Raw genomic sequence first — 108,652 nt, 5'->3', positions numbered from 1 at the left:
GCAAAGACGTTTTGCTTCATTGCGAGATCTTCGAAGACGGCCTCGATCACCGCGTCGCACAGCGCAAAATCCTGCTTGTCCGTGGTGACGCTGACCAGCCCGCGGATTTGGGCGGCCGAGTCCTCGGTCAGTGTGCCGCGCTGCACCTGCTTGGCCAGCTGGGCGTCGATCCAGTCCAGAGCTTTGGCCAGCCGATCCGCCGAAAGGTCCGTCATCAGCACCGGAACACGCAGTTGCCGGGCGAAGACCAGCGCCAGCTGGCTGGCCATCAGGCCGGCGCCGATGACTCCGACGGATGTTACCGGGCGGGAATCGACGGCTGGCCGCCCCGCAGGGTTCCTGGCCAGGGACTGGGTGAGGCGGAAGGCGTAGATGCTGGCGCGGGCCTCGGGGGAGAGGACGAGCTCGCCGAATGCGCGGACCTCGGCCTCGGGGGATGATGCGTCTTGAACTGTCCGGTCGATGAGCTCCAACGCACGGTAGGGCGCAGGCGCCGCGCCGTGGAGCCGGCTGTCCAGCTCGCTCCGGACAACTTTCAGCGTGTCCGCCCAACCGGCTTGGCTCGGGTGGGGCCGGCCGGCGGTCCCTTCGCCTGCGAGGATGGCCGCGGCCACGTCGAGCGCGGCGGGCAGGAACTCGGGCCCAGGTACTACTGCGTCGACCAGGCCTGCGGCTTCCGCCTCCTGTGCAGCGAGATTGCATCCGGCCAGCGAATCGCGCACTACCAGCTTGGCCGTAGCCTCGGGTCCCAGCAACGCCACGGACAGCGGAATCCCCGCCCAGCCGGGAATCAACCCGAGCCGGACTTCAGGAAAGCCGATGGCGCGTACCGAGGAGGCTGCGATCCTGTGATCCGCGTGGAGGGCCAGCTCGAGGCCACCGCCCAGGGCCGCACCGTTGAGGAAGGCGAAGGTCGGTACCGGCATCGCTGCCAGCTTGCCGAAAACGTGCAGGCCCTGCCGGGCGATGCCTTCCGACTGCGCAGGAGTTTCGGCCTCCAACATGTTGTCCAGGTCGGCGCCGGCACAGAATACGGTGCCTGTCCCGGTCACGGCCACTGCGTCGACGTCGGAGGTCTGCACCGCGTCGAGGACTCCGTCCAGCTGCTCCAACGAGGCCGGACCGAGTGTGGCCGGCCGGCCGCCGGGGCCGGACAAGGTGAGCAAGGCAAACCGGAAACCGTTGCGCTCAAGGTAGGAGATAACGACGTCGGGAACTGTCTCGGGGATAGTCACCGTAGAAGTATGCGCTGAAACTCAGTACCGGGTCAAGGGAAACTGAGTTTCAGAACTAGCTTTCCCGCAGTTTCTGCTGGAGCCTGCGTGCAAGTTCAGCCGGCGGGAGGGACTTGGGGAACACGGCCACGACCACTTCCTCCTCGGCCGGCGGGCTTGAGTCCGAGGGCGCGAGCACACCGTACAGACGCCGCACGTCATCGAGTGCTGCCTGCAGTTCCTCGACGTCGAGTTCCCGTTCATTGCGCAGCAGGTCACGGAGCAGGAAGTTGTGCGTGCTGATGACTGTTGCCGCAAAGCGCACGGCATCCAGCGGCGGCAGTCCCGGGACGGCGTCGCGAAGGTACTGGCCGAACAGACGTTCATAGCGGAAGACCGTGACGAGCTCGCGGTCCCGCAAGGCGGGTACGGCGTTGACCACCTGATAGCGCTGCCGGGACGTTTCGACCTGTTTCGCGAAATGCTCGAAAACCATCGCGGCGACCCGGCAGACTGCTTCCCATGGGTCCCGGTGTTCCTGTGTCAGCAGCACTTCCGCCTGCTCCAGCAAGGTCTCGTGGTCGGCGAAAATGACATCTTCCTTGGAGCGGAATTGCCGGAAGAACTTGCTCCGCGAGATACCCGCAGCCTGCGCAATCTCATCGACGCTGGTGGCCTCATAACCCTGGTTGACAAAAAGCCCCAGCGCTATCGAGGCGACACCGGAGCGGAACTGCGCCTGTTCACCGGTGCTGCCGTTGTCCATCGTCCTCACCATCAGGCTGCCCTGCTCCCGGCCGGAAACTCATCGTGAATCACCGTTCCACCGTACGGTACCGGCACGGTCACCGCAGGAAAACGATGTACACGGCGAAGATGCCCAGACCAAGCAGCCAGCCCACAACCACCTGCGGCCAGGTGTGGGCCAGCAACTGGACCCGGGACCACCCGACTGCCAGGGGAAGGGCTGCCCAAAGGAGTCCCAGCGGCAGGGTAGCCGAGGCCAGCATCGCTCCGAGGATCCCAGCCACCGCGGCATGTACGGACACTTTCCAGACCAGATTTATGAGCAGGGAAGCCACCAAACCCAGCAGCACGGCGTAGACCAGCGAGTGCAGCGCCGGCGGTGCCTGCATCAGCGTGAGCAGCCAGAGGCCAACTCCGATCGAGACGGCGGTGCCCGCCAGGATGGGAGCGCGCTGCGTCCGCGTCCCGATGTGGATGTCGCTGAGTTTGCCCCGCCGGGCCAGCAGGACCACAACGCTGAAGGGCAAGAGCGTGACAAAGAATGCGGCCACGGCAGCCTGCGCTGCGGTCACCTCCGGCAGGGTGAACGGGGAGGTCACCAGCACCAGTGTCACCAGGACAGCGGGCGCGAAAATCTCGGTGGTGACGCGTGCGATCCGGTGGATGAGGACAGGGTTTCGGGACACTTTCCAGCCTAGCGGGCCTGTTGGCTACTCGGCTGACCATGTAGCCGCCGCAAGCATTTTTTCCGGGACCCAAGGATTTTTCAAGAGCACGGATAGATGCTGGACATGTCAACTAATCGCAGTCCAAGGAGCGTCCCGTCCGAAGGAGAACCCGATGTCCGATTCCACCCGCATACAGCTGCAGCATATTGGAATTACTGCCTTGCGCGTCATCGCCGGACTGATCTTTGTCGCCTACGGGTGGCAGAAAGTCAGCCAGAATACCGTAGCCGGCGTCACGGGCTACTTCACCCAGTTGGGCGTGCCGCTGCCCGAACTGTTCGGTCCGTTCATCTCCTACCTGGAACTCCTCGGCGGCATGGCCCTCATCCTGGGCGTACTGACCCGGCCGATCGCCCTGTTGTTTATGGCCGACATGGCCGGAGCTCTCATCTTCGCGCACCTGCCCTCCGGTTTCTACGTGGAGCAGGGAGGCTTTTCCCAGGTGCTGATTCTGGGCACGGCAGCCCTTGCCATTGCACTGATCGGCCCCGGCCCGTACTCCGTGGACCGTTACCTCTTCGGCCGAAAGGAATCGAAAGTGGCGGTCCTCGCCTGACAACGAAATCCCTACCCAACCAGATACGAAGTTCGACGTCGGCACTTACCAAAGTGCCGACGTCGTCCTCTGAATTGGGCCAGGCATCTGGCCTGCCGCCGGACGGATCCGAGCGGACTTACCTGCCGGCGCGTGTTGGTCGCGGTGCTGTCGGCAGGTACTCCATGGAATCTGCCGAAGAACTGACGAGTTGGCGGAAGCGCCCGCCCGGGGCTGACTGCGGATCATTCGGGGGAGTGTATGCCGCCAGCAGATCTTGGGTGATGGCGGCTGAAGCCCCCTGGAGCAGACGCACCAGGGGTAACGTCGGCGCGTCGTCGTTCGGCACCACCACGCTGAGGCCTGCCACAATCGTGTCGTTAACCCCGCGCACCGGTACGGCAATGCCACGAGCATCCGGGTGGATGAAGCCGTTGCCGATGGCAAAGCCGTCGCGGCGGATCTTCTGCAGGAGCCGGCGCAGGGCATCCGGAGACTGGACTGTCTGCTCGGTGTAGCGGAACAGCTCGCCGGAGAACACGTCATGTTGGAACTCGTCATCGGCATGCGCCAGCAGGACGAGGCCGCTGCTGGAGGCGTGCAGCGGGAGCCGCCCGCCCACCAGCGTCACGTTGACTACCGCATCTCGCGCGGAGAGGCGTTCGAGGAACAGCACCTCCTGACCCTCCAAGATGCCCAACTGGGTGTGCTGCCGGACCCTGGACTGGACGGACTGAAGGTGCGGCATCGCAATTTCGCGCAGGCCGAGCGCGCCCGGGGTCCGGCAAGCGATTTCCCAGAGCCGCACCCCCAACCGGTATGTCTTGTCGGGCTGCCGCTCCAGCAGGCCGAAGTCCTCCATCTCGGCAACGATCCGGTGTGTTGTGGCCAGCGGCAAGCCGCTGCGCACCGACAGCTGCGAGATGTTCAGGAAGACCGCATCGACGTCGAACGCTGTAAAGACCTGCATGACGCGGCTCAACGCCGAGCGGCCGCCAGATGATCTGGCCACGAGTTTTTCCTTTCAAATGAAAGCGGACTGTTCCGGCTATTGTGTCATGGGTCATAGTTCCTGTACTGCCGGTCGCAACGTAGTGAACCGGGCTTGGGGAACGCGGGCTGACATTGCCCAGTGACGAGAGGGAGTGCGATGGTTCAACGGAGAAGCATCAAAATGGCAACTGTAGGCGCCGTATTGACGACGGCGGCGCTCGCCTTGAGCGCGTGCGGCGGCGGTGCTTCCGCCGGCTCGGGAGACGGGGCTGCCGAGGAACTTCAGTTGGGTTATTTCCCGCTCGTGCATACGTCCACGGCGGTCAACGCGGATGAATCCGGGATCTTCGCCGACAACGGCCTCGATGTGGAACTCGTTCCCACGCAGGGTGGGGCGGCTGCCATTCCGGCCCTGGTCTCCGGCAGTGTGGATCTGATGTATACGAATTACACTTCGGCACTGCTGGCGGTCGAACAGGGCCTGCCTATCCGGCTTGTCGCGGGTAACGACGTAGGCAAAGCCGACCACGGCATCTTCGTCGCGAAGGATTCAGGTATTGAAACGGTGGCGGATCTGAATGGGAAGACCTTCGCAGTTAATAACCTGCAGAATATCGGCACCGTTGCCATCAACTCGCTGCTCGAGGATGCCGGCATGCAGACCTCCAATGTGAAGCTCGTGGAGATGCCCTATCCGGACATGCAGGCCGCCCTCGAACGTGGCGCCGTGGACGCCATCTGGCAGGTGGAACCGTTCCAGGCCAGCGCTACGGCAGCAGGCTTGGTGAAGATCGGTGATCTGTTCACCGGTCCTGTTGCGGACATGCCGGTGGGCGGCTGGATCACCACCGAAAAGTTTGCGCAGGAGAATCCCGAGGCAATCGCTGCGTTCCAGGAGTCCATCTCCGCCTCTGCCGAGGAGCTGCAGGGCAACCGCGAGCGGCTGGTCGAGCTGGTGCCGACGTTCACCAAGGTGACGGCCGACGTCGTCGAAGCCATCGAGATGCCCCGGTTCCAGGGCGAATTGGACACCCAGCAGCTGCAGAAAACAGCGGACCTGATGTTTGAGTACAAGATCATCGACAGCGAACTGGACATCGCGTCCCTCGTCGCGGAGTAGGGGAGAACCTTGACTATCCAATCCACAGCGCAGGAAGTACCGGTCCTGGAGCTGGACCCGTTTAGCGACGAGTTCCTGAACGATCCCTACGAGGCCCATGAGCAGATGCGCGAGGCTGGACCGGTGTTCTGGCTGGAGCGCTACCAGCTGTATGGCGTCGCCCGGCATACGGAAGTCTCCCAGGTCCTGGCCGACCATGAGACGTACGTTTCGTCCCGAGGTGTAGGTATCTCGGACTTCGCCAAGGAGAAGCCGTGGCGTCCGCCGAGCCTGCTGCTTGAGGCCGATCCACCCCACCACACCAAGGCCCGACATGTGGTCTCCCACATCATGACGCCGAAGGTGCTGCGCGGGCTCAAGGAGGGGTTCCAGGAGCGCGCCGACGAACTGGTGGAGCGAGTGGCCGCGGGAAAAGGCACTGTTGATGGCGTTGCTGACCTTGCCGAGGCCTACCCTTTGGAGGTTTTTCCGGACTTCATCGGGCTGCCGAAGGACGGCCGCGAGAACCTGCTGCCCTACGGCACGATGGTCTTCAATACCTTCGGTCCCCGGAACAGCCACTTCGAGCGCGCCATGGAGCGCGGCGCCAAGGCGCAGGCCTGGATCATGGAACAGTGCCAGCCGGGTGCGCCCGCGCCGGACGGGCTCGGAGCGAAAATCCACGCGGCGGCGGCCGAAGCCGGCTACAACGAAGAGGACCAGGCCAAGCTGCTGCGCTCCTTCCTCTCCGCCGGCGTCGACACCACGGTGCACGGGATCGGCAACGCCCTGCAGTGCCTGGCCGAAAACCCGGAGCAGTTCGGCTACCTGCGCGAGGACCCGTCCCTCGCACGTGCGGCCTTTGAGGAAACCGTGCGCTACTCGTCGCCGGTCCAGACCTTCTTCCGCACCACCAACAAGGATGCCGAGCTCTCCGGCATCAGGATTCCGGAGGGATCCAAGGTTCTGATGTTCCTCGCCGCGGCAAACCGCGATCCGCGCCAATGGGAGAACCCGGCACGCTTCGACATCAGCCGCAAGGCTGCCGGTCACGTGGGCTTCGGATTCGGCGTCCACGCCTGCCTGGGCCAGATGCTGGCCCGCTTGGAAGGCGAGTGCTTCCTTACGGCCCTCGTACGCCACGTTGAAAAGCTCGAGCCCGCCGGCGAACCCGTCCAGCAGCTGAATAACACCCTGCGCGGGCTGGACAGCCTGCCGCTGCGCCTGACGGCGGCCTGAAAACTTATAACAAGGAGGAATACCATGCCGAAGATTACCTACATCCTGCCCGATGGACTGGAAACAGTACTGGATGCGGAACCGGGCATCAGCGTGATGCGCACTGCGGTTTCCAACGGAGTGCCGGGCATCGTCGCTGAATGCGGCGGCAGCGCCATGTGCGCCACCTGCCATGTCTACGTCGAAACCGAAGATCCGGAAGGGCTGGCCGCCGTCAGCGACGTGGAAGACGAGATGCTGGACTGCACCGCCTCTGAACGCTGCGCCAACAGCCGGCTTTCCTGCCAGCTGCAGGTTTCGGAGGACATTACCGTCCGCCTTCCCGAAACCCAGCTCTGAGCTCAGGGTCGGGCAGAGGTTCCGCTGGGAGGGAAATCGACGTAGGTTGAAGAAACGGTTCGGCGGCACTCGGAGGGACGTAACTGTGGCAGACGAACAGCGGGAAAGTGTTCCGGGCAATGGGCAGCAGGGCTGTCCTTTCTGCGGCGCGGGACTGCGCGGGCTCGACGAGAGCCAGTGGCCTGCGGAAGGCCCGGTCCCCGAGGGGACTCTGGCGGTGTACCTGTGCGAGGGGCAGCACCGGGTGATCGTGGCGCCGCCCGCAGTCCAAGGCTAAAGGTCCTCGTGGGCGTGCCGATCCTTGATGATCCGGTCGATCTCATCGCGCAGGGTGACAGCATCTTCGAGATTGAGCCTGAGGCTGTCACCGGTCTCTACCCAGCCGATGCTGAGCACTTCGTCGCCGGAGATGCCGGTTATCCCGACAGTCAGTGCCCGGCCGCCGAGTCTGCTTACGTCGCCGATGACCATATCGCCGGCGTCGTCTTTGGCAATTTCCATTGTTCTCTCCTTTGTAGGTGGGAGACTGCGCAGCAGCGGTTCCGCTTCTACTATTGCCGGTTTGCTGCGCACCCCGCTAGGGGCGGTGCCGGCACGGGGTATCGCGGTAGCCCGCCGTCGTACGCTGTATCGCCTCACCGAGAGAAGGATTTCCAATGAACGACGCCGGTTCCCGCCTGATTTTCGGCTGCATGGGTTTGGGTGGCGGCTGGGGTTCCGGACCGCTTGAAGCCGGCGATATAGCGGCGGCCAACACGGCCGTTGATGCGGCGTTGGAAGCGGGCATCACAATCTTTGACCATGCCGACATCTACGCGCACGGCAAGGCGGAAGAAGCATTCGGGCGCGTCCTCATGGACAGACCGGAGCTGCGCGATAGGATCCAACTGCAGACCAAATGCGGTATCCGGCTTCCGGCCACCGGCCGCATCGGGCAGTACGATTCCTCCCGTGAAACGATCATTGCCCGGGTTGAGGAGAGTCTGGAGCGGCTGGGCACGGACCGGATCGATGTGCTGTTGATCCACCGTCCGGACCCGCTCGCACACCCGGAGGAAATCGCCTCCGCTTTCCAGCAGCTTAGGGACGGCGGTAAGGTGCTGCGGCTGGGCGTTTCAAATATGTCCGCAGACCAGATGCGCTGGCTCCAGTCCTCCCTGCCGGACCCGATTGCGGCGAACCAGCTGGAGATGAGCCTGCACCGCAGCGGATGGCTCGAATCCGGCGTGCTGGTCAACCACACCGAGGCCGCCGAGATCGGATTTCCGCACGGCACCCTTGAGTACTGCCAAGCGAACAACGTCGAACTGCAAGCCTGGGGCGCGCTGGCGCAAGGCCGCTACAGCGGGGCGGCCGGGACGGCGGAAACCGGCCCGGACGCGGCAACCGCGGCCTTGGTCACCGAAATCGCGGAGGAAAAGGAGTGTTCACCGGAGGCTGTGGTGCTGGGCTGGCTGACGCGGCATCCGGCCCGTATCCGGCCGGTGGTCGGTACCAGCAACCCGAAGCGGATCCAGGCTTGCGCGGAAGCCGAACAGATAGCCGCATCCATGACGCGGGACGAGTGGTATTCGTTGTGGGTGGCTGCCCGGGGACGCGCGCTTCCGTAATCAAGGGACTCACCCGGGGCTCTCGACAAGCTGAGCCGATCGGAGGAAGGTGGGAGGTGCGAATTTGTGCCAAGATCCCCTTCCGTCGAGACATCCATCAAAGGCGGTGAGGGCAGACCGCTTCCGGAGTGGCTTGAGCCGGGTTGCCCGGAGGCATCGTCGTACGGCTCGTATATTCCGCAGGAGCAGAAAATGTCTGCAAACGCTGTATCCCAGCTTGCCTCACGGTCCTTTGACGATCCGGATGAGAAACGCCGTCCCGATAAGACACAAGTAGATGTGGTCACGGTCAGCGACTACACCATGGCGCGGTTCCGATTCGAATCAGGATGGCGTTGGTCCGAGTGCATCAAACCCGTGGTCAAGACCGATTCCTGCCAGATCAGCCATGTGGGTTTGTGCACCGGCGGGTCCCTGACTGTCGAGCTGACCGATGGAACGCGTGCCACGGTGAAGGCCGGTGACTCCTACGCCATCCCTCCGGGCCATGATGCCTGGGTTGAGGGCAACGAGCCGTTTGTCGGCTACGAATTCCTGAGCGCGGCCGAATACGCGAAGGAGGCCTGAGTCCAAGCAGCGAACGTCCCCGCTAAATCGTGCGGCAAAGAGAAAGGCGCCGGCCGGGCTGGAGGTTGGGGGAAAACTCCGACCGGCCGACGCCGCATCACTCGCACCTTTATGAGGTGTTTTCACACTAAAGCTCCAACTTGTTTATTGACCCGGAGCAACCTGTGTGTTGCCTGAGTATCCCTTTGCGGCCTTGGTATCGTCTCTTTCCATGACCACTCCCCAGACACCCAACCTGTCCTTCCTGGCCACTATCGACGTCGCCGTCGGGCAGCCGGTCGAAGTCGGCGAAACTGCCGAGGGGCACCGGCGGATCATCCCTATCATCGGCGGTACGGTGCAGGGCCCGGCCTTGAGCGGCAAAGTGCTTCCGGCCGGCGCCGACTTCCAGATCCTCAAGTCCGAGACGGTCACCGAGCTGCAGGCGCAATACGCCATCGAGACCAACGACGGCGACCGCATCTACGTCTCGAACTTCGGTTTGCGCTCGGGTTCGGCGGAAGACATTGCCTCGCTGGTCCGGGGCGAGTCGGTGCCGCCGGAGCGGATTTATTTCCGCTGCAGTCCGCGGCTGAGCTCGGCTGGCGAACGTTGGGCGTGGCTTGGGTCAAAGATCATTGTCGGGACAGGAGAGCGGCACCCGGATGCCGTCCGGCTGAATCTTTTTGTGGTGGAGTAGGGCCGCATTACAGGGACGTTATAAGAGCTATCCGGCGGCCCCGGCCTCGTTCATAATGAAGCATGAGTGCGGATGAACTCTCCCTCCAGGCGGCCGTAGCCCGGCGGCTGCCGTCAGGTTTACGGGTTCTCGCCGTCGTCGCCGGTGTGCTTGGCGCACTGGTGGTGTCGCTGTTTTCCTGGAGCCTGGTTAGTCCGAAGCCGGCCGTACTGCTGATCCGGACTATGTTCGACCGGAACTGGCGCCGGGTCTCGCGCGAGATGGCCAGGCACGTGCCGGAGGGCATTTCGGAGGTCCTCCATGAGCAGTATCTGGACAGCAGCGACAGCGCCTACCTGGACGTCTACTATCCGGATCGTGCCGACACAGCCCGGGGGCTGCCGACCATCGTCTGGCTTCATGGCGGGGCTTGGGTTTCCGGGAGTAAGGAGGACGTGGCCAACTACCTGCGGATCCTTGCTTCTTACGGTTTTACTACTGTTGGCGTCGGCTATTCTCTGGCCCAGGCGCAGAAATACCCCGAACCCGTCCGCCAAGCAGCTGCCGCCCTGACCTATCTGCAGCAGCATGCAGAACGGCTGCGGGTGGACGCGGAACGGCTGGTGCTGGCCGGCGATTCCGCCGGTGCCCAGATTGCCGCCCAACTTGCGCTGCTGATCACCGATGCCGACTACGCTGCGAAGCTGGGCATCCCCGCCCCCATCCGTCTGTCGGAACTTCGTGCGGTGCTGCTGCATTGCGGCGGGTTCGATCTGTCCATCAAAAGCGCCAAGGGCGGCATGGGCAACGGCTTCCTGCGGACGGTGATGTGGGCCTACACCGGTTCCAGGAACTACCTGGCCATGCCGCAGGTGGATCTCGCGTCCATCACCGGCCGTGTCGGAGCGGACTTCCCGCCCGCGTTTGTGACCGCCGGCAACGCGGATCCACTGCTGCCGCATTCCCTCGCGCTTGCCGAAGCGCTCAGCGACCAAGGAGCCGACATCGAGACGTTGTTTTTCCCGGCCGGGTACGAGCCGGCACTCGGCCACGAATACCAGTTCAAGCTGGACAGCAGGGCCGCACAGCTCGTCCTGTCCCGGAGTGTGGACTTCCTGCGGCGCAAGACCGTTTGAGCTGGGTGGCAGTGGCTGAGGTGGAACGCGCCGGGTGGCAGCGGGTCGCGGAGAATCGTCACATTGCTCAGCCGCGGTGGCCGCGGAGCCGCTCCAGTTCGCGGCGGTCCTTCTTGGTAGGCCGGCCGGTGCCGCGGTCGCGCTGCGGGATGCGGAGCGACGGCGTGGGCGGCCGCTCCGGCGTGTGGTCGGTGTAGCAGTGCGAGGCGGCTTCGGCCCCGACGCGCTTGGCGATCAGCTGCCGGACTTCGAGAATGCGTTCGTAGCCCGGCTGGCGCACCCGGAGGGTATCGCCGGGCACCACGGCCTGGGAGGCCTTGGCTGGATTCCCGTTCAGGCGCACATGCCCAGCCCGGCAAGCAGCCGTAGCGGCGGAGCGCGTTTTGTAGGCGCGGATGGCCCACAGCCAGGCGTCGATGCGTACTGACTTCGGACTGCTTGTGGGGATGCTCATGATGGTCACTCAGTTTATCGGACGCAGAAAAGGCCGGCAGCAGCAACGTACGACGCCGGCACTTGGGTGAGTTTTTCGGCCCACCCTTGTGCCGGCGTCGTACTCTATTTGCCCGTTGACGGTGTCAGTCGGCGATGTAGAAGAGGCGCTTGTTGACGAATTCATCCATGCCGAGCGGGCCGAGTTCGCGGCCGAAGCCGGAGCGCTTGACGCCGCCGAACGGAATGTCCGCACCCTCGCCGACGCCGTTGACGTTGGCCATGCCGACCTCCAGGCGCTGGGCTATCCTGCGGGCGCGTTCCTCATCGGTGGAGAAGACGGTACCGCCGAGGCCGTAGTCGGTGTCGTTGGCCAGGGCAATGGCCTCCTCGTCGCTGGAGACCTTGTAGACCACGGCGACCGGGCCGAAGAGCTCTTCCTTGTAGGCGCGCATTTCCTTGGTCACACCGGTCAGCACTGTGGGAGCAAGGTAAGAGCCCGGGCCGTCCACCAGCTCGCCGCCGGCGTGGACCTTAGCGCCCTTGTTCACCGCATCCTTCAACTGTTCAGCGAGGCCTTCCGCTGCGACGCGCGACGAAAGCGGGCCGAAGGTATTCTCGGCGCCCTCGGCCGGGTTGCCGGGCTTCATGTTCTTGGCGCGCTCGGTCAGTTCGGCGACGAAGTCGTCATAGATGTCCTCCATGACAATCATGCGCTTGTTCGAGTTGCAGGCCTGGCCGGTGTTTTCCATCCGGGTATCCCACGCCTGACCCGCGGCCGCCTTGATGTCGGCCGAGTCCAGGACCACGTACGGGTCCGAGCCGCCGAGTTCGAGGACGGCCTTCTTGAGGTTGCGGCCGGCGATCTCGCCGATGGCAGCACCGGCCCGCTCCGAACCGGTCAGGGAGACGCCCTGGATGCGCGGGTCGGCAATGATCTCCGCAACCTGGTCATGCGTGGCGAAGACGTTAACGTAGGCGCCCTTCGGCAGGCCGGCGTCGTCCATGATCTTCTGGATGGCCAAGGCGGACTTGGGGCAGTTCTCCGCGTGCTTGAGGACGATGGTGTTGCCGAGCATCAAGTTCGGCGCGGCGAAGCGGGCCACCTGGTAGTACGGGTAGTTCCACGGCATGATGCCGAGCAGCGGTCCGACGGGGAGCTTCTGGATCATGGCGCGGCCACCGCCGATGGCCTTGATCTCCTGGTCCGCCACGAGGCTCGGGCCCTCAGTGGCGAAGTAGTTGAAAATGTCCGTGCAGAACTCGGCTTCGTCCTTGGACTCGCCGATGGGCTTGCCCATTTCTTCGGTAATGATGGCGGCCAGCTCGTCGGCGCGCTCGGTGAACAGCTCCGCGATGCGGGCTACCACTTTGGCGCGCTCGGTGATCGGCACGTCCTTCCAGGACTGGAAGGCTTCCTGGGCTGCCGCGAGTGCGTCCTGGATATCCGCGTCGGTGGCAGTCGGGAATTCTTCAACCACCTCACCAGTGGCCGGATTCAGCACCCGGTAAGCGGTCTTCGTGGATGAGGCGGTGTTGGTCGTAGCTGTCACGGCCAGGGCTCCTATCTGATCAACGGCACGCCGGAAATTACATTATTTCCGGCCATGCTGTAATCATGTCGCGAAAGGCCGATTTTGTGAAACCGGTCACGGTGTCGCGTCCCGTCGGGGCCGGGCGGGCTGTCGAGTTAGCGGAGCAGGCCGTCGAGACTGCGGACGATTTTTCGCATGATTGTTGCAGTCGCAATGAGCTCGGCCACGATTTCTTGCTGCCGGGGCGGGGTCAGACGCTCTAAGGGTACCGAACAGCTTAAGGCGTCGCCGCCACCGTCATCCAGGTTCAGACCGACCCCGAAGCAGCGTAAGCCCAGGGTGTTCTCTTCGTGGTCGATGGCGTAGCCCCGCTTCCTGCTGGCCTCCAGATCTGTCTTGAGCCTTCGACGCGAGGTGATGGTGTGCGGAGTCAAGGGCAGCAACTTCTCCGGCAAGTGGGCTTCCAGATCGGGGCCAATGTTTGCCAGCACCGCTTTGCCAAGCGATGTTGCATAAGCCGGAAGCCGGCGGCCGACGCGGTTGGATTTTCGTTCGTAAGCGGGGGATTCCTGCGTGGCGAGATAGACCATGTCGGAGCCATCCAGCCTGCCGTAGTGCACCGTCTCGCCCAGGCGTTTGCCGAGCTCCTCGAGGTGCGGCTGCACGATTCGCAACAGCGGATCCGTATCCAGATAGGTGGTGCCGGCGAGGAGTGCCCTGATACCGATGCTGTACATCGATCGGGTCGGATCCGTACGGACCCATCCCAGGTCAGTGAGAGTGCGCAGGAGTGCATAGATGCTGCTGCGCGGCGCGGACAGCTGCTCGCAGAGTTCCCGGATGGTCACTGGCTGGTTGCGCCGTGCAGCAAGGAACTCAAGAACTTCCACAGTTCGTGCCGCAGACTTCACTTCACGAATGCCGCTGAGGGGCGTCGTACTCGCCCGAACTGGTGCCGCCGAAGGTGCGCTCATGCGGGCTCCTTCCCGTGAAGATGACCGTTGACGATACTTTAGCGGAAAGGGTTGGTCTGGCGCAGTCGTCTTCATATGCAGACAGACTAGGAGGGGCGGAAGCTGTCGGCGGGTCCGGCAGAGGCTCCGTCAGCCGCGCGGGCCGACTGGGGGTTTGACCGCGTGGACGGGGCACCCGGCTTCGAGAATGATCCGCTGGGCTGTGCTGCCAAGAATCAGCTTGCCCACCCGGGAACGGCGGCGGACACCGATAACGACCAGATCGACGTCGTCTTCAAAGGAGACGTCAACGATGAGGTCGCCCGGATCGTCGTCGCCCTCCATGTCCCGGACCGCTGCCTGTACGCCAAGGTCCGCGGCTCGCTTCAGGGCTACCGCCAGTTCTGCCTGGGCGGCCGGCGTATTCTCCGCTTGAGCGGGGCCGAGGATCCTCAGATTGGTGCCGCGGAGGGCAGCCTCATCAATTGCACTCTGCAGCGCAATGCGTCCTTCGTCGGTGGGAACGAAGCCAACGGCAACACTCATGTCTACTCCTGTTTGCTGGTGGATGCGGGAGGTTATTGGACGGGAGTTTCCAAGGTGCCGTCGTCCAGGAATCGCTTGAGGTTAGCCAGGGTCAGTTGTGCCATGTCGGCGCGGGTTTCATGGGTGCCGCTGCCCAAATGCGGGAGGACGACGACGTTATCCAGCCCCAGTAGCTCCACGGGGACCTTGGGCTCTTCGGCGAAGACATCGAGTCCGGCGCCGGCCAGTTTTCCCTTGGCCAATGCGGCGACGAGGGCGGTCTCGTCGACCACGCTACCGCGGGCGATGTTGATCAGGTATCCATCGCGGCCCAGGGCATCGATAACGTCTGCGTTGATCAGTCCGGCGGAGTCGGGCCCGCCCGCGGCCGCCACGATGAGGACATCGGAGTCCCGGGCGAGATCAATGAGCGAGTCCCGGTATTCGTATGGGACGCCGTCGACGGGACGGCGGTTGTGGTACGAGATGAGGCAATCGAAGCCTTCCAGCCGGCGCGCGATGACTTTGCCGATGCGGCCGAGGCCGACAATGCCGACGCGCTTCCCGCTGGCTTTGGTTGCCAGCGGGAAGTTGCCCTTGCTTAGCCAATCGCCTCGACGGACATATCGGTCCGCGGTGCTGATCCTGCGGAGGACATCCAGGTAAAGTGCGAGGGCGGTATCGGCGACACAGTCATTGAGAACGTCCGGGGTGTTGCTGACAGCGATCCCGCGCTCGGCAGCCTGGGCCACATCGGTGGTGTCATAGCCAACGCCGAAGTTCACCACGGCGCGCAGGTTCGGCAGATGTTGCATGAGTTCAGTGCCTACACCGAATCGACCCGATGTCACGGCGACGCCGAATTCAGCGCCTCTGGCTGCGAGGAACGTAGCACGCTCATCTGCGTTGTCCGGCAGGCGTACGGCCCCGTACTCGGTGGTGATCGAATCCTGAACGGCGGGCATCAATGGACCTACCTGCAGCACTGCTTTGGTTGTCGTCATGAGTTGGACAGTAATGATGCGAATCGATGCGCGTCCAACTCGGAAATTGCATGAATCAATACGCTGGGCGCATTGATAGGGACACTGACGCAAAAATCCCCGGAATCATGCGGAACAGTGGGCTGGATCACAGGCAATGTCAAGGCCGGGTGCCGTTTTGGCGGCCGTTCACAGAAAAAGTGCTTCTTGACGGGTGGCGTTCGGGGCCACAAGCTGATGATCACCAGCACAGACGTGAGCTTCATACGTAGACAACGAACCGAGTGCAGTGCTTAGACCCGAAGGAATCCAATGATGTCTTCTTCACCATCCGCCAAACGGCAGCTCAGGCTGCAGATACCCGTCGTCGTTGCCGGGTCCGCTTTGCTTCTGAGCGGCTGCTCCGTAGCCAACTCAGAGGACACCGCCGGTGCTACCGCCGGCGCCGCGTCGGACACCCTCCGCGTGGTCCTGCAGCAAGAGCCGCCCACTTTGGAGGCTTGCGAAGCAAACCTGACCTCGACCGGTGTGGTTGTTCGGTCCAACGTCACCCAGCCCCTTATCGAGCGCAATCCGACTACCGGCGAACTCGAGCCGCTGCTGGCAACCGAGTGGGAAGCGACCTCGGACACCGAATGGACCCTGAAGCTTCGCGATGATGTGAAGTTCCAGGACGGGACCGACTTCAATGCGGAAGCGGCCGCGTACACGATTGACCGCGCTGTTAACTCCGACCTCGGCTGCAACGTCGAAGGGTACGTCTTCGGGGACACCGATCTGGAGGTCGAGGCAGTAGACGCTACAACACTGACCGTCACGACGCCGGAACCGGACCCCATTCTTCCGCTGCGGTTGTCCTTCCTCGAAGTAGTGCCGACTTCCACCAGCGACACCGAGAAAGTCCGGGAACCGATCGGCACCGGTCCCTACAAGATCGAGCAGTGGGATGCTGGCCAAAAGATCACGCTGAGCACCTGGGACGGTTACTGGGGCGAGGCGCCCGCCTTCCCCAAGGCGGAGTACCAGTGGCGTGGCGAGGGCACTGTCCGCGCGGCCATGGTAACGAGCGGCGAAGCCGACATTGCCATGGGCTTGGGACCGGATGACGGCGCCGGAGATCTCGGCGTGAACTACCCGAATAACGAGACGATCGGTCTGCGGCTCAGTGGCGATACGGCACCGCTCGATGATATCCGTGTCCGTCAGGCCATCAACTACGCCATCGACAAGGAAGGCATCGTCGCCAGCCTGTACCAGAACAAGGACAAGGTTGCAGCTCAGCTGATCCCTGAAGGAGTCGTGGGACACAACGCATCGTTGGAGGCCTGGCCTTTCGATCTTGAGAAGGCTAAGGCGCTTGTCGCTGAAGCCAAGGCTGACGGCGTGCCGGTCGATACCAAGATCACCCTGGTAGCCCGCAACGCGCAGTTCCCCAAGGTCACCGAGCTGTCCCAGGTGTTGCAGGAACAGCTGGCCCAGGCAGGCCTGAACGTTGAGCTGAAGATGACCGAAACGTCGCAGCACCTGCAGTACCAGATCCGGCCATTCGTTGAGGACCAGGGTCCGATCGCGCTGCTGATCCAGCACGGCAACCAGGCCGGTGACGCCGCCTTCACCGTTGAGCAGTACATGCTCAGCGACGGTGCCCAAAGCTCCTTCGGAACGGATGAGTTCGACCAGCGGCTGCTTGAAGCAGGCAAGACTTCCGGCGCTGACCGGCAGCAGGCCTACGAAGATATCTTCACTTACCAGAATGAGAACGTTGTGCAGTTCGCGACCATCGCCCATCAGACAGGCATCCTGGGCAAGTCCGCAGCCATCAACTACACGCCGAACTCATCCTCGGGCGACGAGTTGCGCCTGACCGAGATGACACCGGCGAGCTGAAAACGACAGCAGGGAAACGAGGAACGAAACCATGCTGGTCTACCTGAGAAAGCGAATCCTCTCCAGCGCGTTGCCGTTGGTGGCTGTGATCGTGGGAGTGTTCGCGCTTGCCCGACTGACCGGTAATCCGGCAAACCTGTACTTGCCGTTGAACGCCACAGATCAGATGCGGGCGGACTTTACCGCCCGCCACGGTCTGGACCAACCGCTGCTGACACAGATGGCCGATTACTTCGGCGGGGTCCTCAGGTTGGACTTCGGTGAGTCCCTCAGGACGGGGGAGTCCGCGGCCGCCATGGCGCTGCGGGCTTTCCCGGCCACCCTGCAGTTGGCCGCCACTACCATGGTGCTGGCCATCGTCCTGGCCGTGATCGTCGGTTGTTGGGCAGCGTTGAAGCCCAACGGCATCGCCGACCGTATCTCCAGTTTCGTCTCCATGGCCGCGGCCTCCATCCCGGACTTCTGGCTCGCCATTGTCGGCATCTGGATTTTTGCCATCACGCTGGGTTGGTTGCCGACCTCCGGTGTCGGCGGTGCGTCGGCCTGGGTGTTGCCCATCGCGACGTTGCTGTTGCGGCCGTTTGGTGTGTTGGTCCAGATTGTCCGGGGCGCCATGGTGTCCGCGTTGTCCGAACCGTATATCAAGCTGGCCCGCAGCAAGGGCGCCGGCGACGTGCGGGTGGTCACCCACCATGCACTGCGCAACGCCGCCGCCCCGGCGCTGACCGTGGCGGGCGATCTGACCGTGGGCCTGGTCAACGGCGCGGTAGTGGTGGAAACCATCTTTGGTTGGCCAGGCATCGGCAAGCTCATGATCGACTCCATCCTGCAGCGCGACTTCGCGGTCCTGCAGGCAGCGGTCCTGTTGACCGCCATTGCAATCTTTGTCCTGAACATCCTCATTGACCTGGGCTACGCGCTGCTGGATGCACGCGTCCGCCCGGCCACTGTGAAGGCGTAGGAGGAACCCATGACCACGCCCATCACCGCCTCCGGCCAGCAGCCGCCGCACGCTGACGCCGCACAACCTGACACCACCCTCCCGGATTCTCCGCCGTCCGGCAGCGACCCCAAGGGCGCCAAAGCCGGCAGTTCGGACAAGAAGCTCAGCCTCTTCCGGCTGCTGCTACGGGACAAGTTCGCCACCGTCGCCGCCGTCGTGCTGGTCTTCGTCGGTCTGGTGGCGATCTTCGGCCCCATGCTGATGGGAGACCTGGCTACCAAACAGAACCTCATGTTCGCGAACAAGGCACCGTTCACCCTGGCCAACGGCTGGGAGTACTTCCTCGGCAGCGACTCGCTCGGACGCAGTGTTCTCGGCCGCCTGGTCGTGGCCACCCGGACCACTATCTCCGTGGCGCTGCCCGCCGTCGCCATAGCGTTGATCATCGGTTCCCTTTGGGGAGTGTGGGCCGGCTATCACCGCGGCTGGCGTGAAACCGTGTCCATGCGCATCGCCGATGTGATCATGAGCTTCCCCTCGCTGCTGCTCGCCGTCGTTGTTCTCTATGTTTTCAACCCCAGCGTCGCCAACATTGTGCTGATTCTGGCGATCACCCGCATTCCGATTTATCTGCGTACCGCCCGCGCCGAGTCGGCCGAGCTGCAAAGCCGGACCTTCGTGGACGCGGCGCGTACTTTCGGTGCCAGGCCCAACGCCATCATCGGCCGGCATGTCATCCCGGTGGTACTGCCGACCCTGCTGACGCTGGCCACGCTGGAGTTCTGCTACGTCATGCTGGCCGAGTCTTCCCTGAGCTTCCTGGGTATCGGCATCCAGCCGCCTGACGTGAGCTGGGGGCTGATGGTGGCCCAGGGCAGGCAGTATCTGCAGACCGCTTGGTGGCTTTCCATCTTCCCCGGCCTGGCCATCGTAATCACTACCATCGCCGCGAACGTGCTGGCGGCCTGGCTGCGGATCGCCACCGATCCGGCACAGCGCTGGCGTTTGGCGCTGCCGCGCAAACGCCTGATCGCCCGCATTCCTGTCAAGACCGAGGAGTCGAAGTAATGAGCGCTCTCACCCAGGCCTCGCCGGCTGCGGCCGGGCAGACCGGCACCACGGTGCTGAAAGTCGAGGGACTGACCGTGGACCTGCGCACCAGCCGCGGCACGGTGCGGGCCGTGGACAATGTGGGTTTCGAAGCCCGAGCGGGGGAGACCTTGGCGCTGCTGGGCGAGTCCGGCTGCGGCAAGTCCATGACGGCCAAGGCCGTTGCCGGGCTGCTGGATCCGATCGCGGACGTGACCGGCGGCGAGATTGTCCTGAACGGGACGGATCTGGCCGCGTTGAGTCCGCGGCAGCGGCGGAAGTTCGCCGGGCCGGAGCTGGGCATCGTGTTCCAGGACGCGTTGACCGCCCTCAACCCGGTTTATCCGGTGGGCACGCAACTGGGCGAGGCCTTCCGGATCCACCATAAACTCTCCGCGAAGCAGGCCAGGGCAAAGGCCATTGAGCTGATGAAACGCGTGGGCATCCCGGAGCCGGAGTCCCGGGTTAGCGCGTACCCGCACCAGTTCTCCGGCGGCATGCGCCAGCGGATCCTGATCGCGATGGCTGTGGCGTTGAATCCGCGGCTGCTCATCGCGGACGAGCCGACCACGGCCCTGGACGTCACGGTCCAGGCCCAGATCATGGCCCTGTTGCGCAGTCTCCGCGAGGAAAGCGACATGGCGGTAGTGCTCATCACCCACGACTTGGCCGTTGTCGCCGAAGAAGCGGATACCGTGGCGATCATGTATGCGGGGAATGTGGTGGAGACCGGGCGCGTGGCCGATGTCTTCTCCAACCCCCGCCACCCCTACACCAAGGGCCTGCTGGAGTCAGTGCCGGTCAACGCCGAACGTGGCGGTGAGCTGAACTCCATTCCCGGCAGCCCGCCCGAACTGCACAACATCCCGCCCGGCTGCGTATACCAGTCGCGCTGCCCGATGGTGCAGGAGATCTGCCGGGCCCAGCGCCCGGAACTGCTACCAATCAACGACGACGGCGGGAGCGCGGGCAGCCATTCCACCCGGCCTGCCACAGCCACGGCACTGCCTGTCACCGTGCGGGCGGCAGCCTGCCACTTCAGCGAGGAGCTGGACAATGACTGAAACACTGACCCGGCCGCAGGGGACCGGCACCCTGCTCGAAGTCGAGGGCGTCACCAAGACCTTCCACGTCCCCAAAGGTCCCTCGGGCAACAGCCGGCTGCGTGCCCTGGATGGCATCAGCCTCTCGGTAGAGCGCGGCGAAACGCTGGGGCTGGTGGGCGAGTCCGGCTGCGGAAAGTCCACGCTGGCCCGGACCCTGATGATGCTGGAGCGGCCGGACTCCGGGACCGTGCGCTTCGACGGACAGGACCCTTTCGGGATGCGCGGCAAGGAGCTGCTGGCCTGGCGTCGGCGGGTGCAGATGGTCTTCCAGGACCCGTTCGCGTCCCTGAACGCCCGCATGAACGCCGGAGAGATCATCTCCGAGCCGTGGCGGGCACACAAGGACCTCTACCGGACGTCGCGTGAACGTGATGCCCGGGTCCGCGAACTGCTGCATATGGTGGGGCTGCGGCCCTCGGACGCGAAGAAGTCTCCGCAGGAATTCTCCGGCGGCCAGCGCCAGCGCATCGGCATCGCCCGCGCGCTGGCCCTGAACCCCGACGTCATCATCCTTGACGAACCGGTCTCGGCCCTGGACCTCTCCGTCCAGGCCCAGGTGCTGAACCTGCTCAACGACCTGCAGCAGCGGCTCGGGGTGGCCTATGTGTTCATCTCGCACGATCTGTCCGTGGTCCGCCACGTCGCGGACCGGGTGGCCGTGATGTATTTGGGCCGGATCATCGAGACCGGTGTCACGGAGGAAGTCTTTGACCGTCCCCGCCACCCGTACACGGCCGCGCTGATGTCTGCTTCCCCCAAGCTGGATGTCACTGGCGCGGAGCGCAACCGGATCATCCTGCAGGGCGAAATACCCTCGCCGCTGGACCCGCCCTCAGGCTGCCGCTTCCGGACCCGCTGCTGGAAAGCCCAGGACATCTGCGCCGAGCAGCTGCCTCCGACCGTCCCCGCCCCCGAAGACGCGTCACACGCCGCCGAATGCCACTTCCCGCTGGAGACGATCAAGGTCCGCAACCCGGACCCGGCCCCGGACCCCGCGCCAGCTCAGTGACCTGGCCGGAGTACGTCCTCATAGCCGTAGCCATCTTTGCTGCAGCCGGTCTGCAGTCCTCGATCGGCTTCGGCATGGGCATGCTCGCCGCCCCAATCATTGCACTGGTAAACCCTGCGTTATTGCCTGCAACCATTATCATCCTGGCCCTTCTGCTGACCACCATAGTCACTGCACGGGAACGGGCCCATCTTGATCTTAAGGGCGCCGGCTGGGCGTTGGTGGGCAGGATTCCGGGCAGCCTGATGGGAGCCTGGCTGGTTGTGGTCCTCCCCGCCGAAGGGCTGGCCTGGCTGGTCGCCGCAGCCGTCCTAACGGGAGTCGCGCTGGCCTTCTTCGGCTGGGCACCCTTTCCGGGCCGGGTGAACCTAATCGCCGCGGGGGCAGCCTCTGGCATCATGGGAACCTCGACGTCGATCGGCGGCGCTCCCATGGCCCTTATCTGGCAGGGACAGCAAGGCGCCCGGCTGCGTGGCACCATGAGCGCCTTCTTCATGATCGGGTCAGCAGTCTCACTGGTCGCACTTGTAGCCGCCGGCCAAGTGACGTCCGAAGTCATCGTCCTGACAGCGTGGATGGTGCCAGCCGCCCTCGCCGGATACCTCGTCTCCCGCTACACCAATCGTTTCCTGGACCGCCGCCGGCTGCGGCTCATCGCACTCGCAGCATCCGGGTTCGGCGCGGTCCTGCTGGTGGGGCGGCTGCTGCTGGGCTGATAGCCAAGGCAGAGGCCTGGCCCCGGCAAGCAATTACCGGGACCAGGCCTCTGCCTCGCGGTCGTCGTTCTATTCGGCGGCGCGCACTATGTTGAACAGCGGCCGTCCCGCGGCGAGATTGGCGATGTTTGCCGCAATGTCGGCGGCGCGGCGCTCGAAGGTCACGCGCGCGTGGCCGGAGTAGTGCGGCGTTACGACGACGTTCGGCAGCGTCTCGAACGCAAAGTCCGACGGCGGAATGTTGCCCTTCACGGGTGCTCCCCACCAGACGTCGATCCCGGCTCCCGCGATGCGGTTGCCCGCCAGAGCGTCGTACAGCGCAGCCTGGTCCACTACCGGTCCACGGGCCACGTTGATCAGGAAGGCCGAGCGCTTCATCCGGGCGATTTCGGCGCCGCCGATCAGCCCATACGTGGCAGCGTCCAAAGGGACGGTCACGACTACCACGTCGGAAGTCTCCAGCAGCTTGGGCAGCTCGTCATGACCGCCCACCCACGCCGGATGCAGGCCTTCCGGCAGTGCTGCGGCCGGATTGTTGCGGACTGCCTGTACCGTCATGCCCATCGCCTCCGCGAGGCGGGCTACTTCGGTGCCGATTGAGCCCAGTCCCACCAAGCCCAGCACCATGGACTCCAGCGTCGGATGGAACGGCACGTCGGTGCTGGTGGCGATGGTCTGCCAGTTCCCGGCGCGAAGCTCGCGGTCCGCCGTCAGGACGCGGCGCGAGAGCATCAGCGTGATCATCAGGACGTGTTCGGCAATGGGGCGGGCATGATGGAAGGTGTTGGCCACGGCCACCGATGGGGCCAGCGAGTCGAGGGAAATCTTGTCGAAACCTGCCCCGGTAACGTGGACCAGTTGCAGCCGGGAGGCTCCGGTTGCCTGCTCCGCGGAAAGAGCCGAACAGACCACCACATCCGCGTCGGCGATGGCTTTGCATTGCCGCGCTGCATCCCAAGCCGCGGCCATCTGCCAATGGTGCGCACCGCCGTCGTGCTTTAGCTGCGTTTCGAAGCGGCTGATGATCGGGTCAGTGACCACTATGTTCAGCGGCCGCTCCATTGCGGTGCCTTCCTGGATCGTTACCATCGCGGGCACTTGAGCTCGTAGGCCGGATGGATCCGCTGCATGTAACCGGTGTCGTCGCGGCTGCGCAGCCCGGAGTCGAGGTACTGCCGGTGCAGTTTCTCCAGTCGGTCCCGGTTCAGTTCCACGCCCAGTCCCGGCAGCGTGGGAACCGCGACGGCTCCGTCCTTGAACTCCAGCGAACCGGGAAGAATGACATCTTCCTCCGGATCCTTCCAAGGCCAGTGCGTATCGCAGGCGTAGTCCAGATTCGGGGTAGCGGCGGCCAGCTGGACCATGGCCGCAAGACTGATGCCCAGATGCGAGTTCGAATGCATGGACAACCCCATACCGAAGGTGTCCGTGATCCCCGCCAAGGCCTGCGAGCGGCGCAATCCGCCCCAGAAGTGGTGGTCCGAGAGGATGACGTCCACAGCTCCGGCGGCTACTGCCGGCGCAACGTCGGCGAAGCTGACCACACACATATTGGTGGCCAACGGCATGGCTACCTCGCGGCGGACCTGGGCCATGCCCTCGAGGCCCGGTGTGGGATCCTCGAGGTACTCCAGGACGCCGTCGAGCTCGCGGCCCACGCGGATGGACGTCTCAACTGTCCAGGCCGCATTCGGATCCAGCCGCAGCGGCAGGCCGGGGAATTCCGCACGCAGTGCCTTGATGGCGGCAATTTCCTGATCGGGTTCGAACACGCCGCCTTTGAGCTTGAGGGCGGTGAATCCGTAGTCCCGGACCAGCCGGCGGGCCTGCTCGACGATGCCCTGCGGGTCCAGCGCTTCACCCCAGGAATCCGCCTCAACGCCCGGATGCCCGGCCCACTTGTAGAAGAGGTATCCGCTGAAATCGACGGCCTCCCGGACAGCGCCGCCGAGCAGGTCACTGACGGGACGGCCCAGCAGTTTGCCCTGGATATCCAAGGCCGCGACGTCGAAGGGGGAGAGCACGCGATCCGTGGTGCTGGACCCGGTGACCATCCCGCTCATCCCGTGGCCGCCTTGGCTGGTGTCCGAGGCCAGCGCTGCGGCAACCTTCGCCCGCATTTGATTGATGTTGAAGATGTCCGTGCCCGGCAGGGACCGGGCAGCCGCGTGGAGCCGCGCCAAGTGCGCCTCGTCGCCGTAGGTTTCGCCTAGTCCGCTGACGCCGGCGTCCGTGTGGACCTCGACGATCGCCCGCAGGGCATATGGTTCGTGTACGCCCACCGTGTTGAGCAGGGGCGGGTCCTTGAAGGCAACGGGGGTGACGGTTACCCCGGTAATAGCGGCCTGGCCGAGGTTTGCCAGCACGGAAGTGGCTTGGTCCAATATCGATTCGCTCACGGGGAACGTCCTTTAGCCCAGAAGGGCCCGGCCGGCGGCCAGGAGACGCTTGAGCTCTTCGCGGTCCTGTTCCAGGGCGTCGGTCAGCGGCGGCCGAACATGGCCGCTTCGGATCCCACCAAGTGCCGCACCGGCCTTGACCAGGGCGACGGCGTAGCCCGGCACCGAATCGCGCAGCCGCACGAGCGGGTGGAAGAACTCCCGGCCCAGCTGGGCAAGACGCTCTTCGTCGCCGTCTTCGAGCGCTTGGTAGAAGGCGACCGAGAGTTCCGGCGCAAATGCGAAAGTGGCGGATGAATACAGCGTTACGCCGATGGCGCGGTAAGCCTGCTGGGAGGCCTCGGCTGTGGGCAGGCCGTTGAAGAACTGGAAGTCCTTGCCTGTTCCCGCCAGCTCATCCTTGACGGCGCGGACAATGCGCGCCATCAGGTCGATGTCTCCGGCGCCGTCCTTCAGGCCCGCAACGTTGATGATGCGGGAAATCTCAACAGCGGAGGCTTCCGTGAATCGGGCATTGGCGCGGTGGTAGACGATGACCGGCAGCGATGTGGCCCCGGCGATGGCCCTGACGTATGCCACCAGACCCTCTTGCGGGCTGTTAACAAGGTAAGGGGGGAAGAGCAGGATGCCGTCGGCTCCAGCCGATTCCGCCAGTTGGACCTGCTCCTTGGCGAGGGCCAGCGCGCCGCCGGCTCCCGCATACACCGGTACCCGGCCCGCCGTCGTCGCAACAGCGGTGGTCACCACATCGGAGAGTTCGGCCAAGGAAAGGGCATGGAATTCGCCGGTCCCGCAGCCGATGAAGATACCGCCCGGCCCGAATTTCAGCCCATGCTCCAGATGTTCTTTGAGGGCGCCGTGATCCACGGAATCGTCGCTGGCGAATGGGGTAATAGGAAAGAACAGCACACCGTCAAGCATCATTTAATCTCCTTGGTAGCTAAAGGACCGGCGCTTCGTTGTCGCCTGCACTACTCTGACGATAAGTGCCGTCATCGATGCGCGTCCAAGCTAAAATAGGCACAGAACAATACAAGGAGCGCATTGATGTTTACGCTGATCCAGTTGGAGTCCTTTATTGCAGTAGCCGAGGAGCTGCACTTTGGTGCTGCAGCCGAACGGCTCAACATGACGCAGCCGCCCCTGAGCCGGCAGATCCAGCTGTTGGAAAAGGAGTTGCACGCGCAGCTCTTCGACCGCACCAGCCGCCGAGTCGAGCTGACCGCCGCGGGCCGGACCCTGTTGCCCAGTGCCCGGCTGATCCTTGACTTGTCAATCAAAACCCAGCTGGACGTCCAGCGAGTGGCAACAGGTGACGCCGGCGCCGTCACTATTGGCTACACCGCCATAGCCGGCCAGAGCGCGCTGCCCAGACTTCTCAGACGCTCTGCCGAGGATCAGCCAGGCGTTTCCCTGCTGCTGCGCGAATTGGTATCCACGGACCAGATGGACGGACTGGTCAAAGGCACGGTGGATATCGGCTTGCTTCGGCCAATTGTTGCCCGACCCGGCATCGTCTCACGGCCGGTGATGCAGGACCGCCTGGTGATCGCCTTGCCCGAGGAGAGCCCGTTGCTGGAGGAGGCGGAGTCCCTGCCGCTGCAGGCCCTGAGCGGTGAGCCTTTGATGATGTACTCGACCAGCGAGGCCCGCTACTTCCACGACTTGGTGCTGCGGCTGTTTGCCAGTGCCGGTGCGGAGCCCCGGATCACCCAGTACGCCAGCCAGGTTCCGGCCCTGTTGGCCTTCGTGGAAGCAGGCCTGGGCGTGACGCTGGTTCCGGCGTCGACGCGGGCGTTTTCGCCGCCGCGGGTGCGGTTCCGTGAGATCGAAGGCTCCCGCGGTACGCAAGCGCTGAACCGCGTAGACCTTGAGGTGGCGTGGAACGAGAACAATACCAATCCGGCGGTTCTCAAGCTCCTGAGCCTGCTGGACGGGAACCTGGACGAACCGTCAGCCGCCGGCGCCGCCTAGGCCCAGCCTGGCACGATTGCTGCTTGGCGCGATCCGCCGCCGGTCCTTGGAAGCCAAGCGTCCGCCGTCGTTGGTTGGGAACAGTTCCTCAGATGTAGGCGGGTTGTTCGAGCCGGCGGAAGGTGGATCCGTGGAAGACCAGCGGTTCGTGGGCGCCGTCGTGCGTGGTCAGGCCGTGGACGCGCAGCAGCACCACATGGTGGTCGCCGGCGGGGACTTCCTGCTCCACGGAGCAGTCCAGCCACAGCGCGGCTTCCTCGAGGAAGAGGGCGCCTTCGTCCGTGGAGTGCAGGGGCAGGCCGGCGAAGCGGTCCCCGGTCTTCGAGGCTATCTGGCGGCAGACGCCGTCATGCCCGGCGCCGAGGATGGACACGCCGATCCGGTCGGCCTGGCGGACTACCGGCCAGGTGCGGGAGGTGTTCTGCACCGCGAACATCACCAGCGGCGGGTCCATGGAAACGCCGACGGTGAAGGAAGAAGCCACGATTCCCTGCGGCTCGCCGTCGACCAGGGCGCACAAGGCAGCGATGCCGGAGGGGAAGCGGCCGAAGGCGCTGCGGAGGGTGTCGGGCTGCAGGTCGTCAGTCAGGGGCATCGCGGTTGTCCTTTGCCATCAGGCGGATCCGTTGGCCCGGCTCATCGCGTGGGGCGGATACGCGGTACTTGCCGAACCGGTGTCCTTCCGGTAAGGCCGAATCATCACCTGGAGCACCCCGCTACGCACGAGAGGGTTGCCGGCCAACAAGCCAGGGCTTGATGTTGGCGCTCATGATTCAACTATCACGCTAAGAGCTTGACGGGCCGCGGGTCAAGCCAAGGCAATAGGACGTAACGCGCGGTCAGGCCGTCGCGGGGTGGGCTGTGTAGTGCAGGACTGATCTTTTCTGCTGTTCCGTCAGCTCCTGGGCTACGCCGCAGGCGGCGCAAACCAGCACGTACTGCCGCGCCCGGACGATTGGGGAGACTTGGGTTCCGGCTCTGCCCAGGTGCTTGTCCAGGCGGTGTTCTCCAACCGAGTCGCAGCGGGCACAGTGCAGGTCAAGGGCGGCCAGGGTACGCATGGCCAGTCGGCGGGGCAGATTTTTCACGGCAGATCCTTGGGCGTGAGACGTGCGCGGATGAAGGGAAAGCTGTGGTTCGTGGTGTCCCGCAGGGACGGGTACTGAGGTTCTTCCATGGTAGGGACGCGGCTTCCCGACGACAATGACCGTAATGGGAAAGAGATTCCGGACGTAGACGCGAGATTGCGCCGTTATCAAGGTGCCGGCCTTGCCGTCGCGGCTACGCTGGGTGAAACAACAGTCATCGGGCCAATGCAGCGGCCCGTGTACGGGGGAGGCAGCTATGGAAACGTCGTCGGAAATGCCGAGTGATTGGCAGCGGGCGCTGGTGGTGATGGCCCACCCGGATGATCCGGAGTACGGGGCCGCGGCGGCCGTCGCCCAGTGGACAATGGCGGGCAAGAGCATCGGCTACGTGTTGGCGACGCGAGGTGAAGCAGGCATTGCGGGGCTTGATCCCCAGGAGGCGACGGTGCTCCGTGCCGAGGAACAGCGCCGGGCGTGCGGGCACGTCGGCGTCGAGGACCTGGAGTTCCTGGACTACGCGGACGGCAGGATCGAGAACACGCTAGGTCTGCGGATGGATATCGCCCGCGCCATCCGCCGGCACCGGCCGGACGGCATCATCACCCTGAACTTCGGCCAAACCTGGGGCCCGGGCAGCTGGAATTCTCCCGACCACCGCAACCTGGGAACAGCTGTCATGGACGCGGTAGCGGACGCGGCCAACGAGTGGATCTTCCCCGAGCTCAGCGCAGAAGATCTGCCGCCGCACGCCGGCGTGCGCTGGGTGGGCGTGTGTTCCATGCACCCCACGCACTGGCTCGACGTCGACGAGGACAGCATTGAACGGGCAGTCCGGTCCCTGAGCGAACACCGGCGTTATCTGGAAGCGCTGAGCCCGGAGCCCGTTGAAGCCCAGGCCCGGCGCCAGATCGAGCTGACCACCGGTGGTCCCGACGCCGCAGCCCGGCGGGTCGGGTTCGAGCTGTACCGGTTCTAGCCCGGCCTTCGCGGTCTAGAATTCTTCGGTATCGACGTCGGCCTGCATAGCGGGGCTGTAGCGCGGGCCGTGGACGGTCTGCTCGTTAATCAGCGCGTCCGCGCGCTTGAGCACCTCCTCATTAACGACGACGGCGTCGCCCGCCAGATCCTCGTCCAGGTGGGGAACGCCGGTGGTTCCCGGCAGCGCGATGACGTGCTCGCCCTGGTGCAGCAGCCACGCGATGGCCAGCTGGGCGGGAGTGCAGCCGGCTTCCCCGGCCAGTCCCGCGAACTGATCCAGGAGCTCAAGGTTCCGCGGGTAGTTCGCGGCGGAGAAGCGCGGCATCGCGCGTCGGATGTCCGTTTCCGGCAGCGCTGCGACGTCGCGGATCTTGCCGGTAAGGAAGCCGCGGCCCAGCGGGCTGAACGCGACGAAGGCCGTGCCGAGCTCCGCGCACGCGGCCAGCGTGCCGAGCTCGGGATTGCGGCTCCAGAGAGAGTACTCGGTCTGGAGCGCGGCAATCGGATGGACGGCATGTGCCCGCCGCAGCGTTGCCGCCGAAACCTCGGACAGGCCGATTCCGCCGATCTTGCCTTCCTGGACCAGTTCGGCCAGGGCACCGACACTGTCTTCAATCGGAATGTCCTGGTCCCAGCGGTGCAAGTAATAGAGGTCGATGTGGCCCGTACGGAGCCGGCGCAACGCGTCCTCGCAGGTGGCTTTGAGCGTTTCCGGACGGCCGTCGATCACACGTTTGCCGTCAACACTGGTCATGCCGCATTTGCTGGCCAGGAAGAACTCATCGCGCCGCGAACCGAGTACCTCGCCGACCAGCGTCTCGTTGGCCGTGGCCCCGTACAGCGCCGCTGTATCAAAGTGAACCACTCCGCTGTCCAGAGCATGCCGGAGCAATTCTGCAGCAGCTTCCCGCGGCGGCGGAGTCCCGTAGGCGTGGCTGAGATTCATGCAGCCCAGACCGATGCTGGCAACTTCCTGGGTGCCGATGCGGCGAGATTGCACTGTTGAGTCCTGTCGATTGGGGCTGTCCCGTCCGGAACTGTCCTTACTTTCTTAGCACGCGCCGCCGGCAGCCCGCTCCTTCCCCCGGTGCGAAGGGCCGGGCGGGAAGAAGGCCTGGCTATAAGGCCCTGTCCAAATCGGACTGCGGACACTAACGTGATGGAGGGACGCTCAATTCGGCCAGCGGACGCCGGTGGCCTGGCTGCGCAGGAAGGACCATCATGGGCACGCTCATTATCCAGCAGTTCACCACGATGGACGGCTACGCGGCCGAGCCTGACGGCGGCCTGCGGTTTATGGACCAGATCCGCGGCTGGACTTCCATAATGGATGCCAACACCCGCCTGCTTGAGGGCTGTTCGGCCATTCTGCTCGGCCGGGTAACCTACTCGATGTTCGCCGCTTACTGGCCGGGCGCCGATCCGCAGCAGGAGCCCATTGCGGAGCCGATCAACCGGCTGCCCAAGCACGTGGTGTCCAGAACCTTGGACCGGGCGCCCTGGGGCGACGGCGAGGCGCAGGTTATCGGCGACAACATTCCCGCCCGGATCCACGAACTCAAAGACACCGAGAGCGGCGACGTTATTGTCTGGGGCTCGCTGACGCTGACACGGCTGCTGTTCCGCAAGGAGCTGGTGGATGAGTTGTACCTGCACATGCTGCCCACCGTGCTCGGCGAAGGGCTGCCGGTATATCCGCCGTCGGCCGCCGGAGAAAAGTTTGTCCTGCACAGCGCCGAGGTCCTGAAGCCCGGCGGTGTCGCTGTCCGCTATACCGTCCGCTAGGAGAGGTACATGAAACTTCCGGTGATGCCCCCGGTCGCCCCGATGCTGGCGAAGCCCCTCAGCGAGATTCCCGACGGCGACATGAGCTTCGAACCCAAGTGGGACGGGTTCAGATCGATCATCTTCCGCGACGGGGACGACGTCGAAATCGGCAGCCGCAACGAAAAGCCGATGAACCGCTACTTTCCCGAGATCATCGAAGCTGTCAAAGAGAACCTGCCCGAACGGTGCGTGGTCGACGGCGAAATCGTCCTGGTCTCAGCTTCGGGGGACCGGCTGGACTTCGAGGCCCTCCAGCAGCGGATCCATCCCGCCGCCAGCCGGGTGAAGCTTCTTGCCGATCAGACGCCGGCCAAGTTCGTCGCCTTCGACCTGCTGGCCCTGGGCGACGAGGACCTGACCGGCGAGCCCTTTGCCGAGCGCCGTGCCCGCTTGGAAAAGGCGCTCGCCGACGCGCAGCCGCCGATCCACCTGACGAATGCCACGGCAGACCACGGTGTGGCCACGCGCTGGTTCCGTGAGTTTGAAGGCGCCGGGCTCGACGGCGTGATCGCGAAACCGCTGGACGGCCTGTACCAGCCGAACAAGCGGGCAATGTTCAAGATCAAGCACGAGCGCACCGTGGACTGCGTGCTCGCCGGATACCGGGTTCACAAAAGCGGACCGGACCGGATCGGCTCCCTGCTGCTGGGCCTTTATACCGACGACGGCGAGCTCGCCAACGTGGGCGTGGCCGGTTCGTTTTCGATGCAGCGGCGCCAAGAGCTGTTCGAGGAACTGCAGCCGCTGGTCACGACCTTCGATGACCATCCATGGGCATGGGCGAAGCAGGAGGAGGGCACCCGGACCCCGCGCAATTCCGAAGGCAGCCGGTGGAGCGGGGGCAAGGACTTGTCCTTCACGCCGCTGCGCCCGGAGCGCGTGGTCGAGGTGAAGTATGACCACATGGAGGGCGAACGGTTCCGGCACACTACGCAGTTCGTCCGGTGGCGTCCGGACCGGGATCCGCGGTCCTGCACTTACGCGCAGCTGGAAGAACCGGTGAAGTTCAACCTTGACGAAGTGCTCAATCCCGGGAACGGCTGACCTGTTCGGCGATTGCCAGCCCCGACCCGGACGGTTCCTAAGCGGTTTTGAGCCGGAAGGGATGCGCAGGATAGACCCCGAGGATACGGATCTCGGTGGTGAAGAAGTCCAGTTCCTCGAAGGCATGGATCATCGCCGTGTCTTCGGGATGGCCCTCCACATCCACCATGAACATGGTGGCCGCAAACTCGCCGCCGACCATGTAGCTTTCCAGCCGGGTCATGTTAATGCCGTTGGTGGCGAAGCCGCCCAGCGCCTTGTAGAGGGCTGACGGAACGTTCCGGACGCGGAAGACGAAGCTCGTCACGGCCCGGCCCGCAAGCTCTTCGCGGCTGGGAATCGGCTGCTTGTCCGCCAGCACCACGAATCGGGTGGTGTTCGTGGGATCGTCTTCTGCATCGCGCGCGAGGACATCGAGTCCATAGAGCTCGGCGGCCATCGGCGGTGCGAGGGAAACCTTGGACGGATCCTTCCACTCGCTGACCTCACGGGCGGACCCGGCAGTGTCGCCGGCGATGACCGGTTTGAGGCCGAGCTCGCGGATCAGCTTCCGGCACTGCCCCAGTGCATGAATGTGGCTGTGGACTTCCTTGGCCTCGCCAATGCTGGTGCCCGGGATCCCCAGCAGGCTGAACCTAATGCGCAGGAAATGTTCCTCGATAATCTGCAGCGTGGTGTTGGGCAGCATGGCATGGATGTCGGCAACGCGCCCGGCGATCGAATTGTCGATGGGAATCATGGCGAGCTTTGCCTGGCCACTGGTGACTTGGGCGAAGGCGTCCTCGAAGCTGGCGCACGGCACTGCCTCCCAGTCGGGGCGCACTTCGGTGCACGCTATATGGGAGTTGGAGCCCGGTTCACCTTGGTAGGCGATTGCATCAGTCATGGCTGAATTATCGCATCGCCGCCTTCGCTCAATGCATCCGAGTCTGCTCCGGCGCTTAACGAACGTGACAAAAGAGAAGGCACCGGCGAGTCGGGAGGTTGGGGGAAACTCCGACCGCCGGTGCCGTAATCACTCGCACCTATGAGGTGTTTCCAACAGTAGGGCCTGTACATGGATACAAGCCCGGAGGAACCTGTGAATAACCTGAATACGAATGTGCCGCTTAGGGTGGCAGCCCGCCGGGATCGTCGGCAGAATGGCCCCATGGATGATGTGAAGCTCAAAGCCCTTGCCCTGGTCTGCACCCTGACGCCGTCGCCCAAGCCTTCGAGCAGCGAGTTGCTGGCCCGCCAAGTCATCCAGCAACTGAGTTCCAAAGGCGTCGAGTGCGATCTGATCCGGGTGGTGGACCACACCATCAAGCCCGGCGTCCACACCGACATGGGCGACGGCGACGAATGGCCCCGGATCCGGGAGCAGATTCTCGCCTCGGACATTCTGGTGCTCGCCACGCCGATCTGGCTGGGACATCCGGCAAGTATTGCGCAGATGGTTCTGGAGCGGCTGGATGCGGAGCTGTCCGAGACGGATGGCCAGGGCCGGCCAAGCATGTACGACAAGGTGGCGCTGGTCGCCGTCGTCGGAAATGAGGATGGCGCCCACCATGTCACCGCCGAGCTCTACCAGGGCCTGGGCGATGTCGGCTTCAGTATCCCGGCTCAGGGATCCACGTACTGGGTCGGGGAGGCCATGCACGGCACCAACTTCCAGGACCTGCCCGAAACGCCGGAGGTAACAGCAACGACGACGGCGACGTCCGCCCGCAATGCGGTGCATCTGGCCTCGAGCCTGAAGAAAATGCCGTACCCCGCGAGCTGAAGAAGCTGAGGCGTCCGGATCCCAAGAATTCGCCAGAGTTGTCACCGGCGGTCTTAAACGAATGACACCGGCTGGTCCAGGAGGTTGGGGGAGGCTCTAGGACCAGCCGGTGTCTTGTTCACTCGCACCTTTGATGAGGTACTTAAAACGCTACGACTCCATTTTGTAAATTCACCCTGAAGAAGCTGGCAACTGCCTGAGTGCCGCAGTGCCCGAGTTTCAGCGGGCGGTTTAGACCGGGCGGCCCGGCGGCAGGTCGTCGTCCATGTTTGCGGCAGCCTGGCCGGCGCTGCCTGCGGCGATGTCATCGACGTCGCCGCGCCAGGCACCTGTCTCGGCTCCTCTGTTTTCGACGAACTCCTTGAATTTCTTCAGATCCGACTTCACCTGGGCGCTGTCGATCCCGAGCTTGGCACCGGCCTTTTCGGTAAAGGTCTCTGGATCCCATTCGAAGCGGACCGCGACCTTGGTGCTGTCGGGGCCGAGCCGCTCAAAGGTTACAGCTCCCGCATGGGACTTGCCGTCGAGGCTTCGCCACGCGATGCGCTGGTCCGGATGCTGCTCCACAATCTCCGTGTCGAACTCGCGTTCCACGCCCCCGATCTTGGTGATCCAGTGGTTTGTGGTGTCGGTCAGCTGGGTCACGGACTCAACCCCGGACATGAAGTTCGGAAAGGACTCGAACTGCGTCCACTGGTTGTAGGCCGTGCTGACCGGGACGCCGACGTCAATAGTCTGTTCTACCGTTTCCATGCTTGTGCTCCTTCGGCTTGAGTGCAGAAAGTCCGCCGTCGCGGACGAGCCAGTGGCCACCGCTCTTCACGCTACACAAGGGCGTACAGCGCCACAATGGGAACCTAAGTTTGCTGACCGGTTTCGTTCCGAGCGTAAGTGCTAGCCTCTGCCTGTGGCCAGCAAACAAGATGAACCCGAAGTTGCAGCGCAGGCAGCACCGGCGCCCGTGCACGATGCAACACTGTCCGCCGGAATCGTCACCGCCGTCGTCGGTTTTACCAGTTCCTTTGCCGTGGTGCTGACCGGGCTGCGCGGTGTCGGCGCTACACCGGCCCAAGCGGCTTCCGGCCTGTTGGCACTGTGCGTTTTGCAGGGAATCGGGATGCTTATCCTGGCCCAGCGCTACCGGATGCCGCTGACCCTGGCCTGGTCAACGCCGGGAGCGGCGCTGCTGGCCTCGACCGGGGTCCTTCCCGGCGGGTGGCCGACTGCGGTCACGGCCTTTGCGATGGTGGGAGTCCTGGTGGTTCTCGCCGGGGTCATCCGCCCGCTGGGCAGGTTGGTCGAGCTGATTCCACCGGGCGTGGCCTCGGGCATGCTGGCGGGAATCATCCTGTCTATCTGCCTCGATGCGGTGGGGCTCGCCGGGGCAAACCCGGGACTGCTCCTGCCGCTCGTGCTGGCTTGGGTGCTGGGCATGCGCTGGTGGAGCAAGTGGGCCACACCCGCCGTCGTGCTGGTGGGTTTCGCGGTCATTGCCGCCAGCCCGGGAATGCGGGATCTGCGCTGGGAGGATCTGCTGCCCCAGGTGAGCCTGGTGGCGCCGTCCCTGGAGCTATTTCCCGCTGCCGCTCTGGCCGTGCCGCTGTTCATTGTCACGATGGCTTCGCAGAACGTGCCCGGCGTGGTGGTCATGCGCAGTTTCGGCTACCGCGTGCCGTGGCGGTTTTCGATGCTACTGACCGGCGCGCTGACCTTGCTCGTGGCGCCGTTCGGCGGGCATTCCGTGAACCTGGCCGCGATCTCGGGCGCCCTGGCCGCGAATGACGACGTGCATCCCGACCCGTCCCGGCGCTGGCGGGCAGCCCGGATCGCAGGCGTCACCTATCTGGTGTTCGGCCTGCTCAGCACGGGGGTGGCGGCGCTGGTGGTGCTCGGTCCGGACGGAATCATGGAAACGATCGCCGCCCTGGCCTTGCTGGGCGTGCTCGGTTCCTCGGTTTCCGCAATGATTTCCGACGGCGGCGGACGGGAGGCTGCGCTGGTCACCTTCGTGATTGCCGCCTCGGGCGTTGGCTTTGCCGGTATCGGTGCAGCCTTCTGGGCGCTGTTGGCCGGGCTGGTGGTCCATCTCCTGTTGGAGCGGACTAAGCGATGGCTTCCTCGGTCACGCCGAACGGCACCTCTTCGCTCAACTCAACAGTGAACTGACCCGGCCCGGTCTTGGTGACCAGAATGCCGTGGATGCCGTCCTGTCCGGCCAGTTGCTGGAGCTCGTCCACAACAGCGTCGAGCAGTTGGTCTGCTTCGTCCACGGAGGAGGCGGTGATCTTCTTATGTGTCAAGGAGGTCATAGTGCTGACTCAATCTTTCGTCCCCCCGCTGGTGCGGGGCTTTTTTGAGTCCCGGTTCCCTCGGTTGGGGCCGAGGATGCCGGGACTCTCCGGGAACCTGGTTCCGGGCTGTGGGGAACGGCCGGACCCAGGTGTGCCCACTCTGCCAGTGAGACGAAGGATGACAGAATGCGGCTCAGATATTACTTAGTTGGAATCGACAACGATTCTAACTGTTTTTTCGGGGATGGCTAGCCCGCCGCGCCCTGTAGGGTTTCCACCGCCCTTGCGCGGTGATATGGGCAGTGATTCACTTAACAAATAAGACTACTTACTATTCGCGTTGTGCGCGGTGCATTTTCGGGCACCGCGGAGCAGTTGCGGGTGGAAGGAATCGTCATCATGAATGCAAGACACGAAGCGACCGGGCCGGACTACGACCGGGCGGACAGCAGGGCCTCCTACCGTGAATCGGCGGACCGGGGACGCGGGGACGGCGCGGAAGCGGCCTACGTCGACGGCCCGGAGGACCGGCGCACGGTGGTCGGCCGGGAGAAGGAGAAGTACGGCGGCGTCAAGATTGGCTCCGCCTTTTTCGGTTGGCTGACGGCGACCGGTGCTGCGGTGCTGCTGATCGCCCTGGCCAGTGCCATCGGGGCAGCGATCGGTGCGAATACCGGTCTCAGCCCGGACGAGGCAGCAGGCGCGGCGGCGCAGGATGCGGCGACGGCAGGAATCGTGGGAGCCATAGTGCTGGCTGTGATTCTTTTCATTGCCTATTACTGCGGAGGTTACGTCGCTGGCCGGATGGCTCGCTTCAACGGCATGAAGCAGGGCATCGCGGTCTGGATCTGGGCAGTGGTCATCGCGATCATCATCGCCGTGGTCGGGGCTGTGGCAGGAAGCCAGGCCAATGTCCTGGCAAACATGAACGCGTTCCCGAACATCCCGATGGGAGCCGACCAGATGACCACGACCGCGCTCATTACGCTGCTGGTCATCGCGGCCGTTACTCTTGCCGGGGCAATCCTCGGCGGCCTCGCCGGTATGCGTTTCCACCGGAAAGTGGATAAAGAGGGCCTCGGGGTATAACCGGCTGCCCTAGAACGGATTGAGCAGCCGGTGGACAAACTGCTGCGTGCGTTCTTCCTGCGGATCGCGTAGCACCTGGTCGGGGTGGCCACGTTCCACCACCACGCCGCCGTCCATGAAGACCACTTCGCTGGCTACTTCGCGGGCAAATGCGAGTTCGTGCGTGACCAGAGCCATGGTCCAGCCCTCCTCGGCCAGTTCCTTGATCACATGGAGCACGTCGCCGACCAGCTCGGGGTCCAGCGCCGAAGTCGGCTCGTCGAAGAGCAGAAGCGAGGGCTTCAGGGCCAGCGCGCGCACAATGCCGACGCGCTGCTGCTGGCCGCCGGAAAGCTCGTGCGGGTACTGGTCCCTCTTATCCGCCAGTCCCACCCGGTCCAGCAGGCTCGACGCCTCGCGGACGGCCTCGGCCTTGGGACGCTTCTGCACCTGGACGGGGCCCTCGATCACGTTTTCCAGCACCGTCTTATGCGGAAAGAGGTTGTAATGCTGGAAGACCATCGCGCTCTGGTCCCGCAGGGAGGCGAGCTGCTTCTTCGATGCCGGCGAGGCGAAATCCACCGGGCGGATACCGCGGAAGGCGACCACTCCGCCGTCGGGCGTTTCCAAACCGTTCAGGCAGCGCAGCACCGTGGTCTTGCCGGAACCGGAGGGCCCGATGAGCGCCAGCACCTCGCCTTGCCGGACGGACAGATCGATGGACTTGAGGACCTGGTTCGCGCCGAAGGACTTGCGCAGGCCGGACACGGTGAGCACCGGCTCGTGCGCAGGCACTGTTCCGCGCGGGGCCAGGGGGTCAGTGGGCGACATAGCGGTCCAGCCTCTTTTCCAATTGCGACTGCCCGCTGGAGAGGATCAGGCAGAAAACCCAATAGATCACGGCGGCTTCGACATAGAGCACCATGAATTCCTGGCTGAACGCGGCGATCTCCTGCGCTTGGCGGAATAGCTCGGTGACCAGGATCAGCGAGGCCAGCGAGGTGTCCTTGACCAGCGAGATGAACGTATTGGACAGCGGCGGCACGGACACCCGCGCGGCCTGCGGCAGGATGATCCGGCGCAGCGTGGTCACCGGCGACATGCCGATGGTGTGCCCTGCCTCCCACTGGCCCTTCGGCACGGACAGAATGGCCGCGCGGATCACTTCCGCCGCATAGCCGCCGACGTTGAGCGAGAACGCGATGATGGCGCTGGGCCACGGATCAATGACCACGCCGATGGAAGGCAGGCCGTAGAAGATCACGAACAGCTGCACCAGCAGGGGCGTGCCACGGATAACGGACACGTACCCGCGGGCGATCGCCGAAATGACCTTGTTGCCGCTGAGCCGCATCAGGGCGACGATCAGCGCGAGGACCAGGCCCAGGAAGAAGGACGCCAGAGAGAGCGGGATGGTTCCCCGGATGCCGCCTTGGACCAGCGGCCAGAACGAACTGGCAACGAGGTCCCAATCAATGTCCATACGGTTAGGCTAATGCCTTGGCCTGCGCCGCCGTCGTTATTGCGTAACGTCCTCGCCGAAGTACTTCTCGGAGATTTCCGCCAGCTTGCCCTCCGCGCGCAGTTCCTCGAGGGCCGTGTTAACCGCGTCGACCAGCTCGGTACTGCCCTTCTTGAACGCCAGCGCGCTCAGGGACTCTTCCTCGGTTTCGGCGGCGATCTTGATGTTCTCGTTGTTGCTGGTCTTCTGGTAATCCAGGTAGGTCAGCTTGTCATTGATGGTCGCGTCCACCCGGCCCTGCTCGAGCAGCGTCACGGACTGGGCCCAGCCTTCAACTGCCTCTACATTTGCGCCGGACTCCTGGGCGAGCGTGTACCAGTTGCTGGTCAGGGACTGCGCCGTGGTCTTGCCCTCGAGGTCCTCGAATGAAGTGATCTCGGAGTTGTCCGCCTTGGTTACGAGCACGCCCGTGCTCACGGTGTAGGGGTCGGAGAAGTCGTACTTGGCCTGGCGTTCCTCATTGATGGAGACCTGGTTGGCGATCACATCGAAGCGGCCGGCTTCCAGACCCGCGAAGATCGCGTCCCACTGGGTCTCTTCGAACTGGGCTTCCACGCCGAGCTTGTCGGCCACGGCGGTGATGATTTCGACGTCGAAACCGGTAAGCTCCCCGGCGCCGCCCTCGTGGAAGGAGAACGGTTTGTAGGTTCCCTCGGTGCCGACCGTGATGACGCCGGCATCCTGGATTTCCTGCAGGGTGGTGGGGCCGGCATCTGCAGACGTTGCACCGGGTTCCGCTGGTGTGGAAGATCCGCAACCGACAACGGCGAGGGCGATCGCGGCGGAGGCGCCAAGGAGGGAGAGGCGGCGACGAATCATGGTGGACCCCTTAGAAGATGTCGGTGGTGCTGCCGGCTGACGGCTGGAACGCTGAACGGTAGCACGTACAACGCCGGCGGGCAGAGCCAATATTCCGAAATGTGTCATGGGGACAGGGCTGTGCCGGAATCAGCTGCTCCCGGGCCTGTGCTTCGGCATCCAACGGCACACTCTGGACTTTTTGGTTGAGGGGCGGCGTGCTGGTTCGTCCCGGGATGGCGGTAATCAAGCTCGGGGCTGCCAGAAGCAGGACTGCAAAGGTTGAAAAAGTCCAATTGGCGCCGTCGGTTTTCCACATATCGCAGTTGGCCCGGTGCACAGGCGCGAAGTGGGAGCAACGCTGGGGGAATGGACTTCCAGCGGTTCGTAGCCGATCAAGGCGGAGTGGTGCGGTGGAGCGAGCTAAAGGCGGTCGGAGCTGCACGACGCGAGATCGACAGGGCCGTCGCATCCGGGGTTCTCGCCCGGCACAGCAGGGGCGTCCTCGCGTTGCCGGAGGCCTCCGCAACCGCCGTCTGGCTGGCGCGGGAACGGGCAATCCTGACGTGCGCCAGCGCCGCGGAACACTACGGCCTTTGGCTCCTCCGGCGTCCCTCCCGGCTTCATGTGGTTACCAGGACAGGCAACGTCGGAATCCATATCAACCACTATTTCCGCGGTGCTGACCGCTGCGCTGGTCCGAGGGTTGCCGAGTTGAAGGACGCGGTGGTGCAGGCGCTTCGTTGTCTGCCGGATCTGGAAGCGCTGGTTATTGCCGAGTCAGCGGTGTTCCACCACGGGCTGGAACTGGGATACCTGATGGACCAAACGCAAGGACGCCGGAATGGCAAGGCCCGAGCTGTCGTTGAGCTGATTGAGCCTGGAGCTGATTCCTTGCTGGAGACCATCGGGCGGGTCCTTTTCCGCCGGGCCGGATTCGATGTGAGGTGCCAGGTGCACCTGGATGGGATCGGCTGGGTCGACTTCCTCATCGACGGCTGGCTGATTGTCGAATTCGACGGGAGCCAGCACGGTGAACCCCGACAGTACAAGAAGGATAATCGGCGCGGAAATCTTTCGCTGACCAAAGGGGCGGCCACCCTCCGGTTCAACTATGAGGACGTTGTGTTTGACGCAGACAGGATGCTGGCGACCATCCAGGAGGTGTTGGTTCTGGGGCCCCGGTCACGGAATGGACTTTTCTAGGCTTGCAGGACTGGCCGGCTTCTGGAGATCGCGGGGACCTGCAGGCAAATGGAACACCAAACGGCGCGGACCGGACCGGATAAAAGCCCAAATCGTGACGGGCGATCCGGTCATAACAGCAGGAACGACGGTGTCCCCGTCAGGTGGATTATGCGTCTTGCATAGCCACCTGCGGGGACACCGCCGCCGTTATAGCAGGATGGATTAGTTTCTTTAGTGCCTACCAGCGGTGGGCGACATCGATCACCAGCCTTGTCTGCGAGCCCGGGCCATTGAGAGTGAAGGTTCGGAACGGCAACCGTGCCCGGACGCCGAGTCCGATGGTCGTCTGGCCCTCGAAGCTGCCGGCCCACGCTACCTGGCGGAAGGTCCGGAAGTCCTTTACGTTGACGATGTTGGACTTGTTGCGCGGAAGGTAGGTTGCCTTGCCGTTGGCGTATGCCGGGGCTTTGACAATGATGCGCAGGTCGGTCCCCCGGAGCGGAACACGGTCGCCCTTGCCTTCGGTGTAGACAGAGGCGTAGCGGACGTCGTATCCGGCGCGCTTGCCCTTGATGTCGAACACTAGGCGGTCGAAGCAGGCGTGCTGGCCTGACCGGACGTTGGCCAGGTGCCCGTAGGTCGTGGCCGAAGACGTTTTAGCGAGTGATCCCCAATAGATGCCGCAGTAAGGTGCTGCAGTGGCTGCGCTGGGTGCGACAAGTCCCAGTCCAACGATCAACATGATGACCGCGAGCCACGCATGCAGTTTTTTCATGGCTGAAAGCCTTTCAAATTGCACGAATGATGCTCCCAGAATATGACGCGATCCAGCCGTTTAATCCCTGTCTTTCAATACTGATTCCGAACCGTCACGGGATATTTCAGAAGTGCTTCAAATTGGGCACGCAAGCCCGGTTGGAGCCTCCCGCGAGGGCTTTGTTGTAGCCGTTTCGCAACGGCCGGTCACGGTGGATTACGAAGGAAATCGGGCTCTACGGAGGAGTTCAGGACCGTCATCGAATCGCAGGCGTTTTCTGCTCCGAAGTGAATCGATGCATGCTCCGGATTTTAGGCATCGTGTAAACTCAGAACCTCGGAGCCATTGCGGCTCCAATTAAGGAAACCCCCTAATGGCAGACAAGTCCCCGCGACAGTCCATGTCCAAAAAGCCCGGCAAATCGATCAAGCAGAAGCGCACCGATAAGAAGGCCGGCGCCGCCGCGGCCTCCGAAATGGAAAAGCTCACGAAGGCCAAGAAAAACTGAGCCCCGTGAGCCAGCTGAGCCTGGGAATTCCGTCCACCACCCGCAAGCCCGACGAGCGGCGCCTGCCCATCCACCCGCGCCACTTTGAGCAGATTGACCCTGCGCTCCGGAGCCGGATCACCTTGGAGCACGGCTACGGCGAGCGGTTCGGACTCTCCGATGCGCAGCTTGAGCCGCTGGTAGGCCGCATCACCTCGCGCCCGGAGCTCATTGAGTCATCCGATGTGGTCCTGCTGCCGAAGCCCCAGCCCGAAGATCTCGCCGCATTGCGCGATGGCCAGGTCCTGTGGGGCTGGCCGCACTGTGTCCAGGACCGGGCCGTCACGCAGCTTGCCATCGACAAACGCCTGACGCTCATCGCCTACGAAGCGATGAACCACTGGACCAGCGACGGCGGGTTCGGCCTGCACGTTTTCCATAAGAACAACGAGTTGGCCGGCTACAGCTCAGTGCTGCATGCACTGCAGCTGATCGGGACGACCGGCGACTACGGGCGCCGGCTGCGCGCCGTCGTTATTGGATTCGGCGCCACGGCCCGCGGCGCTGTCACGGCACTCAACGCCCATGGCGTGCACGGCGTTCAGGTGCTTACGAGCCGAAGTGTTGCCGCCGTCGGCTCGCCGATCCACTCGGTTGATATTGTCCAGTTCGACCATGATCAGGATGCGCCGTTCCTGAGCCACGTGATCACGCCGCGGGGCCGGATGCCGCTGGCACCGTTCCTCGCCGAGAACGACATAGTGGTCAACTGCACTCTGCAGGATCCCAACGCGCCGCTGATCTACCTGCAGACCGAGGACCTGGACGCCTTCACGCCGGGGAGCTTGATCGTGGACGTCTCCTGCGACGAGGGCATGGGGTTCAGCTGGGCGCGTCCGACGACGTTCGCCTCGCCGATGTTCGAGGTCGGGGACCACATCAACTACTACGGCGTGGACCACAGCCCGTCCTATCTGTGGAATTCGGCCACGTGGGAGATCAGCCAGGCGGTCCTGCCGTTCCTCGGCACCGTCATGGCGGGCCCGTCGAGTTGGGATGAGGACCCGGTCATCCGCCGCGCCATCGAGATTCGCAACGGCGAAATCCGCAATCCTGCCATTCTTGCCTTCCAGGGCCGGTCGCCGGAGTACCCGCACCTTTAGGCTGGAAGTGGTCAGGGCCCGCCGCGGCCGTTGATCAGGCGGCGGATGCGGGCCGAGAGTTCCTCGCAACCGTTGATGATCCGCCCGGCTTCGGCAACCGCGGGCTCCAGTGCCGCCAAGGCCTGCTGGTCTTTGATGTCCGCGATGTTGATCTCGAGCGTCACGCGGCCGGAGGAAGCAGCGGCGCGCGCGGCCTCGGCGGCGGCGCCGATGTCGCTGAGCACATTGGGATTGGAAAAGCCGGCCAGCTCCTGCCCCAAGCGAAGGATCTCCCCGGCGAGCTCGACCAGTTTGCGTGGCGGCTCGGCGGCCCGGGCCAGCGATTCCTGCACTGTTCGTGTCCGGGCCTGTGACTCCTCGTCGGTTCCGTCCGGAAGTGCGTAGGCATCGGCCACCGTGTGGAAGGACTGTTCGTCCGCATCCGCCAGTTCCAATGCCGTCGGTATCAGGTCCCGGGCAGCAGCCAGGATACGGGCGGTGCGTTCAGCATGCTCGGCGTACTCGGGCCCGGTGGTGAAGTTCGCCGCCATGGACAGCAAAGCCGCTCCTTGCGCAGCCTGCAGTGCCCCGGCCGCGCCGCCTCCCGGCGTGGGTTCGCCGGAGGCAAGGCGGTCGAGGAATCCGCCGATCTTCTCGTCACGGATCATTGGCTGGACTTTCCTGATCGCGGCTACTGCCCGGAATTTCCGGGATCGGATTCACTCAAGGGTGCGCCCTTGTCGCCGCCGGTCCGGTCGTAGCTGTCCATTTCGTCCGACACGGTTTCATCCACCGTGCCCTCTTCCTCGGTGTCGATACCGCCTTCCACCAGTTCCGGCGGGACGGCATCCACGCCCTCGTCGGGGATCACAGGGTCTTCGCCCTGGACGCTGAGGTCGGGGTCGGGGAGATTCTGTTCAGTCATGGCTGCTTCCCTTCGGTCGGATGGCCACATCCGGTGGCATTACTCAGCCAGCTTAGTAACTCCAGGCCCAAAGGTCAGCACCAAGCCCCAACCTGCGCCAATAACCAACCGGATCCCCATAACTTTCCACTGCACTCGACATATCCGCCGCGCGCTTATAAGTTCGCTAAAGGTCACTGGACAACAGGGGGAACATGCTGCGGCGCGCACTCGGAACAGTTTTGGCATTATTGCTGGTCGGCACGGCGGTCGCCTGCGCCCCGAGCAAGGACGAGGCGCAGAGTACCGCCGCCGCGCTCGCGGAGGGCCTGAGCGGAAAGAACGTGGAGAGCGTCGCCTTCTCCGGCGCCACCGGAGCGGATGTCCAGGCGGAATTGGCCGGTGTTCTGGAAGGCATGGATCCGCTCGTGCCGGAGGTGTCCGTGGCCGAAGTGGGCGAGGTCCAGGACAATCGCACTACCGCCACGCTGTCCTACCAATGGACTATCCCGGACTCCGAACAGAAATGGAGCTATACAACGACGGCGGAGCTCGCCCACGCGGAGGATAGCTGGCAGGTCGTGTGGTCACCGGCCATCGTGGAACCGTCCCTATCGGAAGGCGAGCGGCTGGCCAAGACCACCGCCGAACCTGAGCGTGGCGACATCCTCGACGCCGACGGCGAACCCTTGGTGACCGAGCGGCCGGTCCGGGTGGTCGGCATCGACAAGTCCGGGCTGAGCGCGGCCGAAGCCAAGGCCTCCGCGCAGCAGTTGGCTAAACTGGTGGACATCGACGCCGGCGACTACCAGTCGAAGGTCGAGGCCTACGGGCCGGAAGCCTTCGTGGACGCCATCACGCTGCGCGAGCCCGCCTTCGAGGATTTGGACCAAAACCGGCTGGAATCCATTGACGGTTCGGCTGCCCTCGAAGACGAACTGCCGCTGGCGCCCTCGCGCGACTTCGCAGCGGCAGTGCTGGGAACTGTGCGCGAGGCATCGGCCGAGGACATCGAAAAGTCCGAAGGCAAAATCGTCCCGGGGGAGCTGGTGGGAGCATCCGGCCTGCAGGCCGCCTATAACGATGACCTGTCCGGCACGCCGGGCCTGACCATTTCCGCCGTCGCAGCCGCTGAAGACACAGAGAACGACGCCGAAGGTGCCGCCGAAGCGGAAGCCGCGCCGCCGCGGGAGCTGTTCAGCATTGATCCCGAGAACGGCCAGGACGTCCAGATCAGCCTGGAGCCGGACATGCAGCGGGCCGCGGAGGAAGTGCTGGCTGACATCGAATCGCCCAGTTCCATCGTGGCCATGCGCCCGTCCACCGGGGAGGTCCTCGCCGCGGCCAACGGCCCGGACAGCAACGGTTACAACACTGCCTTCCTGGGCCAGTACGCGCCCGGCTCCACATTCAAGATCGCCACGGCCCTGGGGCTGCTGCGCCAGGGCATGACGCCGGAGTCCTCCGTGACGTGCGAGGCGAAATTTGTCGCCGACGGGCGCACCTTCGAAAATGCCGACGGCTACCCGGCGGCCTTCCTGGGCGAGATCACACTGACCGAAGCCATTGCCCATTCCTGCAACACAGCCTTCGTCTCCCAGTATGAGAACCTGCCCCAGGATGAGTTGGCGGACGCCGCAGGGGCGCTCGGCATCGGAATGAACGCCAACCTTGGTCTGGAAGCATTCATGGGCAACGTTCCCCGCGAGGACACAGAGGGGACGGCCCATGCCGCATCGATGATCGGCCAGAGTCGTGTCCAGACTTCGCCGCTGGCACTGACTACCATGATGGCGTCCGTGGTCAAGGGGGAGGTTGTCGTCCCACAACTGGTCAAGGGGCACGACGCCGAGGCGGAGCTGCCGGACGTCCCGAAACTCACCAAAGAGGAAGCGGAACAGCTGACCGGCATGATGCGCTCCGCCGTCGTCGATGGTTATCTGGCCAATCTTGCCGACCTGCCGGGGGAACCGGTGATCGGCAAGACCGGCACGGCCGAATACGGCAGCGAGGACCCGCTGCAGACGCACTCGTGGGTAATTGCCGGGCAGGGCGACCTGGCGCTGGCGGTTTTCGTGGAGGACGGAGATCTCGGGGCCGTCACCGGAGCGCCCATGGTGGAAGACTTCCTTGAGGCTGTTGCCGGAAACTAAGCCCGTGGAACCCAAACCGGCGGCACCTACACTGGACCGTGGATCGACTAACCGACATTTCGATGAATCCGACATCAGGAGGAAGTTTGGCTGAGAAGACCCCGCACCAGAACATCAGCTTTGCATCGGCAGGCGGAGAAGCCCATGGCTATCTGGCCCTGCCCGCGTCCGGCAAGGGGCCGGGCGTCATCGTCATCCAGGAGTGGTGGGGCCTGACGGACCACATCCGCGATGTGGCGGACCGGCTCGCCGCCGAAGGCTTTGTCGCGCTGGCCCCGGATCTCTACGGCGGCTGGATCACGCACGATGGTAAGGAGGCAGGCAAGATGATGTCCCAGCTGCCGGAGGAAGAGGGCGCACGCCTGCTTGCCGGCGCGGTGGATTACCTGCTCGCCAGCGACGCCGTGACCAGTTCCACCGTGGGCGCCATCGGCTTCTGCATGGGCGGCGGATTTGTCCTGGCGCTCGCCGCACAGCAGGGCGAGCGGATCGGCGCGGCCGTGCCGTTCTACGGGGTGGGACAGGCTGTGCCCGACTCCTACACCGGAGTGCGGGCCTTTGTGCAGGGGCACTACGGGGAGCAGGACTCGTCCTACCCGGTTGAGAAGGCGCAGGCACAGGAAGAGCAGATCCGCCGCGAGTCCGGGGCCAAGGTCGAGTTCTTCTACTACAACGCCCCGCATGCCTTCCATAATGACGAAAACCCGCAGGGCAACTACCGCCCCGAGGAAGCGAAGCTGGCCTGGGAGCGCTCGGTGTCCTGCCTGAAGGCCAACGTCAAGTAGCCCTCCACTGGGCGCACCGGCGGCGATAGACTTCTGTCTATGGTCGCCGGTGCCCGTATCTGGGCGGGGTTGGCAGTGCTGTTCTGGGCGGTGGCGTTCTTCGGGGTCGTCGATCTGCTCACGGTCTTCAGTGCCAACGAAGGCTTCGCCGCTGTCATGGGGCTGGAAGCCAGCTGGGGCGTGCTCTTCACCTTCGTCATCAGCGGCGCCTTCCTGGCCATAGCCGCCCGGCCACAGGAACCGGCCCCGGCCCTGGTCCAGCTGTGGACCACCGCGGCGGCACTGCTGCTGGCCTGGATCTTCACGCATGACACGTCACCGCTGGTAGTGGCGGCCATCCTCATCCCCATGACCGTGCTCAGTTCCGTGGCCGGGCGGCACGACAGAAGCGGCAGCTCGGGTGGCAGCCCCGAGGATACCAGCGGCCAGCCTCAGCGCCGGCGCACGGAAGCGGCGCTGGATCCCAGCGGCCCGCTGCTCCTGCTCGCCCTGGTGGGGGTTCCGTTCTGGTGGGCGTATGCGGCAACGGCGGTGGAGCTCTCGCAAACGCCGGGCATCGAAGACGACATCACCTGGGGGCTGACCCACTGGCCTGTGCAGGCCGCGCTCGGCCTGTACCTCTCGCTGGCCGTTCTGGTCATGACCTTCTGGGCTCCGGGCCGCACCCTGCTTGGCGCTAGCTGCTGGATCAGTTCGGTGGTGCTGGGAGCCACCTGGCTTCTTTATCCCGCCAGCGCGGGTTCAGTGAACAGCGTCGGGCTGTCCATCCTCGCGGTGGCGTGGGGAACGGCTGTCTTCTTCTGCCGTTATCTGGGACATACGCGTCCGGATCCTCCGGCAGCCGGCGTCTCAGCCGTTCATCGGCCCCTCGGCCCGCAGCTGTCCGGCACCCGGGCCCGCCACGTCGACCGTGCAGCGCATGACAATCCGGTTCTGCCCGGCTTCACCCAGGTCGATCAGTGAATCCTTGTCCGAGACCAGCGTGAAGTCAGCCGAATCCGGGACAACGTCCACTCCCTTCCGAGCTGCTTCCTGCCGCGCGTTCGCGAGGGAATCCTGACGGAGGCTGGCCAAATAATCCTTGTCGTCGGCACGGGCACCGTCCCCGAAAGCCCAGCCGAACACCGTGTTGGTACTCGTCATGGCCGAAAGCGTACTCCTCAGGAGCGCCAGGCGTAGCGGCGCTCGGGGCGGCCGACCCCGCCGTAGCGGAGTTGGACCTCCACGCGCCCGTCGTCGCTGAGGTACTCGAGGTAACGCCGGGCGCTGACCCGGGACGTGCCCAGCCGGTCCGCGGCTTCGCTGGCCGAGAGATCGGTTCCGGTGTCCCGGAGCAGCTGCTCGACCAGACGCAGGGTCTCGACGCTGCACCCCTTGGGCAGCGGCCGCTCGGATCTGCTCATCCCGAAGACCCGGTTCACGTCCGACTGCTCGGCGGTGCTCTTGGACGAGGCGAGCGGGCGGTAGGCCTGCTGGTAGTGTTCGAGCCGCTCGCGCAGGTCCTCGTTGGAGAACGGCTTCATCAGGTAGTGCACAATTCCGCCGCGAAGCGCCCGGCGCACGGTGTCTACCTCGCGGGCGGCGCTGATCACCAGCACGTCCAGCTCGGGCACCTCTTCGCGAAGCTGCTGCAGCAGGTCCAGCCCGCTGATGTCGGGCAGGTGGATGTCCAGCAGGACCAGATCCGGCTGGAGACGTTTGGCCTCCACGAGCGCTTGGGCACCGGTGTGGGCAACGCCGACGACGGCGAATCCGGGCGTCTGCCGGACAAAGCCGGCGTGGACCTTCGCGACCATGAAGTCGTCGTCGACAATAAGTACCTTGATCATGACTGTACGCTCCGCTTTCCGAGGCGGGCGGTGAACACGGCGCCGCCGTCGTTGTGGACGCTCACTTCGCCGTTCCGCCTCAGACATACTAACCGGGTGAGCGCGAGACCGAAGCCGCGTCCGCCGTCGTTCTGTGACGTTTTGGTGGTGAAACCCTGCGTGAAGATGTCTTCCAAGGACTGCACGGCCACCCCCGAGCCTGAGTCCTTCACCATGACCAGAACCTCGTCGGCCTCGTCCTCGAGGCGGATCCGGACGGTTGCGGCGGGAATGCCCGTGACGGCATCGAGGGCGTTGTCCACCAAATTGCCGACGACGGTAGTTAGGTCCCGGGACAGTTCATCATCCGCCCGGCCCAGGACGGACCCTTCGGCCAGTTCCAGCGCAACATTGCGTTCGGCAGCGAGGCTGGCCTTGGCGATCAGGAGGGCTGCCACGGCCGGATCCTGGATGCGGCTGGTGACGTCATCGTAGAGCCGGGTGCGGCTGAGGCTGACGCCGTCGACAAAGTTGACCACTTCGTCATACTCGCCGAGCTGGATCAGGCCGGAGATGGTGTGCAGTTGGTTGGCGAACTCGTGGGTCTGCGCGCGCAGGGTGTCCGTGGTGGTGCGGGTGGCGCCCAGTTCCTTTTCCAGCGAGGAGAGTTCGGTGCGGTCGCGCAGAGTGGTGACGGAACCGATCACCCTACCGCGGGAGCGCATCGGCATGCGGTTGAAGACCACCACCCGCTCGCCGACCAGGACCAGCCGGTCCGCGTCCGCCTGATCGCGGGTCAGCACCTCGCGAAGCTGCGGCATCAGGTCCAGCTCGTCGAGGTTGCGGCCAACGCAGTCCAGCGGCAGGCCTAGCAGCTGGCGCGCGCTGTCATTGGTCAGCGTAATCCGCAGCTGCGGGTCCAGCGCGATGACGCCCTCCTTCACCCCGTGCAGCATGGCCTCGCGGTGCTCCACCAGCCCGGCGATCTCCTCCGGCTCCAGGCCCAGTGTCTGGCGTTTGACGCGCCGTGCCAGCAGCAGGGAACCGGCGGTGCCGAGGGCAAGCGAGACGCCCAGATAGGTGAGCAGGTTGGGGACAGCCTGGCCCAGGCGCTCCCAGGTGGAGGGGTATTCACGCCCGACGGCGGCAATTCCCACCGTTTGCCCGTCATCGTCGATCACCGGAACATGTGCCACCAGCGAGGTGGTGCCGTCCATGTTGACCGCTCCGGTCCAGGACCGACCGGAGAGGACGCTGCTCTCGCCCAGCGGCAGGAGTTCGCCCAACTGGGATGGATCGGGCGAGGTGATGATGGTGCGGTCCGGCCTGGCCAGGATGGCGAAAGTGGAACCGGAGACAGTCCGGACGGATTCGGCCACCGCCGGCAGCGCGGAGCCCAGCCGCGGCTCGGCGACGGGGAGCAGTGAGCGCACGGCAGGCATCGCCGCGAGGGTTTCGGCGGCGGAGAGGGCCCGGCGTCCTTCGACGCGTTCAAAAGCCTGCGCGGATTGAGCCAGCGAGATGGCGATGACGCCGAGGAGCACTGCCAGCACTATCAGCAACTGCAGGACCAGATACTGACCTGCCAGGGTGATGCGTCGGCGTCGTCTTGTTAGCCTGCCGGCGTGCTTGAGCACTGAAGTCCTTCCACCTCGGAACCGGTCCATGTCCCCGGTTGATCGGGTGAACTATACCCATTATCCCGCCCATTCCGGGCATGTGAGCGTGACCACAATGAACACAACTTTCTTTGAGAACACAAGCGTGACGGGCATCACGGCTACCCATACCGTGGTCTTATTCGTACTCCTGATGAGAAGAGGATTCCCATGCGTCGATTCAACGCATTCCGCCTGGCCGCCGTGGCGGCAGGCATTGCCCTGGCAGCGTCCGGCTGCGGTGTCACCGGTTCCAGCAGCAGCGAAGCCGGCGGCACCTCGGCGGCCGCAGAAGGCCCGGTCACCGACCTGCGCATCATGGTCCCGAACTCGCCCGGCGGCGGCTACGACACCACCGCCCGCGTTGCCGCGAAGGTGATGGAGGAAACCGACATTGCCTCCAACATCGAGGTCTTCAACCTGGCCGGCGCCGGCGGCACCGTAGGCCTGGCCCGTACCGTCAACGAAGAAGGCAACGGCGACCTGGCCATGCTGATGGGCCTGGGCGTGGTGGGCGCCAGCTACACCAACGACTCCGAGTCTAAACTGACCGAGACCACTCCGCTGGCCCGCCTGATCCAGGAGCCGGGCGCCATCATGGTCTCCAAGGACTCGCCCTACAAGACCATCGACGACCTGGTGAAGGCCTGGAAGGAAGATCCGTCCAAGGTCAGCGTCGGCGGCGGCTCCTCGCCGGGCGGCCCGGACCACCTCCTGCCGATGCAGCTGGCCCAGACCGTCGGCATCGACCCGAAGGACGTGAACTTCGTGTCCTACGACGGCGGCGGCGACCTGCTGCCGGCCATCCTGGGCAACAAGCTCGGCTTCGCCGCTTCCGGCGCCGGCGAGTACATCGACCAGATCAAGAGCGGCGAGATCCGCGTCCTGGCTACCAGCGGCGAAGAGCGCCTCGAGGGCGTCGACGCCCCCACCCTGCAGGAATCCGGCATCGACCTGGTGTTCAGCAACTGGCGCGGCATCGTTGCCCCTCCGGGCGTCAGCGAAGAAGACAAGCAGAAGTGGATCGGCGCACTGGAGAAGATGCACGGCACCCCCGAGTGGCAGCAGGCCCTCGAAACCAATGGCTGGACCGACGCTTTCGCCACCGGCGAGGAGTTCTCCACGTTCCTGAAGGAACAGGATGAGCGCGTGGCCAACGTCCTGACCGAACTGGGTCTTGCATGAAACAGCTGGTTTCCCGGCTGAAAGGCCGCTCCGAGCTGGGCCTCGCGGCCCTGCTCGGGGCGTTCGGCGTGATCGTCATCCTCGACGCGCTGTCCCTGAACGTCCCGTATTCCCAGGCCGACCCGGTCGGCCCGAAGACCCTGCCGTACATCGTCGGGGCACTGCTGCTGGTCTGTGCCGTGCTGCTGGCCATCAACGTGCTGCGTGGCGGCCACGGCGAAGCCGAGGGCGGCGAAGACGTGGACCTGACGCATCCCACCGACTGGCGTACCGTCGTGCCGCTGCTGGGCGCATTCGTGCTCAACATTGCCCTGATCGATACCGTCGGCTGGGTCATCTCCGGAACCCTCCTCTTCTGGGGCAGTGTCTGGGCGCTGGGCAGCCGCCGCTATATCCGTGACGGCATCATCTCCGTGGTCATGGCCCTGGGCACCTTCTACGGGTTCTACCTCGGTCTGGGCATCAAACTGCCGGCCGGACTCCTGGAAGGAGTGCTCTAAATGGAGACATTCGACCTGCTGATGCAGGGATTCTCGACGGCGGCAACGCCGATCAACCTGCTGTACGCCTTCATCGGCGTGCTGCTGGGTACCGCCGTCGGCGTGCTGCCGGGTATCGGCCCCGCCATGGCCGTGGCCCTGCTGCTGCCGGTCACCTACTCGCTGGAACCGACCAGTGCGTTCATCATGTTCGCCGGCATCTACTACGGCGGCATGTACGGCGGCTCTACCACCTCCATTCTGCTGAACACCCCGGGCGAATCGTCCACGGTCATCACCGCGATCGAAGGCCACAAGATGGCCAAGTCCGGCCGTGCGGCCCAGGCGCTGGCGACAGCAGCCATCGGCTCCTTCGTCGCCGGCACGATCGGCACCGCGTTGCTCGTGGCCTTCGCCCCGGTTGTAGTGGACTTCGCCGTCAGCCTTGGCGACCCCAGCTACCTGGCCATCATCGTCCTGGCCCTCATCGCTGTGACTGCCGTGCTCGGCGGCTCCAAGCTGCGTGGTTTTTCCGCCCTCGGCATCGGCCTGGCCATCGGCCTGGTCGGCGCCGACCCGGTCACCGGGCAGCAGCGCCTCATCTTCGGCCAGCCGCTGCTGGTGGACGGGCTGGACATCGTGGTTGTCGCCGTCGCCATCTTCGCGGTGGGCGAAGCCCTCTGGATTGCCGCGCATCTGCGCCGCAAGCCGATGCAAACCATTCCGGTGGGCCGGCCCTGGATGGGCAAACAGGACTGGAAGCGGTCCTGGAAGCCCTGGCTGCGCGGAACGGCGTACGGTTTCCCGTTCGGTGCCCTGCCTGCCGGCGGCGCCGAGATTCCCACGTTCCTCTCTTATGTGACCGAGAAGAAGCTCTCCAAGCACCCGGAGGAATTCGGCCACGGCGCGATCGAGGGTGTTGCCGGCCCCGAGGCAGCCAACAATGCCTCGGCCGCCGGTACCCTGACCCCCATGCTGGCCCTGGGCCTGCCGACCAACGCCACCGCCGCCGTCATGCTGGCTGCCTTCATCCAGTTCGGCATCCAGCCCGGACCGCTGCTCTTTGACAGCGAGCCACAGCTGGTCTGGGCGCTGATCGCCAGCCTGTTCATCGGCAACACCCTGCTGCTGCTGATCAACCTGCCGCTGGCGCCGGTCTGGGCCAAACTCCTGCAGCTGCCGCGCCCCTACCTCTACGCCGGCATCCTGTTCTTTGCCACCCTGGGCGCCTACGCAGTCAACCTGCAGACGTTCGACCTGGTGATCCTGCTGCTGCTCGGCCTGCTGGGCTTCGCCATGCGCCGCTATGGTCTGCCGGTGCTGCCTCTGGTCATCGGGCTCATCCTCGGCCCGCGCGCCGAGGAGTCGCTGCGCACCTCGCTGCAGCTGAGCGCCGGAAACATCTCCGGCTTGTGGAGTGAGCCGGTCGCCGTCGTTGTTTACATCATCGTGGCACTGGTACTGCTCGCACCGCTGGCGCTGAAGGTCATCCACAGGCGCCGGCCGGAGTCAGTCCTGCTCGGCAACATCCCGCAGGCACCGGGTGAAACCGCTGCAACCGACGACGACGGCAGCGTGGCCAATGGTGATGCCAACGGCGACAATGACAGTGACAATGACAATGACAAGGACCATGACAAGGACACGGGCAGTGTCCTGCCGGAGCATGCCGGCAGCAGCGGCGGCGGTCCCGCGGAACCCGCAGGGCGCCACCGCTCGGACGAAATCCAAAATGAACGGGAGCGATCATGAGCATAGTGGTGGGCTACATCCCCACGCCGGAAGGCGAAGCCGCCCTGGAACGGGCCATCAGCGAAGCGGCCAGCGCCAAAGCGCCGCTGGTCGTGGTGAACTCGACCCGCGGGGACGTCTTCGTGGACCAGCGGTTTGTCCAGTCCGATGCTGCCCAAGCGCTGGACAGCCGGCTGGCGGCCTCCGGGGTGGAACACATCCTGCTTCAGCCCATGGGCGGGAACGATGCCGCCGATGAGGTGCTCGATGCGGCGGAAACCCACCGGGCGGACTTGATCGTGATCGGGCTGCGCAAGCGGACTCCGGTGGGCAAGCTGATCATGGGCAGCACCGCGCAACGGATCCTGCTGCAGGCAGAGTGCCCGGTTCTCGCGGTCAAGGCGTAGTCCGCGGGTCACTGGAAAAGAGCTAAATGTAGAGGAACCGTTCCCCCGGTGGGAGCGGTTCCTCTGTTTAATGCGCTGGCAAGGGCCTCAGACGACGAGCGGTACCGGGTGCACTTCGTCGGCGCGATGGCCCGCGCGCTCGTGGATACGCTGGACGGCCTCGGCAGACGGTGCTTCGGAGAGGCAGTAGACAACCCCGCTCTCCGGATCGGCCCATGCCTTTTTGAATTCCACCTTTTCTTCATCCTGAATGGCAAGGTCCGCATTATGGGCCTCCTTGAGAGCCTCTGCGGTGATGCCAACCATGTTGTGGTGCACATCCATGAACTCGGGCATGACAACTTTCCTTTTCTGGTGACGTTGAGCAAAATTACTATGGGCGGGTGGCGCCCGGTCATTCCAAGTGGCCGCTGATGGACCAGGGGATTTGTGCCCATACATCAGCGTCTATTGAAACGGATCGCGGCAAGGACTCTCTTCGGAAGCCCTACTTACATGGTCCTCTTACCGCCCATGGCAAGACAAGCATCCGGTTAAAGCAAAGAGCCCTCGGCAGAAGTTGGGGGTCTCTGCCGAGGGCTTACGCGCGGGGGCGCCCGGTTGGGGGTTCGGGCGGCAAGCCGCGCGCTGCAGGATCAGTCTTTCATATTGGGTGCTGGAAAGAAAGACAGGTCTGTCTACCCGCTACAATGTGTTCCATGACACTACGGATCGAAGCTGATGGTCGTGCCGCAACCGGAGCACCCGCCGTCGTTCGCCTTGATCCGAGGGAGCGGATCCTCACCGCTGCGTACGCGCTGTTTTCGCGGCGGGGCATCCGGGACGTCGGCGTTGACGAGCTGATCCGCGAGTCCGGCGTCGCCAAGGCGACCTTCTACCGTCATTTCCCCTCCAAGGATGATCTGGCGCTGGCCTTCCTGGAACGCAGGGACCATGTGTGGACCACGGGCTACGTGGTTGCCGAAGCAATGCGTAGAGCCGACACCGCGGAGCAGCGGCTGCTGGCCGTTTTCGACGTCTTCGATGAGTGGTTCCAGCGCGAGGATTTTGAAGCCTGTTCCTTCGTCAACGTGCTCTTGGAGATGGGTGCAGGCCATCCGCTGGGCCAGGCCTGCGTTGACTATCTGGGCAGGATCCGTAACCAGTTGCGGCGGTGGGGCGATGAGGCAGGTCTGGCCGATACTGAAGCGTTCGCCAACTCCTGGCACCTGCTGATGAAGGGCGCCATCATTCTGGCCGCGGAAGGGGACCGGCAGGCGGCCAGCCGGGCCCGGACGATGGCCGGTTGGCTGCTTGAAGCGCACCGGCCGCGTCCAGAGGCCGCTGGGTAGGCTTAGGGTTCCGGGCTGGTCAGGATGGCCGGATCCTTCTTGCCATAAGGCATCCGCACACGCAGGGAGTTGGGTTCAACGCGCATGGCGATATGCGTGCCCTTGCCCAGATAGTCGCCGTCGATCTCGATGTCCTGCGGCTCCTGCGTTTCAATCACGGCAGACTTGCACTGGAAATACTCGATCGAAGGGTCCTTGCCCTTGCCGCGGCGGAGCAACTTGGCGGCCACCCCCAGCCAGCCGAACGTCCCGTGCGGTGCCACGGTCATGATTTCCAGCAGCCCGTCGTCGATCTTGGCACCGGGGAAGATTTCCAGCCCGCCCATGATCTTGCCGCAATTGCCGCCCATGACACTGCGTAGCCGGCGGCCGATGGGCTTTCCGCCGTCGATGGTGATCTTGGTCCGCTGCGGCTTGCCGGGCAGATTGCGGATTCCGGCGTCTACATAGGCCAGCCAGCCGACCTTGTCCTTGAGATCGTCGCGGGTATCGCCCATCATCGCCGCATCGAAGCCCAGGCCGGCCATGACTAGGAAAACGTGCGCCTCGATGGCGCGGTCGACTGTCACGTGGACGACGTCAAGACGGCGTTCGGTACCGGTGATGGCGACCCGGATGGAGCCCTCGGGATCATCGACGTCAAGATCGAGGTTGCGCGCCAGCAGGTTTCCGGTTCCCAAGGGCAGCAGCCCCAGCGGCGTGTCCGTGCCGGCAAGTTCTTCGGCGACGCAGCGAACTGTTCCGTCGCCACCGGCGGCGATCACCAGATCCACGCCCTCGTCCAGAGCCTGCTGAGCCATGCCGTGGCCCGGGTCTTCCTTGGTGGTTTCCAGCCAGAGCGGCTCGTCCCACCCCTCGTCTGCGCTGATTTTTGACACCAGATCCCGGATGTCCACGGTTGTCGGCTTGATGGGATTAAGCACGACGGCGGCGCGCTGGGACGTGTGCGATGGCTCGGTCATGTGCGTCCTCAGGTTTTGTGCTGACAGTGTTTGACACGAGTCTAACCGCGCGCCCGCCACGCCGGGGCGCGCGGCGGGTGATTGAACCCGAAGGAGTGGCGCTTGAGTCCCCGAAGACTGTCGGAACCGCGCGGTACTGTGTAGGTGAAGACGGTTTAAGTTGGGGGAAGAGTTCCTTTGGGGGAGAAACAAGCGGCCGTGAGGCCACGTCGGCGGTTCATTGCGGCCGGATTTCTGATCGTTGTGCTGCTGGTTCTCTGGCTGATCGCCGGAACGTCGGCGGACGCGGAGGAAAGCAGGGGCCAAAGCAGCCCGGCGCCCAGCCAAACGTCGGCAGCGGCGGTGCCGCCGCCGACGTCGGCTGGGTCACCAACAGGCCCGGGGAGCCCGCCGGCGAAGGTACCTGCTCCAGCGGAGCGAAGCCGCGAACCGGAACCGGTCGAGCCGCAGGACCGGCAGGAGCCCGATGTTGCAGCGCTCGCGCTGCTGGAAACCCTGCCGATCAAGGGCCGCGCGCCGAAGACCGGGTATGACCGCGACGAATTCGGGCAGGCCTGGGCGGATGTGGACCGCAACGGCTGCGACACCCGGAACGACATCCTCGCGCGTGACCTGGGCTCGCCCAGCTTCCGCAGCAACGAATCCTGCCGGGTGATCAGCGGCGTGCTGCAGGATCCGTACTCGGGACGGACGGTGGAATTCACCCGCGGCCAGGAGACCAGCGGGTTGGTCCCCGTGGACCACGTGGTGGCTCTCAGCGATGCCTGGCAGAAGGGCGCGCAGCAGCTGACCCTTGAACAGCGCACCTTGCTGGCGAACGATCCGCTGAACCTGTTGGCGACCACTCAGCGGATGAACAGCCAGAAGTCCGACGGCGACGCCGCCACCTGGCTGCCTCAGAACAAGTCCTTCCGGTGCGCGTACGTCTCCCGGCAGATCTCGGTCAAGGCCGCCTACTCGCTCTGGGTGACGATGGCAGAGCACGACGCGATGGAACGGATCCTGGCCGACTGCCCGGATGAAGCTGCTGCCGGTTCAGCCCTCGTGGAGGAACCCCTCGCCCAGGCGGGGGCTCCGGCGGCCAAGGCACCCGCCGCCAGTGCACCGGCACGGACGCCCGCGCCGGAAGCGGGCAACGCAGCACCGGGCGGTGCCGGCCCGCTGCCGGCGCCTGCACGCAACGTGAACTGTTCGACCTTCGGCACCCATGCCGAAGCCCAAACGTGGTTCGAGTACTACCACCCGACGATGGGGGACATCGGCGGGTTGGACGCCGACGGCGACCTGTTGGCCTGCGTGAGCCTGCCGTAGGGGTAGGCGTTAGCGTCAGCGGATGGTGATGCAGGCCAGACGGTCGCCTGCGGTGCCGGCTTCGCCTTCTTCCGTTTTGGTGTGCATGGCGTGGATGACCACGGAACGGCCCTCGCCCTCCCTCAGCTGCCAGTCAACACTGCTTTGAGCTTCGGCATTGCCTTCGGGATCCGTGCTGAAGTCCAGCCAGATTTCGTTCTCCGGATTGGCGTACTGCGGATTCGTGGACGGGGTCTCGGGGTCCTGCTCGTTCTGGTAGTGGGGGCCGGCATCGTCCGGATCCTCGCCGCAGGCGCCTACATGGACATGGGCGCCGTACATCATGTCCGGCTCCAGTCCTTCGACGGACAGGGACACGGTGGTGCTGCCCTCGGCCTCCTCCAGATCGACCTGTGCCGAGGAACCTTCGGGCACCCTGGACGGGTTGTAGGTCACCGCGACCGCCCCTTCGGAATACTCGGCAAACGTTCCCGAGCCAAGCTCTCCCGTGGGCATCGCCGAGGCGCTTCCGGCACTTTCGGATGCCTCCGGCGAAAAGGTTTCCGTCGCCGGCCCGACTCCCGGCCCTTCTCCGGCGCCCTCGGGAGCGCCGCACGCACTCAAACCGAGGGCCACGGCAGCAAGCCCGATGGTCAGAAGATTGGATGTAGATTTCACGATGCAAGTCTCCGTAGCTAGTTGTGCTCCAAGTGCTTCCGCACATTCAGCGTGCCACGGGCCCAACCGAAGTGCCAGAGCATCCGGCTAACCGACCCCGAAGCGCGTGAACTCTCCGGTGGCCCGTGAATACGTGGCATCGATATTTTGAACCTGCCCGGGGCTGTTGCCCGAATCCAGCCGGGCCAGGAAATCCTCGACCGCTGCCTTCAGGCCCTCAGCGACGATCTTGACGGAGCCGTCGGGCTGGTTCATGGCGGCACCGTGCAGGTCAAGCTGCTCGGCCTGTTCCCGCGTCCAGTAGCGGAAGCCGACCCCCTGGACCTGCCCGCTCACAATGGCCAGAAGCCGGGTTCGGTCCTGTTGTGCCTCGTCATCAATAGCCATGCTTCCAACGTAGCCAGCCGGAGCCGGATGGTCGAGGGCTGGCCCGAAGAAGGCCGGAACGGTAAGACTGGTTCATGACCACCACGCAGAAACAGGAGTACGACGTCGTCATCGTCGGCGGCGGTGTCGCCGGCCTCAGTGCAGCGCTGGTGCTCGGCCGGGCGCGACGCAGAGTAGCCGTGGTGGATGCCGGCACTCCGCGCAATCAGCTGGCCTCGCACGCGCACGGCTTTCTCACCCGGGACGGGGCCACCCCGGCGGAACTGCTCCGACTGGCGCGGGAGGAGGTCCGCGGCTATGGCGTTGACCTGATCGAAGGGACCGTGGTGGACATTACGGATGCTCGTGCCGCGGTCCTCGATGACGGCAGCCAGGTGCGCGGGCGGCATCTCATCCTGGCCACGGGGCTGCGCGACGTACTCCCGGAGCTGGCCGGCGCCGACGAGCGCTGGGGCAAGGACCTGCTGCAGTGCCCCTACTGCCACGGGTGGGAGGTCCGGGACCGCAAGCTCGGGGTACTCGCCACCGGCGATACTTCCTTCGAGCAGGCCCTGCTCGTCCGCCAATGGTCTCCGCAGGTCACGCTGTTCACGCATACCTCCGGGGAGCCGGATGATATCCAGCGCCGGCGGCTCGCTGCCCGGGATGTGGCGATTGTGCCGGGGCAGGTGAAGCGGCTGGTCGTTGAAGGCGATGCCCTGGCCGCGCTTGAACTGGCGGACGGGCAACGGGTTGATTGCCAGGCCCTGTTCGTTGAACCTGAAGCCGCGGTCGATTCGCCGGTTGTGTCGTCGCTGGGATGCGGCCGGGCCGAGGACGGCTGCATCACCACCGACGGAATCGGCAAGACGGATATCGAGGGGGTCTAGGCTGTAGGCAACGCCAATGATCCTTCCGCCCAGCTCATCGCCGCCGCCGGAGACGCCTACCGGGTGGCCGTCTCCGTCAACGCCGAACTGGTACGCGAAGATGTGGCGGCAGCCGGCGGTTAGGTAGTCTTCGGATATGTGGACTCCAGCCGATCTTAAACTGCCCGTCGTCGCCGCCCCGATGGCGGGAGGTCCGTCCACCCCTGCATTGGCCGCGGCAGTGAACGACGCCGGCGGGCTGGGTTTTCTGGCCGGTGCCCTGAAAGCGCGGGGCAAGGTAACCGAGGAGATCGCGCACTTGCGCGCGCTGTCAGACAAGCCATTCGGGGTGAACCTCTTCGTGCCCGCGAGCACTGCGGGGGCACCGGCCGCCGAAGACATCGACGCTGTCGAAGCCTACCGGCGCCGGCTCACCGAGTTCCTGGAGGCCGCGGTACCGGAGCCGGACTGGCAGGACACCGACGACTACGCCAGCAAACTGGAGCTGATGGTTGAAGCGCGGCCGGCAGTCGTCTCCTTCACTTTCGGACTGCCGGATGAAGAGACGGTCGACAAACTGCACCGGGCCAACATTTCCGTGTGGGCCATGGTGACCGACGCGCAGGACGCCCGCGCCGCCGAGGCACGCGGCTGCGACGTACTGGTAGTGCAGTCCGCGGAAGCGGGCGGACACCGCTCGACGTTCACCGTGCGGACCGAACCCAATGACCAGACGCTGGAAACTTTGCTGCCCGAGGTGCGGGCCGCCGTCGGCCTTCCCCTGGTGGCGGCCGGCGGAATCAGCTCCCCGGCCCATGTGGGACGGGCGCTGGAGCTCGGGGCCGTGGCGGCGCAGGCCGGCACCGCGTTCCTGCGCACGCCCGAATCCGGCGCTGCCAAGTTCTACAAGGACGCCCTGATCGACGCCCGTTTCAGCTCAACCGCACTCACCCGGGCCTTCTCCGGGCGGCTGGCCCGCGGGCTGGAGAATGACTTCATCCGCGGGTTCGGCAAGTACGCCCCGGCAGTCTACCCGCAGGTCAACCAGCTCACGCGTGCCGTCCGGGCTGCGGCCGCCGAGGCGCAGGATCCGCAACTGATGTCCCTGTGGGCCGGCGTCGGCTTTCCGGACGCGACGGCGGAACCGGCCGCGGACGTGGCGCGGCGGATCGGCCGGGTGGCCTGAGCCAGCCGGCGTCCCAGCCAGCCCCCAACTCAGACAGCCGGCGGGCGCGGCACCACCACTTCGCCCGTCGCCGTGGTGTCGGTGTTGAGTATCCAGCCCACCCGCTTGACGAATTTGACCGTCAGCGAACTCTCCACGATGCGCGCTCCCGGCACGGCTGCGAGGAAATCCGCCTCGATGTCGGTGACGTTGGAGGCCGAGCGCAGCCACATAATGAACGTGAAGTTGCTGGTTCCGGTGGTGGAGGCGCACAGGCGCAGTTGCCCGATCTGCCGCAGCACGGCCGCGGCATGGAGCCGCTGGTCCGGCGGTACGTCCACAAACCATTGGCAGCTGACCGGGAAGCCGGAGTAATCCTGCGCCACCTCGCAGCGGAAGGCCAGCGTGCCGGATTCAAGCACCCGGTTGAGCTGGCGGCGCGCGGTGACCGGGTGCAGCCCGGTAGCCTGCGCGATCTCGGTTGCGGTGGCGCGGCCGTTGCGGCTCAGCTCCTGGACAATAGGCCAGTACGACGACGGCGGCGGACCCGCGGAGGTGCCCGCCGGAGGCCGCTGGATTTTCCGGAAGCGGGCGCGCTGCTGCGGGCTGAGCGCGTCCAGCTCCCAGGCGTCGGCGCCGGTGTGCAGGGCGGTGCAGACTCCGCTTTGGTAGCGGACCAGGCCGGGTATCTGTGCCAGTTCGGGCAGCACGGTACGCGTGAACGCCGCCCAACTTTGCGTCACCACGGTCAGGACAAGATCCCGGTTCCGGGCGGATTCTTCCAGCGAGACAACTTCCGGGATGGCGCACAGCGCATCCTCGACTTCCTGCCGCCGGCTCAACTCGCAGTCGGCGTCCACAAAACTGAGCGTCATTTCATCCGGATCGCCCAGCAGGTGCGCGGTGATCCAGGCCAGCCCGCCTGCCCGCAACCGCTGCCAATGTGCCGCCAGCGTTCCGGGGTGCCGGTCCAGGACCGCTGCGGCGTCGGTCCAGCTGATCCGAGGCGCCAATTGCAGGAGATTGATGAGCGCTCTGTCGTCGTCGCTGAGATCCATGGGGCGAGAGTGATCGTTTCTTCGGAATCGGAAAGCTTTGATGTTGTTTTCTTGGATTTTAGCCCATTGTGAGTCCGGTCACTGAATAATGGTTGAAACGTCTTTTTGTCAGGAGTTGGAACCCATGACCGTCACAGCGGATGCCCGTGAGCTGCAGGATGAAATTGTCCGGCTGCGTCACCGGCTGCACCAGGAGCCGGAGATCGGCCTGGACCTGCCCCGGACGCAGGAGAAGGTGCTGGAAGCCCTCGATGGCCTGCCGTTTGAAATCACGCTCGGTCAGGACACCACGTCCGTGACCGCGGTTCTTCGCGGCACCGCGGGTCTGGGCCAGTACACCGCAGGGAACGACGACGCCGCAGCGGCCGCCTCTGCCGGAAGTTCTGCAGCTGCTGACCGTCCGGTGGTGCTGCTGCGCGGCGACATGGATGGCCTCCCCCTCCAGGAAGCCACCCGCGTGGACTACAGCTCCCGCATCGACGGCGCCATGCATGCCTGCGGCCACGACCTGCACACCGCGATGCTCGCCGGTGCCGCCACCCTCCTCGCCGAGCGCCGGCACCAGCTGGCCGGCGACGTCGTACTCATGTTCCAGCCGGGGGAGGAGGGCTGCGACGGCGCCGGAGTCATGATCCGCGAAGGCGTGCTGGATGCAGCCGGCAAACATCCCGACGCAGCTTTCGGCATGCATGTGATGGCTGGACTGGAGCCCAACGCCCGGTTCTTCACCAAGCCGGACATCCTGATGTCGGCCTCGGACGGGCTCTTCGTGACGGTGCACGGCGCAGGCGGACATGGCTCCGCCCCGCACAGCGCGAAGGACCCGGTCACCGCGGTCTCCGAAATGGTTACCGCCCTGCAGGTCATGATCACCCGCCAGTTCAACATGTTCGACCCGGTAGTGCTCACCGTCGGGTTGCTGCAGGCCGGCACCAAGCGCAATGTCATCCCGGAAAGCGCCCGTTTCGAGGCCACGGTGCGGACCTTCTCGGAGGCCTCGCGGGAGAAAATGATGACGGCGGTTCCGCAGCTGCTGGAGGGCATTGCCGCAGCGCACGGACTAACCGTCACCGTGGACTACCAGCCCGAATATCCGCTGACCGTCACGGATGTGGACGAGACGCACAACGCCGAACGGATCATCACCTCGCTCTTCGGCGACGAGCGGTACTCGCGGATGGCCCAGCCGCTGGGCGGTTCCGAGGACTTCTCCCGGGTGCTGGCCGAGGTGCCGGGCAGCTTCATCTGCCTCTCGGCTGCCGCCCCCGGCGAAGACCACCGCACGGCCCCCTTCAACCACTCGCCGTTCGCCACCTTCGACGACAACGTACTGGCAGACGGGACCGCCCTCTACGCCGAGCTGGCGCTGACCCGGATCGCCGAGCTCGCCGCCGGCCGGACCCGCTGACAAACCAAGAACCCCTTCCCGAACGTCCTTCCCCAGGAGCCACCCATGACAACGAACGCTGAAACCAACCCGGCCCATCCCGGGCACCCGGCCAAGCACCTGCCGCCGCAGCCGGTGGTCAGTGCACGCCGGACCATCCTCGGCACCGGCGTCGGCAATGCCATCGAATGGTACGACTGGGCCGTCTACGCGACCTTCGCCCCGTTCTTCGCCGGCCAGCTCTTCAACAACGAGGATCCGGCCTCCGCCGTACTGGCGACCCTGGCGATCTTCGCCGTGGGCTTCCTCGCCCGGCCGCTGGGCGGGTTCGTCTTCGGCTGGTTGGGAGACCGCATCGGCCGCAAGTACTCGATGACGCTGGCAGTGGCCTTGGCATCGGTGGGCAGCCTGCTGATCGGCATCGCTCCGACGTATGCGGCGATGGGTGCCCTCGCGTCCGTGACGCTGCTGATCGCGAGGCTGATCCAGGGCCTGGCGCATGGCGGCGAGCTGCCGTCCTCGCAGACCTATCTCTCGGAGATGGCGCCTAAGGAAAAGCGCGGCTTCTGGGCCACCCTGATCTACACCTCCGGCACGGTGGGCACTCTCTTCGGCATCCTGCTCGGTGCGGTGCTGACCCTTGTCCTCAGCAGCGAGCAGATGCTCGCCTGGGGCTGGCGCATCCCGTTCCTGCTGGGCGCAGCGCTCGGTCTCTACGGCCTGGTCATGCGGACCCGGATGAAGGAAACCGACCTCTTCGAGCAGGAGACCACGCAGGAAAAGCGCGAGCCGATGTGGCCGCAGATCATCCGCTACCGCAAGCAGGCGCTGCAGGTCATCGGCCTGACCGTGGGCCTCACCGTTGTCTACTACACCTGGGGCATCGTCGCCCCGACCTACGCCTCGACCAGCCTGGGCATGGACCGCGGCGCGGCCTTGTGGTCCGGTGTCATCGCCAACATTGTGTTCCTGATCGCGCTGCCCATCTGGGGCAAGGTCTCGGACAAGATCGGCCGGAAGCCGGTGCTGTGGATCAGCTCCATCGGAGCGGCCACGATGCATTTCCCGATGACCTGGCTGCTGCAGGACTCACCGTGGCAGCTCGTGGTGTCCATGTCCGTCATGCTGATCTTCATTGCGGCCAGCGCGGCCATTGTCCCGGCCGTCTACGCCGAACTGTTCCCCACCAGCATCCGCACCATCGGCGTCGGTGTCCCGTACTCCATCTGCGTGGCGTTGTTCGGCGGTACCGCCCCGTACCTGAACAGCTGGCTGACCGCGAACGCCGGCCCCAACGCCTTCGCGTTCTACACGGTGACCCTGCTGCTGGTCAGCGTCGCGTTCATCTTCACCATCCCGGAGACCAAGGGCAAGGACCTGCGCGAGGAGCCGGTAGCGGTTCCTGCACACTAACGGGTTTGGGCAGTCCGCCGCCAAGCCGGCTGTCTGCCCGTTGCCGCCGATACAACTGCTGATACAACAAAGGTCCCGGTAGCCGGCTGCTTCAACAGCCGGCCACCGGGACCTTCTTCTATGGGAAGAAGCCGCGCCTATGCGACCTCGGGAACCCGCCAAATTGAATAATCGGACTGGCTGACCGTGCGGCGGTCGCCGCCGTCGTCCTCACGGATCCACACCAGGCCGACGCCGGGTGCGGTGCGGACAACTCGGCCGCGGTACTGAACGTCGTTCTCGATCCTCGCTTCAACGGCGTCGCCGCGGCGCAGCGCTCCGAGATTCCGGATCCGGGTGGGGGTAGCAGTGATTGTCGGTAGTGTCATAAGACCTCCTGTATCGATCGGTAAATAGGGCAGCAGCACCGGAAACCAGCGGCGTCACAAAGGACACCGGGCCCCGGTTAAGTGGGGGTAGCGCAGCAAGCTGGCAAACCGGCCGGTCTCGAGGAAAGCCGCGGCAGAGTGCGGGAATGACATTCACCGCAGAAACTCTGCCAGTACAAGGCTGTACTCACGGGACCGATTTGCAGTCTCAATATTTGACAACGAGGACCGGGCGGGTGTTATTCCCGCTGCTGCGCTTTTTCTTTTCCTTGTCTTCCTCGGGCTGGATGCCCGTGTCCTTGACAGCTGACGGCACGGGTAAGAGTCTGTATCCGAACAGCCGGCAGGGGCCGGATCGCTCCGGGCACAGAACAGCGGGGACCCAAACGTGGCGGACACCATCGACGAGTACATCGGCGCCTTGGACGAGGGCCTGCAAGAAGCTGCGGCCAAGGCCCGGAAGGTCATCGAGGCGGGCCTGCCGGAGGCGGAGTCCCGGATGTGGCATGGCCACCCGGTGTGGTTCATGGACGGTGAACCGGTTGCGCTGCTTAAAGCCTATTCGAAGTACGTGACCTTCGGGCTCTGGAAGGGACAGCAGCTCACGGACCCGTCAGGCAAGCTCGAGGCGGGATCGCGGCAGATGGCGTCCGTGAAGCTCGCCTCCGAACAATATGTAGACGAGCAGTTGTTCGCGGACTGGCTTCGGCAGGCGCGGGAGCTGGAACAAGAATCCTAGCTCAGGCCCCGCCGTCGTACTTTTACGCCCTGTCCCGCGGCGGCATCTGCTGTAGCGCCCAGGTGTTGCCGTCCGGATCGCTGAAGTAGACGAAGTGGCCCCACGGCTGCACGTCCACATCGCTCGTCTCGACCCCGCGTCCGCGCAGTTCATCCCGGGCGGCTGCGGCGTCATCGACCACGATCTGCAACCCCTTCTGCGAGCCCGGGGCCATATCCGTGATGCCGGTTCCCATCACGATGGAGCAGGCCGAGCCCTTCGGCGTGAGCTGGACGAAACGCAGGTCATCACTGACCCGGTGGTCGTGGTCGGCGTTGAAACCGACCTGGTCAACGTAGAACTTCTTCGCCCGGTCAACGTCGCTGACGGGTACGGCAACTAGCTCAAGTTTCCAGTCCATGGGACAACGCTAGACCGCCAGCTCGCTCTCCGGAAGACCGGGGCTGTCTTCATCCGCGCCGCAAAGCCAAACTTCGTACCCTTCGGCCTTCTCGAAGAGCTGCCGGGGATGCGCCCCGTCATTGGCCAGCCAGAGGACTTCGGCCTTGAGCGAGACCGCGTCCACCCTGCCCGTACGCACAATGGAGCCGCGCAGGCGGACTTCCACCAGGGTTCCCGGGAGCAGGTCCCAATCTTCAATGCGGGTCGAATCCATTGTTGCCTCCGTGCCGGTTGGACGTGTTGCCGTTCCCACCTTCGCTGAGCGCACCGGCGCGGCGCCATGGGCAGGAGCAGGAATTCATCCGGTGTTTACCTGATGCCAAATGTCTTGGCCCGGACGCCGACGCGGTAGATTGGCATGGTTCCAGCCGCCATGCGGCGACAAGGCTCCGGGAGAAGGGACAGCGGATGTCATTGGTGGACAACGCGGTTTATGTGGACGGCCACCGCACGGCGAGTCCGGAAGGCCTGGACGAGACATTCGAGCTGCTGCGCGAGCACCAGGGCATGGCCTGGATCGGCCTGTACCGGCCCAACGCCGAAGATGTCCGCACCGTTGCCCGCGAGTTCGATCTGCACGAGCTATCTGTGGAGGACGCGCTGTCCGGGCATCAGCGCGCGAAGCTGGAACGCTACGGGACCACCCTCTTTATGGTGCTCCGCCCGGCCCGCTACCTGGACGACGTGGAGAAAGTGGAGTTCGGCGAGCTGCACATCTTTGTGGGCCCTGACTTTGTCGTCACCGTCCGCCATGCCGAATCACCGGGACTGGCCAAAGTACGACGGCGGATGGAAGCCAGCCCGAAACTTCTCGCCAAGGGGACGCAGGCAGTTTTGTACGCGATCCTGGACCAGGTTGTGGATGAATACGCGCCGGTGGTGGCCGGCCTGGAAAACGACATTGACGAAATCGAAGACGACCTCTTCGGCGGAAACCCGGATGTTTCACGGCGGATCTATGAACTGCACCGCGAAGTCATCGAATTCCAGCGGGCCACCCAGCCGCTGGACCAGATGCTCGGGTCGCTGGAGCGCGGATCCGACAAATACGACGTGGAACTCGAACTGCAGCAGCGTCTGCGTGACGTCCATGACCATGTCATCCGCGTGGTGGACCGCGTCAACGCCTTCCGTGCCCTGCTCCAGAATGCCCTGAGCGTTCATTCCACGCTCGTGGCGCAGCGGCAGAACGAGGAGATGACCCGCCTGACCGAGACCAGCCTCGCGCAGAACGAGGAGGTCAAGCGGATCTCGTCCTGGGCCGCTATCCTTTTCGCCCCGACCCTGGTGGGTGCCGTCTACGGCATGAACTTCGAGTACATGCCCGAACTGGCATGGGCCTTCGGCTATCCGTTCGCTCTGGCGCTCATGGTGGGCATCGGCGTCGGGCTTTATATCGTGTTCAAGCGTTTGAAGTGGCTCTGAGCTGCCCTGAACCTATAGGTGCACCGGCAAGCCGTCTCTGGCCAGCTACGTTGTTGGCGCGCCGGCGGGACCGAGCTTGAAGCTGCCTAACTGGGCCGGCGGAACCAGCTGGAGGTACTGCGGATTGCCGGCGATGAACTTTCGCACTTCGGGACAGAACGGGAGTACGCCCAACCGGCGATGGTGCGCGTCGTCGAGCACGCTGCGGATGAGTTCGGTCTCGAAGTCCTTGCCCTGGTAGCGCGGCATGATTGTTGTCGTCAGGAACCAGATCTCGCTGCCCTCCATGCGGTACCTGAGGTAGCCGGCCACCACGCCGTTGTCATAGATGTCGAACTGCGACGCGGCGGGATTATGACGGACAACGGGCATCATTGCCTCCGTGAGTAGAGGTTGGGGCCAGTACAAAACTTCTGCGCACATTTCCCCCAAGGCACATTTGGTAGTGAGCCGAAGCCTACCAGTTGCATCTTGGGGGAAGTGTGGGGAAGCGTGGGGCGCCCAGTTGCCCCTTACGGACTAACCGCGTCCAGGCGCTATGCCAGGTGTTTACTGGCGGCCGCCCTTTCCTGGACCTGCGCCTGAGCCTGAGCCATGGCCGTCAGCGACAGCTGTGCCGTAGCGGTCTGTGCAGCGGCTGCCGCCTTCTTGCGGTAGAGGGCCAGGAACGAGGAAATGCGGCGTACCGCTTCTTCGATTTCATTCACCGAGGGCAGGATGACGAACCGGAAATGGTCCGGGGTGGGCCAGTGGAAGGCAGTGCCGTGCGAGACCAGGATCTTTTGCTCCTGCAGCAGGTCCAGCACGAACTGCTCGTCATTACTGAAGGGGTAGATCTCCGGATCCAGCTTCGGGAAGAGATACATCGCACCGGCGGCGGGAACGCAGCTAACGCCCGGAATCGCGTTGAGCAGTTCGCAGGCCCGATCCCGCTGCTCACGCAGCCGCCCGCCGGTCCGCACCAGATCATTAATGCTTTGGTAGCCGCCAAGTGAGGTCTGGATGGCGTGCTGGGCGGGAACATTGGCACACAGCCGCAACGACGCCAGCAGTTCCAGCGACTCGCGGTATGCGGCAGTCGCGGCGCGCGGCCCGGTGACGGCGACCCAGCCGGCACGATAGCCGGGCATCCGGTACGCCTTGGACAGACCGCTGAAGGTCAGGACGGCAACGTCGTCCGCAATGGAAGCGGTATGGATGTGGACCGCGTCTTCGTAGGTGATCTTTTCGTAGATCTCGTCCGAGAAAAGCACCAGGTCGTACTTCCGTGCCAGCTCGACGAACTGCTCCATGATGTGCCGCGGATAGACGGCACCCGTAGGGTTGTTCGGATTGATGATGACGATGCCGCGGGTGCGCTCCGTGATCTTCGCTTCCAGATCCGCCATGTCCGGCCACCAGTTGTTGTCCTCATCGCAGAGGTAGTGGACGGCCCCGCCGCCGCTGAGGGTGACCGATGCAGTCCAGAGCGGATAGTCCGGCGCCGGGATGAGGATCTCGTCCCCGTTTTCCAGGAAAGCCTGCAGCGTCATGGAGATCAGCTCGCTGACGCCGTTACCGATGAAGATATCCTCGACGCCGATCTGCATCAGGCCTTTGGTCTGGTAGTACTGCGAAATGGCCGTGCGGGCGGAAAAAATGCCCTTGGAATCGCTGTAGCCCTGGGCCTCGCGCAAATGGTGGATCATGTCCACGACAATCGACTCCGGCGCTTCCAGCCCGAACGGCGCAGGGTCACCAAGGTTCATGCGCAGAATACGCTGCCCTTCGGCTTCCATCTTCTTGGCCGCATGCAGGATAGGCCCGCGCAGTTCATACCGGACGTTCTGGAGCTTGCTGGAGTGTTGCATAGGACGCATAGTCCATGCTTTCATATCGCGCGCAAACGTCCTATGATCTGCGCCACCCGGCCATTTCCCGGCAAGGGGTAGTCCGTTGCTGAGGGCTTGGGAACAATGGGCGTATGAGCGAGTTCAAACCCAGAACGGTTATCGTGACCGGCTCGGATTCAGGCATCGGGCGGGCCACCGCCGTCGCCCTCGCGGAAGCCGGCCTGGACATCGGCGTGACCTGGCACCGGGACGAAGCCGGCGCGGAGGACACCGCTGCGGAGGTCCGCGCTTTGGGACGGCGGGCCGTCGTTGCCCGGCTGGATGCCACCGAGTTGCCTGATTGCGGCGACGTCGTCGATAGTCTCGCGGAGGAGCTGGGCGGGCTTGACGTCTTCGTCAACAACGCGGGCACCGGAGCCAGCGAACCGTTCCTGGACACCGGCTACGAGACCTGGCGCAAGGTAGTGGCCACCGACCTCGACGGCGCGTTCGTCTGCATGCAGCGGGCGGCCCGGAGGATGGTTTCGGCGGGTAATGGCGGGCGGATCATTGCCGTGACCAGCGTGCATGAACACCAGCCTCGCGTGGGGTCCTCTGCCTACGACGCCGCAAAACACGGCTTGGGCGGGCTGATAAAAACCATGGCCCTGGAGCTGGGCGAGCACCGGATCACGGCGAATGCCGTTGCACCCGGGGAGATCGCTACGCCCATGACGGGGCAGACGGACGAAGATCCCCGGGAGAAGGACCGCCCGGGCATCCCGTTGGGCAGGCCCGGGGATGCCCGGGAAGTAGCGGCTGTGATTGCGTTCCTCGCATCCCGGGAAGCCAGCTACGTCACCGGGGCTTCCTGGGCTGTGGACGGCGGCATGCTCCAAATGGGGCCGCAGGCCGGGTCCCATATCACCAGTGGAGAATGGCGGAAAGGCTGACGCCGGATTCGTCCGCGTTCAGATGCTCCCGCTGAACGTCGCCGATGCTGTTCCTGGGGATTCCTTGCCCAGATAGTGTCAGTGGCAGCGGATAGCGTAAGACCATGAGCACGGACAACGCGATGCGGACCGAGTTGCCTTCGGACAAACCCCGAGGTTCCATGCTGGAACGCGGCCTCTACAAGGCTCTCGCGGAAGCGGCCGTGGAGGCCATGATCAACAGCCAATCCGCGGTGGAACGGCTCGTCGGCAGCTGGGAGATTCTGCCGCCGGCCAAGCTGGGGGAACTGTTGGCTTCGATCGATCCGGACTCACTCGATGACGATGATGCCATCGAGTTCCTCAAGGCTTCCGCGAGGCACCGCGCCTGGACGGACTCCCTGCAGTCGGCCGCCCTTAACCGCTTCGCGAAACTGAGACCGCAGCTTGATGGTCCGGGGCAGGAAGGCATCTCAAAATTCGCAGCCGGGGAAATAGCAGCCGCTCTGGCGATGCCGAACCAATCGGCCCGCAAAGCGCTCAAAGAGGCTAAGTTCATCCATGATTTCCTGCCCGGCACGGCAGACGCCATGGAGGCCGGCCGGCTGGATCAGCAGCGGGCCACGGTAATTGCGCGCGCTGCAACCAGCCTGCCGGACGCTGTGCTGAGCGATTTTGAAGCAGCAGTGCTGCCGAAAGCGCCGTCGCTGACACGGGGCAGGCTGGCGAAGTTCGCGGAAAAACACCGCGATGCGCTGCACCCGGAGCCACTGGAAATCCGCTTCCACCGGGCTGCGGCCGAACGCGAGGTAGTCTTCCTGCCGCAGCCTGACGGCATGGCGGACTGCTACGCGAAGATTCCTGCACATTCCGCAGCGATGATCCAGGACCGTGTGGAGGCTGGCGCCCGTGCTCTGCAGGGCCCGGAGGAATCCCGGACGCTGCCCCAGCTGCGGGCGGACGTATTCTGCGAGATGCTGCTCAACCCGGACGCTGCGCCGCTGGAAGCCCGCGGCCAACAGTCGGCCAGCGACGAGTCGGTACCGACCGGGGACTCCGGAACGACCAAGTCCGGATCATGCGGAACCATCAACATCACAGGCCTGAGCGTCACAGTTTCACTGGAAACCTTGCTCGGTCTGTCCGAGGCACCAGGGGACTTGGCCGGGTTCGGCCCGCTCCCGCCGTCGCTGGCCCGGGAACTGGCCGGGCTCGCCAAAAGCTGGTTGCCGGTTCTCATCTCGGATGATGGCACGTTCGTCCGTGCTGCGGCGAAGAAACGCGTTCCACCCAAGGCGCTCAAGCGCTGGGTCCAGTTCCGGGACAAACGCTGCCGATTCCCCAACTGTGACCGCCCGGCCGCAAGCTGCGAAACGGATCATACGGTGGCGTGGGAAGACGGGGGCTTGTCGCGGCTGCTCAATCTCGCTTCTCTCTGCAAATTGCATCATGACCTTAAGCACTTGGCCGGTTGGAAATGCCGGCAGTTGGACGGCGGAGTGCTGGAATGGGTAGCCCCAACCGGGCACCGATATCTCGACGTTCCGGAGCCAATCGGCCCACTGGATCCATCGGCACGCAGGCGAAGAAGCGCCAAACCGGACGACCATCCGTTCCAACCGGGAACCGGGCAGGGGAGTCGCGCGCACGATCCTCGGCACCTTGGGTCGGAGGAGCCGTCACAACCTGATCCTCAGGATCCGTTTCAACCGGCCAATCTGACCGCGCTGGCGCAACTCCCTCTGCTGTCCCACGAGGAAGCGCACCCGCCGCCCTTCTGAGGCCGTTGCCGTTCTCCTGCCCGGTGTAAAACGGACCCAGGACGGCCGCCGGCTGCGGTTGATCGGCCGTCATATTGTTATTCCGCCGTTATGGGCCAGGAGCCCCGCACCGGAACCCGCCGGAGGTCTCAATGCAAGGTTTCACTGAAATTCCGGCCTACAGCAGGACCCCGCGACTCAGCGGGTCGGTGCGGAAGCAGACTTTAAAAGTTTCTGAAACGTATGTCAACCCGAACCCAGAATCATTGTGGAGTACTTCTGCTTCTGCTACTTTCAGAATTCAGGTTAAGCAACAGCCTGTGGCTCTCTTGAAAATTATTGGAGTGAACCATGGCCCCGAAGCGCCTCCTTCCCCCAGAGGAAGGCTTTCCGCAGGACCTCAGCAAAGTGCCGGATACGGAGTTGGAAATTCTCAACAGCCGAATTCTGCGCCAGGTGGAACGCGAATACCTGCAACTGGGATCACCGGATCCGGAAACCGAATTCCGAAGCGAAGAACTACGGGTCGAGCTCGATGCCCGCGACGCTAAGGACGAGGTAGCCGAAGAAGTTCAGCCCTCCCGGTAATTAGTATGTGAATGGATATGCCGTAGTTCGCGGCCGTCGTTGACCAGCTCGAGTTCCTTATCACGGAGCTTCAGTGTTTGGCGTGTATCCCGCGGGGGCAGACGCAATTTTTCCTCCGCTTCGATGCCCGCCTGCAACTGGCGGCCGCGTTCTATTTCCGCATCCAGCTCCGCGCCGAAGAGCAGGACCACATTCATGATCCAAATCCACAACAGCAGCACGATCACGCCGCCGATGGTGCCATAGGTCGCGTTGTAGTTACCGAAGTTTGAGACGTAGAAACCGAAACCTGCGGTAGCCGCAGCCATAACGAGGATGGCGACGAAAGCCCCGATACTGATCCACCGGAATTTGGGTTGCTGCACATTCGGTGTCGCGTAGTACAACAGGGCGATCATGACTACCAACAACAGCACCATCAGCGGCCACTTGGCGATGTTCCAGGTGAGGAGTGCTGTATCGCCGAGGCCGATCATGCTGCCAATGGTTTCGGCCACCTGGCCGGAGAGCAGGAAGAGTAGCATCATCAGGACCACCGCGATGACCAGCGAGAGTGTTATGCCCAGCATGATCGGGTAGAGCTTCCAGATCGGCCGGCCCTCGGGCACCTGATAAATGTTGTTCATGGCCCGGCCGAAGGACCGCACATAACCGGACGCCGTCCAGACAGCACCGATGACACCAACGGCCAGCGTCAGCCCGGCCGCGGTGGACGTGGTGAGCTGATTAATTGGCCCTTCGATAAGGCCGACGGCGTTTTCCGGTGCACCGAGCCGTTCCAGCATCTCAATGATGGTCCGGGTTGTGGCTTCCCCCTGACCGACGACGCCGAGCAGCGAGACGACGGCGAGCAGCCCGGGGAAGACCGACAGGACGGCAAAGTAGGTCATGGCTGCCGCCAGATCGGTGCAGCGGTCCGAGCTGAACTCACGGATGGTGCGCTTGACGATGTAGCCCCAGGCGGGCTTGGTCAGGTCGGTGGGGGAATCGGGCTTGCGGTCGCTGTCCGGCGGCGGGAACTTGCGGCTGTCCCGGGGACTTCCTGTGCTGCTCGCTGCGGTCATGATCACCTGATCCTCTGTTATCAGCGGTCCAGCCGGTAGTAGGCGGAACCGAAATGGACAAGCGGGTCGAGTTCATCCGCACCCGATGCGGCGGAGCCCATCGTGAGCACTTCGCCGACGACCAGCAGATGCGTTGCGGCTGGGTGGATCTGCATGGTCCGTAGTTCGAAATGGGCCAGGGCGTGATCGACGATGACGGCGCCCGAGACGGCCCCGCGCCGGTACGGGACCTGGGTCAGCAGCCCCTCCAGCGGTGTTCCGGGGCTGGCCAGCCAATTCGCGATACCACGCTGGCTGCCAGTGAGCAGGCTCAGTGCCCACATCCCGCTACCGGCAACTGCCTCGGCGATACGGGACTCACCGTAAAGACTGACCAGCATGGTGGGCGGATGGTAGGAGACCGACAGGTGGCCGGTGACCGTGGCGGCGTAGTCCCGTCCGCGCCAACTGGTGGAGACAACGCCGACGCCGGCGGCAGCATTGGCGCTGAGCAGGCGGTATTGATCGATGTCCGCTTCCGTCGGCGCACCGGCGTTGAGCCGGTAGCTGTCCGGCGGCTCCGGGTTCTCCATTTGTCCATCGTGCCACGCGTGCCGCTCCTTCGGACAAGGTTGGCCGCTTCTGGTGGTGAGATCGGCAACCAAACCCACCCACCGCCGTCGTACGTTGATATCTTCTTAACAAGACCTCGAAGCTGCAGGTCTCCGGACGACGGATCAGTACCCGGTGAGCGACAAGACTGGCCAAAGGATTTCCGATGGAATGGGTAATACTGATCCTGTCCGGTGTGCTCGAAGCCGTGTGGGCGACGGCGCTGGGGCTCTCCAAGAACTTCCGGCGACTGTGGCCAACAATCACGTTTTTCGTGGCGATGACAGTGAGTATGGCTGGCCTTGCTTACGCGATGACGGCGATCCCGGTCGGCACCGCCTACGCAGTCTGGGTCGGGGTGGGTGCCGTGCTCACGGCCGCCTACTCGATGGCCTTCGGCGGCGAGGCGGTTTCGTGGGCGAAGGTGCTGCTGTTGCTGGGCATAATCGGCTGCGTGGTAGGCCTGAAGGCGGTGGGTTGAGCCATGTATTGGACTGTCTTGCTTATCAGTGCAGTGCTGGAAGCCGTCTGGGCAACCGCCCTCGGCGCGTCGGAGGGGCTGTCACGGCCGGGACCGACAGTGCTGTTCTTTATCGCCCTGTCCCTGAGCATGGTGGGTCTGGGCTATGCCATGCGGGGAATCCCGATCGGTACGGCTTACGCCGTCTGGACAGGTGCGGGCGCGGTGCTGACCGTCGCCTATGCGGTGGTATTCACCGGTGAGGCCGCGGGGCTGCTGAAGATTCTTTTCCTCCTCGGGATCATTGGCTGTGTGATCGGGTTAAAGGTTGTCGATTCCAAGCAGCCGAAGAGCCAAGCGGCAGCAGGACGCTCCGGAGATTGAGTGCCGGCTTTGTGATGCACCGCACAGTCTGGTTTACTGGGGGGCCGGGTTAAGCCGTAGCCCGTTGCCTTATTTTTCGGGGACTGATCAATGGATCACAAACTGCAGCTCGTCGTCGGCCTCGACGCCGATCTCAAAACCGCGCGGATCGATGTCCAGGGCTGCCTGACCGCCGCCAGCTGCCAGGCGCTGCTGTGCGTTCTGCGGCGGGCGCACTCCCTGGCTGCAGACGTCTCCCTTACCCTGGATCTGCGCGAGGCGCGGCACCTGGAGACCGAGGCGCTTGAGATGCTTGGCTACCTGCCCGCGCCCTCAAGCGCCAATGCGACGGCCATATATTCCGAAGTGCGCTGTGTGCTGGAGGGTGTCGGCGTCGTTGTCTTGCTGCTGCCGAAGCTTTCCCCGGTCTGCCGCATGGACAGGGTGCCGGCGGATACTTATTCCGACGTCGCGCGGCTCCTGCACCTGCACAGCGCCTGAACTGCTGCTTCGGCTTATACCTTCTTCTCCCCGGGTAGGAGAAGTTTTCCGGCAACCTTTTTCCGAAGTACCGTTGATATGTAAGCATGCTTATGTTTCCCTGAAGTGGAACGCGGATACACCGCGTGGTTCCCCTGATCAGGAGAGTCAACGGTTATGCAGCTTGCCACCAGCAACAACAAGATACTCTTTCGCCAGGCGCGGCGCGCAAAGGGCTCGCTCCGCCGGGCGCTTGAAGAGGAACTGGTGCTGGGACACCTGGACATTGCGGAGACGGCTGCGCGGAGCTACGTGGGCACCGGGCGCGAGCTTGATGACTTGAAGCAGGTTGCCCGGATGGGGCTGCTCAAGGCGATACGTGGTTTCGACCCTGAACGCGGAACGGATTTTCCCGCTTATGCGATGCCCACGGTGACCGGCGAACTCAAACGGTATCTGCGGGACAGCTGCTGGGTGATCCGGCCTCCGCGTCATATCCAGGACCTGCGAACGGCGGCGGCCAAAGCCGGGCCGGCCCTGGCTCAGCGGCTGGGGCGGGACCCTTTTCTGGCGGAGCTGGCGGAAGAACTGGGCGAGAGCCTGGATGCGGTAGCCGAGGCCCTGAACTGCCAGAACAGCCTGCGGCCGGAATCGCTGGAAGCGGATGCCGAGGGCCGGAACCTGGCCGACTTGCTGGGCGGCACGGACAACAGGCTGGACAAGGCGGAGGAGCGGCTCATGCTGCGCGGCGCTATCCGCGAGCTCAGCCGGCGCGAGCAGCAGTTGCTGTACTACCGGTACTTCGAGGAGGAATCCCAGCAGCGGGTCGGAGAACGGGTCGGGATGACTCAGATGCAGGTCTCCCGTGCGCTGGCCCGGATCCTGGTGAAGCTGCAGCGCCAGTTGCTGGAAGAACACGACGCCGACAACGGCGCTAGCGTGCGCACTGCCTAGTTCCCACTTGTCCGGGTGGGCGCCTCAGAGGCCTAGCTGGGACACCGCGGACAGCACGTCTTGCACGCTGACGGCCAGGAGCGCCGGGTCCGGCTGGTCCGAAAAGGTGTCCCCGACGCGGAGTGCTTCGTTTGTCAGCACGATGTGCGGTCCGGGCGGCGGCCCCCATTCGGCTACCGGGGCCGGCCCGAAGATGACCACGGAGGGACGGCCGTACGCGGAGGCGAGATGGGCGGCTCCGGTGTCCGCCGAAATGACCAGTGCCGCGTCTGCGACGGCCGCCGCGAAGTCAGCTAGTCCCAGCTCGCCTGCTACTACGGTTTCAGCGGGGAGGCTGGCGAGGGCGGCTACCTTTTCGGCACGAGGCCGTTCGCCGCCGCTGCCGGTAAAGAGCACCTCGTGCCCCGAAGCGACCAGTTCCCGCGAGACTTCGGCAAAGCGTTCCACCGGCCAGAGCCGGCTGCCGTAGGCGGCGCCTACGTGAATGACCACGGCACCGGGCCGGGGGCTGGCAACCGCCGGCGGCTGCAGCCGGTAGTCAAGCGGATCGGCGTCAATGCCATGCCAATGGACCAGCCGGGCCCAGCGCTCGCGCTCATGGACGCCGTCCTGCCAGCGCGGACCGGCCCGCTCCTCGGACAGGTGGCCAATGATCCGTTTGGCCTGCAGCGCCGCGATCCGTCCGCGGCTCTCCGGCCCGCTGCCATGCAGGTTCACGGCAATATCGACCCGACCCGGGGAGAGCGCCAACGGGACATCCAGGCCGTGGGTATCGAGCAGATCGTCCACGGAGCCGACCAGTTCGATCATCGGACGGAGCCAGCCCTGGGCGGCATAGATGATCCGGTGGTCCGGATAGGCCCGCCGCAGGGCGTGCAGGGCGGGAACCGCCACCAGCAGATCGCCGAGCTTCAAGGCGCGCAGCACCAGCAGTTCCGGCCTGCCATCGGGCTCCAGCCCGTCCCGCATCAATTGCTCCATTGTGGTGGAAAGTCCCTTTCATCGGTGTTGGTTTTATGGTGCCACATGCCGCGGCCGGACCGGCGGGAACGTGAGAGTTGGGGGAGAAGAAGTAAAAGAAGTCGCAGCGGAAGTGTTTAGGCCGCTGCTTCTACGGGAACAGTGCTGGTATGAGTCGCCACATTCTTGGTCCGCCGCAGGCCGTCCTCTTCGACCGGGACGGCACGCTGGTGGTGGACGTCCCATACAACGCGGACCCGCAACAGGTCCGGCCGATGCCCGGCGCCGCCGAGGCCCTTGACGCGGTCCGCCGCGCCGGACTGCGCTGCGGCGTCCTGACCAACCAGTCCGGCATTGCCCGGGGACTGCTGCAGCGCCCGCAGGTCGACGCGGTCAACGCCCGGGTCGCGGAACTGCTCGGACCGTTCGACCTCTGGGAAGTCTGCCCGCACGGACCGGCGGACGGCTGCGAGTGCCGGAAGCCGGCGCCGGGGATGATCCTAAGTGCTTGCCGCCGGCTTGGCCTGCAGCCGTCTGAAGTCGCTTTCATCGGGGACATCGGCGCCGACGTCGAGGCGGCGGCTGCAGCCGGAGCAACCGGTGTGCTGGTGCCGACCCCGGTCACCCGCGCCGAGGAGATCGACGCGGCGGAGCTGGTCGCGCCGGATCTGGCGGCGGCCCTTGAGCTGCTGCTGGGAACCGGCTTCCTGCACGAAGGTGACCTGGTCCGGGATGGCGACGTGGCGCGGGGCAGCCTATGAGCCGGGTGCTGGTAGCCAGGCTGGACAGTGCGGGGGACGTGCTGCTTGCCGGCCCTGCCGTCCGCGCCGTTGCCGCCGGTGTGAGCGCGCGGCCCAACGAGGTCCTGATGCTGTGCGGGCCGCAGGGGACCGCGGCGGCCAAGCTGTTGCCGGGCGTGACGGACGTGTTCACCTGGGCCAGCCCCTGGATCGTGGATCCGGCCCCGCCGGTCACCGAGGACCACGTCGCCGCGCTGTGCGATTGGGTGCGCGGCCGGCAGATAGAAGAAGCCGTAATCCTGACGTCGTTCCACCAGTCCCCGCTGCCGCTGGCCATGCTGCTGCGGCTCGCCGGGGTGGAACGGATCACCGCGGCGTCCACGGACTATGCCGGTTCGCTGCTGGATGTGCGGCTCAAGCCCGGCGAAGATTTTCCCGAAGACCAGCCGGAGGCCGAGCGCGCCCTGCAGATCGCCGCGGCTGCGGGCTACCGTCTGCCAGCTAACGACGACGGACGGCTGCGCGTGCGCGACATTCCGGATGTCGCCTGGCTGGTAGGAACCGAACCGTACATCGCCGTCCACCCCGGTGCCGCTGTCCCGGCAAGGGCCTGGCCGCCACTGCACCATGCGGCCGCGGTGGAACTGCTCATAGCCGCCGGCTACCGAGTGGTGGTCACGGGCGGTCCCGCGGAGGCGGAACTGACCGCGACGGTGGCAGGCCCCGATGCCTTGGACCTGGGCGGCCGGACGGACCTTCACAGCCTCGCCGGCGTGCTGGCCGGTGCTTCCGCCGTCGTAACCGGTAATACCGGTCCCGCGCACCTGGCCGCCGCCGTGGGAACTCCCGTGGTCAGCCTTTTCGCCCCGGTGGTTCCGGCCGTGCGCTGGGCGCCGTACAAAGTGCCGCTGGAGCTGCTGGGGGACCAGAACGCGCCGTGCCGGCTCAGCCGCGCCCGCGTCTGCCCCGTGCCCGGCCACCCCTGCCTGTCCGGTGTTGAACCTGAAGAAGTGGTGGCGGCCGTGCAGCGGCTGACCACCGGAGTGACTTCCTTGCCCACCCGCAGAGAGACGAGGAACGCATGAAGATACTGCTCTGGCATGTCCACGGCGGCTGGACCGACGCGTTTGTGCGCGGCCGCCACGATTACCTGCTGCCCGCAACGCCCGACGGCGGACCCTGGGGCCTGGGCCGGGCCGGGCGCGATTGGCCCGAAAATGTCCGCGACATCGCGCCGGAGGACCTGCGCGAGTCGGATATCGACGTTGTAGTGCTGCAGCGGCCGGAGGAACTGGCCGAATGCGAGCGGCTGCTGGGAAGGCGCCCGGGCCGCGACATTCCGGCGGTCTTCCTGGAGCACAACACGCCCAAGGGCGATGTGCCCAATTCCCTGCACCCGCTGGCGGACCAGCAATCCATTCCGGTGGTGCACGTGACCCACTTCAACCGGCTGTTCTGGGACTGCGGCACCGCGCCCACCACGGTGATCGAACACGGCGTCGTGGACCCCGGCCACCTCTACACCGGTGAGCTGGACCATCTGGCCGTGGTGGTCAACGAACCCGTCCGCCGCTGGCGTGTGACCGGCACGGACCTGCTGCCCGAATTCGCGCTGGCCGGCCATCTGGAAGTCTTCGGCATGGGCACGGATGAGCTCGCCTCCGCCACCGGGCTGGGGCCTGACCAGCTGACTGTCCGCGGCGACCTGCCCGGCAAGTTGCTGCATGCCGAACTGGCCCGCTGCCGCGCGTACGTGCATCCGCTGCGCTGGACTTCGCTGGGACTGGCCCTGCTGGAAGCCATGCATCTGGGCATGCCGGTCATCGCGCTGGCCACCACAGAAGCTGCCCGGGCGGTCCCGCCGGAGGCCGGCGCCATCTCCACGAATGTGGACGAGCTGCGCCGGGAGGCGGCGCGGCTGGTGCAGGAACCCGAGGAGGCCCGCGCCCGCGGTGCAGTGGCACGCGAAACAGTGCTGCAGCGCCACGGACTGGCGGCCTTCCTGGACAACTGGGACGCGGTGCTGGCCGAAACAAGGACACACGCCGGCAGGGTTATTGCAGCGAACGAGAGGAGAGAGCTGTGAGGATTTCCATGGTTTCCGAACACGCCAGCCCGCTGGCCGTACTGGGAGGAGTGGACGCCGGCGGCCAGAACGTGCACGTCGCCGCCCTTTCGGCCTCCCTGGCCAAGCGCGGGCACTCCGTCACCGTTTATACCCGGCGGGACAACGCGGCCCTGCCCGCGCGCGTGCGGATGCGGCACGGCGTGGAAGTCGTCCACATCGATGCCGGACCGCCCGAGCCGGTGTCCAAGGACGAACTGCTGCCGTTCATGGGCCAGCTGGCGGACGGAATCTCGGCGGACTGGGACTGCAACCCGCCGGATATCGTCCACGGCCATTTCTGGATGTCCGGCGTCGCCGCCCTTGATGCGGCCCGGCGGAACTACGGTTCCGGTTACCCGGTGCCCGTCCTGCAGACGTTCCACGCCCTCGGCACGGTCAAGCGCAGGCACCAGGGCGTTCAGGACACCAGCCCCGCCCAGCGCGCCTGGCTCGAACCGTCTGTGGGACGCAACGTGGACCGGATCATCGCCACCTGCTCCGACGAGGTCTTCGAGTTGACCGCCATGGGCGTGCCGCGGAGCAACATTTCCATTGCCCCCTGCGGCGTGGACCTGGAACTGTTCGGTGCCACTGGCGACGTCGAGCCGCGCGGCCGCCGCCACCGGATCATCAGCGTAGGCCGGCTGGTGCCGCGCAAGGGCGTTGACTTGGTGGTCCGCGCGCTGCGGCTGCTGAAAGACCAAGGGATTGACGACGTCGAACTGCTGGTTGTCGGCGGAGCTTCGGGGCCGGATGGGCTGGCGGGGGATCCCGAAGCGCGGCGTTTGATGGAGCTGGCCGGCGAGCTCGGTGTCGCGGACCAGGTGGTGCTGCGCGGCCAGATTCCGCAGGACAAGATTCCTACCGTGCTGCGCAGCGCCGACGCCGTTGTCTGCGTGCCGTGGTACGAGCCGTTCGGCATTGTGCCGCTGGAAGCCATGGCGTGCGGTGTTCCCGTGGTCGCGGCGTCCGTGGGCGGTTTGATCGACACGGTGGTGGACCGCAAGACCGGCCTGCAGGTGCCGCCGAAGGACCCCGATGCGGTGGCCTGCGCACTGGCGGAGCTGCTGCTGGATCCGCAGCTGGCGCAGGAGCTGGGCAGGGCCGGCCGGAAGCGGGTCCGCACCCGTTACTCCTGGGACCGCGTTGCCGCCGATACCGAAAAGGCCTACAACCTGGCCCGGAACTCCGGTGCCATGAGCGGGGCAGTGCGCCAGCTGGAAGGGGAAGCATTGTGAGACCAGTGTCGATCACCACCACCCAGACGGGCGGCCGGCAAGCAACCGCACGCAACCAGGCCGCCGGTAGGACGCAAGCGGATCCGGAAACTTACGCCCGGCCGCAGGGGCCGGCCCTCGTCCCGGTGCCGAGTCCCGCCGTCGTGCCTTCTACTGAACCCGGCCCTGGGCACCAGGACGGTGCCGGGGAGGAAACGGCCGGGGGCCTGGACGCAGTGCTGGAGCATCTGCGGCAGGTGGCTCCGGCCGTCGATTCGCTGCGCTGCCAGGCTCCGCAGCTGGCGGCCTGGGGCATCGACCTGGCCGACCGGCTGCTCGGCGGGCAACGGCTGCTGGCCGCCGGCAACGGCGGGTCCGCCGCGGAGGCACAGCACCTGACTGCCGAGCTGGTGGGCCGGTTCGACGGCGAGCGGGAGGCGTTCTCGGCCATCTCGCTGCATGCGGAAACCTCCGCGGTCACCGCCATCGGCAACGACTACGGTTTTGATCAGCTGTTCGCCCGGCAGGTGCGCGGCCACGGGCGCGAGGGGGACGTGCTGGTGCTGCTGACCACCAGCGGCAAGAGCGCCAATCTGCTCAATGCGGTGGAGGCCGCCCGCAGCCTGGGCGTGACCACATGGGCGCTGACCGGCAGCGCCCCGAACCCGCTGACCAGGATCTGCGACGACTACGTCGCCATCGATGCGCTGCCGGCCAATGTGCAGGAGGGGCATCTGATGGCCCTGCACGCCATCTGCCGGGCGTTCGACGCCGAGGTGGCCCGGCGCCGGGCAACAGAAACGGCGGCCGTAGCCCCGTCGGCCGGCTCGGGCCGCACGGCCGGTTCGCGCGGTACGGATAGGAGGGGCATTCATGAGTCCTAAGAACATTGTGGTGGTGGGGGATGTGCTGCTCGACGCCGATGTGCACGGCGATGCCAGCAGGCTGTCCCCGGATGCACCGGTGCCTGTGGTGGACGTGGCGGAGACGGACTACCGGGCCGGCGGTGCCGGGCTGGTGGCACGGATGCTGGAGCGCGACGGGCATGCCGTCCGGCTGGTCACCGTGCTGTCCGACGACGGCGTTTCCGGACAGCTGCGCGGCGCCCTTGACGGGATAGAGGTCATCGCCGGCCCATCCGGCGCACCCACACCGGTGAAGACCCGGATCCGGGCCGCCGGGCAGTGCGTTGTGCGGTTCGACGAGGGCTGCGGCGAGGTGAAGATTCCTGACGTGACTGACGGAATGCTCGCCGCCCTCGAACAGGCCGACGCCGTGGTCGTGGCGGACTACGGGCGGGGCCTGGCCGCGAATACCCGGCTGCGTGAACTTCTACAGCAACTGGCCGGCAGGATACCCGTGGTCTGGGACCCGCACCCTTCCGGAAGCACTCCGGTGCCCGGCGTCACCGCGGTCACGCCCAACTTGCCGGAGGCGATCCGGGCAGCCGGGCTGTCCACAAAGCAGGACGGCGGTGCCCGCGAGGCTGCCCTGGCAGCGGAGGAACTGCGCCGTGCCTGGCAGTGCGGGTCGGTAATCGTTACGCTCGGCGGCGCCGGCGCATTGGTCCTGGCCGACGACGGCCTGCCGCAGGTAATTCCCGCACCCAAGGTACAGGTGGGGGATCCCTGCGGTGCCGGTGACCGCTTTGCCGGCGCGCTCGCCGTCGGGCTGATGGGCGGGCAGCCGCTTCCGGCCGCGGCCGAGGGGGCCGTGCAACAGGCGGCCGCGTTCCTTGCTGCCGGCGGGGTGGCCAGTCTGCGCGAAGAGGCCGCGCCGGAGCAGCTGCACGGCGGCGGCGTGGATGCGCTGCGGGTGGCCCGGCAGACGCGGGAAGCCGGCGGCACCGTGGTGGCGACCGGCGGCTGCTTCGACCTGCTGCACGCCGGCCACGCCCGGACCCTGGCGGCTGCCCGCGGGTTGGGCGACTGCCTGATCGTCTGCCTCAACTCGGACGCCTCGGTCACGCGGCTCAAGGGCGAAGACCGTCCCATCATGGGCCAGCAGGACCGTGCCGAACTGCTGCTCTCGCTGGAATGCGTGGACGCGGTGCTGGTCTTCGACGAGCAGACCCCGGAGGCCGCACTGGAACAGCTGCGGCCGGACCTCTGGGTCAAGGGCGGGGACTACACGGCGGACCAGCTGCCCGAAGCCGCGCTGCTGCAGACCTGGGGCGGACGCGCCGTGACGGTTCCCTACCATCCGGCGCGCTCCACCACCCGGCTGGCCGCGGCCCTGGCCAAGGTCGGCTAGCCAACAAGACCATCACGTCCACTAGGAGGAACAGATGAAATCAGCAGGATCCACGCCTACCAATCCCCACAATCCCGGCAATCCCGGTCGAGTCTTGGTCACCGGCGGCGGTTCCGGCCTCGGTGCCGCCGTCGTCGAAGCGGTCCGTGAGGCCGGCGGCACCCCGGTGGTGCTGGACCGCGACGTCAGCCGCGTCTCCGGCGTGAAGTGCTTGGAAGTCGATGTCTCCGACCGTGAGGCCGTCACCGCGGCAGTGCAGCAGGCAGCGGAAACGCTGGACGGGCTGGATGCAGTGGTCACCGCGGCAGGCATCGACCGCTGCGGTCGGCTGGAAGACGTCCCGGCGGACGAGTGGGACAAGGTGATCGGCGTGAACCTGATGGGCACCGTCTCCGTGGTCCGCGCCGCGCTGCCGCACCTGATGGCTTCGCATGGCCGGGTCATCACAGTGGCCTCGTCGCTGGGCATCAAGGCAGTCTCGGACGCCACCGCCTACTGCGCCTCGAAGTTCGGCGTCGTCGGATTCAGCCGTGCGCTGGCGGCGGAGACCCGCGGACAGGTCGGCGTCACCACAATGATTCCGGCCGGCATGAAGACCCGGTTCTTCGACGACCGCACGGAGCAGTACAAGCCGCAGGACGACTCCCGGCTTAACGATCCCGAGCGCGTAGCCGAAGCCATCCTCTTCGCACTCTCACAGCCGAAGGGCTGCGAGGTACGCGAGATGGTTATTTGCCACGAAGAAGAAGACTCGTGGCCCTAAGCTGGCGGACGTCCGAGTAGACGTCTTCGGGGCGTATCTGCTCGGTCAGCGGAAACTCGTGTTCGCAGCGCTCGGCGGTCCAGCCGACCTGCGTCAGATCGGATCCGCAGACCGGGCAGTGCGTCATCCAGGACATGTGGACCCGGTGCACCGTCCGTCCCAGCGCACCGGCCATAATCACGTTCCCGGCCCAGTAGATCCCGACCGTAGGCGTGCCCACGGCCTGGGCCAGGTGCCGCGGCCCGCTGTCATTTCCCAGCATGACGTCGCTCGCGCGCAGCAACGCGGCCAGTTCCCCGAGCCCCAGCTGCCCGGCCACGGAACGGATGCTCCCGGCGTCGTGCATTAATTCCTGCGCCTGGGAAACCACGTCGTCGGCCAAATCCGCATCCTCCGAACCCCCGATGAGGAGGACCTGGCAGCCATCCTGCGCCGCCCACGCGGCGACCTGCGCAAAGTACGACGGCGGCCATTGCCTCCGTTGGTCCGAGGCGCCGGGGTGGATGGTCACCAGCGAGGGCCGCCCGGCGTCCAGCAGGCCGGCAGCTGCCGTCTCTTCCTCTGGCAGCACCGTCAACTGGGGCTGCAGCGCCACTGGGGCGGCACCGGCGAGGCCGACCACTTCCAGCGCGCGGAGCACCTCGTGCTGGTAATAGAGGTAGGGGATGGTGCGTTCCAGGGCCGCAGCATCCTCGGTCCGGGCGCCCACGGTGTGCCGGGCCTGCAGCTCGAGCAGGAACGGATTGGAAAAGCGCCCGCCGCCGTGGAGTTGGACGGCCAGATCGAAGCGATCTTCGCGCATCCGAGCCAGGAACTCCTCCACCGCCACGGGATCCTCGGGCCCCGGCCGCACGCCGTGCGCAAAGGGCAGCACCTCGACCCGGTCCACCGGACCCGGCCGGCCGTCCAGCAGCGCCGCATGTAACGGTGCCCCGAGCAAGGTGATGGTTGCCTCCGGGTATGCGGCGGCCAGCGACTGCATGGCCGGCACGGCAAACATCAGGTCGCCGAGTCCACCGCCACGGAGTACTGCGATCTTCTTGACGCCGTCGAACCGACCCAGCAGCGGGCCGACGAGGCCCTGCCCCGCCGTTGCATCGAGCCGCTCGCCGCCGAAGTCCGCTCCGCCGGTGGCCACCTTGTCGACGTCGATTTCCTGTTCCACGTGTACCTCCATCTTCGCCGGCGCGCATCGGCAGTATCTGTTCTGAGCTTCACCCTAAAGCGCTTCCGCACCGCTGGCCAGTGCTTCAAAGAGGTTGGATCGTCAGTGTCTGAATGGGCAGGCAACGGGGTACGGAGTCAGCAGAACGCTTTGTTCGGCCGGCACTTTTGTGCGCGGCCGGGCCGATCTGGAAAAGGAGCGATATGACAACCGGTTCCGAGACAGTCCTGCAGCAGGAAAACGAAGCAGCCAACTCCGCCACGTCCGGCAAGACAGGCGCGTCGGGCGAAGCCGCCATCACCATTCACAATCCGCGCGACGGAAGCCTCGTGGGCAGCGTGCCGGAGGCCAGCCCAGAGGAAGTGGACCAGGCGGTTGCCGCGGCCCGCGCCGCGCAGCCGGGCTGGGCGGCCCTTGCCCCGGCAGCCCGCGGCGAACTGCTGCACGCGGCGGCCGCTGCGCTGAGCGACAACGCCGAACGGCTGGCGCTGATGAACGCGCGCGAAACCGGCCGCCCCGAAGCCGAGGCCCTGGAAGGCGTCAAGGCTGGCGCGGCAACCCTGCGGCAATACGCGGAACTGGCACCGGTTCACCGCGGGCTGAGCCTGCGCGGTTCCAGAATGGCGGCCGACTACACCGTGGCCGAGCCGCGCGGCGTCGCGGTCCTGCTGACCCCGTGGAACGATCCGGTCGCCGTCGCCGCGGGCCTGCTGGGCGCCGCATTGGTAACCGGCAACGCTGTAGTGCACAAGCCGAGCGAGCGCTGCCCGCACTTGGGCGCGATACTCGGGGAGGTGCTGGCCGCGGTGCTGCCGCCGGACGTCCTGATCACGCTCAACGGCGGACCGCAGGTAGGCTCGGCGCTGACCAGTCATCCCGGCGTCGATGTTTTCGCCCACGTTGGCTCCAGTGCCACCGGGACGAGGATCGCGCAGGCGGCGGCGCTGACCGGTGCGCACGTAATCCGCGAAAACGGCGGCAATGATCCGCTGCTGGTGGACGCCGGCGTGGACCCGGTGTGGGCCGCGGAGCAGGCAGCCATCGGGGCGTTCGCCAACAGCGGCCAGATCTGCACCTCGGTGGAACGGATCTACGTGCACCGCGACGTGGCCGACGCCTTCTGCAACGCCCTCGCCGAGGAGGCCCGCAAGCGCAACACTGGCCAGTTCGCGCCGCTGGTGGATACGAGGCTGCGCGATGAAGTCCACGCCCAGGTTGCCCAGGCGCTCGCGGCCGGCGCGAAGGCCGCGGAAGGCGGCGCGCTGCCCGAAGGGCCGGGCGCACGCTATCCGGCCACCGTGCTGCTCGGCTGCACTGAGGACATGACGGTCATGACCGAGGAGACTTTCGGGCCGGTGGCACCGGTGTCCGTGGTGGACAGCTTCGACGAGGGGCTGCAGCGCGCGGCCGCCGGGAGGTACGGCCTGGCCGCCACCGTGCTGACGGCCGACATGGCGCACGCCCAACACGCGGTTGCAGCGCTGCCGGTCGGCACGGTCAAGATCAATGCCGTCTTCGGCGGCGCGCCGGGTGGTTCGGCCCAGCCACGCAAGGACAGCGGCCACGGTTTCGGCTACGGCCCGGAGCTGCTGGACGAATTCACCCAGGTCAAGGTGGTCCATGTCGGCCTGCCCGGCGGGGTGACGCGATGAGCTCGCTGGAAGGCATTTCCGGGCTCGCGGACTGGCTGCCGCAGCGCCTGGCCGAGGCCGCCCCGCAGATCACCGTGCTCGGCGACGTCATGCTTGACGGCTGGTTCACCGGCCGGATCGAGCGTTTCTGCCGCGAGGCTCCTGCGCCCGTGGTGGACATGGCCCGACGCGAGTACGCCCCCGGCGGCGCCGCCAACACCGCCATGAACCTTGCTGCGCTCGGCGCGCAGGTACGGATTGTCGGGCTCACCGGCAGCGACGAGGCCGGACGCCGGCTGCGGGAACTGCTGGCGGGGGCCGGCGTGGAGGTCTCCGGCCTCATCGAACATCCGGAGGTCGTCACCACCACCAAGTACCGCGTGATCGGCGGTGACCAGATCATGCTGCGGATGGACGAACAGACCCAGCGGGTGCCTGCCGATGCGGTGGAGCAGCTGGCCGCCGCGGTGCCACAGGCACTGCTGGCCAGTGCCGCCGTGGTGGTCTGCGACTACGGCTCCGGAGCCCTCGGCGGCGCCGTGCGCGAAACCCTGGCGGCCCACCGCGGCGACCGGCTGACGGTGGTGGACGCGCACGATCCGAGGCCTTGGGCGCAGGTGCAGCCGGATCTGGTCACGCCCAACGCCGGTGAAGCCGCGGGGCTCCTGGGCATCGCCTTCGAACCGGACTCGGACCGGGCGGGCCTGGTTGCCGCGAGCGGCGGGCAGCTGCTCGAAGCGGCGGGTGCCCGCTCCGCCGTCGTTACCTTGGACCGGGACGGCACCATCTTGCTCAACAACGACGGCGGTACGCACCGCACGTGGGCCCGTCCCGTTACCGAGAAGCAGGCTTCCGGCGCGGGGGACACCTTTGTGGCTTGCCTGACGCTCGCGCGGGCCGCCGGGCTGCAGCTGACCACCTGCCTGGATCTTGCGCAGGCCGCTGCCGACGTCGTCGTCCACCGCCCGGGCACCTCGGTGTGCACCACGGCGGATCTGGCCGGACACCTGGGCAGCTTCGGCGACACAGCCCTGGACGCGGCGGAACTGGCCCGGCGGCTCGGGGACGAGCGGGCCGCGGGACGGCGGATCGTGCTGACCAACGGCTGTTTCGACGTGCTGCACCGCGGGCACACGCGCTACCTGAACCAGGCCAAACAGCTCGGCGACGTGCTCGTGGTCGCGTTGAACAGCGATGAATCCGCGCGCCGGCTCAAGGGCCCGGACCGGCCGATTAATCCGGTGGGGGACCGCGCAGGCATCATCGCGGCGCTGAGCTGCGTGGACTACGTGACCGTGTTCGATACGGACACCCCCATCCCGCTGATCGAGGCCGTCAAACCGGACATCTATGCCAAGGGCGGGGACTATTCGCCGCAGATGCTCGAGGAAACGCCCGCGGTCGAAGCGTACGGGGGACAGGTGAGCATCCTGGACTACGTCTCCGAACATTCGACGACGGCGGTAGTGCGCCGCATCCGCGGCACGGGCACCGGCACGGGCACCGGCTCGGTCGCGGACGCGGGTGCCGACCCGGCGACCGGCGCCGCCAAGGCCACAATCAGGGACGCGGCTAAAGGCACCGCTGCGGCCGGACCTGTGGCTGAAGAGGCGGAACGGGCATGACGCGCAGGCACTCGGGGCAGTGGGCGCTCCCGGTGCCCGAGGAGCCGCGGGCCGACGTGGACGTACTGATCCCCACCTACGGGCGCGAGGCGGAACTGGCCGTGACACTGGCCGGACTCGCCGCCCAGGACGGGCCCGCGTTCTCGGTGACCATCAGCGACCAGACCGACGGTGATCCCACCTGGGAACATCCGGCGGTCGCAGCAATGGTCCGAGTGCTCCGGGCGCAAGGCCGCAAGGTCAGGCTGGAGCAGCATCTGCCCCGGCAAGGCATGGCGGAGCAGCGCGATTTCCTGCTGGGCCTCGCCGACGCGCCGCTGATCCTGTTCCTGGACAATGACATCTGGCTGGAGCCGGGCATGCTCGCGCGGATGTACGCAGCCATCCGCGAAGCCGGCTGCGGTTTTATCGGGGCAGCCGTCCAGGGGCTCTCCTACCTGGACGACGAGCGGCCTCAGGAGCAGGAGCCCTTTGAACTGTGGGAGGGGACCGTCAAGCCGGAGCGCGTGCGCCGGACGGATGAACAGTTCGCCCGCTGGACGCTGCACAACGCGGCGAATCTGACACACATTGCGCGGTCCTTAGAGATTCCCGACGGAGAGTGGCGGTTATACAAGGTGGCTTGGGTTGGCGGCTGCGTGCTTTACGACCGCGACAAGCTAATTGAGTGCGGCGGGTTCGAGTTCTGGAAGGATCTGCCGGCCGCCCATGCCGGTGAGGACGTTGTCGCGCAGTTGCGGGTCATGGAGCACTACGGTGGAGCGGGGATCCTGCCCTCCGGTGCCGTGCATCTGGAGGCGCCGACTACCGTGACGGACCGGTCCACCGAAGCATCCGAGGTCATCCTCGACGAGTAGCTGTAGCCCTACTTGCTACCGGGACTGCTCCTGCCAACCGCTGCCCTGGGCATAGCTGGCGATCAGGGTGCCGGCCCCGGCCTGCATTGATTCGGTCGGATCGTCATAGAGGCGTGCCTGGCTGGCCTTGCTGTTGCTCAGGATTTCTTCCGCGGCGGTCTTGGCTTCGTCCAGGCTTGCACCGAAAACCTCGGTGCGGACAGGCAACCGGTCGGTGTGAACGACCTCCGCGTCAACCTCGGTCAGAGGGACGGTGTACCCGCGGTGCTCTTCGCTGACCGGGAACTCGTAGTCCCCACCGCCCTGGTCCGCGGGGATTACGTATTCCAAAAAGTAAGACATTGATGCCTTTCCTCGTCAGTAACGGTCGGTCGGCTGACGGCCGGTCAGCGCTGGTGGAAAGCCGCACGGCTTGTTCCAAGTCGGCCCTATCCATGCCCCTAGCGTTGCATAGGCGGCACAGCGTGCATAGGGGATGCCGCATAGTCGCCCGCGCGTCACACAAGCAGTCGCCCGTGCATCGGTACAAGTCTGCACAAGCAGTTGCCTACGCTCCCGAGCACAAGGCTCGGACCTGCTGACAGCAACCTGCGGCACTGCTACCTTGGGACAGTGGCTGAGGGATCCAAAGGCCGCAAACCCGGAACCGACCCGCTGATTATGGGGCTGATCTTCGGGATTTTGCTCGGTGTAGTGCTGTCGACGATAGCTGGCCAGTGGTGGTGGATCGTCGTCGGAGTTGCCGTCGGTGCCGCCATCGGCGCCGGCAGACTCAGCGCGGACAAGAAGAAGCGCGGCCGCAATGGCGACGGCATCTGACTTCGCCGGAGACGCGCAGTCACCTGTACCCGCCGCAAGTACTTTCCGTCTACCCAGCTGGTTTCCATCTCCCCAACTAGTTTCCCTGCGAATCGATAGTGCAGGCCGCGCGCCTATTGCCCCGAGCCAACTGGCCCTGATCTGCACAATGACCGAGCGGGGCAGAGGCATTCAGCAAGAATCCACGCGCCGGCGCCGACCTAAGATTCGTCTCTTGCTGAAACCGACGTTAGAATGAAAAATGCGTAAGGGAGTATTCCAAGCGTTGCACTCGTCAACACGTCAGGCACCGATGCCTCGCCGGGTGCAGCGGCCAGCCGGACGGCGGGCGGAGAGACTTGCTCAGCTCACTGCTACCCACCTTACGAAAGCAGGCATACATTGACTGTTTCCCCCCTGATCTGGGGCGTCACGATAGTGGTTATCCTGGCCCTGCTGGCCTTTGACTACTTCTTCCACATCCGCAAAGCGCACGTTCCCCAGCTGAAGGAAGCGGCCATTTGGTCCTCCATCTACGTGGGCATCGCCATCATCTTCGGCATTCTCGTCCTGATCTACGGCGGCACCGCAATGGGCTCGGAGTATTTCGCCGGGTACATCACGGAGAAGGCGCTCTCCGTGGACAACCTGTTTGTCTTCCTGATCATCATCGCAAGCTTCCGGGTCCCGCGCGAGGACCAGCAGAAGGTGCTGCTGTTCGGCATCGTTTTTTCGCTTATTGCCCGCACTGGCTTCATCTTCCTCGGCGCCGCGCTGATCAACTCCTTTGCCTGGGTCTTTTACGCCTTCGGCCTGATCCTGCTGATCACCGCAGGCAACCTGATCAAGCCTGACCACGGCGGCGGCCAAGCCGACAACTTCATGATCCGGCTGGCCCGCAAGTTCTTCCACACTTCCGAGGATTACGACGGCGACAAGCTGTTCACCATGGAGAACGGCAAGAAGGTCCTGACCCCGATGCTGCTGGTCATGGTGGCGATCGGCGGAACGGATATCCTGTTCGCGCTGGACTCGATTCCGGCCATCTTCGGCCTGACGCAGAACGTCTACATTGTCTTTACTGCCACCGCCTTCTCACTGATGGGCCTGCGCCAGCTGTACTTCCTGATCGACGGCCTGCTGGACCGGTTGATCTACCTGTCCTACGGCCTGGCCGCGATCCTCGCCTTCATCGGGGTCAAGCTCATCCTGCATGCCCTGCACGAAAACAACCTGCCGTTCGTCAATGACGGCCAGCCGGTTCCGGTCGTCGAGATCTCCACTGGCCTGTCCCTGACGGTCATTATCGGTGTGCTGGTCGTGACCATCGTGGCGTCGCTGCTCAGCAAGGCAGGCAAGGCGCAGACCGCCATCAACAACGCCCGCCGCCATGCGGTCAACTACCTGGACCTCAGCTACACCGCGGACCCGGCGGAGCGCGAGCGCATCTACAACGCGCTGCGCGAGGAAGAGCGGCAGATTGAACACATGGAGCCGAAGTACCGCAACAAGGCGAAGGACGTGGACCGGATCCGTGCCCAGGTGGCCGAGGCGCACAAGCAGCACAAGGAGTACCTGGCCCGGTAAGCCCGGTATGCATGGTCCGTCCGGTAACCGCTGAAGGTACGCCCGGTAATCCGCAGTAACAGCAGCGGTGGGCAGCACCCTGCCGATTGGTTCCGCCGGTAAGATCGGCCGGGTGACCGACGCCTTTGCCCTCCGCCCCGATGTTCCCCTTTCCGTGCTGGACCTGGCCCCTGTTTCCCAAGGCCAGAGCGTGGCGGAGGCCATCGAGGCCAGCGCTCGCCTGGCCGAAGTAGCCGACGCCGCCGGCTACCGGCGCTACTGGTTTGCCGAACACCACAACAACGAAGGCGTGGTCAGCAACGCAACCGCTCTGCTGATCAGCCACGCTGCCTCCCGCACGTCCCGCATCCGCGTCGGCTCAGGCGGCGTCATGCTGCCCAACCATGCGCCGCTGGTAGTCGCCGAACAATTCGGCACCCTCGCGAGGATGTATCCGGACCGGATCGACCTGGGACTCGGCCGGGCGCCGGGAACCGATCAGCGCACCGCCGCCATGCTCCGCCGCGGCGACTCCTCCGGCCAGGCCTTCGCCGGCGAAATCATCGACCTGCAGGCGTTCTTCGGCTCGCAGGAGGGCCTGGCCGTGCGCGCCCTCACCGCACGGGATACGCAGGTGCCGATGTGCGTGCTGGGCTCCTCGACCTCCGGGGCGGCTGTCGCCGGTCAGCTCGGCCTGCCCTTTGCCGCGGCTTCGCACTTCGCGCCGGAATCCCTGCACGAGGCCATCGCCGTGTACAAGCAGTACTTCGATCCCGACGCCGGAACCGCCCAGCTTGACCAGCCGTACGTGATCGCCGGTGTCAACGTGCTGGTCGTAGACTCCGTAGAGGAAGCCGCCTTCCAATTCTCCTCGCACCAGCAGGTGGTCCGGGACATCATCACCGGCGGACGCCGCCCGGTCCAGCCGCCAAGAACGGACGCCATGGCGGACTGGGATCCGCGCGAGGCGGCGATGGTGCAGGCCCGGCTCTCCGCCGGAGCGGTCGGAACCGCGGATACGGTCAGCGCTGAACTCCGCGAACTCATCGAGGCCACCGGCGTCAATGAGTTGATGGTCGTCACTTACGCCTACGACCGGCAGGTACGCGAAAACTCCTACCGGCTGCTGGCCGAGGCCTGGGGCTGCGGCGCTTAACACCGCATGCCAAACAACGACGGCGCAACTTGCCGCCGTCGTTGTCCTGCCTCAGAACAGTCGCTGGCGACCCCGGCAGTGTCCCTCCACAGGGCACATTTTCGCCGGGAACGCGGCATATCGTGGACGTTTTCTGCCGATTCTGTCAACGGTCCTGCGGTTGTGGGACGGGCCCTTCCACGGGGTTGGAGCCGGTGCTACGGTGAGGATTACCGATCGATACAGCGCGCGGTACGCCGCGTGGGAAGGAGATCACCATGGTAGAGCGGGGCAGTAATAAGCACGGTTCCGAGCTGGACGACCAGATGAAGCATGAAGACCAAGGTCTGATCCAGGGCAGCAAACCAGGACACGCAGAAGAATTCCGCGAGACAGAACCCTTCCCGGAGGAGACGGACAGTCCCGAAGTGCTCGATGCGATACGGAACGATTCAGCCATCAGGAATGCCCAGCAGGGCAAAGCTGACAGGGCAGAAAAGGATGGTGGAGACCGCTAATGGCCGAGCAGCTCAATACCTACGCGGAACTGTTCAAAAAGAGCGGACCGTGGACCACCGTTTACGTTGACGCCAGTACCGGCACCGTGGACACTTTGCGGGCCGGTGACATCCTGCCGGACCGGGTCGGCGAAGTGCTCTCAGGCCAAGGCATTTCCAAGCAGGACTTGAAGGCCGTCGAGGAGGCGATATCCCCGGCAACGGGAGTGCCCTCCCCGGTCAGCCGCTTTGTGCTGGTCCGTGACGGCAACATTGAAGTCAATGAGATCCTGCCCGGGCCGCTGGCAGGACCGGAGAAGATCTCCGTGGACAGCGTGCCGGATTTGGTTCCGCTGATGAAGCAGCGCGGCGATGACTTTCCCTATGTAGTGGCCGAAGTGGGGCGCGACGGCGGCGAGATCCGGCTGCAGTATGCCCGCCGCAACGGGGTGGCCGAGGAACATGCCGTTGAAGGCTCGAAGGAAAACCTGAAGAAGGTCCCCACCGGCGGCTGGGAGCAAGGCAGGCGCCAGCACCGGACCGAAGAGATCTGGCGCAAGAACGCCGACGAGATCGCCGGTGCCATTGACCGCGTTGTCAGTACTTGCCGGCCCCGGCTGCTTGTCGTCGCCGGGGATATCCGGGCGCGGGAGCTTGTGGTCAACCAGCTCTCCGAAGCGAGCCGGTCCATCGAAGCAACAGTGGAATCGCATACCCGCACCGGCGGCGCGGACCAGAAGGTATTCCAGGAGGAAGTCTCCCGGTTGGTCGCAGAGGTCTGGGCGCAGCAGCAGCAGGAAATTCTGAGCCGGCTGGAAATGCAGCAGGGCCAGGACAACCCGGAGTCCACAACCGGCTACGGCAACGTGGTGACGGCACTGCAACAGGCCCAGGTGGAACGGCTGATCCTCGAGGACGCCGCGCTTGTAGACCATGAAGCGTTGGCGCTGGACAAGGAACCGTGGATTGCCACGGAAAAGGCCAACGCGCTGGACGGCCAGGTACTGGGCACCATTTCGGCGCCGGCAGCCATGGTGCGGGCCGCAGCCCTGACAGACGCCAAGGTGTCCCTTGTGCCCTCGGGCGTGCTGTCGGAAGGAACCAAGGTGGCCGCGCTGCTGCGCTGGCCTACCGGACCCAGTGCGTCCTGACTAACCAATCCATGACCTGAGGTGCCGGCGGCAGAGTCCGCCGGCACCTCAGCGTGGACTACGCGGCAGACCAGCGAACGTCGCACACGCGTCAGCCAGCTAGCCAAGGACATTGAAGCCGCGCAGTGCCCGCGCGATCGGCACCGCTGATGCCGCGGCCCAGGCCTGGGGACGGCACGCCGCCGGATATGGCACCGGCGGCCACCTCCGGTCGGCCGGATCGCCGGAAAACAGTTCCGGCAGCCGCCAGTCAAAACCTTCGGCCGCGTCCAGCATGCCGCCGGCCAGTTTTGCCGCCTCGTCTTCGAAGCCGTCTTTGAGCATGCCCAGCAGAATCCAGGCGCTGTCGTGTGTCCACACGGAGCCAGCGTGGTATCGGGTGGGCCAGTAGCCGCCATTAGTGGTGGACAGGGTCCGGATGCCGTAGCCGGAGAACATCGACGGATCCATCAAACGCGTCACGACGGCGGCCTTTTCCTCCGCGTTCAGCAGGCCGGTGCCGAGCAGATGCCCCATGTTGGAAGCGATGGAGTCCACTGGTTTCTTATCAGCGTCGAGGGCGATCGCGGGATAGGGACCCGCGTCGTCGGTGCACCAGAACTTCTCCCGGAAACGATCGGCGAGATCGGAGGCAAAGGCCCGCCATTCGCCCGAGCCCGGCCGACTGAAGTGGTCGAGCATCTCGGCCCCGACGGTAGCGGCTTCATGCGCATAGCCTTGTACCTCCGCCAGCGCGAACGGGCCCACCGCCGGCGTACCGTCCTGCCAGCGGATCGAGCCAGCGGTATCCTTCCAGCCCTGGTCCGCCAGCTCGCTGTCGTGAGCACCGGCATACTCGAGGAAACCATCGCCGTCGGAATCGCCGTAGTGCTGCATCCAGGCCAAGGCGTCCTCGAGGTGCGGAAGCAGCGCCCGGACGTCGGCCTCCGGCATCCCCGAGTGCCACGCGTCATGGAGCAGGATAATCCACAGCGGGGTGGCATCGATGTTGCCGTAGTGGACCGGCGGCACCGCGATGACCGTGCCTCCGGGGCCCAAGATGAAGGTGCTGCGGCGGACTTCGCGCAGGATCTTGCCGGGTTCCTCGCCCGTTTCCTGCACCACGTCCGTACCCTGCCGGCCAGCCAAAGCCCGAAGGGTTCCGGCGGCGGTCGCGGCGTCGATCGGCAACAGCATGCGCGCAGCCATCAGGGAGTCCCGGCCGAACATGGTCAGGTGCCAGGGCGCGCCCGCGGCCAGGAAGGCGTGCTGCGGCCGCTGCCGGTCAGCGATCCGCAGACTGTTCAGGTCGCTGATCGACCGCGTCATCAGCCGCATGAGGCGCGGGTCGCCTGCCACCGACGGGGTGCGCAGCGGCTGACCACCGGCGGCAATCATCGGCGCGCCCTTGTCGGACAGGGCCAGCGACCAGCCAAGCTCGACGGCGTCTCCTGGCTGGAGGGTGATACGCCAGCTGAGCGCAACCTGGCTGCCCATGAAGGCCAGCTCGGCGCCTTCTGCGGTCAGCTCCGCGTTGGTGTCCTGGCCCCGCCAGCGCCAGCGGCGGTCTTCCGGCGCAACGGAACCCGCGGCCAGGGCCAGGCCTGCTTTGATCTGGTCCATCGGCAGGGCATCTGCGACCAGTTCCATCTTCACATCCAGCGTCACCGGTTCGGCCAGTACGGACTTGAACGTCAGGGTCTCGGCGAGCCGGCCGGTATCAACCGAGCGGCTCCGGATGACGGAGACCAGGGGGTCCGCAAAGTTGGCGGGAACGCGGATGAAATGGATGAAATCCACATGCTCGGTGGACTTCAGCTGGGTGGAGACCCATTCCGGCTCGTGGCCGTTGACGGTGAGGACGGCCCGCGCCAGAACCCTGTCATCCCCGCAGTAGGCACCTTGGGCGCCCTCGCCGCGGATCTGGCCGTGCGGGTCGCTCCAGACCTGGATGGGCGCGGTGAAAACGCCGGTGAGATCGTGCAGGTAGGGCTGCTGGAAAGCCATGGCTGCTCCTTGGATTAGCGTGAACTTGCCGGCCTCGTGCCGGTGGTGCTGGGTGGCGGGAGGGCTCCCTAAGGGAGCTGCCGGTCAGTCCCCGATGGTCATTGACACCCCATTTGAACGTTCATACTGTGGTGTTTACATCTTGGCAGATACCCCCTCCGATGCAACACCCCGTCTTCGGTGTTGGGTAGCGGCCAGCACGGACGCCGGCGTCAGCCAGCGCGGAAGTCCGCAGAAAAGGGACCCGATGACACAGAAGAAGCCCACTCTGGTCAGTCTTGCCGAGTCCATCGGGGTCTCCCGCCAGACAGTGTCCAACGTGCTCAACGCACCGCAGCGGGTGAAGCCGGCAACCCGTGAACGCGTCCTCAAGGCCGTCCAGGAGAGCGGCTACCGTCCCAGTGCGGCTGCCCGCCAGCTGCGCACGCGCCGGTCGATGGATCTGGGCCTGCGGCTGACACCCGTTACCGACGGCATCAACGGTGCGGTTCAGGACCGCTTTCTCCACGCGCTGACGGAAGCCGCCCAGGACGCGGGCTACCGCCTGACCCTCTACAGCGCGCGTGATGACGAGGAAGAAATCCGCCACATTGACGAACTGCTGCACGTGGCGGATCTGGATGGCTTTGTGCTGACCGGCACTCATGCCGGAGATCCGCGGACGGCCTGGTTGCAGGAGCATGCCGTTCCTTTCGCCGCCTTCGGCCGGCCTTGGAGCCGAACGGAGGATCCGTTTGAGTCGGCCCATCCCTGGGTGGATATCGACGGCGCTGCCGGCACCGAGAGTGCCACCGGGTTCCTGCTCGAGCAGGGGCACCGGCGGATCGGCTTCCTGGGCTGGCGTCCGGACGAAGGTCTGGGGGACGACCGGCGGGCCGGCTGGCACCGTGCCATGGAAGCAGCCGGCATCGGCGGAAGCCTGACCGAGCTGAGCGCAGCAACCGATGACGACGTAGCGGCTGGCGCTTCGGCGGTTGACGGCCTGCTGGCGAGGGGAGTCACTGCGCTGGTCTGTGCCAGCGATTCGCTGGCTTTGGGTGCCTTCGCCCAGTTGCGGGCGGTGTTGCCGCCGGAGGAGGAACCCGCCGTCGTCGGTTTTGATGACACCCCGGTTGCTGCTGCCGTGGGTCTGAGCAGTGTGGCCCCGCCTGTTGCCGATGCGGCCCGGCGCATCATCGCGGTGCTGTCCCATGTGCTGGCCGGCCGGCCGGCGGGCGAGGGGCCGCAGCGGCACCAGGTGCTCAGGCCCTCCCTGGTGGTGCGGAAGCCCTATGCGCTCGGCAGGACTGTGCCGCGGCGGCAGGGCGGCTAGCCGCTGCGGCGGTGCTCGCCGTCCTCCGGATCGCCTTCCGGCTGCCAGGTAAGCGTGATTTCGACGCCGTCGGGAACGGCACCAATGACCAGATGCAGGTCTTCGCCGTACAGGTCTTCGTGGTCCACCTGCCCGCCGTCTTCGCGGCGTTGTTCCATCAGGTCCGTCATGGCCGCGGCCATCGCCCGGCCCCAGTCCTGGGGATGCCGGCTGTTGGCTTCCGCCGATGCCGTGTACTTTTTGTTCATGCTGGTCCCGTCCGGATCGTCAAGGGCGAAGTCCATCCAACCCCGCCCCGGGCCGAACACCCATCTGAAAATGAAGTTTGACCCTGCCCCACGACGCTGTGATGCAGGTCTCATAAGGTTAGGATGAAGAATGCATTGATGCCAACAAAAGCGCCATATTACCCAAATGTGACGTTTGCCGGCAGCCGGCGATGACGAGGAGGCCATGATGGGCAGTGACGTTCCCGCGACGCGACGGGCGGCAATCTCCCGGCAACTGCGAGACGAAATCCTGGCCGGTGAGCTTCCGCCGGGAGCGCCGATCAAGGACGCGGAGCTGGCAGAGCGGCTGGGAGTGAGTATTACGCCGGTCCGGGAAGCGGTGACGGAGCTGATTACCGAGGGCCTGATTGAAACGCTGCCGAACAAGCGGCGCCGGGTGGCCGTGCTCAACGAGGTTCATGCGGTTCAGCTGCTGGATGTGCTGGGAGTTGTCCTCGTGGCGGTCTTCGAACGCTCGGCCGCGCGGCTGGGCCAGGACGATGTCGAGACGATGGCGGCAGCCGCCGAGCGGTTGGAAGGCGCGCTTGAAGCCCGCGACATGCTCGCCGCCCACACCACGCTCCTGGAGCTGATCGAAATCATCCTTGATGCCGCCGACCACGATGAGCTGCGCGCCGTGAATGAGCATGTGCTGGCCCGTTCCCTGGGCCGGCTGTTCCTCTACCAGCGGGAGGAACTGTATTACATCTGGACGGACGGCTGGAAGGAAGCAGTTGCGCTGCTGCGCCGGCAGGAACCGGACACGGCGGTCCAGCGGCTGCGGCAGGTCTTCTGGATTCTGACCGAGGAGCTGCGGACCGGGGACATGTAGGGCGGAAGGCCTGCGCGATGTAACTTCCGGCTAGAGCGTGGTTTCCCTGGCCTTGCCGACCAGATCGAAATTCGCCACAGAGGACTCGGCCGTCATCACCAGCTTGCGGGACTGCGTGTACTGCGTGTCGGGTTCGACAACGGTGACGACGTACCTGCCCGTGGGAGGAAGCCTCAGCTCGTAGCGGCCGGCGTCGTTGGTTTTGGTGGAGGCGATGTACTCGCCCGTGTGCGCACTGAGAGCGACCAGCGCGCCGGGCAGCGCGGCCCCGCCCCGAAGCACCCAGCCCGTGATGGTCAGCCGCTGCGTCAGCCGGATCTGCTCATCGCGTTCGGTGCCGGTGAATCTGACCACCTTGGAGGTGGGAACCCAGCCGTCCGCATTGGCCACGACCAGATATTCACCGGGCCCCGGCAGCGCAAGGGAGAACCCGCCGTCGTTCGCTGCCCGGCTCCAGTCCACGGGCTCGCCGGAGGTCTTCATCACCGTGACGACGGCGTGCGGAATGGGCTGGTCGTCGGTGTGCAGTACGCGCCCGTGCACCACGGTTTCCGCGCTGTTGCCGGCCTGCGTGACGGCGAGTGCAGCAGTCTCGACCGGAACGCCTTCGGCTGCCGGCACCGCCTCGAACCTGGGCACGAACCACACCACGGCACAGGCCACGAGCGAGGCCACGGCCGCAATCCAGAACACATCCTGGAAAGCCTCCATGGCAGGCAGTTCTCCGCCGTTGACACTGACCGTCACCGTCGCCAGGACGGCTGCGACGGCGGCGCTCGACGTCGAGGTGCCGATGGCCCGCAGCAGCGCGTTGAGGCCGTTGGCGGAGGCCGTCTCGGTGATCGGCACGTTGGCCATGATCAGGCTCGGCATCGCGGCATAGGCCACCGCGGAGCCGACGCTGACAACGGTGGAGCCAATAATGATCGCGGCCACCGAATCGCTGAGGAAGACGCGGCCCACGTAGCCCACGGCCATGATCGCCGAACCGGCAATCAGCGTGGTCTTGCCCCCGAAGCGGTTGATCATGGCGCCGGAAACGGGGGAGAAGGCGACCATGGCCAGCCCGGACGGGACCATCGCCAAACCGGCTGTGACGGGGTCTAGCCCGAAACCGTGCGGCACCGAAGCGGGCAGCTGCAGTTGCTGGGTGCTCAGCAACATGTTGGCGAACAGGGCAAAACCTACCAGGACGGAGGCGATGTTGGTCAGCAGCACCGGCCGGCGGGACGAGGTGCGCAGGTCGACCAGCGGCTGGCTGACCTTCAGCGAATACGGAACCCAGACCGCCAGGACCACAATCGTCAGGATGAACAGCGCTATGGTCAGCTCGTCGCCCCAGCCCCAGCTGCCGCCCTTGGAAATGGCCAGCAGGAGCGAGGTCAGCGCGATGGAGAGCATGATCGCGCCGAGGAAATCGAACCGGCCGCGGGTCCGCACCTCGGATTCCGAGACCACCAGGTACACCGCGGCGAGAATGGCCACACCCACGACGGCGGAAAGCCAGAACACCGATTCCCAGCCGGCCTGCTGGTAAAGAGTTCCGCCCAAGGGCAGGCCGAGGGCGCCGCCGATGCCGAGCGTAGCGCTCATCAGGGCAATCGCGCTGCCAACCTTCTCCGGCGGGAGCTCGTCGCGCATGATGCTGATGCCTACCGGGATCAACGCCGAGGAGAACCCCTGCAGTGCGCGGCCGACGATGATGGTGGCGAAGTCGCCGCCGAGCGCGGCCACCACGGAACCGGCTGTCATCAGGATGATGCAGACCAGCATCATCAGCCGCTTGCCGAACATATCCGCCAGCCTGGCCACGATCGGTGTCGCGACGGCAGAGGTCAGCAAAGTGGCGGTGACCAGCCAGGACACATCGTCGATGGAGACATTGAGCAGTTGCGCGAACTCGGGTAGCAGCGGGATGACCATCGTCTGTTGCAGCGAGACCGTTGTACCGGACAGGCACAGGACGGCGATGATCGCCCAAGTTGGCATTCTTTTGCGCGCAGCTGCAGACTCAGGCATTTCTTTAGCGTATCCGCCGGGTAGATCTAGCCGAACCAGGGCGCCTTGGCTGCGTCGTAGGTACCATCGTTCTTGGCCATGTTCAGCCACTGGTCCACATACTCGCGAAATTCGACGTCGCCCTGCGGAAGTAGGTAGGCCTTCTGCGAGAAGTTGAATGGATCCTCAGGGTGGACGGCGCAGAGCTCGGGATGCTCGTTCGCCACCCACATTGTTTCCGATGCGTCCGTTGTCATGACGTCCGCGCGGCCAGCGATGATTTCGTCGAAAATGGTGTTGTTGTCTTCGTAGCGGATGATCTCGCCTTCGGGGTAATGTTCGTCGGCGAACTTCTCGTTGGTCCCGCCGATCGGCGTGATCGAACGGACACCAGGCTGGTTGATCTCCTCCACGGTGTCGTACTTCTCAACGTTTTCGCACAGCGTGATCGGCGTCTTGCCCTCGTCCAGAGTCGGCTCAGTATAGAACGCTTGGGCAGCCCGCTCCAAGGAGATGGAAATGCCGCCTACGCCGATATCGCATTCGCGCAGAAAGTCCGGCATCAAGGATGCCCAGGTGGTCGGGACGTACTCTACTTCCACTTCCAGTCGCTCGGCCAGGTCCGCCACCATATCGATGTCGATTCCGGTGTATTCTCCCGTCTCCGGATCCAGATACGTGAACGGGCGGTAGTCGCCTGTGGTGCACACTTTGAGCACGCCGCTGTCGGCGACGGTCTCCAAACGTGACGGTCCGTCGGACTGCGAAGCTGAGCCCGAAGAGGAACTGCCATCGCCGGACGGGCCGGCAGTCGTGCAACCGGTCAGGGCCGCCAGGGCCAGGAATGAGGCTGCGGCAATTGTGCTCGATTTCATCGGTTGCCTCGCACTTAATCGTTTCGGCTGGATGTAGCCAGCGTAGCGGGCAGTGATGAGCACTGAATATTCGGATGCCGTGGCTGCGACAGGTTGTCACACCCGGACCATAGGCTGGGGGCAACGCAAGGAGGTCCACATGTTCTGTTCTATTGTCCCGCCGTACCTGCTCCGCCGGCTGGCCCAGTTGGATGACCGGTCCCTGCTGCCGGTGGCGGAGGCTGCCCAGCGTGCCCTGACCCGGGATGCAGCCATGCGCCGGAACCGTAACGTCAAACGTGCGCAGATGCCGGCCCTGCCCACCCTCCTGCCGTCGCAGCGAATCCGAGCCACAGGGCTGAACCCCACCCGGCAGATCAATGACGCCCAGAACATGGAACGGCTGCCCGGCATCCGCGTGCGCAGCGAGGGAGACGGCCCGGTTGAAGACGTCGCGGTGAACGAAGCTTACGACGGGCTGGGATCCACCTTCGAGCTTTTCGCGGACGTCTACCAGCGCAACGCATTGGATGGCCGGGGAGGAATCCTTCGCGCCACCGTTCACTATGGCGAGGACTATGACAACGCCTTCTGGAACGGCACGCGGATGGTTTTCGGCGACGGCGACGGGCGGGTCTTCCAGAGCTTCACCAGATCGCTGTCCGTCATCGGGCATGAGCTGACCCACGGCATCACGCAACATACCACCAACCTGGTTTACCAGGGCCAGCCCGGCGCACTGAACGAGTCCATCTCGGACGTCTTCGCTGCCCTGGTGGAGCAGTACAAGCTCGGACACAGTGCAGAGAACGCGAGCTGGGTGATCGGCGAAGGCCTGTTCACCGACCAAGTCAGCGGCGACGGTCTGCGCTCGCTGAAGGCACCGGGCACTGCATATGACGACGACGTGCTCGGCAAGGATCCGCAGCCTGCCACGATGGCGGACTACATCGACACCACGGACGACAACGGGGGAGTGCACCTGAACTCGGGCATTCCCAACCATGCCTTCTACCGGCTGGCCTCGATCCTGGGCGGAAACGCCTGGGAACGGGCCGGCCAGATTTGGTACGACACGATCACCGGTACGGAAGTGGTGGCGGATACGGACTTTGCAGGTTTCGCGGCAGCTACTGAAAGTGCGGCGGAAAGCCGCTACGGTAAGGACTCAGAGGAACTTAAGGCCGTGACCGCGGCCTGGACTGAGGTGGGCGTCTTGGAATGAGGATCAGCGTCAAGCGCACCGGCGGATTCGCGGGTCTGACGAGGCGCTGGGCAGTTGAAGTGGGTCAGCCCGAACTGCGTGACGAGTGGCTGCCCATTATTGAGTCCTGCCCTTGGGACGATGTCCCGCAGACGCAGAACCAGCCGGACCGCTATATGTACCGGATCAGCGCCGGCGAACGTGAGGCCTCCCTCCCGGAGCAAGACGTAACCGGGCCCTGGCGGCAACTGGTGGATCGCACGCAGGAAAGTGCCCGGCAGGAAGAGGGCCGCAGTGCGGAACTCGGGCCCCAGAGCCCGGAGGGCTTTCTCCGGGACACGGATCCCGGAGAGCGTTAACCCACTTCAGCTGGGGACCGTGGCAGCGCCGAGACGGCTATGGTGAAGAAGCCGGCAACCGCCGCCGGCCCAAGCCTGCCTGCAGACGGAAATCAGAGTGCCTAGAACAAACCACCTCCAGATCACGGATAAGTCTGTACCAAAGGACACCGCGTCCGTTCCTGGACTTCTCCGGCGCCGCCTGATCGTCCTCGCCGGCATCCTGGTCATGGCTCTGAGCCTCCGTCTCGCGGTCTCGGGCGTCTCTCCAGTGCTGGCGGAGATCTCCGAGGAGCTGCCGTTTGGTCCTGCCTCCATCGGCGTTCTCGGCATGCTCCCGACCGCTGCCTTCGCCTTGGCTGGCTTCACTACGCCGGCACTGATCAGAACACTTGGCCTGCCTGCGGTCCTGCTCGGTTCGCTGGTACTGGCCGCGACAGGCCAGATCGGACGGGCGCTCGCCTCGGACGTGCCGCTGTTCCTTGGCTTCTCCGCCGTGACCATGGTGGGCTACGGGCTGGGCAACATCGTCATGCCGCCCCTGGTCAAGCGTTATTTCCCGGACCGTATCGGCCTCGTGACTTCCTTGTACGTGACCCTGCTGGCGGTGAGTACCGCGTTCAGCCCGCTGCTGGCGGTGCCGCTGTCGAACACGTCCGGCTGGCGCTGGTCTATCGGCATCTGGGCCGGTGTGAGCCTGGCGGCGCTGGTGCCGTGGGTGGCCACCTTGCTGGGGGAGCGGGCAACGCGGCGGGCAGAGGTTGTTCAAAGCCCGTCGGCCGCGGTGCCCCACGCGAAAGTCCGCGTCTGGTCATCGCCCGTGGCGTGGGGTCTGGCCATGGTGTTCGCCGGGACGTCCACCAACACCTTCTCGATGTTCACCTGGCTGCCTCCGCTGCTGCTCGATGCGGGAATGGACGCCGCCCAGGGCGGCACCCTGCTGTCCTATTACGCCATCCTCGGCCTGCCGACCAGCTTGCTGGTTCCGTATCTGGCGGCCAGAATGCGCAATCCGTTCCCGCTCGCAGCTCTGTTCGTGCTCTGTTACGCCGGCGGATATGCGGGCCTGCTGCTGGCACCTTCCTCGGGCACGATCCTCTGGATCACCTTGGCCGGGCTGGGCCAAGGGACATTTGCCATGGCTTTGCTGCTGGTCAACCTGCGGACCAGGACCACCGCCGGATCGGGAGCGCTGTCCGGCTTCGCCCAAGGCATCGGCTACTCGGTTGCCTGCCTCGGACCGCTGACTTTCGGGCTGCTCAAAGACGTCACCGGCACCTGGGCAACGTCCTTCGGGCTGCTCGCCGTATCGCTCGTCATCCTCATCGTCGGCGCTTTCATTGTCAGCAAACCGCGCTATCTGGAGGACCATGTGCGGCGGTAAGGCATAGGCTGGCTTCGTTGCCGCCAATCCCGGATTTACGAGGAGCGAACATGAAGTTCAACGATCTGCTGGCAGACGCCTTCGGCCGGATCCAGGAACGGGTCCACGAAGTGCTTGATGGACTGGACCCGGACCAACTGGCCGAACGGCCCGGCGGGAGCGGCAACTCGATCGCCTGGCTGATCTGGCATCTGACCCGGGTCCAGGACGATCACATTGCCGATGTCGCCGGTGTGGAGCAGCGCTGGACCTCGGGAGGCTGGGCAGAGCTGTTCGGCCTCCCGCTGGACACACGCGAAACCGGCTTCGGCCACACCTCGGACCAGGTCAGCGCCGTCACGGTGGAATCGGGGAGCCTGCTGGCCGAGTATTTCGACGCGGTGCACCGCCAAAGCCTTGAGTTCATCGGCTCGCTCACCGAAGACGAGCTGGACCGGATCGTAGATACACGCTGGGACCCGCACGTTACCCTCGGAGTCCGGCTCGTCAGTGTCATTGACGATTGTTTGGAGCACGCCGGGCAGGCCGCCTATGTTAAGGGAATGGTCCAACGCCGCGAAGCGCGCGGCTAATGCCGGCCGCCTTGTTTGGGTTCCCTCTCACCGGCTACCATTCAAGAGATACAACACACTGAAAAGTGTCATAACTGCATACTGCCTTCGAATTGCGGCGGGAGAGTCCTGCTGGGTACATGTCAGCGGGCGCCGTAGGAGCAATACCTCCCCAGGAATCTCTCAGGCCCCTGTACCGCCGCAGACAGGCAACTCTGGAAAGTAGTCGACCTTTACGGCACGGCTCACCGACGGTGCAAGCGGAACTTGGAAAAGTTCCCGCGGAATCTCTCAGGTCCAATACAGAGCGGGGAGGAACCCGATCCACCTGGTACCACCGTGCCAGCCAATAACTGGAGTTCCTTCATGACGGTTCAACCCACCATTGCGACATTTGCCGAGCGCCACATCGGCCCGCGCAACAGCGACGCCGAGACCATGCTCAAGCAGCTTGGCTACACCAGCCTCGAAGACCTGGTCGACACGGCCGTTCCGGCGGACATCCGCCAGAGTGCGCCGCTTGAGTTGCCGGCTGCCCGCAGCGAAGCCGAGGTCCTCGCGGATCTGCGCGCCCTCGCCGCCAAGAACATCACTGCCGTGCAGATGATCGGGCAGGGCTACTACGACACCATCACGCCGCCGGTGATCCGCCGCAATGTCGTGGAATCCCCGGCCTGGTACACCGCCTACACGCCCTACCAGCCGGAGATCTCCCAGGGTCGGCTGGAGGCGCTGCTGAACTTCCAGACCATGGTTTCCGACTTGACCGGCTTGGAAATCGCCAACGCCTCCCTGCTGGACGAAGCTACCGCCGTGGCTGAAGCCGTGCTGCTGATGCGCCGCGCCAACAAGAAGCATGCCGACGGCAAGACCGTATTGGACGCAGACCTGCTGCCGCAGACGATCGCCGTCGTCAAGGGCCGCGCCGAAGCGCTGGACTTCGAGATCGAGGTTGCCGACCTCTCCGTCGGGCTTCCCGAGGGCGAGATCTCCGGCATTGTGCTGCAGCAGCCGGGCGTGTCCGGCCATGTGGCCGACCACAGCAAGGTGATCGCGGATGCGAAGGAACGCGGAGCCATGGTCACCGTGGCTGCAGATCTGCTGGCTCTGACCCTGATCACGCCTCCCGGGGAGCAGGGCGCGGATATCGCCGTCGGAAATACCCAGCGTTTCGGTGTTCCGCTGTTCTTCGGCGGACCGCACGCCGCCTACATGGCTGTGCACAAGGGCGTAGAGCGCCAGTTGCCCGGCCGTCTCGTGGGAGTCTCCAAGGACAACGCCGGCATGCCTGCCTACCGGCTGGCGCTGCAGACGCGCGAACAGCACATCCGCCGCGAGAAGGCCACGTCCAACATCTGTACCGCGCAGGCCCTGCTGGCCATCGTCGCTGGCATGTACGGCGTCTACCACGGGCCGGAAGGCTTGAAGGCCATTGCGCAGCACGCCAACAATCAGGCACGTGCCCTCGCCTCCGTCCTCAAGGGCGCCGGACTGGAACTGGTCAGCGAGCACTTCTTCGACACGCTGACGGTTAAGGTTCCGGGCAAGGCTGCCGACGTCATCAAGGCCGCCGAGGCCAAGGGCATTAACCTGCGCGTTATCGATGCCGATCACGTGGGCATCTCCACCGGCGAATCGACGACGGCGGAGCACCTGTCTGCCGTGGCCGAGGCATTCGGTGTGGCCGATGCAGCCGAGGATATCGCGGCGGGCCTGTCGGCTGCGCCGGAGGGCTTCGGACTGGAGCAGGGCATGCAGCGCACCTCTTCCTACATGCAGCATCCGGTCTTCCACAGCCACCGCTCCGAAACCCAGATGCTGCGCTACCTGCGCCGGCTTTCGGACCGGGATCTGGCGCTGGACCGGACCATGATCCCGCTCGGCTCCTGCACCATGAAGCTCAACGCCACGGCCGAGATGGAATCCATGACCTGGCCGGAGTTCGCCTCCATCCACCCCTTCGCTCCGGCGCACCAGACGAAGGGCTGGCGTGAACTGATCGAGGATCTGGAAGCACGCCTTTCCACCATCACCGGCTACGCAGGCGTCTCCATCCAGCCGAACGCCGGGTCCCAGGGCGAATACGCAGGGCTGCTGGCCATCCGCCGCTACCACCTGTCCCGCGGCGATGAGCAGCGCAACGTCTGCCTGATTCCGGCATCGGCCCACGGCACCAACGCCGCCTCGGCCGTCCTCGCTGGGATGAAGGTTGTCGTCGTCGCTACGGCGCAGGACGGCACCATCGACCACGCCGACCTGAACGCCAAAATCGAGCAGCACAAGGACAGTCTGTCCGCCATCATGATCACCTACCCGTCCACCCACGGGGTGTACGACGCCGATGTCCGCCAGGTCTGCGACGCCGTCCACACGGCCGGCGGCCAGGTCTACATCGACGGCGCCAACCTCAACGCCCTCGTTGGACTGGCCCAGCCGGGCAAGTTCGGCGGCGACGTGTCGCACCTGAACCTGCACAAGACCTTCTGCATCCCGCACGGCGGCGGCGGCCCCGGCGTCGGCCCGGTCGCAGTGGCCGAGCACCTGGTGCCGTTCCTGCCGGGCAACGCCGCGCTGGCCGAGCACGAAGGCAAGGGCGTGCCGGTGTCCGCCTCCGAGTACGGCTCGGCCGGCGTACTGCCGATCTCCTGGGCCTACGTGGCCATGATGGGTGCCGAAGGGCTGACCAACGCGACCAAGACCGCGCTCCTGGCGGGCAACTACATTGCCTCCCGCCTGAACGAGTACTTCCCGGTGCTGTACACGGGCAACGACGGTCTGGTGGCGCACGAATGCATCCTGGACCTGCGCGAACTCACCGCCAAGTCCGGCGTCACTGCCGAGGATGTTGCCAAGCGCCTGATCGACTTCGGCTTCCACGCCCCGACGCTGTCCTTCCCGGTGGCAGGTACGTTGATGGTCGAGCCGACCGAGTCCGAAGATCTCGCCGAGATCGAGCGCTTCATTGAAGCGATGATCACCATCCGCGGCGAGATCGACCAGGTTATCAAGGGCGACTTCAGCGTCGAGGAGAGCCCGCTGCGGCTGTCCCCGCATACCGCAGCCGCTGTCATCAGCAGCGACTGGGACCGCAAGTACTCCCGCGAACAGGGCGTCTTCCCGGTGCCGAGCCTGAAGCAGGACAAGTATTTTGCGCCGGTGGGACGCATCGACGGCGCCGCCGGCGATCGTAACCTGGTCTGCTCCTGCCCGCCCATCGAAGAGTTCGCAAACTAGAGGAAGGTTCCAGACCATGAGCGCTGAAACCGCTACGAAGCAGTACACCGCCCTGTATGAAGAGCACCAGAAGCTTGGCGCCTCCTTCACGGACTTTGGCGGCTGGCAGATGCCGCTGAAATACCAGAGCGAGCTGGCCGAGCACCATGCCGTGCGACAGGCTGCCGGCCTGTTCGACCTCTCCCACATGGGCGAGGTCTGGGTCACCGGTCCCGACGCCGGGAAGTTCCTCGACTATGCGCTGGTGAG

The 108,652-nt window shown here is 65.2% G+C and carries 116 protein-coding genes and 4 riboswitches (2 of these 120 cut by a window edge); of the genes, 70 read left to right on the top strand and 46 right to left on the bottom strand.

Annotated features, from left to right (window positions below):
* The 3 genes from HGO92_RS14375 to HGO92_RS14365 all read right to left on the bottom strand — a co-directional run.
* Window positions 1–1,235, bottom strand: the 5' portion of a protein-coding gene (locus tag HGO92_RS14375; RefSeq protein WP_169995954.1) for a 3-hydroxyacyl-CoA dehydrogenase NAD-binding domain-containing protein. Its footprint begins 808 nt before the window's first position; the window shows 1,235 of its 2,043 coding nt (coding positions 1–1,235); the start codon lies at window positions 1,233–1,235; the stop codon falls past the left edge of the window.
* A 55-nt stretch (window positions 1,236–1,290) separates the two neighbouring features.
* The gene (locus HGO92_RS14370) at window positions 1,291–1,980 is read right to left on the bottom strand and encodes a TetR/AcrR family transcriptional regulator (RefSeq protein WP_169995953.1); all 690 of its coding nucleotides are present in this window, start codon (window positions 1,978–1,980) and stop codon (window positions 1,291–1,293) included.
* Between the two features lie 79 nt (window positions 1,981–2,059).
* Complete coding sequence (locus tag HGO92_RS14365; RefSeq protein ID WP_169995951.1) at window positions 2,060–2,647, bottom strand: phosphatase PAP2 family protein; 588 nt, start codon at window positions 2,645–2,647, stop codon at window positions 2,060–2,062.
* A 154-nt stretch (window positions 2,648–2,801) separates the two neighbouring features.
* On the opposite strand from HGO92_RS14365, the gene HGO92_RS14360 reads away from it, so the two are divergent.
* Entirely contained in the window at window positions 2,802–3,245 is a 444-nt protein-coding gene (locus HGO92_RS14360) for a DoxX family protein (protein ID WP_169995949.1), read from the top strand.
* Window positions 3,246–3,363: 118 nt separating this feature from the next.
* Here the strand turns inward: HGO92_RS14360 and HGO92_RS14355 are convergent, their stop codons facing one another.
* Window positions 3,364–4,236, bottom strand: a complete 873-nt coding sequence (locus HGO92_RS14355) for an IclR family transcriptional regulator domain-containing protein (RefSeq protein WP_169995948.1) — start codon at window positions 4,234–4,236, stop codon at window positions 3,364–3,366.
* A 162-nt stretch (window positions 4,237–4,398) separates the two neighbouring features.
* Here HGO92_RS14355 and HGO92_RS14350 point away from each other — a divergent pair, with 162 nt between their 5' ends.
* The 4 genes from HGO92_RS14350 (at window position 4,399) to HGO92_RS14335 (ending at window position 7,171) form a co-directional block, all read left to right on the top strand.
* Entirely contained in the window at window positions 4,399–5,337 is a 939-nt protein-coding gene (locus HGO92_RS14350; RefSeq protein WP_240974629.1) for an ABC transporter substrate-binding protein, read from the top strand.
* A gap of 9 nt (window positions 5,338–5,346) precedes the next feature.
* On the top strand, window positions 5,347–6,555 hold the full coding sequence (locus HGO92_RS14345) for a cytochrome P450 (RefSeq protein ID WP_169995944.1): 1,209 nt from the start codon (window positions 5,347–5,349) through the stop codon (window positions 6,553–6,555).
* Between the two features lie 24 nt (window positions 6,556–6,579).
* Entirely contained in the window at window positions 6,580–6,894 is a 315-nt protein-coding gene (locus HGO92_RS14340; RefSeq protein WP_169995943.1) for a 2Fe-2S iron-sulfur cluster-binding protein, read from the top strand.
* Window positions 6,895–6,979: 85 nt separating this feature from the next.
* The gene (locus tag HGO92_RS14335) at window positions 6,980–7,171 is read left to right on the top strand and encodes a hypothetical protein (RefSeq protein WP_169995941.1); all 192 of its coding nucleotides are present in this window, start codon (window positions 6,980–6,982) and stop codon (window positions 7,169–7,171) included.
* On the opposite strand, the gene HGO92_RS14330 is transcribed toward HGO92_RS14335, so the two are convergent.
* Entirely contained in the window at window positions 7,168–7,395 is a 228-nt protein-coding gene (locus HGO92_RS14330) for a hypothetical protein (protein ID WP_169995939.1), read from the bottom strand. The genes HGO92_RS14335 and HGO92_RS14330 overlap by 4 nt on opposite strands.
* 155 nt (window positions 7,396–7,550) lie before the next feature.
* On the opposite strand from HGO92_RS14330, the gene HGO92_RS14325 reads away from it, so the two are divergent.
* The 4 genes from HGO92_RS14325 to HGO92_RS14310 all read left to right on the top strand — a co-directional run bounded on the left by HGO92_RS14325 (window position 7,551) and on the right by HGO92_RS14310 (window position 10,865).
* Window positions 7,551–8,504, top strand: a complete 954-nt coding sequence (locus tag HGO92_RS14325; RefSeq protein ID WP_169995938.1) for an aldo/keto reductase — start codon at window positions 7,551–7,553, stop codon at window positions 8,502–8,504.
* 192 nt (window positions 8,505–8,696) lie between these two features.
* Window positions 8,697–9,071 carry a cupin domain-containing protein gene (locus HGO92_RS14320; RefSeq protein ID WP_169995936.1) on the top strand — a complete coding sequence of 125 codons (375 nt, stop codon included), beginning with the start codon at window positions 8,697–8,699 and terminating at the stop codon, window positions 9,069–9,071.
* 211 nt (window positions 9,072–9,282) lie between these two features.
* A complete protein-coding gene (locus tag HGO92_RS14315) occupies window positions 9,283–9,750 on the top strand; it encodes a DUF3237 domain-containing protein (RefSeq protein ID WP_169995934.1) in 468 nt (155 codons plus the stop codon).
* Between the two features lie 62 nt (window positions 9,751–9,812).
* Entirely contained in the window at window positions 9,813–10,865 is a 1,053-nt protein-coding gene (locus HGO92_RS14310) for an alpha/beta hydrolase (RefSeq protein ID WP_169995932.1), read from the top strand.
* Window positions 10,866–10,932: 67 nt separating this feature from the next.
* Here the strand turns inward: HGO92_RS14310 and HGO92_RS14305 are convergent, their stop codons facing one another.
* The 5 genes from HGO92_RS14305 to HGO92_RS14285 all read right to left on the bottom strand — a co-directional run bounded on the left by HGO92_RS14305 (window position 10,933) and on the right by HGO92_RS14285 (window position 15,314).
* Window positions 10,933–11,319, bottom strand: coding sequence for an RNA-binding S4 domain-containing protein (locus tag HGO92_RS14305; RefSeq protein WP_205834503.1), 387 nt, complete (start codon window positions 11,317–11,319; stop codon window positions 10,933–10,935).
* 124 nt (window positions 11,320–11,443) lie between these two features.
* The gene (locus tag HGO92_RS14300) at window positions 11,444–12,850 is read right to left on the bottom strand and encodes an aldehyde dehydrogenase family protein (protein WP_169995931.1); all 1,407 of its coding nucleotides are present in this window, start codon (window positions 12,848–12,850) and stop codon (window positions 11,444–11,446) included.
* Between the two features lie 137 nt (window positions 12,851–12,987).
* Window positions 12,988–13,806 carry an IclR family transcriptional regulator gene (locus HGO92_RS14295; protein ID WP_169995929.1) on the bottom strand — a complete coding sequence of 273 codons (819 nt, stop codon included), beginning with the start codon at window positions 13,804–13,806 and terminating at the stop codon, window positions 12,988–12,990.
* Between the two features lie 129 nt (window positions 13,807–13,935).
* On the bottom strand, window positions 13,936–14,331 hold the full coding sequence (locus tag HGO92_RS14290; protein WP_169995927.1) for a universal stress protein: 396 nt from the start codon (window positions 14,329–14,331) through the stop codon (window positions 13,936–13,938).
* Window positions 14,332–14,363: 32 nt separating this feature from the next.
* The gene (locus tag HGO92_RS14285) at window positions 14,364–15,314 is read right to left on the bottom strand and encodes a 2-hydroxyacid dehydrogenase (protein WP_169995926.1); all 951 of its coding nucleotides are present in this window, start codon (window positions 15,312–15,314) and stop codon (window positions 14,364–14,366) included.
* A 294-nt stretch (window positions 15,315–15,608) separates the two neighbouring features.
* Between HGO92_RS14285 and HGO92_RS14280 the strand changes: the two genes are divergently transcribed.
* From HGO92_RS14280 to HGO92_RS14255, 6 genes are read left to right on the top strand one after another with little or no spacing between them, the layout of a single operon-like run.
* Complete coding sequence (locus HGO92_RS14280) at window positions 15,609–17,180, top strand: ABC transporter substrate-binding protein (RefSeq protein WP_205834502.1); 1,572 nt, start codon at window positions 15,609–15,611, stop codon at window positions 17,178–17,180.
* 31 nt (window positions 17,181–17,211) lie between these two features.
* A complete protein-coding gene (locus tag HGO92_RS14275; protein ID WP_169995922.1) occupies window positions 17,212–18,141 on the top strand; it encodes an ABC transporter permease in 930 nt (309 codons plus the stop codon).
* Window positions 18,142–18,150: 9 nt separating this feature from the next.
* Window positions 18,151–19,191: an ABC transporter permease gene (locus HGO92_RS14270; protein WP_169995921.1), complete on the top strand. Its 1,041-nt coding sequence runs from the start codon at window positions 18,151–18,153 to the stop codon at window positions 19,189–19,191.
* The gene (locus HGO92_RS14265) at window positions 19,191–20,276 is read left to right on the top strand and encodes an ABC transporter ATP-binding protein (RefSeq protein ID WP_169995920.1); all 1,086 of its coding nucleotides are present in this window, start codon (window positions 19,191–19,193) and stop codon (window positions 20,274–20,276) included. Before HGO92_RS14270 ends, HGO92_RS14265 begins: the two co-directional genes overlap by 1 nt.
* Window positions 20,269–21,327 carry an ABC transporter ATP-binding protein gene (locus HGO92_RS14260; protein ID WP_169995918.1) on the top strand — a complete coding sequence of 353 codons (1,059 nt, stop codon included), beginning with the start codon at window positions 20,269–20,271 and terminating at the stop codon, window positions 21,325–21,327. Before HGO92_RS14265 ends, HGO92_RS14260 begins: the two co-directional genes overlap by 8 nt.
* Window positions 21,324–22,043: a TSUP family transporter gene (locus HGO92_RS14255; protein WP_169995916.1), complete on the top strand. Its 720-nt coding sequence runs from the start codon at window positions 21,324–21,326 to the stop codon at window positions 22,041–22,043. The genes HGO92_RS14260 and HGO92_RS14255 overlap by 4 nt, the downstream gene beginning before the upstream one ends.
* Before the next feature lie 69 nt (window positions 22,044–22,112).
* Here the strand turns inward: HGO92_RS14255 and HGO92_RS14250 are convergent, their stop codons facing one another.
* From HGO92_RS14250 to HGO92_RS14240, 3 genes are read right to left on the bottom strand one after another with little or no spacing between them, the layout of a single operon-like run.
* Window positions 22,113–23,132 carry a 2-hydroxyacid dehydrogenase gene (locus tag HGO92_RS14250; RefSeq protein ID WP_240974628.1) on the bottom strand — a complete coding sequence of 340 codons (1,020 nt, stop codon included), beginning with the start codon at window positions 23,130–23,132 and terminating at the stop codon, window positions 22,113–22,115.
* Window positions 23,126–24,442: a glucarate dehydratase family protein gene (locus HGO92_RS14245; RefSeq protein WP_346768964.1), complete on the bottom strand. Its 1,317-nt coding sequence runs from the start codon at window positions 24,440–24,442 to the stop codon at window positions 23,126–23,128. Before HGO92_RS14245 ends, HGO92_RS14250 begins: the two co-directional genes overlap by 7 nt.
* Window positions 24,443–24,454: 12 nt before the next feature.
* The gene (locus tag HGO92_RS14240; RefSeq protein WP_205834500.1) at window positions 24,455–25,366 is read right to left on the bottom strand and encodes a 5-dehydro-4-deoxyglucarate dehydratase; all 912 of its coding nucleotides are present in this window, start codon (window positions 25,364–25,366) and stop codon (window positions 24,455–24,457) included.
* Window positions 25,367–25,489: 123 nt separating this feature from the next.
* Between HGO92_RS14240 and HGO92_RS14235 the strand changes: the two genes are divergently transcribed.
* The gene (locus HGO92_RS14235) at window positions 25,490–26,416 is read left to right on the top strand and encodes a LysR family transcriptional regulator (protein WP_169995914.1); all 927 of its coding nucleotides are present in this window, start codon (window positions 25,490–25,492) and stop codon (window positions 26,414–26,416) included.
* Window positions 26,417–26,504: 88 nt separating this feature from the next.
* On the opposite strand, the gene HGO92_RS14230 is transcribed toward HGO92_RS14235, so the two are convergent.
* A complete protein-coding gene (locus tag HGO92_RS14230; protein ID WP_169995912.1) occupies window positions 26,505–27,011 on the bottom strand; it encodes a flavin reductase family protein in 507 nt (168 codons plus the stop codon).
* A 59-nt stretch (window positions 27,012–27,070) separates the two neighbouring features.
* Window positions 27,071–27,190: riboswitch (SAM riboswitch) on the bottom strand.
* A gap of 65 nt (window positions 27,191–27,255) precedes the next feature.
* Window positions 27,256–27,504 (bottom strand): hypothetical protein, encoded by a 249-nt coding sequence (locus HGO92_RS14225; RefSeq protein ID WP_169995910.1) that lies wholly within the window; start codon window positions 27,502–27,504, stop codon window positions 27,256–27,258.
* A gap of 256 nt (window positions 27,505–27,760) precedes the next feature.
* On the opposite strand from HGO92_RS14225, the gene HGO92_RS14220 reads away from it, so the two are divergent.
* Window positions 27,761–28,480 carry a PIG-L deacetylase family protein gene (locus HGO92_RS14220; protein ID WP_169995908.1) on the top strand — a complete coding sequence of 240 codons (720 nt, stop codon included), beginning with the start codon at window positions 27,761–27,763 and terminating at the stop codon, window positions 28,478–28,480.
* A 15-nt stretch (window positions 28,481–28,495) separates the two neighbouring features.
* Here HGO92_RS14220 and HGO92_RS14215 read toward each other — a convergent pair whose 3' ends face one another.
* Complete coding sequence (locus tag HGO92_RS14215; protein WP_169995906.1) at window positions 28,496–29,482, bottom strand: aldo/keto reductase; 987 nt, start codon at window positions 29,480–29,482, stop codon at window positions 28,496–28,498.
* Window positions 29,483–29,703: 221 nt separating this feature from the next.
* Here HGO92_RS14215 and HGO92_RS14210 point away from each other — a divergent pair, with 221 nt between their 5' ends.
* Entirely contained in the window at window positions 29,704–30,267 is a 564-nt protein-coding gene (locus HGO92_RS14210) for a dihydrofolate reductase family protein (RefSeq protein WP_169995904.1), read from the top strand.
* Window positions 30,268–30,276: 9 nt separating this feature from the next.
* On the top strand, window positions 30,277–31,353 hold the full coding sequence (locus tag HGO92_RS14205) for an ATP-dependent DNA ligase (RefSeq protein WP_169995902.1): 1,077 nt from the start codon (window positions 30,277–30,279) through the stop codon (window positions 31,351–31,353).
* A 37-nt stretch (window positions 31,354–31,390) separates the two neighbouring features.
* Here the strand turns inward: HGO92_RS14205 and HGO92_RS14200 are convergent, their stop codons facing one another.
* Window positions 31,391–32,239, bottom strand: coding sequence for a prephenate dehydratase (locus HGO92_RS14200; protein ID WP_169995900.1), 849 nt, complete (start codon window positions 32,237–32,239; stop codon window positions 31,391–31,393).
* 264 nt (window positions 32,240–32,503) lie between these two features.
* Between HGO92_RS14200 and HGO92_RS14195 the strand changes: the two genes are divergently transcribed.
* Entirely contained in the window at window positions 32,504–33,118 is a 615-nt protein-coding gene (locus HGO92_RS14195; RefSeq protein ID WP_169995898.1) for a flavodoxin family protein, read from the top strand.
* Window positions 33,119–33,349: 231 nt separating this feature from the next.
* Here the strand turns inward: HGO92_RS14195 and HGO92_RS14190 are convergent, their stop codons facing one another.
* Window positions 33,350–33,871, bottom strand: coding sequence for an SRPBCC family protein (locus HGO92_RS14190; protein ID WP_169995896.1), 522 nt, complete (start codon window positions 33,869–33,871; stop codon window positions 33,350–33,352).
* Window positions 33,872–34,025: 154 nt separating this feature from the next.
* On the opposite strand from HGO92_RS14190, the gene HGO92_RS14185 reads away from it, so the two are divergent.
* The gene (locus tag HGO92_RS14185; protein WP_346768963.1) at window positions 34,026–35,279 is read left to right on the top strand and encodes a benzoate/H(+) symporter BenE family transporter; all 1,254 of its coding nucleotides are present in this window, start codon (window positions 34,026–34,028) and stop codon (window positions 35,277–35,279) included.
* Here HGO92_RS14185 and HGO92_RS14180 read toward each other — a convergent pair.
* Window positions 35,221–35,427 carry a hypothetical protein gene (locus HGO92_RS14180; protein ID WP_169995894.1) on the bottom strand — a complete coding sequence of 69 codons (207 nt, stop codon included), beginning with the start codon at window positions 35,425–35,427 and terminating at the stop codon, window positions 35,221–35,223. The genes HGO92_RS14185 and HGO92_RS14180 overlap by 59 nt on opposite strands.
* A 381-nt stretch (window positions 35,428–35,808) precedes the next feature.
* Between HGO92_RS14180 and HGO92_RS14175 the strand changes: the two genes are divergently transcribed.
* Entirely contained in the window at window positions 35,809–36,498 is a 690-nt protein-coding gene (locus HGO92_RS14175; protein WP_169995892.1) for a hypothetical protein, read from the top strand.
* 9 nt (window positions 36,499–36,507) lie between these two features.
* Here the strand turns inward: HGO92_RS14175 and HGO92_RS14170 are convergent, their stop codons facing one another.
* From HGO92_RS14170 to HGO92_RS14160, 3 genes are read right to left on the bottom strand one after another with little or no spacing between them, the layout of a single operon-like run.
* The gene (locus tag HGO92_RS14170) at window positions 36,508–37,308 is read right to left on the bottom strand and encodes an amino acid ABC transporter ATP-binding protein (RefSeq protein ID WP_169995890.1); all 801 of its coding nucleotides are present in this window, start codon (window positions 37,306–37,308) and stop codon (window positions 36,508–36,510) included.
* Window positions 37,295–37,954 carry an ABC transporter permease subunit gene (locus tag HGO92_RS14165; RefSeq protein WP_169996004.1) on the bottom strand — a complete coding sequence of 220 codons (660 nt, stop codon included), beginning with the start codon at window positions 37,952–37,954 and terminating at the stop codon, window positions 37,295–37,297. Before HGO92_RS14165 ends, HGO92_RS14170 begins: the two co-directional genes overlap by 14 nt.
* A 42-nt stretch (window positions 37,955–37,996) precedes the next feature.
* Window positions 37,997–38,818 carry an amino acid ABC transporter substrate-binding protein gene (locus tag HGO92_RS14160; protein ID WP_169995888.1) on the bottom strand — a complete coding sequence of 274 codons (822 nt, stop codon included), beginning with the start codon at window positions 38,816–38,818 and terminating at the stop codon, window positions 37,997–37,999.
* Window positions 38,819–39,166: 348 nt separating this feature from the next.
* On the opposite strand from HGO92_RS14160, the gene HGO92_RS14155 reads away from it, so the two are divergent.
* Window positions 39,167–40,003, top strand: a complete 837-nt coding sequence (locus HGO92_RS14155; protein WP_169995886.1) for a type IV toxin-antitoxin system AbiEi family antitoxin domain-containing protein — start codon at window positions 39,167–39,169, stop codon at window positions 40,001–40,003.
* A 220-nt stretch (window positions 40,004–40,223) separates the two neighbouring features.
* On the opposite strand, the gene HGO92_RS14150 is transcribed toward HGO92_RS14155, so the two are convergent.
* Window positions 40,224–40,760 (bottom strand): AMIN-like domain-containing (lipo)protein, encoded by a 537-nt coding sequence (locus tag HGO92_RS14150; protein WP_169995884.1) that lies wholly within the window; start codon window positions 40,758–40,760, stop codon window positions 40,224–40,226.
* 355 nt (window positions 40,761–41,115) lie between these two features.
* On the opposite strand from HGO92_RS14150, the gene HGO92_RS24270 reads away from it, so the two are divergent.
* Window positions 41,116–41,250 carry a hypothetical protein gene (locus HGO92_RS24270; protein ID WP_264670884.1) on the top strand — a complete coding sequence of 45 codons (135 nt, stop codon included), beginning with the start codon at window positions 41,116–41,118 and terminating at the stop codon, window positions 41,248–41,250.
* Window positions 41,247–42,392, top strand: a complete 1,146-nt coding sequence (locus tag HGO92_RS14145; protein ID WP_169996002.1) for a N(5)-(carboxyethyl)ornithine synthase — start codon at window positions 41,247–41,249, stop codon at window positions 42,390–42,392. The genes HGO92_RS24270 and HGO92_RS14145 overlap by 4 nt, the downstream gene beginning before the upstream one ends.
* 11 nt (window positions 42,393–42,403) lie before the next feature.
* On the opposite strand, the gene HGO92_RS14140 is transcribed toward HGO92_RS14145, so the two are convergent.
* Window positions 42,404–43,039 (bottom strand): cyclodeaminase/cyclohydrolase family protein, encoded by a 636-nt coding sequence (locus HGO92_RS14140; protein WP_169995882.1) that lies wholly within the window; start codon window positions 43,037–43,039, stop codon window positions 42,404–42,406.
* Between the two features lie 23 nt (window positions 43,040–43,062).
* Window positions 43,063–43,296 carry a hypothetical protein gene (locus HGO92_RS14135; RefSeq protein WP_169995880.1) on the bottom strand — a complete coding sequence of 78 codons (234 nt, stop codon included), beginning with the start codon at window positions 43,294–43,296 and terminating at the stop codon, window positions 43,063–43,065.
* Between the two features lie 221 nt (window positions 43,297–43,517).
* Here HGO92_RS14135 and HGO92_RS14130 point away from each other — a divergent pair, with 221 nt between their 5' ends.
* The 3 genes from HGO92_RS14130 (at window position 43,518) to HGO92_RS14120 (ending at window position 47,176) form a co-directional block, all read left to right on the top strand.
* Window positions 43,518–45,428: a penicillin-binding transpeptidase domain-containing protein gene (locus HGO92_RS14130; protein WP_169995878.1), complete on the top strand. Its 1,911-nt coding sequence runs from the start codon at window positions 43,518–43,520 to the stop codon at window positions 45,426–45,428.
* Window positions 45,429–45,514: 86 nt separating this feature from the next.
* Complete coding sequence (locus tag HGO92_RS14125; RefSeq protein WP_240974627.1) at window positions 45,515–46,213, top strand: dienelactone hydrolase family protein; 699 nt, start codon at window positions 45,515–45,517, stop codon at window positions 46,211–46,213.
* A 39-nt stretch (window positions 46,214–46,252) separates the two neighbouring features.
* Window positions 46,253–47,176 (top strand): hypothetical protein, encoded by a 924-nt coding sequence (locus HGO92_RS14120; RefSeq protein ID WP_169995876.1) that lies wholly within the window; start codon window positions 46,253–46,255, stop codon window positions 47,174–47,176.
* A gap of 197 nt (window positions 47,177–47,373) precedes the next feature.
* On the opposite strand, the gene HGO92_RS14115 is transcribed toward HGO92_RS14120, so the two are convergent.
* Both HGO92_RS14115 and HGO92_RS14110 read right to left on the bottom strand, forming a co-directional pair.
* Window positions 47,374–48,042, bottom strand: a complete 669-nt coding sequence (locus HGO92_RS14115) for a response regulator (protein ID WP_169995874.1) — start codon at window positions 48,040–48,042, stop codon at window positions 47,374–47,376.
* A complete protein-coding gene (locus HGO92_RS14110; protein WP_169995998.1) occupies window positions 48,039–49,616 on the bottom strand; it encodes an ATP-binding protein in 1,578 nt (525 codons plus the stop codon). The genes HGO92_RS14115 and HGO92_RS14110 overlap by 4 nt, the downstream gene beginning before the upstream one ends.
* 234 nt (window positions 49,617–49,850) lie before the next feature.
* Here HGO92_RS14110 and HGO92_RS14105 point away from each other — a divergent pair, with 234 nt between their 5' ends.
* From HGO92_RS14105 to HGO92_RS14090, 4 genes are read left to right on the top strand one after another with little or no spacing between them, the layout of a single operon-like run.
* A complete protein-coding gene (locus tag HGO92_RS14105; RefSeq protein WP_169995872.1) occupies window positions 49,851–50,864 on the top strand; it encodes a Bug family tripartite tricarboxylate transporter substrate binding protein in 1,014 nt (337 codons plus the stop codon).
* Window positions 50,861–51,364, top strand: coding sequence for a tripartite tricarboxylate transporter TctB family protein (locus HGO92_RS14100; protein WP_169995870.1), 504 nt, complete (start codon window positions 50,861–50,863; stop codon window positions 51,362–51,364). Before HGO92_RS14105 ends, HGO92_RS14100 begins: the two co-directional genes overlap by 4 nt.
* A complete protein-coding gene (locus HGO92_RS14095; RefSeq protein ID WP_169995868.1) occupies window positions 51,365–53,095 on the top strand; it encodes a tripartite tricarboxylate transporter permease in 1,731 nt (576 codons plus the stop codon).
* Window positions 53,092–53,481, top strand: a complete 390-nt coding sequence (locus tag HGO92_RS14090; protein WP_169995865.1) for a universal stress protein — start codon at window positions 53,092–53,094, stop codon at window positions 53,479–53,481. The genes HGO92_RS14095 and HGO92_RS14090 overlap by 4 nt, the downstream gene beginning before the upstream one ends.
* Before the next feature lie 87 nt (window positions 53,482–53,568).
* On the opposite strand, the gene HGO92_RS14085 is transcribed toward HGO92_RS14090, so the two are convergent.
* Window positions 53,569–53,817 (bottom strand): SCO4226 family nickel-binding protein, encoded by a 249-nt coding sequence (locus tag HGO92_RS14085; RefSeq protein ID WP_169995862.1) that lies wholly within the window; start codon window positions 53,815–53,817, stop codon window positions 53,569–53,571.
* Between the two features lie 362 nt (window positions 53,818–54,179).
* Between HGO92_RS14085 and HGO92_RS14080 the strand changes: the two genes are divergently transcribed.
* Window positions 54,180–54,812: a TetR/AcrR family transcriptional regulator gene (locus HGO92_RS14080; protein WP_169995860.1), complete on the top strand. Its 633-nt coding sequence runs from the start codon at window positions 54,180–54,182 to the stop codon at window positions 54,810–54,812.
* Window positions 54,813–54,814: 2 nt separating this feature from the next.
* Here the strand turns inward: HGO92_RS14080 and HGO92_RS14075 are convergent, their stop codons facing one another.
* The gene (locus HGO92_RS14075) at window positions 54,815–55,774 is read right to left on the bottom strand and encodes a diacylglycerol/lipid kinase family protein (protein WP_169995858.1); all 960 of its coding nucleotides are present in this window, start codon (window positions 55,772–55,774) and stop codon (window positions 54,815–54,817) included.
* Between the two features lie 198 nt (window positions 55,775–55,972).
* On the opposite strand from HGO92_RS14075, the gene HGO92_RS14070 reads away from it, so the two are divergent.
* Complete coding sequence (locus HGO92_RS14070; RefSeq protein WP_346768962.1) at window positions 55,973–57,085, top strand: HNH endonuclease family protein; 1,113 nt, start codon at window positions 55,973–55,975, stop codon at window positions 57,083–57,085.
* A gap of 15 nt (window positions 57,086–57,100) precedes the next feature.
* On the opposite strand, the gene HGO92_RS14065 is transcribed toward HGO92_RS14070, so the two are convergent.
* Entirely contained in the window at window positions 57,101–57,742 is a 642-nt protein-coding gene (locus tag HGO92_RS14065) for a superoxide dismutase family protein (protein ID WP_169995856.1), read from the bottom strand.
* 87 nt (window positions 57,743–57,829) lie between these two features.
* The gene (locus HGO92_RS14060; protein WP_169995853.1) at window positions 57,830–58,129 is read right to left on the bottom strand and encodes an acylphosphatase; all 300 of its coding nucleotides are present in this window, start codon (window positions 58,127–58,129) and stop codon (window positions 57,830–57,832) included.
* A gap of 74 nt (window positions 58,130–58,203) precedes the next feature.
* Between HGO92_RS14060 and HGO92_RS14055 the strand changes: the two genes are divergently transcribed.
* Entirely contained in the window at window positions 58,204–58,998 is a 795-nt protein-coding gene (locus tag HGO92_RS14055; protein ID WP_205834496.1) for an NAD(P)/FAD-dependent oxidoreductase, read from the top strand.
* Between the two features lie 136 nt (window positions 58,999–59,134).
* Entirely contained in the window at window positions 59,135–60,163 is a 1,029-nt protein-coding gene (locus tag HGO92_RS14050) for an NAD(P)H-dependent flavin oxidoreductase (protein ID WP_169995851.1), read from the top strand.
* Between the two features lie 29 nt (window positions 60,164–60,192).
* On the opposite strand, the gene HGO92_RS14045 is transcribed toward HGO92_RS14050, so the two are convergent.
* Window positions 60,193–61,200, bottom strand: a complete 1,008-nt coding sequence (locus tag HGO92_RS14045; RefSeq protein ID WP_169995849.1) for an Lrp/AsnC family transcriptional regulator — start codon at window positions 61,198–61,200, stop codon at window positions 60,193–60,195.
* A gap of 124 nt (window positions 61,201–61,324) precedes the next feature.
* On the opposite strand from HGO92_RS14045, the gene HGO92_RS14040 reads away from it, so the two are divergent.
* On the top strand, window positions 61,325–62,608 hold the full coding sequence (locus HGO92_RS14040) for a M20 metallopeptidase family protein (protein ID WP_169995847.1): 1,284 nt from the start codon (window positions 61,325–61,327) through the stop codon (window positions 62,606–62,608).
* A gap of 45 nt (window positions 62,609–62,653) precedes the next feature.
* Window positions 62,654–64,000 (top strand): MFS transporter, encoded by a 1,347-nt coding sequence (locus tag HGO92_RS14035; RefSeq protein ID WP_169995845.1) that lies wholly within the window; start codon window positions 62,654–62,656, stop codon window positions 63,998–64,000.
* Between the two features lie 137 nt (window positions 64,001–64,137).
* On the opposite strand, the gene HGO92_RS14030 is transcribed toward HGO92_RS14035, so the two are convergent.
* A complete protein-coding gene (locus HGO92_RS14030) occupies window positions 64,138–64,368 on the bottom strand; it encodes a hypothetical protein (protein ID WP_169995843.1) in 231 nt (76 codons plus the stop codon).
* A 388-nt stretch (window positions 64,369–64,756) separates the two neighbouring features.
* Between HGO92_RS14030 and HGO92_RS14025 the strand changes: the two genes are divergently transcribed.
* A complete protein-coding gene (locus tag HGO92_RS14025; RefSeq protein WP_169995841.1) occupies window positions 64,757–65,107 on the top strand; it encodes a DUF1801 domain-containing protein in 351 nt (116 codons plus the stop codon).
* Between the two features lie 22 nt (window positions 65,108–65,129).
* On the opposite strand, the gene HGO92_RS14020 is transcribed toward HGO92_RS14025, so the two are convergent.
* Window positions 65,130–65,507, bottom strand: coding sequence for a glyoxalase superfamily protein (locus HGO92_RS14020; RefSeq protein WP_169995839.1), 378 nt, complete (start codon window positions 65,505–65,507; stop codon window positions 65,130–65,132).
* A gap of 9 nt (window positions 65,508–65,516) precedes the next feature.
* A complete protein-coding gene (locus HGO92_RS14015) occupies window positions 65,517–65,762 on the bottom strand; it encodes a hypothetical protein (protein ID WP_205834495.1) in 246 nt (81 codons plus the stop codon).
* 194 nt (window positions 65,763–65,956) lie between these two features.
* On the opposite strand from HGO92_RS14015, the gene HGO92_RS14010 reads away from it, so the two are divergent.
* The gene (locus HGO92_RS14010) at window positions 65,957–66,973 is read left to right on the top strand and encodes a magnesium and cobalt transport protein CorA (protein ID WP_169995837.1); all 1,017 of its coding nucleotides are present in this window, start codon (window positions 65,957–65,959) and stop codon (window positions 66,971–66,973) included.
* A 45-nt stretch (window positions 66,974–67,018) separates the two neighbouring features.
* On the opposite strand, the gene HGO92_RS14005 is transcribed toward HGO92_RS14010, so the two are convergent.
* Both HGO92_RS14005 and HGO92_RS14000 read right to left on the bottom strand, forming a co-directional pair.
* On the bottom strand, window positions 67,019–67,348 hold the full coding sequence (locus HGO92_RS14005) for an N-acetyltransferase (RefSeq protein ID WP_169995835.1): 330 nt from the start codon (window positions 67,346–67,348) through the stop codon (window positions 67,019–67,021).
* Between the two features lie 161 nt (window positions 67,349–67,509).
* Window positions 67,510–68,832 (bottom strand): pyridoxal phosphate-dependent aminotransferase, encoded by a 1,323-nt coding sequence (locus HGO92_RS14000; protein ID WP_169995833.1) that lies wholly within the window; start codon window positions 68,830–68,832, stop codon window positions 67,510–67,512.
* Between the two features lie 104 nt (window positions 68,833–68,936).
* Between HGO92_RS14000 and HGO92_RS13995 the strand changes: the two genes are divergently transcribed.
* From HGO92_RS13995 to HGO92_RS13985, 3 genes are all read left to right on the top strand, one after another.
* Window positions 68,937–69,737, top strand: coding sequence for an SDR family oxidoreductase (locus tag HGO92_RS13995; protein ID WP_169995832.1), 801 nt, complete (start codon window positions 68,937–68,939; stop codon window positions 69,735–69,737).
* A 104-nt stretch (window positions 69,738–69,841) separates the two neighbouring features.
* A complete protein-coding gene (locus tag HGO92_RS13990; protein ID WP_169995830.1) occupies window positions 69,842–71,497 on the top strand; it encodes an HNH endonuclease signature motif containing protein in 1,656 nt (551 codons plus the stop codon).
* Between the two features lie 330 nt (window positions 71,498–71,827).
* On the top strand, window positions 71,828–72,064 hold the full coding sequence (locus tag HGO92_RS13985) for a hypothetical protein (RefSeq protein ID WP_169995828.1): 237 nt from the start codon (window positions 71,828–71,830) through the stop codon (window positions 72,062–72,064).
* On the opposite strand, the gene HGO92_RS13980 is transcribed toward HGO92_RS13985, so the two are convergent.
* Window positions 72,049–73,128 (bottom strand): YihY/virulence factor BrkB family protein, encoded by a 1,080-nt coding sequence (locus HGO92_RS13980; protein ID WP_169995826.1) that lies wholly within the window; start codon window positions 73,126–73,128, stop codon window positions 72,049–72,051. The genes HGO92_RS13985 and HGO92_RS13980 overlap by 16 nt on opposite strands.
* Window positions 73,129–73,148: 20 nt before the next feature.
* Window positions 73,149–73,700, bottom strand: coding sequence for a flavin reductase family protein (locus tag HGO92_RS13975; protein WP_169995824.1), 552 nt, complete (start codon window positions 73,698–73,700; stop codon window positions 73,149–73,151).
* 108 nt (window positions 73,701–73,808) lie between these two features.
* Window positions 73,809–73,876, top strand: a riboswitch (guanidine-III (ykkC-III) riboswitch).
* Between the two features lie 9 nt (window positions 73,877–73,885).
* Between HGO92_RS13975 and HGO92_RS13970 the strand changes: the two genes are divergently transcribed.
* The 4 genes from HGO92_RS13970 (at window position 73,886) to HGO92_RS13955 (ending at window position 75,976) form a co-directional block, all read left to right on the top strand.
* Window positions 73,886–74,200, top strand: coding sequence for a DMT family transporter (locus tag HGO92_RS13970; protein ID WP_169995822.1), 315 nt, complete (start codon window positions 73,886–73,888; stop codon window positions 74,198–74,200).
* Between the two features lie 3 nt (window positions 74,201–74,203).
* Complete coding sequence (locus HGO92_RS13965; RefSeq protein WP_169995820.1) at window positions 74,204–74,563, top strand: DMT family transporter; 360 nt, start codon at window positions 74,204–74,206, stop codon at window positions 74,561–74,563.
* 90 nt (window positions 74,564–74,653) lie between these two features.
* Window positions 74,654–75,043, top strand: coding sequence for a hypothetical protein (locus HGO92_RS13960; protein WP_169995818.1), 390 nt, complete (start codon window positions 74,654–74,656; stop codon window positions 75,041–75,043).
* Window positions 75,044–75,199: 156 nt separating this feature from the next.
* On the top strand, window positions 75,200–75,976 hold the full coding sequence (locus HGO92_RS13955) for a sigma-70 family RNA polymerase sigma factor (RefSeq protein ID WP_169995816.1): 777 nt from the start codon (window positions 75,200–75,202) through the stop codon (window positions 75,974–75,976).
* A 24-nt stretch (window positions 75,977–76,000) separates the two neighbouring features.
* Here the strand turns inward: HGO92_RS13955 and HGO92_RS13950 are convergent, their stop codons facing one another.
* Complete coding sequence (locus HGO92_RS13950; protein WP_169995814.1) at window positions 76,001–76,957, bottom strand: glycosyltransferase family 9 protein; 957 nt, start codon at window positions 76,955–76,957, stop codon at window positions 76,001–76,003.
* A 149-nt stretch (window positions 76,958–77,106) separates the two neighbouring features.
* Between HGO92_RS13950 and HGO92_RS13945 the strand changes: the two genes are divergently transcribed.
* The 7 genes from HGO92_RS13945 (at window position 77,107) to HGO92_RS13915 (ending at window position 84,016) form a co-directional block, all read left to right on the top strand.
* Window positions 77,107–77,697 (top strand): D-glycero-alpha-D-manno-heptose-1,7-bisphosphate 7-phosphatase, encoded by a 591-nt coding sequence (locus HGO92_RS13945; RefSeq protein ID WP_169995812.1) that lies wholly within the window; start codon window positions 77,107–77,109, stop codon window positions 77,695–77,697.
* A complete protein-coding gene (locus HGO92_RS13940; protein WP_169995810.1) occupies window positions 77,694–78,761 on the top strand; it encodes a glycosyltransferase family 9 protein in 1,068 nt (355 codons plus the stop codon). Before HGO92_RS13945 ends, HGO92_RS13940 begins: the two co-directional genes overlap by 4 nt.
* Window positions 78,758–79,762 carry a glycosyltransferase gene (locus tag HGO92_RS13935; RefSeq protein ID WP_169995808.1) on the top strand — a complete coding sequence of 335 codons (1,005 nt, stop codon included), beginning with the start codon at window positions 78,758–78,760 and terminating at the stop codon, window positions 79,760–79,762. Before HGO92_RS13940 ends, HGO92_RS13935 begins: the two co-directional genes overlap by 4 nt.
* Window positions 79,759–81,021, top strand: coding sequence for a glycosyltransferase (locus tag HGO92_RS13930; RefSeq protein WP_169995805.1), 1,263 nt, complete (start codon window positions 79,759–79,761; stop codon window positions 81,019–81,021). Before HGO92_RS13935 ends, HGO92_RS13930 begins: the two co-directional genes overlap by 4 nt.
* Window positions 81,022–81,146: 125 nt before the next feature.
* Window positions 81,147–81,884, top strand: a complete 738-nt coding sequence (locus tag HGO92_RS13925; RefSeq protein WP_169995994.1) for a D-sedoheptulose-7-phosphate isomerase — start codon at window positions 81,147–81,149, stop codon at window positions 81,882–81,884.
* Window positions 81,874–83,253 (top strand): PfkB family carbohydrate kinase, encoded by a 1,380-nt coding sequence (locus HGO92_RS13920; protein ID WP_169995802.1) that lies wholly within the window; start codon window positions 81,874–81,876, stop codon window positions 83,251–83,253. Before HGO92_RS13925 ends, HGO92_RS13920 begins: the two co-directional genes overlap by 11 nt.
* 34 nt (window positions 83,254–83,287) lie before the next feature.
* Window positions 83,288–84,016: an SDR family oxidoreductase gene (locus HGO92_RS13915; protein ID WP_169995800.1), complete on the top strand. Its 729-nt coding sequence runs from the start codon at window positions 83,288–83,290 to the stop codon at window positions 84,014–84,016.
* Here HGO92_RS13915 and HGO92_RS13910 read toward each other — a convergent pair.
* Window positions 83,982–85,181 (bottom strand): glycosyltransferase family 9 protein, encoded by a 1,200-nt coding sequence (locus HGO92_RS13910; protein WP_346768960.1) that lies wholly within the window; start codon window positions 85,179–85,181, stop codon window positions 83,982–83,984. The two genes, HGO92_RS13915 and HGO92_RS13910, sit on opposite strands and share 35 nt — an antisense overlap.
* Window positions 85,182–85,384: 203 nt before the next feature.
* On the opposite strand from HGO92_RS13910, the gene HGO92_RS13905 reads away from it, so the two are divergent.
* The 3 genes from HGO92_RS13905 to HGO92_RS13895 are packed head-to-tail and all read left to right on the top strand — an operon-like array spanning window position 85,385 to window position 89,294.
* A complete protein-coding gene (locus tag HGO92_RS13905; RefSeq protein ID WP_169995796.1) occupies window positions 85,385–86,833 on the top strand; it encodes an aldehyde dehydrogenase family protein in 1,449 nt (482 codons plus the stop codon).
* Window positions 86,830–88,437, top strand: coding sequence for a D-glycero-beta-D-manno-heptose 1-phosphate adenylyltransferase (rfaE2, locus tag HGO92_RS13900; protein WP_169995794.1), 1,608 nt, complete (start codon window positions 86,830–86,832; stop codon window positions 88,435–88,437). The genes HGO92_RS13905 and rfaE2 overlap by 4 nt, the downstream gene beginning before the upstream one ends.
* Entirely contained in the window at window positions 88,434–89,294 is an 861-nt protein-coding gene (locus HGO92_RS13895) for a glycosyltransferase (protein ID WP_169995792.1), read from the top strand. Before rfaE2 ends, HGO92_RS13895 begins: the two co-directional genes overlap by 4 nt.
* A 15-nt stretch (window positions 89,295–89,309) precedes the next feature.
* On the opposite strand, the gene HGO92_RS13890 is transcribed toward HGO92_RS13895, so the two are convergent.
* Window positions 89,310–89,636 (bottom strand): hypothetical protein, encoded by a 327-nt coding sequence (locus tag HGO92_RS13890; RefSeq protein ID WP_169995790.1) that lies wholly within the window; start codon window positions 89,634–89,636, stop codon window positions 89,310–89,312.
* A gap of 270 nt (window positions 89,637–89,906) precedes the next feature.
* On the opposite strand from HGO92_RS13890, the gene HGO92_RS13885 reads away from it, so the two are divergent.
* The 5 genes from HGO92_RS13885 (at window position 89,907) to HGO92_RS13865 (ending at window position 94,441) form a co-directional block, all read left to right on the top strand.
* Window positions 89,907–90,113 (top strand): hypothetical protein, encoded by a 207-nt coding sequence (locus HGO92_RS13885; protein ID WP_169995788.1) that lies wholly within the window; start codon window positions 89,907–89,909, stop codon window positions 90,111–90,113.
* A 381-nt stretch (window positions 90,114–90,494) separates the two neighbouring features.
* On the top strand, window positions 90,495–91,679 hold the full coding sequence (locus HGO92_RS13880) for a TerC family protein (RefSeq protein ID WP_169995786.1): 1,185 nt from the start codon (window positions 90,495–90,497) through the stop codon (window positions 91,677–91,679).
* A 112-nt stretch (window positions 91,680–91,791) separates the two neighbouring features.
* A complete protein-coding gene (locus HGO92_RS13875; RefSeq protein WP_169995784.1) occupies window positions 91,792–92,814 on the top strand; it encodes an MsnO8 family LLM class oxidoreductase in 1,023 nt (340 codons plus the stop codon).
* Window positions 92,815–93,071: 257 nt separating this feature from the next.
* Window positions 93,072–93,311, top strand: a complete 240-nt coding sequence (locus HGO92_RS13870; RefSeq protein WP_169995782.1) for a hypothetical protein — start codon at window positions 93,072–93,074, stop codon at window positions 93,309–93,311.
* A complete protein-coding gene (locus HGO92_RS13865; RefSeq protein ID WP_169995781.1) occupies window positions 93,311–94,441 on the top strand; it encodes a baeRF2 domain-containing protein in 1,131 nt (376 codons plus the stop codon). The genes HGO92_RS13870 and HGO92_RS13865 overlap by 1 nt, the downstream gene beginning before the upstream one ends.
* Window positions 94,442–94,540: 99 nt before the next feature.
* Here the strand turns inward: HGO92_RS13865 and HGO92_RS13860 are convergent, their stop codons facing one another.
* Entirely contained in the window at window positions 94,541–96,427 is a 1,887-nt protein-coding gene (locus HGO92_RS13860; RefSeq protein WP_169995779.1) for a glycogen debranching N-terminal domain-containing protein, read from the bottom strand.
* Window positions 96,428–96,674: 247 nt separating this feature from the next.
* Between HGO92_RS13860 and HGO92_RS13855 the strand changes: the two genes are divergently transcribed.
* Window positions 96,675–97,739, top strand: coding sequence for a LacI family DNA-binding transcriptional regulator (locus HGO92_RS13855; RefSeq protein WP_169995777.1), 1,065 nt, complete (start codon window positions 96,675–96,677; stop codon window positions 97,737–97,739).
* Here the strand turns inward: HGO92_RS13855 and HGO92_RS13850 are convergent.
* Window positions 97,736–98,023, bottom strand: coding sequence for a hypothetical protein (locus HGO92_RS13850; RefSeq protein ID WP_169995775.1), 288 nt, complete (start codon window positions 98,021–98,023; stop codon window positions 97,736–97,738). The two genes, HGO92_RS13855 and HGO92_RS13850, sit on opposite strands and share 4 nt — an antisense overlap.
* A 169-nt stretch (window positions 98,024–98,192) precedes the next feature.
* On the opposite strand from HGO92_RS13850, the gene HGO92_RS24265 reads away from it, so the two are divergent.
* The gene (locus tag HGO92_RS24265) at window positions 98,193–98,840 is read left to right on the top strand and encodes a GntR family transcriptional regulator (protein WP_169995773.1); all 648 of its coding nucleotides are present in this window, start codon (window positions 98,193–98,195) and stop codon (window positions 98,838–98,840) included.
* A gap of 30 nt (window positions 98,841–98,870) precedes the next feature.
* Here HGO92_RS24265 and HGO92_RS13840 read toward each other — a convergent pair whose 3' ends face one another.
* Window positions 98,871–100,859 (bottom strand): MFS transporter, encoded by a 1,989-nt coding sequence (locus HGO92_RS13840; protein ID WP_169995771.1) that lies wholly within the window; start codon window positions 100,857–100,859, stop codon window positions 98,871–98,873.
* 26 nt (window positions 100,860–100,885) lie between these two features.
* Window positions 100,886–101,713: a transporter substrate-binding domain-containing protein gene (locus tag HGO92_RS13835; RefSeq protein WP_169995769.1), complete on the bottom strand. Its 828-nt coding sequence runs from the start codon at window positions 101,711–101,713 to the stop codon at window positions 100,886–100,888.
* Between the two features lie 139 nt (window positions 101,714–101,852).
* Between HGO92_RS13835 and HGO92_RS13830 the strand changes: the two genes are divergently transcribed.
* The 6 genes from HGO92_RS13830 to gcvT all read left to right on the top strand — a co-directional run.
* Window positions 101,853–102,917, top strand: a complete 1,065-nt coding sequence (locus HGO92_RS13830) for a M4 family metallopeptidase (RefSeq protein ID WP_169995767.1) — start codon at window positions 101,853–101,855, stop codon at window positions 102,915–102,917.
* Window positions 102,914–103,255, top strand: coding sequence for a protealysin inhibitor emfourin (locus tag HGO92_RS13825; RefSeq protein ID WP_169995765.1), 342 nt, complete (start codon window positions 102,914–102,916; stop codon window positions 103,253–103,255). Before HGO92_RS13830 ends, HGO92_RS13825 begins: the two co-directional genes overlap by 4 nt.
* Window positions 103,256–103,352: 97 nt before the next feature.
* Complete coding sequence (locus HGO92_RS13820; protein ID WP_205834493.1) at window positions 103,353–104,618, top strand: MFS transporter; 1,266 nt, start codon at window positions 103,353–103,355, stop codon at window positions 104,616–104,618.
* Between the two features lie 50 nt (window positions 104,619–104,668).
* Window positions 104,669–105,190 (top strand): mycothiol transferase, encoded by a 522-nt coding sequence (locus tag HGO92_RS13815; RefSeq protein ID WP_169995763.1) that lies wholly within the window; start codon window positions 104,669–104,671, stop codon window positions 105,188–105,190.
* A gap of 88 nt (window positions 105,191–105,278) precedes the next feature.
* Window positions 105,279–105,378: riboswitch (glycine riboswitch) on the top strand.
* A riboswitch (glycine riboswitch) is annotated at window positions 105,379–105,485 on the top strand.
* Between the two features lie 50 nt (window positions 105,486–105,535).
* A complete protein-coding gene (gene gcvP, locus HGO92_RS13810) occupies window positions 105,536–108,403 on the top strand; it encodes an aminomethyl-transferring glycine dehydrogenase (RefSeq protein WP_169995761.1) in 2,868 nt (955 codons plus the stop codon).
* Window positions 108,404–108,419: 16 nt separating this feature from the next.
* Window positions 108,420–108,652, top strand: the beginning of a protein-coding gene (gcvT, locus tag HGO92_RS13805) for a glycine cleavage system aminomethyltransferase GcvT (protein ID WP_169995759.1). Its footprint extends 904 nt past the window's final position; 233 of the gene's 1,137 nt are visible here — the first part of the coding sequence; the start codon lies at window positions 108,420–108,422; its stop codon lies beyond the right edge, outside the window.

This window comes from Crystallibacter degradans (genome assembly GCF_012952295.1).
Taxonomy (GTDB): domain Bacteria; phylum Actinomycetota; class Actinomycetes; order Actinomycetales; family Micrococcaceae; genus Crystallibacter; species Crystallibacter degradans.
The sequence above is the reverse complement of the archived record's forward strand: the minus strand, read 5'-3'. Positions and strand labels throughout refer to the sequence as shown.

What these genes read in the sequence shown, in the direction of transcription:
- HGO92_RS14370 (WP_169995953.1), bottom strand. Translation starts at nt 1,980, where the DNA reads ATGGACAACGGCAGCACCGGTGAACAGGCGCAGTTCCGCTCCGGTGTC.
- HGO92_RS14360 (WP_169995949.1), top strand. Translation starts at nt 2,802, where the DNA reads ATGTCCGATTCCACCCGCATACAGCTGCAGCATATTGGAATTACTGCC.
- HGO92_RS14350 (WP_240974629.1), top strand. Translation starts at nt 4,399, where the DNA reads ATGGCAACTGTAGGCGCCGTATTGACGACGGCGGCGCTCGCCTTGAGC.
- HGO92_RS14340 (WP_169995943.1), top strand. Translation starts at nt 6,580, where the DNA reads ATGCCGAAGATTACCTACATCCTGCCCGATGGACTGGAAACAGTACTG.
- HGO92_RS14330 (WP_169995939.1), bottom strand. Translation starts at nt 7,395, where the DNA reads ATGGAAATTGCCAAAGACGACGCCGGCGATATGGTCATCGGCGACGTA.
- HGO92_RS14325 (WP_169995938.1), top strand. Translation starts at nt 7,551, where the DNA reads ATGAACGACGCCGGTTCCCGCCTGATTTTCGGCTGCATGGGTTTGGGT.
- HGO92_RS14320 (WP_169995936.1), top strand. Translation starts at nt 8,697, where the DNA reads ATGTCTGCAAACGCTGTATCCCAGCTTGCCTCACGGTCCTTTGACGAT.
- HGO92_RS14315 (WP_169995934.1), top strand. Translation starts at nt 9,283, where the DNA reads ATGACCACTCCCCAGACACCCAACCTGTCCTTCCTGGCCACTATCGAC.
- HGO92_RS14310 (WP_169995932.1), top strand. Translation starts at nt 9,813, where the DNA reads ATGAGTGCGGATGAACTCTCCCTCCAGGCGGCCGTAGCCCGGCGGCTG.
- HGO92_RS14305 (WP_205834503.1), bottom strand. Translation starts at nt 11,319, where the DNA reads ATGAGCATCCCCACAAGCAGTCCGAAGTCAGTACGCATCGACGCCTGG.
- HGO92_RS14295 (WP_169995929.1), bottom strand. Translation starts at nt 13,806, where the DNA reads ATGAGCGCACCTTCGGCGGCACCAGTTCGGGCGAGTACGACGCCCCTC.
- HGO92_RS14290 (WP_169995927.1), bottom strand. Translation starts at nt 14,331, where the DNA reads ATGAGTGTTGCCGTTGGCTTCGTTCCCACCGACGAAGGACGCATTGCG.
- HGO92_RS14285 (WP_169995926.1), bottom strand. Translation starts at nt 15,314, where the DNA reads ATGACGACAACCAAAGCAGTGCTGCAGGTAGGTCCATTGATGCCCGCC.
- HGO92_RS14280 (WP_205834502.1), top strand. Translation starts at nt 15,609, where the DNA reads ATGTCTTCTTCACCATCCGCCAAACGGCAGCTCAGGCTGCAGATACCC.
- HGO92_RS14275 (WP_169995922.1), top strand. Translation starts at nt 17,212, where the DNA reads ATGCTGGTCTACCTGAGAAAGCGAATCCTCTCCAGCGCGTTGCCGTTG.
- HGO92_RS14270 (WP_169995921.1), top strand. Translation starts at nt 18,151, where the DNA reads ATGACCACGCCCATCACCGCCTCCGGCCAGCAGCCGCCGCACGCTGAC.
- HGO92_RS14265 (WP_169995920.1), top strand. Translation starts at nt 19,191, where the DNA reads ATGAGCGCTCTCACCCAGGCCTCGCCGGCTGCGGCCGGGCAGACCGGC.
- HGO92_RS14260 (WP_169995918.1), top strand. Translation starts at nt 20,269, where the DNA reads ATGACTGAAACACTGACCCGGCCGCAGGGGACCGGCACCCTGCTCGAA.
- HGO92_RS14250 (WP_240974628.1), bottom strand. Translation starts at nt 23,132, where the DNA reads ATGGTAACGATCCAGGAAGGCACCGCAATGGAGCGGCCGCTGAACATA.
- HGO92_RS14240 (WP_205834500.1), bottom strand. Translation starts at nt 25,366, where the DNA reads ATGATGCTTGACGGTGTGCTGTTCTTTCCTATTACCCCATTCGCCAGC.
- HGO92_RS14235 (WP_169995914.1), top strand. Translation starts at nt 25,490, where the DNA reads ATGTTTACGCTGATCCAGTTGGAGTCCTTTATTGCAGTAGCCGAGGAG.
- HGO92_RS14230 (WP_169995912.1), bottom strand. Translation starts at nt 27,011, where the DNA reads ATGCCCCTGACTGACGACCTGCAGCCCGACACCCTCCGCAGCGCCTTC.
- HGO92_RS14220 (WP_169995908.1), top strand. Translation starts at nt 27,761, where the DNA reads ATGGAAACGTCGTCGGAAATGCCGAGTGATTGGCAGCGGGCGCTGGTG.
- HGO92_RS14210 (WP_169995904.1), top strand. Translation starts at nt 29,704, where the DNA reads ATGGGCACGCTCATTATCCAGCAGTTCACCACGATGGACGGCTACGCG.
- HGO92_RS14205 (WP_169995902.1), top strand. Translation starts at nt 30,277, where the DNA reads ATGAAACTTCCGGTGATGCCCCCGGTCGCCCCGATGCTGGCGAAGCCC.
- HGO92_RS14200 (WP_169995900.1), bottom strand. Translation starts at nt 32,239, where the DNA reads ATGACTGATGCAATCGCCTACCAAGGTGAACCGGGCTCCAACTCCCAT.
- HGO92_RS14195 (WP_169995898.1), top strand. Translation starts at nt 32,504, where the DNA reads ATGGATGATGTGAAGCTCAAAGCCCTTGCCCTGGTCTGCACCCTGACG.
- HGO92_RS14190 (WP_169995896.1), bottom strand. Translation starts at nt 33,871, where the DNA reads ATGGAAACGGTAGAACAGACTATTGACGTCGGCGTCCCGGTCAGCACG.
- HGO92_RS14180 (WP_169995894.1), bottom strand. Translation starts at nt 35,427, where the DNA reads ATGACCTCCTTGACACATAAGAAGATCACCGCCTCCTCCGTGGACGAA.
- HGO92_RS14175 (WP_169995892.1), top strand. Translation starts at nt 35,809, where the DNA reads ATGAATGCAAGACACGAAGCGACCGGGCCGGACTACGACCGGGCGGAC.
- HGO92_RS14170 (WP_169995890.1), bottom strand. Translation starts at nt 37,308, where the DNA reads ATGTCGCCCACTGACCCCCTGGCCCCGCGCGGAACAGTGCCTGCGCAC.
- HGO92_RS14160 (WP_169995888.1), bottom strand. Translation starts at nt 38,818, where the DNA reads ATGATTCGTCGCCGCCTCTCCCTCCTTGGCGCCTCCGCCGCGATCGCC.
- HGO92_RS14155 (WP_169995886.1), top strand. Translation starts at nt 39,167, where the DNA reads ATGGACTTCCAGCGGTTCGTAGCCGATCAAGGCGGAGTGGTGCGGTGG.
- HGO92_RS14150 (WP_169995884.1), bottom strand. Translation starts at nt 40,760, where the DNA reads ATGAAAAAACTGCATGCGTGGCTCGCGGTCATCATGTTGATCGTTGGA.
- HGO92_RS24270 (WP_264670884.1), top strand. Translation starts at nt 41,116, where the DNA reads ATGGCAGACAAGTCCCCGCGACAGTCCATGTCCAAAAAGCCCGGCAAA.
- HGO92_RS14140 (WP_169995882.1), bottom strand. Translation starts at nt 43,039, where the DNA reads ATGATCCGTGACGAGAAGATCGGCGGATTCCTCGACCGCCTTGCCTCC.
- HGO92_RS14135 (WP_169995880.1), bottom strand. Translation starts at nt 43,296, where the DNA reads ATGACTGAACAGAATCTCCCCGACCCCGACCTCAGCGTCCAGGGCGAA.
- HGO92_RS14120 (WP_169995876.1), top strand. Translation starts at nt 46,253, where the DNA reads ATGGTCGCCGGTGCCCGTATCTGGGCGGGGTTGGCAGTGCTGTTCTGG.
- HGO92_RS14115 (WP_169995874.1), bottom strand. Translation starts at nt 48,042, where the DNA reads ATGATCAAGGTACTTATTGTCGACGACGACTTCATGGTCGCGAAGGTC.
- HGO92_RS14105 (WP_169995872.1), top strand. Translation starts at nt 49,851, where the DNA reads ATGCGTCGATTCAACGCATTCCGCCTGGCCGCCGTGGCGGCAGGCATT.
- HGO92_RS14100 (WP_169995870.1), top strand. Translation starts at nt 50,861, where the DNA reads ATGAAACAGCTGGTTTCCCGGCTGAAAGGCCGCTCCGAGCTGGGCCTC.
- HGO92_RS14095 (WP_169995868.1), top strand. Translation starts at nt 51,365, where the DNA reads ATGGAGACATTCGACCTGCTGATGCAGGGATTCTCGACGGCGGCAACG.
- HGO92_RS14090 (WP_169995865.1), top strand. Translation starts at nt 53,092, where the DNA reads ATGAGCATAGTGGTGGGCTACATCCCCACGCCGGAAGGCGAAGCCGCC.
- HGO92_RS14085 (WP_169995862.1), bottom strand. Translation starts at nt 53,817, where the DNA reads ATGCCCGAGTTCATGGATGTGCACCACAACATGGTTGGCATCACCGCA.
- HGO92_RS14080 (WP_169995860.1), top strand. Translation starts at nt 54,180, where the DNA reads ATGACACTACGGATCGAAGCTGATGGTCGTGCCGCAACCGGAGCACCC.
- HGO92_RS14075 (WP_169995858.1), bottom strand. Translation starts at nt 55,774, where the DNA reads ATGACCGAGCCATCGCACACGTCCCAGCGCGCCGCCGTCGTGCTTAAT.
- HGO92_RS14060 (WP_169995853.1), bottom strand. Translation starts at nt 58,129, where the DNA reads ATGGCTATTGATGACGAGGCACAACAGGACCGAACCCGGCTTCTGGCC.
- HGO92_RS14055 (WP_205834496.1), top strand. Translation starts at nt 58,204, where the DNA reads ATGACCACCACGCAGAAACAGGAGTACGACGTCGTCATCGTCGGCGGC.
- HGO92_RS14050 (WP_169995851.1), top strand. Translation starts at nt 59,135, where the DNA reads ATGTGGACTCCAGCCGATCTTAAACTGCCCGTCGTCGCCGCCCCGATG.
- HGO92_RS14045 (WP_169995849.1), bottom strand. Translation starts at nt 61,200, where the DNA reads ATGGATCTCAGCGACGACGACAGAGCGCTCATCAATCTCCTGCAATTG.
- HGO92_RS14040 (WP_169995847.1), top strand. Translation starts at nt 61,325, where the DNA reads ATGACCGTCACAGCGGATGCCCGTGAGCTGCAGGATGAAATTGTCCGG.
- HGO92_RS14035 (WP_169995845.1), top strand. Translation starts at nt 62,654, where the DNA reads ATGACAACGAACGCTGAAACCAACCCGGCCCATCCCGGGCACCCGGCC.
- HGO92_RS14030 (WP_169995843.1), bottom strand. Translation starts at nt 64,368, where the DNA reads ATGACACTACCGACAATCACTGCTACCCCCACCCGGATCCGGAATCTC.
- HGO92_RS14020 (WP_169995839.1), bottom strand. Translation starts at nt 65,507, where the DNA reads ATGGACTGGAAACTTGAGCTAGTTGCCGTACCCGTCAGCGACGTTGAC.
- HGO92_RS14015 (WP_205834495.1), bottom strand. Translation starts at nt 65,762, where the DNA reads ATGGATTCGACCCGCATTGAAGATTGGGACCTGCTCCCGGGAACCCTG.
- HGO92_RS14010 (WP_169995837.1), top strand. Translation starts at nt 65,957, where the DNA reads ATGTCATTGGTGGACAACGCGGTTTATGTGGACGGCCACCGCACGGCG.
- HGO92_RS14005 (WP_169995835.1), bottom strand. Translation starts at nt 67,348, where the DNA reads ATGATGCCCGTTGTCCGTCATAATCCCGCCGCGTCGCAGTTCGACATC.
- HGO92_RS14000 (WP_169995833.1), bottom strand. Translation starts at nt 68,832, where the DNA reads ATGCGTCCTATGCAACACTCCAGCAAGCTCCAGAACGTCCGGTATGAA.
- HGO92_RS13995 (WP_169995832.1), top strand. Translation starts at nt 68,937, where the DNA reads ATGAGCGAGTTCAAACCCAGAACGGTTATCGTGACCGGCTCGGATTCA.
- HGO92_RS13990 (WP_169995830.1), top strand. Translation starts at nt 69,842, where the DNA reads ATGAGCACGGACAACGCGATGCGGACCGAGTTGCCTTCGGACAAACCC.
- HGO92_RS13985 (WP_169995828.1), top strand. Translation starts at nt 71,828, where the DNA reads ATGGCCCCGAAGCGCCTCCTTCCCCCAGAGGAAGGCTTTCCGCAGGAC.
- HGO92_RS13980 (WP_169995826.1), bottom strand. Translation starts at nt 73,128, where the DNA reads ATGACCGCAGCGAGCAGCACAGGAAGTCCCCGGGACAGCCGCAAGTTC.
- HGO92_RS13975 (WP_169995824.1), bottom strand. Translation starts at nt 73,700, where the DNA reads ATGGAGAACCCGGAGCCGCCGGACAGCTACCGGCTCAACGCCGGTGCG.
- HGO92_RS13970 (WP_169995822.1), top strand. Translation starts at nt 73,886, where the DNA reads ATGGAATGGGTAATACTGATCCTGTCCGGTGTGCTCGAAGCCGTGTGG.
- HGO92_RS13965 (WP_169995820.1), top strand. Translation starts at nt 74,204, where the DNA reads ATGTATTGGACTGTCTTGCTTATCAGTGCAGTGCTGGAAGCCGTCTGG.
- HGO92_RS13960 (WP_169995818.1), top strand. Translation starts at nt 74,654, where the DNA reads ATGGATCACAAACTGCAGCTCGTCGTCGGCCTCGACGCCGATCTCAAA.
- HGO92_RS13955 (WP_169995816.1), top strand. Translation starts at nt 75,200, where the DNA reads ATGCAGCTTGCCACCAGCAACAACAAGATACTCTTTCGCCAGGCGCGG.
- HGO92_RS13950 (WP_169995814.1), bottom strand. Translation starts at nt 76,957, where the DNA reads ATGGAGCAATTGATGCGGGACGGGCTGGAGCCCGATGGCAGGCCGGAA.
- HGO92_RS13945 (WP_169995812.1), top strand. Translation starts at nt 77,107, where the DNA reads ATGAGTCGCCACATTCTTGGTCCGCCGCAGGCCGTCCTCTTCGACCGG.
- HGO92_RS13940 (WP_169995810.1), top strand. Translation starts at nt 77,694, where the DNA reads ATGAGCCGGGTGCTGGTAGCCAGGCTGGACAGTGCGGGGGACGTGCTG.
- HGO92_RS13935 (WP_169995808.1), top strand. Translation starts at nt 78,758, where the DNA reads ATGAAGATACTGCTCTGGCATGTCCACGGCGGCTGGACCGACGCGTTT.
- HGO92_RS13920 (WP_169995802.1), top strand. Translation starts at nt 81,874, where the DNA reads ATGAGTCCTAAGAACATTGTGGTGGTGGGGGATGTGCTGCTCGACGCC.
- HGO92_RS13915 (WP_169995800.1), top strand. Translation starts at nt 83,288, where the DNA reads ATGAAATCAGCAGGATCCACGCCTACCAATCCCCACAATCCCGGCAAT.
- HGO92_RS13905 (WP_169995796.1), top strand. Translation starts at nt 85,385, where the DNA reads ATGACAACCGGTTCCGAGACAGTCCTGCAGCAGGAAAACGAAGCAGCC.
- rfaE2 (WP_169995794.1), top strand. Translation starts at nt 86,830, where the DNA reads ATGAGCTCGCTGGAAGGCATTTCCGGGCTCGCGGACTGGCTGCCGCAG.
- HGO92_RS13895 (WP_169995792.1), top strand. Translation starts at nt 88,434, where the DNA reads ATGACGCGCAGGCACTCGGGGCAGTGGGCGCTCCCGGTGCCCGAGGAG.
- HGO92_RS13890 (WP_169995790.1), bottom strand. Translation starts at nt 89,636, where the DNA reads ATGTCTTACTTTTTGGAATACGTAATCCCCGCGGACCAGGGCGGTGGG.
- HGO92_RS13870 (WP_169995782.1), top strand. Translation starts at nt 93,072, where the DNA reads ATGGTAGAGCGGGGCAGTAATAAGCACGGTTCCGAGCTGGACGACCAG.
- HGO92_RS13865 (WP_169995781.1), top strand. Translation starts at nt 93,311, where the DNA reads ATGGCCGAGCAGCTCAATACCTACGCGGAACTGTTCAAAAAGAGCGGA.
- HGO92_RS13860 (WP_169995779.1), bottom strand. Translation starts at nt 96,427, where the DNA reads ATGGCTTTCCAGCAGCCCTACCTGCACGATCTCACCGGCGTTTTCACC.
- HGO92_RS13855 (WP_169995777.1), top strand. Translation starts at nt 96,675, where the DNA reads ATGACACAGAAGAAGCCCACTCTGGTCAGTCTTGCCGAGTCCATCGGG.
- HGO92_RS13850 (WP_169995775.1), bottom strand. Translation starts at nt 98,023, where the DNA reads ATGGACTTCGCCCTTGACGATCCGGACGGGACCAGCATGAACAAAAAG.
- HGO92_RS24265 (WP_169995773.1), top strand. Translation starts at nt 98,193, where the DNA reads ATGATGGGCAGTGACGTTCCCGCGACGCGACGGGCGGCAATCTCCCGG.
- HGO92_RS13840 (WP_169995771.1), bottom strand. Translation starts at nt 100,859, where the DNA reads ATGCCTGAGTCTGCAGCTGCGCGCAAAAGAATGCCAACTTGGGCGATC.
- HGO92_RS13835 (WP_169995769.1), bottom strand. Translation starts at nt 101,713, where the DNA reads ATGAAATCGAGCACAATTGCCGCAGCCTCATTCCTGGCCCTGGCGGCC.
- HGO92_RS13830 (WP_169995767.1), top strand. Translation starts at nt 101,853, where the DNA reads ATGTTCTGTTCTATTGTCCCGCCGTACCTGCTCCGCCGGCTGGCCCAG.
- HGO92_RS13825 (WP_169995765.1), top strand. Translation starts at nt 102,914, where the DNA reads ATGAGGATCAGCGTCAAGCGCACCGGCGGATTCGCGGGTCTGACGAGG.
- HGO92_RS13815 (WP_169995763.1), top strand. Translation starts at nt 104,669, where the DNA reads ATGAAGTTCAACGATCTGCTGGCAGACGCCTTCGGCCGGATCCAGGAA.
- gcvP (WP_169995761.1), top strand. Translation starts at nt 105,536, where the DNA reads ATGACGGTTCAACCCACCATTGCGACATTTGCCGAGCGCCACATCGGC.